At 42.2% G+C, this 85,026-nt stretch carries 83 protein-coding genes and 1 pseudogene; 51 read left to right on the forward strand and 33 right to left on the reverse strand.

Translation table 11 applies throughout. The features are described 5' to 3' along the window. Positions 1-260: 260 nt before the first annotated feature. Positions 261-743 carry a hypothetical protein gene (locus PseudUWO311_RS15730; protein ID WP_142656197.1) on the reverse strand — a complete coding sequence of 161 codons (483 nt, stop codon included), beginning with the start codon at positions 741-743 and terminating at the stop codon, positions 261-263. Between the two features lie 32 nt (positions 744-775). Between PseudUWO311_RS15730 and PseudUWO311_RS24080 the strand changes: the two genes are divergently transcribed. Further along, entirely contained in the window at positions 776-940 is a 165-nt protein-coding gene (locus tag PseudUWO311_RS24080) for a hypothetical protein (protein WP_190303524.1), read from the forward strand. 434 nt (positions 941-1,374) lie between these two features. On the opposite strand, the gene tmpT is transcribed toward PseudUWO311_RS24080, so the two are convergent. Further along, on the reverse strand, positions 1,375-2,013 hold the full coding sequence (gene tmpT / locus PseudUWO311_RS15735; RefSeq protein ID WP_142656198.1) for a thiopurine S-methyltransferase: 639 nt from the start codon (positions 2,011-2,013) through the stop codon (positions 1,375-1,377). 138 nt (positions 2,014-2,151) lie between these two features. On the opposite strand from tmpT, the gene PseudUWO311_RS15740 reads away from it, so the two are divergent. From PseudUWO311_RS15740 to PseudUWO311_RS15755, 4 genes are all read left to right on the forward strand, one after another. After that, a complete protein-coding gene (locus PseudUWO311_RS15740) occupies positions 2,152-3,165 on the forward strand; it encodes an agmatine deiminase family protein (protein WP_142656199.1) in 1,014 nt (337 codons plus the stop codon). Between the two features lie 53 nt (positions 3,166-3,218). Then, positions 3,219-4,166, forward strand: a complete 948-nt coding sequence (locus PseudUWO311_RS15745; protein ID WP_142656200.1) for a 50S ribosomal protein L11 methyltransferase — start codon at positions 3,219-3,221, stop codon at positions 4,164-4,166. Positions 4,167-4,257: 91 nt separating this feature from the next. Continuing rightward, entirely contained in the window at positions 4,258-4,581 is a 324-nt protein-coding gene (locus PseudUWO311_RS15750) for a hypothetical protein (RefSeq protein ID WP_142656201.1), read from the forward strand. Positions 4,582-4,807: 226 nt separating this feature from the next. Beyond that, a complete protein-coding gene (locus PseudUWO311_RS15755; RefSeq protein ID WP_142656202.1) occupies positions 4,808-5,035 on the forward strand; it encodes a hypothetical protein in 228 nt (75 codons plus the stop codon). 31 nt (positions 5,036-5,066) lie between these two features. Here PseudUWO311_RS15755 and PseudUWO311_RS15760 read toward each other — a convergent pair whose 3' ends face one another. The 3 genes from PseudUWO311_RS15760 to PseudUWO311_RS15770 all read right to left on the reverse strand — a co-directional run bounded on the left by PseudUWO311_RS15760 (position 5,067) and on the right by PseudUWO311_RS15770 (position 7,663). After that, complete coding sequence (locus PseudUWO311_RS15760) at positions 5,067-5,417, reverse strand: hypothetical protein (RefSeq protein ID WP_142656203.1); 351 nt, start codon at positions 5,415-5,417, stop codon at positions 5,067-5,069. Between the two features lie 76 nt (positions 5,418-5,493). After that, a complete protein-coding gene (locus PseudUWO311_RS15765; RefSeq protein WP_142656204.1) occupies positions 5,494-7,032 on the reverse strand; it encodes an SPOR domain-containing protein in 1,539 nt (512 codons plus the stop codon). Between the two features lie 10 nt (positions 7,033-7,042). Then, positions 7,043-7,663 (reverse strand): RNA polymerase sigma factor, encoded by a 621-nt coding sequence (locus PseudUWO311_RS15770; RefSeq protein WP_142656205.1) that lies wholly within the window; start codon positions 7,661-7,663, stop codon positions 7,043-7,045. A 317-nt stretch (positions 7,664-7,980) separates the two neighbouring features. Here PseudUWO311_RS15770 and PseudUWO311_RS15775 point away from each other — a divergent pair, with 317 nt between their 5' ends. The 4 genes from PseudUWO311_RS15775 (at position 7,981) to PseudUWO311_RS15790 (ending at position 10,578) form a co-directional block, all read left to right on the forward strand. Next, positions 7,981-8,229, forward strand: a complete 249-nt coding sequence (locus PseudUWO311_RS15775; protein WP_142656206.1) for a hypothetical protein — start codon at positions 7,981-7,983, stop codon at positions 8,227-8,229. Then, positions 8,210-8,563: a type II toxin-antitoxin system PemK/MazF family toxin gene (locus tag PseudUWO311_RS15780; RefSeq protein WP_142656207.1), complete on the forward strand. Its 354-nt coding sequence runs from the start codon at positions 8,210-8,212 to the stop codon at positions 8,561-8,563. Before PseudUWO311_RS15775 ends, PseudUWO311_RS15780 begins: the two co-directional genes overlap by 20 nt. Positions 8,564-8,729: 166 nt before the next feature. Next, complete coding sequence (locus PseudUWO311_RS15785; protein ID WP_142656208.1) at positions 8,730-9,380, forward strand: C40 family peptidase; 651 nt, start codon at positions 8,730-8,732, stop codon at positions 9,378-9,380. Positions 9,381-9,510: 130 nt separating this feature from the next. Then, on the forward strand, positions 9,511-10,578 hold the full coding sequence (locus PseudUWO311_RS15790) for a DUF1176 domain-containing protein (RefSeq protein ID WP_142656209.1): 1,068 nt from the start codon (positions 9,511-9,513) through the stop codon (positions 10,576-10,578). Between the two features lie 65 nt (positions 10,579-10,643). On the opposite strand, the gene PseudUWO311_RS15795 is transcribed toward PseudUWO311_RS15790, so the two are convergent. The 4 genes from PseudUWO311_RS15795 to hpf form a co-directional block, all read right to left on the reverse strand. Then, a complete protein-coding gene (locus PseudUWO311_RS15795) occupies positions 10,644-11,762 on the reverse strand; it encodes an energy transducer TonB (protein ID WP_142656210.1) in 1,119 nt (372 codons plus the stop codon). Between the two features lie 65 nt (positions 11,763-11,827). Next, positions 11,828-12,262 (reverse strand): ExbD/TolR family protein, encoded by a 435-nt coding sequence (locus PseudUWO311_RS15800; RefSeq protein WP_142656211.1) that lies wholly within the window; start codon positions 12,260-12,262, stop codon positions 11,828-11,830. A 38-nt stretch (positions 12,263-12,300) separates the two neighbouring features. Continuing rightward, positions 12,301-12,687, reverse strand: a complete 387-nt coding sequence (gene queF / locus PseudUWO311_RS15805; protein WP_142656212.1) for a preQ(1) synthase — start codon at positions 12,685-12,687, stop codon at positions 12,301-12,303. 142 nt (positions 12,688-12,829) lie between these two features. Beyond that, positions 12,830-13,405, reverse strand: coding sequence for a ribosome hibernation-promoting factor, HPF/YfiA family (gene hpf, locus PseudUWO311_RS15810; RefSeq protein WP_142656213.1), 576 nt, complete (start codon positions 13,403-13,405; stop codon positions 12,830-12,832). A gap of 670 nt (positions 13,406-14,075) precedes the next feature. On the opposite strand from hpf, the gene PseudUWO311_RS15815 reads away from it, so the two are divergent. Further along, the gene (locus PseudUWO311_RS15815; protein ID WP_142656214.1) at positions 14,076-15,665 is read left to right on the forward strand and encodes a glucose-6-phosphate isomerase; all 1,590 of its coding nucleotides are present in this window, start codon (positions 14,076-14,078) and stop codon (positions 15,663-15,665) included. A 181-nt stretch (positions 15,666-15,846) separates the two neighbouring features. Further along, positions 15,847-16,383 (forward strand): cyclic nucleotide-binding domain-containing protein, encoded by a 537-nt coding sequence (locus PseudUWO311_RS15820; protein WP_142656215.1) that lies wholly within the window; start codon positions 15,847-15,849, stop codon positions 16,381-16,383. 70 nt (positions 16,384-16,453) lie between these two features. Here the strand turns inward: PseudUWO311_RS15820 and PseudUWO311_RS15825 are convergent, their stop codons facing one another. From PseudUWO311_RS15825 to efp, 3 genes are all read right to left on the reverse strand, one after another. Continuing rightward, positions 16,454-16,690 carry a hypothetical protein gene (locus PseudUWO311_RS15825; protein ID WP_142656216.1) on the reverse strand — a complete coding sequence of 79 codons (237 nt, stop codon included), beginning with the start codon at positions 16,688-16,690 and terminating at the stop codon, positions 16,454-16,456. Positions 16,691-16,855: 165 nt separating this feature from the next. Beyond that, on the reverse strand, positions 16,856-17,341 hold the full coding sequence (gene accB, locus PseudUWO311_RS15830) for an acetyl-CoA carboxylase biotin carboxyl carrier protein (protein ID WP_142656217.1): 486 nt from the start codon (positions 17,339-17,341) through the stop codon (positions 16,856-16,858). Then, positions 17,342-17,902, reverse strand: coding sequence for an elongation factor P (gene efp / locus PseudUWO311_RS15835; protein WP_142656270.1), 561 nt, complete (start codon positions 17,900-17,902; stop codon positions 17,342-17,344). 271 nt (positions 17,903-18,173) lie between these two features. Between efp and trxA the strand changes: the two genes are divergently transcribed. Continuing rightward, positions 18,174-18,491, forward strand: coding sequence for a thioredoxin (trxA, locus tag PseudUWO311_RS15840; RefSeq protein WP_142656218.1), 318 nt, complete (start codon positions 18,174-18,176; stop codon positions 18,489-18,491). An 87-nt stretch (positions 18,492-18,578) separates the two neighbouring features. On the opposite strand, the gene PseudUWO311_RS15845 is transcribed toward trxA, so the two are convergent. Beyond that, complete coding sequence (locus PseudUWO311_RS15845; RefSeq protein ID WP_142656219.1) at positions 18,579-19,691, reverse strand: CobW family GTP-binding protein; 1,113 nt, start codon at positions 19,689-19,691, stop codon at positions 18,579-18,581. A 254-nt stretch (positions 19,692-19,945) separates the two neighbouring features. On the opposite strand from PseudUWO311_RS15845, the gene PseudUWO311_RS15850 reads away from it, so the two are divergent. Further along, positions 19,946-20,434, forward strand: a complete 489-nt coding sequence (locus tag PseudUWO311_RS15850; RefSeq protein ID WP_142656220.1) for a hypothetical protein — start codon at positions 19,946-19,948, stop codon at positions 20,432-20,434. Between the two features lie 48 nt (positions 20,435-20,482). Here the strand turns inward: PseudUWO311_RS15850 and PseudUWO311_RS15855 are convergent, their stop codons facing one another. Further along, positions 20,483-20,827, reverse strand: a complete 345-nt coding sequence (locus tag PseudUWO311_RS15855) for a slr1659 superfamily regulator (RefSeq protein WP_142656221.1) — start codon at positions 20,825-20,827, stop codon at positions 20,483-20,485. Between the two features lie 87 nt (positions 20,828-20,914). Beyond that, positions 20,915-21,499 carry a DUF6272 family protein gene (locus PseudUWO311_RS15860; protein ID WP_142656222.1) on the reverse strand — a complete coding sequence of 195 codons (585 nt, stop codon included), beginning with the start codon at positions 21,497-21,499 and terminating at the stop codon, positions 20,915-20,917. Positions 21,500-21,684: 185 nt separating this feature from the next. Between PseudUWO311_RS15860 and PseudUWO311_RS15865 the strand changes: the two genes are divergently transcribed. From PseudUWO311_RS15865 to PseudUWO311_RS15880, 4 genes are all read left to right on the forward strand, one after another. Continuing rightward, on the forward strand, positions 21,685-21,906 hold the full coding sequence (locus tag PseudUWO311_RS15865; protein ID WP_142656223.1) for a DDE transposase family protein: 222 nt from the start codon (positions 21,685-21,687) through the stop codon (positions 21,904-21,906). 220 nt (positions 21,907-22,126) lie between these two features. Next, complete coding sequence (gene trpA / locus PseudUWO311_RS15870) at positions 22,127-22,921, forward strand: tryptophan synthase subunit alpha (RefSeq protein ID WP_190303525.1); 795 nt, start codon at positions 22,127-22,129, stop codon at positions 22,919-22,921. A 101-nt stretch (positions 22,922-23,022) separates the two neighbouring features. Next, a complete protein-coding gene (locus PseudUWO311_RS15875) occupies positions 23,023-24,207 on the forward strand; it encodes a F420-0:Gamma-glutamyl ligase (RefSeq protein WP_142656224.1) in 1,185 nt (394 codons plus the stop codon). Positions 24,208-24,413: 206 nt separating this feature from the next. Continuing rightward, positions 24,414-25,937, forward strand: coding sequence for a DUF3086 domain-containing protein (locus PseudUWO311_RS15880; RefSeq protein ID WP_142656225.1), 1,524 nt, complete (start codon positions 24,414-24,416; stop codon positions 25,935-25,937). Between the two features lie 62 nt (positions 25,938-25,999). Here the strand turns inward: PseudUWO311_RS15880 and PseudUWO311_RS15885 are convergent, their stop codons facing one another. Continuing rightward, entirely contained in the window at positions 26,000-26,812 is an 813-nt protein-coding gene (locus PseudUWO311_RS15885) for a Tic22 family protein (RefSeq protein ID WP_142656226.1), read from the reverse strand. Between the two features lie 334 nt (positions 26,813-27,146). On the opposite strand from PseudUWO311_RS15885, the gene PseudUWO311_RS15890 reads away from it, so the two are divergent. The 4 genes from PseudUWO311_RS15890 to PseudUWO311_RS15905 all read left to right on the forward strand — a co-directional run bounded on the left by PseudUWO311_RS15890 (position 27,147) and on the right by PseudUWO311_RS15905 (position 30,535). Beyond that, on the forward strand, positions 27,147-28,568 hold the full coding sequence (locus PseudUWO311_RS15890; RefSeq protein ID WP_142656227.1) for a GTP-binding protein: 1,422 nt from the start codon (positions 27,147-27,149) through the stop codon (positions 28,566-28,568). A gap of 439 nt (positions 28,569-29,007) precedes the next feature. Beyond that, positions 29,008-29,427, forward strand: coding sequence for a XisH family protein (locus PseudUWO311_RS15895; protein WP_142656228.1), 420 nt, complete (start codon positions 29,008-29,010; stop codon positions 29,425-29,427). Continuing rightward, positions 29,412-29,723, forward strand: a complete 312-nt coding sequence (locus PseudUWO311_RS15900; RefSeq protein WP_142656229.1) for an element excision factor XisI family protein — start codon at positions 29,412-29,414, stop codon at positions 29,721-29,723. Before PseudUWO311_RS15895 ends, PseudUWO311_RS15900 begins: the two co-directional genes overlap by 16 nt. A 32-nt stretch (positions 29,724-29,755) precedes the next feature. After that, entirely contained in the window at positions 29,756-30,535 is a 780-nt protein-coding gene (locus PseudUWO311_RS15905) for an MOSC domain-containing protein (RefSeq protein WP_142656230.1), read from the forward strand. A gap of 47 nt (positions 30,536-30,582) precedes the next feature. Here the strand turns inward: PseudUWO311_RS15905 and PseudUWO311_RS15910 are convergent, their stop codons facing one another. Beyond that, entirely contained in the window at positions 30,583-32,088 is a 1,506-nt protein-coding gene (locus tag PseudUWO311_RS15910) for an AAA family ATPase (RefSeq protein ID WP_142656231.1), read from the reverse strand. Between the two features lie 81 nt (positions 32,089-32,169). Here PseudUWO311_RS15910 and PseudUWO311_RS15915 point away from each other — a divergent pair, with 81 nt between their 5' ends. Continuing rightward, on the forward strand, positions 32,170-32,733 hold the full coding sequence (locus tag PseudUWO311_RS15915) for a Uma2 family endonuclease (protein ID WP_142656232.1): 564 nt from the start codon (positions 32,170-32,172) through the stop codon (positions 32,731-32,733). A gap of 13 nt (positions 32,734-32,746) precedes the next feature. On the opposite strand, the gene PseudUWO311_RS15920 is transcribed toward PseudUWO311_RS15915, so the two are convergent. Then, positions 32,747-33,310 (reverse strand): Uma2 family endonuclease, encoded by a 564-nt coding sequence (locus PseudUWO311_RS15920; protein WP_142656233.1) that lies wholly within the window; start codon positions 33,308-33,310, stop codon positions 32,747-32,749. A 367-nt stretch (positions 33,311-33,677) separates the two neighbouring features. Between PseudUWO311_RS15920 and speA the strand changes: the two genes are divergently transcribed. Beyond that, the gene (gene speA / locus PseudUWO311_RS15925) at positions 33,678-35,603 is read left to right on the forward strand and encodes a biosynthetic arginine decarboxylase (protein ID WP_142656234.1); all 1,926 of its coding nucleotides are present in this window, start codon (positions 33,678-33,680) and stop codon (positions 35,601-35,603) included. Positions 35,604-35,958: 355 nt separating this feature from the next. Then, positions 35,959-37,170, forward strand: coding sequence for a lipid-A-disaccharide synthase-related protein (locus PseudUWO311_RS15930; RefSeq protein WP_142656235.1), 1,212 nt, complete (start codon positions 35,959-35,961; stop codon positions 37,168-37,170). Between the two features lie 64 nt (positions 37,171-37,234). On the opposite strand, the gene PseudUWO311_RS15935 is transcribed toward PseudUWO311_RS15930, so the two are convergent. Then, a complete protein-coding gene (locus tag PseudUWO311_RS15935) occupies positions 37,235-38,947 on the reverse strand; it encodes a ShlB/FhaC/HecB family hemolysin secretion/activation protein (protein WP_223807604.1) in 1,713 nt (570 codons plus the stop codon). A gap of 229 nt (positions 38,948-39,176) precedes the next feature. Here PseudUWO311_RS15935 and PseudUWO311_RS15940 point away from each other — a divergent pair, with 229 nt between their 5' ends. Both PseudUWO311_RS15940 and PseudUWO311_RS15945 read left to right on the forward strand, forming a co-directional pair. After that, positions 39,177-41,663 carry a filamentous hemagglutinin N-terminal domain-containing protein gene (locus PseudUWO311_RS15940; protein WP_142656236.1) on the forward strand — a complete coding sequence of 829 codons (2,487 nt, stop codon included), beginning with the start codon at positions 39,177-39,179 and terminating at the stop codon, positions 41,661-41,663. A 9-nt stretch (positions 41,664-41,672) separates the two neighbouring features. Next, positions 41,673-44,093 (forward strand): CHAT domain-containing protein, encoded by a 2,421-nt coding sequence (locus tag PseudUWO311_RS15945; RefSeq protein ID WP_142656237.1) that lies wholly within the window; start codon positions 41,673-41,675, stop codon positions 44,091-44,093. Between the two features lie 36 nt (positions 44,094-44,129). Here the strand turns inward: PseudUWO311_RS15945 and PseudUWO311_RS15950 are convergent, their stop codons facing one another. Further along, positions 44,130-44,219 carry a cytochrome b6-f complex subunit PetN gene (locus PseudUWO311_RS15950; protein WP_094535177.1) on the reverse strand — a complete coding sequence of 30 codons (90 nt, stop codon included), beginning with the start codon at positions 44,217-44,219 and terminating at the stop codon, positions 44,130-44,132. Positions 44,220-44,617: 398 nt separating this feature from the next. On the opposite strand from PseudUWO311_RS15950, the gene PseudUWO311_RS15955 reads away from it, so the two are divergent. Together PseudUWO311_RS15955 and PseudUWO311_RS15960 are read left to right on the forward strand one after the other, a co-directional pair. Further along, positions 44,618-45,355: a DUF928 domain-containing protein gene (locus tag PseudUWO311_RS15955; RefSeq protein ID WP_190303526.1), complete on the forward strand. Its 738-nt coding sequence runs from the start codon at positions 44,618-44,620 to the stop codon at positions 45,353-45,355. Between the two features lie 64 nt (positions 45,356-45,419). After that, positions 45,420-47,723, forward strand: a complete 2,304-nt coding sequence (locus tag PseudUWO311_RS15960; RefSeq protein WP_142656239.1) for a CHASE2 domain-containing protein — start codon at positions 45,420-45,422, stop codon at positions 47,721-47,723. 50 nt (positions 47,724-47,773) lie between these two features. On the opposite strand, the gene PseudUWO311_RS15965 is transcribed toward PseudUWO311_RS15960, so the two are convergent. The 3 genes from PseudUWO311_RS15965 to PseudUWO311_RS15975 all read right to left on the reverse strand — a co-directional run bounded on the left by PseudUWO311_RS15965 (position 47,774) and on the right by PseudUWO311_RS15975 (position 51,307). Next, the gene (locus PseudUWO311_RS15965; RefSeq protein ID WP_223807605.1) at positions 47,774-49,012 is read right to left on the reverse strand and encodes a diguanylate cyclase domain-containing protein; all 1,239 of its coding nucleotides are present in this window, start codon (positions 49,010-49,012) and stop codon (positions 47,774-47,776) included. A gap of 47 nt (positions 49,013-49,059) precedes the next feature. Next, positions 49,060-50,052 (reverse strand): sensor histidine kinase, encoded by a 993-nt coding sequence (locus tag PseudUWO311_RS15970; RefSeq protein WP_142656240.1) that lies wholly within the window; start codon positions 50,050-50,052, stop codon positions 49,060-49,062. Positions 50,053-50,158: 106 nt separating this feature from the next. Next, positions 50,159-51,307 (reverse strand): FIST signal transduction protein, encoded by a 1,149-nt coding sequence (locus tag PseudUWO311_RS15975; protein WP_142656241.1) that lies wholly within the window; start codon positions 51,305-51,307, stop codon positions 50,159-50,161. Positions 51,308-51,565: 258 nt separating this feature from the next. Between PseudUWO311_RS15975 and PseudUWO311_RS15980 the strand changes: the two genes are divergently transcribed. The 6 genes from PseudUWO311_RS15980 to rppB all read left to right on the forward strand — a co-directional run bounded on the left by PseudUWO311_RS15980 (position 51,566) and on the right by rppB (position 60,065). After that, a complete protein-coding gene (locus PseudUWO311_RS15980; protein WP_142656242.1) occupies positions 51,566-53,614 on the forward strand; it encodes a thioredoxin domain-containing protein in 2,049 nt (682 codons plus the stop codon). A gap of 1 nt (position 53,615) precedes the next feature. After that, entirely contained in the window at positions 53,616-54,014 is a 399-nt protein-coding gene (locus PseudUWO311_RS15985) for a hypothetical protein (protein ID WP_142656243.1), read from the forward strand. A 249-nt stretch (positions 54,015-54,263) separates the two neighbouring features. After that, positions 54,264-57,356 carry an efflux RND transporter permease subunit gene (locus tag PseudUWO311_RS15990; RefSeq protein WP_142656244.1) on the forward strand — a complete coding sequence of 1,031 codons (3,093 nt, stop codon included), beginning with the start codon at positions 54,264-54,266 and terminating at the stop codon, positions 57,354-57,356. A 55-nt stretch (positions 57,357-57,411) separates the two neighbouring features. Continuing rightward, on the forward strand, positions 57,412-57,963 hold the full coding sequence (locus PseudUWO311_RS15995; protein WP_142656245.1) for a hypothetical protein: 552 nt from the start codon (positions 57,412-57,414) through the stop codon (positions 57,961-57,963). Between the two features lie 58 nt (positions 57,964-58,021). Continuing rightward, the gene (rppA, locus tag PseudUWO311_RS16000; protein WP_142656246.1) at positions 58,022-58,744 is read left to right on the forward strand and encodes a two-component system response regulator RppA; all 723 of its coding nucleotides are present in this window, start codon (positions 58,022-58,024) and stop codon (positions 58,742-58,744) included. After that, positions 58,731-60,065, forward strand: coding sequence for a two-component system sensor histidine kinase RppB (gene rppB / locus PseudUWO311_RS16005; RefSeq protein WP_142656247.1), 1,335 nt, complete (start codon positions 58,731-58,733; stop codon positions 60,063-60,065). The genes rppA and rppB overlap by 14 nt, the downstream gene beginning before the upstream one ends. 86 nt (positions 60,066-60,151) lie before the next feature. On the opposite strand, the gene cysK is transcribed toward rppB, so the two are convergent. Next, complete coding sequence (cysK, locus tag PseudUWO311_RS16010; RefSeq protein ID WP_142656248.1) at positions 60,152-61,105, reverse strand: cysteine synthase A; 954 nt, start codon at positions 61,103-61,105, stop codon at positions 60,152-60,154. A gap of 218 nt (positions 61,106-61,323) precedes the next feature. Between cysK and PseudUWO311_RS16015 the strand changes: the two genes are divergently transcribed. The 5 genes and pseudogenes from PseudUWO311_RS16015 to PseudUWO311_RS16030 all read left to right on the forward strand — a co-directional run bounded on the left by PseudUWO311_RS16015 (position 61,324) and on the right by PseudUWO311_RS16030 (position 63,114). Continuing rightward, positions 61,324-61,731 (forward strand): ChuX/HutX family heme-like substrate-binding protein, encoded by a 408-nt coding sequence (locus PseudUWO311_RS16015; protein WP_142656249.1) that lies wholly within the window; start codon positions 61,324-61,326, stop codon positions 61,729-61,731. 152 nt (positions 61,732-61,883) lie between these two features. After that, positions 61,884-62,177, forward strand: a pseudogene (locus PseudUWO311_RS24435) (BrnT family toxin); the annotation flags it as partial. Continuing rightward, positions 62,170-62,448, forward strand: a complete 279-nt coding sequence (locus tag PseudUWO311_RS16025) for a hypothetical protein (protein ID WP_142656250.1) — start codon at positions 62,170-62,172, stop codon at positions 62,446-62,448. The pseudogene PseudUWO311_RS24435 and the gene PseudUWO311_RS16025, both read left to right, overlap by 8 nt. 176 nt (positions 62,449-62,624) lie before the next feature. Continuing rightward, positions 62,625-62,801 carry a hypothetical protein gene (locus tag PseudUWO311_RS24085; protein WP_190303527.1) on the forward strand — a complete coding sequence of 59 codons (177 nt, stop codon included), beginning with the start codon at positions 62,625-62,627 and terminating at the stop codon, positions 62,799-62,801. Then, the gene (locus PseudUWO311_RS16030; RefSeq protein WP_142656251.1) at positions 62,791-63,114 is read left to right on the forward strand and encodes a type II toxin-antitoxin system PemK/MazF family toxin; all 324 of its coding nucleotides are present in this window, start codon (positions 62,791-62,793) and stop codon (positions 63,112-63,114) included. The genes PseudUWO311_RS24085 and PseudUWO311_RS16030 overlap by 11 nt, the downstream gene beginning before the upstream one ends. A 118-nt stretch (positions 63,115-63,232) precedes the next feature. Here the strand turns inward: PseudUWO311_RS16030 and PseudUWO311_RS16035 are convergent, their stop codons facing one another. Further along, positions 63,233-63,514, reverse strand: a complete 282-nt coding sequence (locus tag PseudUWO311_RS16035) for a Txe/YoeB family addiction module toxin (RefSeq protein ID WP_190303528.1) — start codon at positions 63,512-63,514, stop codon at positions 63,233-63,235. Beyond that, positions 63,471-63,677 carry a prevent-host-death protein gene (locus tag PseudUWO311_RS16040; protein ID WP_142656252.1) on the reverse strand — a complete coding sequence of 69 codons (207 nt, stop codon included), beginning with the start codon at positions 63,675-63,677 and terminating at the stop codon, positions 63,471-63,473. Before PseudUWO311_RS16040 ends, PseudUWO311_RS16035 begins: the two co-directional genes overlap by 44 nt. Before the next feature lie 384 nt (positions 63,678-64,061). Here PseudUWO311_RS16040 and PseudUWO311_RS16045 point away from each other — a divergent pair, with 384 nt between their 5' ends. The 3 genes from PseudUWO311_RS16045 to PseudUWO311_RS16055 are packed head-to-tail and all read left to right on the forward strand — an operon-like array spanning position 64,062 to position 66,094. Continuing rightward, positions 64,062-65,525 carry a hypothetical protein gene (locus tag PseudUWO311_RS16045; RefSeq protein WP_142656253.1) on the forward strand — a complete coding sequence of 488 codons (1,464 nt, stop codon included), beginning with the start codon at positions 64,062-64,064 and terminating at the stop codon, positions 65,523-65,525. 42 nt (positions 65,526-65,567) lie between these two features. Continuing rightward, positions 65,568-65,828, forward strand: coding sequence for a hypothetical protein (locus tag PseudUWO311_RS16050; RefSeq protein WP_142656254.1), 261 nt, complete (start codon positions 65,568-65,570; stop codon positions 65,826-65,828). Further along, positions 65,825-66,094, forward strand: a complete 270-nt coding sequence (locus tag PseudUWO311_RS16055) for a type II toxin-antitoxin system RelE family toxin (protein WP_142656255.1) — start codon at positions 65,825-65,827, stop codon at positions 66,092-66,094. Before PseudUWO311_RS16050 ends, PseudUWO311_RS16055 begins: the two co-directional genes overlap by 4 nt. Before the next feature lie 5 nt (positions 66,095-66,099). Here PseudUWO311_RS16055 and PseudUWO311_RS16060 read toward each other — a convergent pair whose 3' ends face one another. Both PseudUWO311_RS16060 and PseudUWO311_RS16065 read right to left on the reverse strand, forming a co-directional pair. Beyond that, a complete protein-coding gene (locus tag PseudUWO311_RS16060) occupies positions 66,100-66,297 on the reverse strand; it encodes a DUF433 domain-containing protein (protein ID WP_142656256.1) in 198 nt (65 codons plus the stop codon). A gap of 47 nt (positions 66,298-66,344) precedes the next feature. After that, a complete protein-coding gene (locus PseudUWO311_RS16065; protein ID WP_142656257.1) occupies positions 66,345-70,349 on the reverse strand; it encodes a magnesium chelatase subunit H in 4,005 nt (1,334 codons plus the stop codon). A gap of 509 nt (positions 70,350-70,858) precedes the next feature. On the opposite strand from PseudUWO311_RS16065, the gene PseudUWO311_RS16070 reads away from it, so the two are divergent. Together PseudUWO311_RS16070 and PseudUWO311_RS16075 are read left to right on the forward strand one after the other, a co-directional pair. Beyond that, positions 70,859-71,368: a Tic20 family protein gene (locus PseudUWO311_RS16070; protein WP_142656258.1), complete on the forward strand. Its 510-nt coding sequence runs from the start codon at positions 70,859-70,861 to the stop codon at positions 71,366-71,368. Positions 71,369-71,435: 67 nt separating this feature from the next. Further along, complete coding sequence (locus tag PseudUWO311_RS16075; protein ID WP_142656259.1) at positions 71,436-71,939, forward strand: Tic20 family protein; 504 nt, start codon at positions 71,436-71,438, stop codon at positions 71,937-71,939. 69 nt (positions 71,940-72,008) lie between these two features. On the opposite strand, the gene prmC is transcribed toward PseudUWO311_RS16075, so the two are convergent. The 4 genes from prmC to PseudUWO311_RS16090 all read right to left on the reverse strand — a co-directional run bounded on the left by prmC (position 72,009) and on the right by PseudUWO311_RS16090 (position 75,741). Then, the gene (gene prmC / locus PseudUWO311_RS16080; RefSeq protein ID WP_142656260.1) at positions 72,009-72,902 is read right to left on the reverse strand and encodes a peptide chain release factor N(5)-glutamine methyltransferase; all 894 of its coding nucleotides are present in this window, start codon (positions 72,900-72,902) and stop codon (positions 72,009-72,011) included. Between the two features lie 43 nt (positions 72,903-72,945). Continuing rightward, on the reverse strand, positions 72,946-73,095 hold the full coding sequence (locus tag PseudUWO311_RS24090) for a hypothetical protein (protein WP_190303529.1): 150 nt from the start codon (positions 73,093-73,095) through the stop codon (positions 72,946-72,948). Between the two features lie 55 nt (positions 73,096-73,150). Beyond that, positions 73,151-74,734 (reverse strand): phosphoglycerate dehydrogenase, encoded by a 1,584-nt coding sequence (gene serA / locus PseudUWO311_RS16085; protein WP_142656261.1) that lies wholly within the window; start codon positions 74,732-74,734, stop codon positions 73,151-73,153. Between the two features lie 362 nt (positions 74,735-75,096). Next, a complete protein-coding gene (locus PseudUWO311_RS16090) occupies positions 75,097-75,741 on the reverse strand; it encodes a CHRD domain-containing protein (RefSeq protein WP_142656262.1) in 645 nt (214 codons plus the stop codon). A gap of 119 nt (positions 75,742-75,860) precedes the next feature. Here PseudUWO311_RS16090 and PseudUWO311_RS16095 point away from each other — a divergent pair, with 119 nt between their 5' ends. Both PseudUWO311_RS16095 and PseudUWO311_RS16100 read left to right on the forward strand, forming a co-directional pair. Next, on the forward strand, positions 75,861-76,628 hold the full coding sequence (locus PseudUWO311_RS16095; RefSeq protein WP_142656263.1) for a sulfite exporter TauE/SafE family protein: 768 nt from the start codon (positions 75,861-75,863) through the stop codon (positions 76,626-76,628). Between the two features lie 141 nt (positions 76,629-76,769). Continuing rightward, on the forward strand, positions 76,770-77,633 hold the full coding sequence (locus tag PseudUWO311_RS16100) for an alpha/beta fold hydrolase (protein ID WP_142656264.1): 864 nt from the start codon (positions 76,770-76,772) through the stop codon (positions 77,631-77,633). Positions 77,634-77,801: 168 nt separating this feature from the next. On the opposite strand, the gene carB is transcribed toward PseudUWO311_RS16100, so the two are convergent. Next, positions 77,802-81,053 (reverse strand): carbamoyl-phosphate synthase large subunit, encoded by a 3,252-nt coding sequence (carB, locus tag PseudUWO311_RS16105; RefSeq protein ID WP_142656265.1) that lies wholly within the window; start codon positions 81,051-81,053, stop codon positions 77,802-77,804. A 276-nt stretch (positions 81,054-81,329) separates the two neighbouring features. On the opposite strand from carB, the gene PseudUWO311_RS16110 reads away from it, so the two are divergent. The 5 genes from PseudUWO311_RS16110 to PseudUWO311_RS24440 all read left to right on the forward strand — a co-directional run bounded on the left by PseudUWO311_RS16110 (position 81,330) and on the right by PseudUWO311_RS24440 (position 84,902). Continuing rightward, complete coding sequence (locus PseudUWO311_RS16110) at positions 81,330-82,247, forward strand: class I SAM-dependent methyltransferase (RefSeq protein ID WP_142656266.1); 918 nt, start codon at positions 81,330-81,332, stop codon at positions 82,245-82,247. Between the two features lie 267 nt (positions 82,248-82,514). Beyond that, a complete protein-coding gene (locus PseudUWO311_RS16115; RefSeq protein ID WP_142656267.1) occupies positions 82,515-83,012 on the forward strand; it encodes a hypothetical protein in 498 nt (165 codons plus the stop codon). Positions 83,013-83,040: 28 nt separating this feature from the next. Next, positions 83,041-83,544 (forward strand): hypothetical protein, encoded by a 504-nt coding sequence (locus tag PseudUWO311_RS16120; RefSeq protein ID WP_142656268.1) that lies wholly within the window; start codon positions 83,041-83,043, stop codon positions 83,542-83,544. Between the two features lie 90 nt (positions 83,545-83,634). Then, positions 83,635-83,937, forward strand: a complete 303-nt coding sequence (locus tag PseudUWO311_RS16125; protein WP_142656269.1) for a hypothetical protein — start codon at positions 83,635-83,637, stop codon at positions 83,935-83,937. A gap of 8 nt (positions 83,938-83,945) precedes the next feature. Then, a complete protein-coding gene (locus PseudUWO311_RS24440) occupies positions 83,946-84,902 on the forward strand; it encodes an SMI1/KNR4 family protein (RefSeq protein ID WP_223807607.1) in 957 nt (318 codons plus the stop codon). Positions 84,903-85,026: the final 124 nt, after the last annotated feature.

Raw genomic sequence — 85,026 nt, forward strand, 5'->3', positions numbered from 1 at the left:
TATAAAGTCTGGGAAATACCCCATCAGTCGCAGCTTATTTTTAGCGGCAAAAAGAACGACTAGTCCTGTTGTTAAACAATTTATCGAGTTTGCACTTTCTCCGCAGGGGCAACAAATTGGGCAGAATCTGGGATTTATTTCAGTGCAATAATTATTCGATTATGAAGGAGCCAGTGTAAAAGCGATCGCGACCTTCGGAGATCATTTTTGTATGGAAGTCCATAGAGCTAATTTCGCTAGAACTGTCTATACCTTATATCTCAATACTTTAACTGGAATACATTTTTTCTAGCTTTGTTGATAGTGTCTTGCGTCCCTTCACTATCATTGACCTGAAAAGCTATGAGTTCATCGGCAATATCGATGATTTGGGTAATGCGATTAAAATACGCTTCTTTGTCAATAATTTGAGCAGTCCCTTCAACCAAGCAACCCATTGACCTCACAGTTTCCAACTGCAAAATCAAAGTTTCCGCCTGTTCGCGAGTAATTACCCCCTCACTCGCACGATTCAAATAGTGAGCGCTGTATATTTCCAACGTAGACGGGATAATAATTTTTAATTGACTAGCATCAACACCAGCTTGTAATGCTTCATCAGTAGCAAAGAAATCAACACCTAAAGCACCATCTGAAACAAGCCCATTGCTAAGGACAAGCAGCGATCGCACTTCCTCTCGCACCTTGCTTTCTATGTCAAGATTAGTTTGTCGCCAACTTCCTGCGATCGCAGTCCATTTCATGAGTTAAATCTTTCCCCTAGAACAATTCAAACATGGAACTAAAATCTGCTAAACCTAAATCTAGACTCAGATACCTACGCATATTGTTTTTCATTCCTGCGATCGTTGCTTTGGGTGTGATGGCATATTGCATCTGGCAGATATTTCCTTGGTTTGTGGCGATGGCGATCGCAGCCTTTTTTCGTCTTTGCCCATAGGGATCGCTTGCCGAAACCCGATACTTGCCTTTATCAGGATATGGGATCGCTTAATTTATATATGTCATGAATAGGCGATCAGAACTTATCCCAACTACTTTTATTTCACTTTACTGCACGATTAATCCCTGACTTGCAAATGTATAATTGTTTGTTAGGAAAAATCAATTACCCCGATTTTTACCCCGTAACCTTGTTGACAATACTCAAAAGCTTTACTCTACAATCTTTCCAGCAAATAACGATACCACATTGACATCGTGGGGGTCGATGGTTCGAGTCCACTTGCGTTCATATGCTAAAAACACACTACTAGTATGGCTATTGGGATTTAACAAATCCTAATAGTCTGTTTCAAACAATACTCATATCGATCATCCATTGCGCTGAAGGCGATCGCTAGTAATGTGAGTGATGATTTTCTTACACAAGTATCAATCATTTCTTAGCAGCCAAACATTCTCTTTTGCAGGGCATTTTCCCTTCATTCCACTAGGTAAATTTGTGCTTAGCATAAGAGTCAGATCATAATTATAACTGTAGTGCTGATTTAACTCCTCGTCACTGATTGAAAAAGGAGGACCTTCCATGAGGCTTTGGTCATACTCATAGCAAATCAGCAACTGTGGAGCTTTATCCGTAATCTCAGTTAAGTGCGCTGTGTATCGATCGCGCATTGCTCTGGGCAGAGCCACTAAAGCCGCCCTATCATAAATTGCCTCAACTAATCCAAGCATCTTGCTAGATAAATCAAAAATATCTCCAACAAATATGTCGATATTTGCTGCACTGTAATGCTCTACTTCACCAACTCTTGATATTTGTGGCTCCACTTCAAGATGCGTAAATAATTGCTCAATGGCAATATTGCTCAATTCAGCACCAGCAACTCGATAACCATTAGAAAGTAGCCAAGGAATATCAAGGGTTTTACCGCACAATGGTAAAAATACGCGACTGCCTTTTTCTAAAGAAAGTTCTTTAAAATATTTGACCAGTAGTGGGTTGGCTTCACTTTCATGAAAAGCAATATTATTTTCTCTCCACTTTGTGAGCCAAAAACTTGTATCCATAAATACCCTCTACAGAAATTTACCGTTGCATGACTGGTAAAAGCCGCGTAAAGACTTAGTAGCGACTTAATTGTATAGCGCGATCGCCCAAAATAAAGGTAGGATTTGCGATGGATTACTAATAACACTGCAACCGTCATGGATCACCCAAAAAAATTGGGCTACTCACAGCCAGCCGAATGGCAAACACACCAATCCTGTTGGCTAGCATTCCCTAGCCATCGCGACCTGTGGTTAGAATATCTCGATATTGTTCAAGCTGAATTTGTCGCTCTGGCGAGAGCGATCGCCAAATCTGAAAAGCTAGAAATACTGGTATTAGAAGAAACTGCCGCCCTCGCCAAAGAACTTTTAGGCGATTTACCAGTTCGATTCCATCAGATTCCCTTTGGAGACATCTGGATGCGCGATATCACTCCCATATACATCAAAAATGCTGAAGGAACAATTGGTGCATTGCAGTTTCAATGGAACGGTTGGGGTGGTAAATATATGCTCGAGCATGACGATCGCGTCGCGGAGAATATTCTTCAGACAATGGATATTCCTAAATTTGAATTTAATTGGGTACTCGAAGGTGGTGCGATCGAAGTGGATGGCGAAGAAACTTGCCTTACCACTAAGCAATGCCTACTGAATCCCAATCGCAATCCGCAGATGAATCAAGATGCGATCGAGTCTGGACTAAAAAATGCTTTAGGCGTAGAAAAAGTTCTGTGGATCGAGGAAGGGCTTCTTAATGACCATACGGACGGGCATATCGACACGATCGCACGTTTCATTGCACCGCATACAGTCATGTGTATGCAGCCAACCTCTGAGAAAGATCCCAATTATCAAGTCCTCAATCATATTGCTACTCAATTAGAATCAATGACCGATGCTAAGGGACGTAAATTGGATGTAGTTAAAATTCCTTCCCCTAGCCTCGTTCTTGATGATGAGGGCGAAATTATGCCTGCTAGCTATCTCAATTTCTACATCTCCAACGACAGCGTAATCATTCCGCTTTACGGTTCTGCTAATGATGAGTTAGCAGTTCAAGAAATCGCCAAGCATTTCCCAAATCGCAAAGCAATTGGTCTATCAGCCAAACATATTCTCCTTGGCGGCGGTGCATTCCATTGCATTACCTGTCACCAGCCAAAATAGGCAGTTCAGCGCTTCGCGCTGAACTTTCTATATTTTTTGAGAGCACATTAATTATGTCATGGATAGAATTGAGCCTCGATACCACCAATGAAGCCGTGGATTGGGTTTGTACATTACTTGCCAATGCGATCGCAGCCGAAGATATGCATATTAGTGAATATCGTGATCGCTCAGCCAAATGGACATTCACTATTCAATTGTATTTACCTGAAGACACCCAAATCTATCAACGCATAGAAGCAATCGATTCTATCCTAAAACCACTCCATCGCACAGGCATGACTACCGAGTTACAAACTTTTGTAGTTGCTCAGAATCCCCCTAAGATAGAATATAATCCCGAAAATTCATTGATTCGTTACATAGGCGATCGCTTTGTAATTCTATCTGCTGACTCTGATTATCAACCTAGCAATTCCCAAGAGATTGTTCTCCGTCTCCAAAATAGTCTCGCCTTTGGAAGTGGTCTCCATCCCGCTACCATCCTTAGTTTGCAACTAATAGAACGGCACACTCAGCCATCATTTTATGCCCTCGATCTTGGCTCAGGCTCAGGAATTCTGAGCGTGGCTTTAGCAAAACTTGGAGCAAAGGTTTTAGCGATCGATAACGATCGCATTGCCGTATCAGCCACTCAAGACGCAGTAGATCGGAATCAGGTCTCATCACTGGTCACAGTCAAAGAGGCGAGTCTTGGCAGTGCCAGCCAACTAGGAAATTGGATGGGCGGTGATAGCATTGAGTCAGTCACCGAAATCAAAGCTAATGGACAATTCGATCTCATCGTGGCAAATATTTTTGCGCGAGTGCATATTTCCCTCGCCGCCGAATTTTACAAAGCTTTACGTAATACTTCTACACATTCAGGAATCTTGATTACCGCAGGTTATACCAGAGATCGCGAAGAAGATGTAACTTCCGCAATGATTGAAGCAGGTTTTGTCGTATGCGATCGCGCTCAGATTGATGAATGGATTGCGATCGCATATCACACTTTTTAGAAATATTATTGCTGGTTAATAAAATGTGAATGTAAAAGCAATTTTTTGCTATACAGGTTTTAATTAATAAACATTAATTCTCACAAGCATCATGAACTATCTAAAAGTATTACCAATATTGAGTATTTTCGCTTTTCCTGCGATGGCTATGGCTCAATATCCGATTATTTTTAATCACGTAAAATACGTTTCTATTAGTCAAGAGTCATGTATTAGAAGAGCAGAAATAGCCGCCAAAGACTCTGGGTTCGATAGTAACTTTGAACCTCTTGCTAATGGGGCTTTTGGAGTCAATGGCAACTACAGCGTATCAATACGCTGTGAAGCAAGACGGGGAGTTGTCTTCTTTGCTGTAGCAGGTCCTGACAACCGCACTGCAAGCAACCTCGTAAAGAGGGTACAGCAGTCTTTTTAAATCTTTTCCTTCTAGAGCGATCACATCAATTTTCATTGTAATTGAACTTAACAATTACCGAAACATGGCTCAATACAAAAGATAAGCTAAAGGTTGATAATAGTGATAAGTTGAGCTAGTAGCGATCGCTACCGACTCAACTTATGTCTTGACTAGACTAATACCAGTTTAGAAATAGCTGGTACTATTTCTAAACTTTAAATTACACAGAGGAGTTGGAAAGTATATGGTGTATACCCCTTTGATCGGTTTCACTCTGTTTATCACCCTGTTTTTAGGAGCAGCATTTACACTAAGTTATTTCTGGTGGGCTGATCGCTACAAAACGCCAGAAGTCATTGCTGCAGAAGTCATGCAGTTCTCCGAACAAGTTACCAACGCTTTGTCAGTTTTTGCTGTTGGGATGCTCGCTTTTGGCATCATGCTAATATTTCTAAACTTTTCCCTTAAATAAATAAAGGCGAGTGCTATGCACTCGCCTTTATTTATAAGAAACCTACAGCTCCACCCAGCAAAATACTCATCAAAGCGATCGCGACAGGATGAATTACTAATGCCCAAATACTGGGAATCTTAATCCCTTCGCAAAGTGGAAATATTAAACGTGCAATTGTTGCATTAATCAGCAAAAAGCAAATAGCCCATAAAGGAATCCAGCGCAAATTTAATCCTACTAAAGCAATCCAAACAAAAATATTGGCGATCGCAACTAACCCCACCCCCTGCACCCAAGCTTTTCCAGATTCAATCGGGTGATTAGGAGACATCCATACTAGCCCCATCCATGTTAGTGATGCTAACAAACCGCAGGCGATCGCATCGAAAAAAAAGTGCATAGATTTTTGCGTCTCGCAAGTAACTTATCATTGCTAAATTGTGAAAGCACAAAGCGCTTTTACAATCTAGCAAATCTTATTCAATTCTGGCTGGAATACCCTGACGGCGTAATTGCTCAATTCTTTGCTGAGCCGCATTAGCATCTCGATAAGAGCCAACTTGCACTTGTCCATCACTAGGGCGCACATAAGCATCTCGCTCAACCTGTTGAGCGCTTGCAGCATAGCTATTCTCAACAACTACCCGATAGCTGCTACTTGGGGCGGGAGCCGCAGGAGCAGATGATAAAGGTGCAGCATATTTCACAGCAGTATTGCTACGCGGAGTTACATACACTGTCGTTGGCGCAGGATTGTCAGTAGGGCTGGTAGAGTTTGGAGGAGTCGATCTAGCGGGACTTGGAGAACTATTAGCTCTGCTAGTTGAAGGTCGGGGAGCGGGAGGATTGTAGGAGGGCGCAGGAGCCGAATCGTAGTTTCTGCTAGGAGGACTATAGGTACGCTCCGCAGGCGCTAAAGCAGGTGGTAGTGGGGCAACTGAAATGGGCGGTAATGCAGTTGATGGCACAGTTCTTAAAGGTGTGCTGGGAACAAAGGCGCTATTTGGAGCGAATAAACTTGATGACTTTGATGATGGGTTATTTAATGGATTTTTGGGCGCGATCGCAGGATTAGATAACGATTTATTGCTATTTGTCAATGTATTTTTATCGCCAGCAAAAGGAACAAATGATAAACCTGCATCATTTGATTTTTGTTGCTGATTTTGGAGATTAATATCACTACCTAAATCTGAGTTCTTGACATCATTTTGCGAAGATTTTTGTTTTGATTCAGGTTTAAAAAGTTTCATCACCCCAGATGGATCGACCATCAGATAGCCGATCGCAGCACTAGAGCAAAGCAACAATAACAGCGAAATAATCCCCACTGGATTCATTAAGCTGCGAAAGGCACTCTTTTCGTTTGGTGCGGAGGGAATCGGATAAGCAGACTCTTGTTCAATGGGTTGTTGATAGGAATCTGCATAATCATTGGCAAAGCTTTGCAAAATCTCATCATCGTCGGGTTCAGGTACTCTTGCCATCGTCGGCGAAGCCATACTGCTTGACTCACCATAGCCATTCATATCTTGAGCATAGGGCGAATCTTGTTCAAAGCCTCTGCCACTGAAACTTTCAAGACTTTGCAGAGATTCTAGCCCTTTAAAGTTATGTAACTCGGCTGCCGAAATATTAATTGATGAATTTGCTGGTAATCCTGCGCCCATCGGTGGCATCACAGGCATTTGAATTGTCCGCCGATCGCTGGTAGTTGAATCAGTAATTGGAGCGATCGGGGAGAGTGCATCGGACAAACTTGGTGATGTCCAGATCGACTGCGTGGAGACAGCACGAGGTCTAAAGGGATTGAGATAAGAGATGGTTTGACCGTTGTCTTGCCAATGGCGATAGCGATCTAGCTCATCATTGAGGCTCGCATCCAAACCAGCCAAAGCGGTTTGCAAGACTGAAGACTGAGCGATCGCAGGCAAAAAATCAGTCTCTGCGTCAGTACCCCTTGGGTTGTATGTTCTGGAAATAGTTGGAGAGATGGTGGGACTCAATGTTTGCATAATCTTTACCTCAGGCAGTAACGGCGGTTTGAGCTAGGTAAATGTCTCGGATATCTTCGGGAAGGGCATCTTCTAGGGCGTGATATGCCTTAACTAGAAGTTGTTTAACATCACTAGCAGAGATGTTTTCGCCTTCAGCATGTAAGTAAGCAGCGATGCGCGTATGGCTCCACTGAAAAGTTTGAGACAACAATAGTATCAGACGTAGGTTACCCGCCATCTGATTTAGCGCTTGATTAAGGTAGCACCAAAATACTGGTGGTGTATCTTTAAGTGAATATTGGATCTCTTCAACAGGAGGGACTTCAGCACGATTAATCATCATGGCCGCAATATTAATCAGCCAACTCTGCAAGGATAGACGCGGCGTATTCGCACGCAAGTCTAGCACTCGCATCTCGTGGTAGATATATTCCCAGGTTTTTACAAATAAGTAGTCTGATTGCACTGGCGATCTTGTTGCCGTACCAATTAGGGTGTACAGCACTTGTCCATAGCGACAAAAAATCGCTGCAAAATATTGTCCCTCTTCAGGATGTCTTTGAAATAGCGTCACGAGTTCGCGATCGCTCTTCTGGAAAAGCGCCTGAATCTTAGGGTGATGAATTTCGGGAAGGGGGGGAAGCTGCACGGTCACGGCTATTGCTAGCTCACTTTTTTAGTTTTCAAATTTGATGCACACATACTAGCAGCAAAGTATGATAATGCAACCCGTAGTTCGTACTAATTGTTTTTTAGCACCACAATTACAACTCCTTGCGCTCAAAATCCCAAGCAAGAAAATTTTTTAAGAGTGTTGCTTTGCAACACTCTTAAAAAATTTTCTTGGGGTTCGTTCGATCAGTAATTGCTATAGATGAGAGTGAGCGCTTCTTGTCTTTAGTTTTGGGCTTAGATTTTGGTATTCTAAAAGGTAACTTCCGCTCCAAAATCATGGAATAACTTGCTATGCTCACAAGTTTTGAAGGTTTATACCGTAACGGTCAAATCAAGATCGGAGATCTGCCCTCAGGCATACCCGATGGCACAAGAGTTATTGTTACTTTCCTGAATTCGGGTGGGATTGATTTAGAATCCCTCGGCATTAATAAGGCAGATGCGCAGATATTGAGATCCAGTTTATTTACTTTTGCCGAAGAGTGGGACAGTCCCGAAATGAGTATTTACGATAATTACGATGCAGCAAAAAAACGTTAAACGTGGAGACGTAGCTCTCGTAGTGTTTCCTAACTCAGATATGATTACGGCTAAAATAAGACCAGCGCTAATTGTCCAAGCTGATAATTTACAGACAGGACTACCACAAGTAGTAGTGGCGATGATTACTAGTCGCATGATCAGGAGTATTCATCCCAGTCGTGTTTTAGTGCTATTAAACACGATCGCTGGTAAGCAATCAGGGTTACTGACTGACTCAGTGGTAATGACCGATAATCTGACAACTATAACTATTTCATCGATTTACAATGTGATCGGTTCGCTGCCAACAACCGAAATTGATAAAGCCTTAAAGCATACATTGGGAATATAAATAAGAAAGGAGTCGCAAAGCGACTCCTTTCTTATTTATATTCCCAAAGAAGATGACGACGCAAAGCGTCGTCATCTTCTTTGGGTTTGGGTTCCTAAGCAAAATTTGTATTGCTATAGTGTCTAGAGCAAAAATATTAAATGCAAAATTAAATGCAAAAATTATCATGATTTATCGCAGTTTGGCTGACATTAATATTTACGACTCTCCAAAACTTGATCGCTTAGCAACGCAGATGGCAAAGGGTAGATATTTGCAAGTATTAGAAGCTGAGCCAAATTTTCTCAAAATCCAATTACTCGAAGATGACTATACAGGGTTACTGGATCGTCAAGATTTTGAAAAATTAGAACTTAGCGATCATCAAAGTTTTATCGATAATTTACCACCAGTTTTAAGTACTCAAGAAATTTGTGATCGACTTCCCGATGTGGTTACTTTTATTCAAAAAGCTATGGCAATACCAAATGAATATTTGTGGGGAGGGACAGTTGCGCCAAATTATGATTGTTCAGGATTAATGCAAGCTGCTTTTGCATCGGTCGGTATTTGGATACCCCGTGATGCCTATCAACAAGAAGAATTTGCAAAGACCGTGAGAATAGAAGAAATCCAAGTCGGCGATTTGATTTTTTTTGGCAATCCAACAAAAGCGACCCATGTTGGCATATACATCGGCAATGGTGAATATATTCATAGCTCAGGGAAAGAGCATGGACATAACGGAATTGCTATTAGTGAACTATCAGGATTAGATCAAGTTTCCCAATGGTATGCTAAGCAACTCCGTGGTGTAGGCAGAATTACAACATGTTAATAAGAACCAATATTGCGGTGCGGCGAAGCCGCGCCGCAATATTGGCAAGTTGGAACTCTCTATTTAGTTTTATGTCTTAACTAAAGGCGCGATCGCTATACTTAGAGTGCAGATATCAGGAGCAGGAATCATGTTGCGAATTCGACTTGGCTTAATGACTGTGATGGCAAGCCTTACCTTTATTGGGTGTAGTAATCAAGATCCGCCAAAAACATCGCCATCACCCAATAATTTGACGACAACCACGACAACTACTTCCAAAACGGTTTCTCCATCTCCTGATACAACTCCATCAAATACAAAGCCATCCCCCACATCTCCAAACACTTCTGCAAAAGCGATCGTTATTGGCGATATCAAAGAAATTGAAGGCGATATCATCTGCGGCAAAAACAAGGTGATTTATGCCTATGGAGAAACTTCTAATTATCGAGTTTATATTTGTGCAGACTCAAAAGAGCCTGATCGCCCTAAATATTACATCAGCCGAAACAAAGATGGTAGTGGCGGTTTGGACTTAGAAGCGATGAATTATAATCCGCAGAAAGATGGGGCGATCGAGTTTAACAATGATGGATATATATATACGCTCGAATCACCTACCACTCAAAATCCTGAGCCTGTATTGCGTGTAACTTTCCCCAACAAAAAATTAACTGAAGAGCAATTATTCCGCTATCTGACGCGCTCAAATCCGTCTAAGCCAGAAACTAGTTCTGCTGCTGATCCATTGCAATATGTTCTACAAAACCGCGAAAGTTTAGGGGTTTGTAAGGATAACTTCCGTTCAGAAGATGGACAAAGAGGAATGGGTTCTAAAGCCTTCCAGCTCTCTGATAAAAAGTACTTGGTGCAAATTCAGTGCTTCCTAGCTGCTTATCAAGGAAACTTTGAATATGTCCTATGGATTGACGAAGCACAAAAACCCCGTGCTGTCCCTCTTGAATTTGATAGTTTCCAAGAGCCAAAAGCAGGTGAAAAGCCACAACGGGTTACTTACAGGTCGATCGCAGGTTTACCTAGGGTTAATGTGCGATCGCAAACTATGACTAACTTCACCAAATTTCGAGGTGTTGGCGATTGTGGCTCATCGGCTCTTTATAAATTAGAAGGCGATCGCATGGTTTTACAAGAATATCGAGCTAAATATGCCTGTGATGGCAATTATGTTCAAGATTTTCCAATAATTTATCCATAAAAAGAAAGATGGCGCAATGCGCCATCTTTCTTTAGACCAAGGCGGCACATTGCGCCGCCTTTAGTTTAAGGGAATTTATATTTAGCTGTAACAAGACGATATACGCCACTAGCAGGATCTTCAATTGGTTTAAATTTGTATCCCTTAGCTGCTTCTCTAGCAATATCATCTAACTCAGGAATTCCACTTAAAACAAGAATTACAGTATCCTCTTCAATTTTACCGTTTGGATCAACTAACCACATAAATGTGACTGTCCCACTTTTCCCAGAAGTATTTGCTCGCTTGGGCGGAATCCAATCCACTCCTTTTTCTCGCTTACTGTTATCAAGATCAGATAGCAATGTATCAGGAGGCGCAATTTCTGTAATCTTGAGTAATTTTTTGTTATTTAAATCAAGAATTCTGGGATTTGCTATAAAAGCCGAAGTAGCATTGCCAATCGATTTTTCTCGGCGATCACCATTGCCTTCTTGTTGGTTTGTTGCAACTTTATCAGGGGCTTTGTTATTACCATTAGTTTTATTTGGTGCTATTCCATCCTTTTTGAGATTGCCGTTTTTAAACTCAGGCTTAAGGTTATCTGGCGGCTTCACAGGAGCAGTGTTATCGATCTGTCCAGATTTAGTAAAGCGCTGGGGCTGCTGTTCTTTTGGTGGTGGAGACACAGGAGTTTGTGTTTTCACAAAATCAGCTTTATCAGTGTCACTGGCTAATGGTGGAACCGAGTATGAATCTGTAACTGGTGGTAAATCCTCAAGACTGTCGATGCTATTTAAGTCTAAGGTGGTTAACGGATTGCTAAGGGTATCGGAAAATGTACTTTGGGGTGAGCCAGATTTGGGCGTATTTTTGACAAAGAAATTGTCTAAAGGTGATTTATTTGACTTTGAGTTATTTGGTATTGGCTTGGGAGGTAGCTTGACAACTGGAAGGGTTGAAACTGCGACTTCGCGAAGCTCTTCTTTTTTGATTGGATTTGGTGCGACTAAAGCAAAGGCAGTATGAATTCCGACCGAACCTGCTACAAGCAACCAAAAAGGGTTCTGCATAAACAGCCGACCTGCTTTATTCGTAAATTGAAGCATAGGATTATTCTTAGCCATAACTGTATGCACAGATTTAAACATAGGGTTATCAGCTTGACTTACATTTAGATCGCTTTTTGGTTCAGTTGGCAACATTGCTTTGTGCTTTATATAAGTATTTTGTTTTTGCAAGTATAAATTTACGAAGCAAAGCACTCGACTCAAGACCTAGATGTAGCGATCGCCACCCTATTACCAGCGATCGCCCTTAATTCTGACAACCGACTAATCACAATTTGATATGAGACAGTTGAATCGTCAGCACTAAGTACAATCATCCCTCTGGTGGAAGCTGCTAAGAACCGAGTAATCTCTTGTGACAACTGCTGAGGTGACATAGATTTGCCATCTTTTAACATTTGTCCCGCAGGATCAAGAGTGATTACGAAAACATCTTCTGGCTGAAGATCACCTGAATTTGAGTCGCCCTTACTATTGCGATCGCTAATTGGTAAATCAATCCCCATCCGACTTGGCATAGTCAGTGCGGCTGATAGCAAGATAAAAAATGCCAGAATCGAAAATACTACATCTAACAAAGCTGTTAGATTGATCTCAGCATTAGCCGATACTTGGTATTTCTTACGAATTTTCATAAATCAACTGCAATCATTTAAATGTGACGCATCTGTAGCTAAATTGTTTCTTGTGGCTTAGTGTAATTTACTTCCACAACTGTATGCACATTACCGCGAGGCGTAAAATCACCTTTGACATTAATTCTCAAGGGATCGCCTACCTTCACAAAATCATCAAGAATTTGATTAACCGCTTCTTCATGGGAAATGAAGCGATCGCGATAGCTATTGATGTACAGTTTAATTGCCTTGAGTTCTACCAACAATAGGTTGGGTGTATAGGTAATATAAATTGTGGCAAAGTCGGGATAGCCTGAAAATGGACATTTGCTAGTGAATTCAGGAAGAGTTATTTGAATTTTGTAATCTCTGCCAATTCGAGGATTCGGGAAAGTGGTTAGATTTACTTCTGCGATCGCTTGTTCGCCGTACTTAACAGTCATGTCTGCTCTGGTATAAAAAATAAAACTGCGAGAAATTTGCTTTAGTCTTCTAGCGTAGCAAATTTAAACTCAAAAAAAAGGAAGGACGCTAAGCGCCCTTCCTTTTTTGAGGAACTATTAGCGTCCTCTTCTGAAGTTTGTCTTAATTTTTTTTGACATCATGAGGTTGGATTACACCATAACCGCCATGATTTCGCTCATAGACAACGTTGATTTCCCCCGTATCCGCGTTACGAAAAACATAGAAGTCATGATCGATTAACTCCAGACGTTCAAGAGCCTCATCAACCGATAGTGCAGGCATGGCAAAGTACTTGTTTCGCACAACCTGATTTGGCAACTCAACCACACGATTGCCATTTGGTACTGGTATAGGAGGTTGCTCAACCACGGCAACACTGGTTTTTGCTGCAGCGCGATCGCTCTTGCGCTCCTTAAATTTCCGCAACTTGCGGGAAATCTTGTCAGCGACTAGGTCGATACTTGCATACAAATTCTCGCTCTTTTCCTCGGCGCGGATCACTGATCCATTGGCGTACACTGTTACTTCAGCCGATTGGCTAGAAGCAATGCGAGGGTTACGAGCCACAGATAGATGGACATCTACTTCTGTGGTTAATGCTTGGAAATGGCTCACCGCTTTGTCGATCTTTTGCTCGACGTACTCGCGAATGGCTTCCGTGACTTCAATATTCTTGCCTTGAATTACAAGTTTCATCTCTATGACCTCGCTTCTGAGTTCCAAATCAGCTAAAAAATTTGAAACGCGCAATCTTGTTTTTAATTACCCCACTGCGCCGAATAGCTGATTTGGCTATGAGATCACCATAACACTTTGCAGGTATTAGCAACCCAACTTCGATGCACTTCTTAACGTACGCTTAACAACTGATTTTGGCGTTTTTATCGCCTATACCACGAAAAATACGAAATACAAAAAATCTAAAATTCAAAGCAGCAATTCTCATTTTAAAAATCAATTTTTTGAAAGCTAAGTAGGCACGCTTAATTAATTACATATCTCAACCCGTAAGATTTCGCCCCGCTGGGGCGAAATCTTACGGGTTGAGGTAATTTATTCTGCACAGGTACTTATCCTGCGACTAGCTTTCAAAAAATACGCTTAATGAGAATTACTGAAATCTAAAGTTGATCGCAATCTGTAGGAATAACAGCAACAAGGTTGCTAATTATCACTTACGATTGGTTTGGTGCGTAACCAAAGGTTATGCATATTTAAGCTATTCACATTTACAACAATTTGTATGAAGTTTTAACACAATATTTTTGTTGAAAGGGTTGCAAAGCAACCCTTTCAACAAAAATATTGGTTTTTACATCAGCGCAAAGCGCTGTAAGCTATTCACAAAGAGCAAAGTGAGGTTCGTATGAGTTCGGCTGTGGAACTGTGGCAACGTTATCAAGACTGGCTGTACTACCATTCAGAGTTGGGTCTGTACGTGGATATCAGTCGGATCAGGTTTACGCCAGACTTTGTGACACAGATACAACCTAAGTTTGTTAGGGCTTTTGCTGATATGAAAGCCCTAGAGTTAGGAGCGATCGCCAATCCTGATGAGCAACGGATGGTGGGGCATTACTGGCTGAGGTCGCCTGAAATCGCCCCTACAGAAGAATTGCGCAGAGATATTACAGAGACTCTTGATCGCATAGAAGATTTTACAAAGAAGGTACATACGGGGATCATTCACCCACCAAGTGCACCAAAGTTTACAGATATTCTTTCGATTGGCATTGGTGGATCAGCCTTAGGGCCACAATTTGTTGCCCAATGTTTTGCTAAGGCGGATGTACCCCTCAAAATCAGCTTTATTGATAATGCTGATCCTGATGGAATCGACTTAGTGCTTGACCTATTGGGCGATCGCCTTAGCACTACATTAGTGTTGGTGATTTCCAAGTCTGGCGGTACTCCTGAAGCAGCAAATGGCATGAAAGAAGCTGAGTTTGCCTTTAAAAAAGCAGGCTTGGATTTTGCGAAACATGCGATCGCAATTACAGGTGTCGGTAGTGCATTGGAGAAATATGCGATCGCTAATGGCTGGATCGATCAATTCCCCATGTATGACTGGATTGGCGGCAGAACTTCGGAGCTCTCAGCAGTGGGTTTAGTACCTGCGGCTCTGCAAGGAATTGACATTCGCGAAATGTTGCGTGGAGCAGGTTTGATGGATGCCGCGACACGCATTGAGGATATTCGACAAAACCCTGCGGCTCTTCTAGCAATGTCATGGTACTTCACAGGCAATGGCAAGGGTGAAAAAGATATGGTTGTCTTGCCATATAAGGATCGACTTTTGTTGTTTAGTCGATATCTACAACAACTGGTGATGGAATCTCTCGGTAAAGAGAAAGATCTTGACGGCAATATTGTCTATCAAGGGATTGCGGTCTACGGCAACAAAGGATCTACTGATCAACATGCCTATGTGCAGCAACTGCGCGAAGGTGTCCCTAACTTTTTTGCAACTTTTATCGAAGTTTTACAAGACTCGGCAAAACCACATCCCGAAGTTGAAGAAGGAGTCGTCTCTGGTGATTATTTACTAGGGTTTCTTCAAGGTACTCGGAGTGCTCTGTATGAAAACGGTCGAGACTCAATTACAGTGACGATCCCATTTGTCTCTGAGCTTACGGTAGGAGCATTAATTGCTCTGTATGAGAGAGCTGTTAGTTTTTATGCTTCATTGGTGAATATCAATGCTTACCATCAACCTGGGGTTGAAGCAGGTAAAAAAGCTGGCGCAAAAGTACTTGCTTTACAAATGAAACTTGTTGAAGCTTTGACAACTTCAAATGTGTCTCTCTCACTGGAAGAAATTGCCATCAAAATCGGCGCTCAAGATGAAATTGAGTCTTTGTACCACATTGCCCGACATCTTCATGCCAATTGCAAAATCCTATTTGAAGGAGATTTATCTAAGCCTAAAACCTTAAAAATGATGCTAATTTTGTAACTTAATCCTAAAATAAAGGCGGCTCTTCACGCCGCCTTTATTTTAGGATTAAGCATTACTCAGATAGCTATAAAAATTTAAAAATACTATTTCTTAAATTTTTTGATTTGCATTACTATTTTTACGAAAGAATCTGCAAGAATATGACTTCTTAAGTTTTATCCAGTTACCGAGGTTAAATGTGAAGAAAATTTTACTTTTCTTTAGCGAACTCAATAATAGTGACCTTGACTGGCTTGTCCAGAAAGGAAAAAGCGAGACAATTGCCCCCGATCGCCTACTGATTCGAGAAGGTCAAATTAGTGAAGCTCTATATATCGTTGTGAGTGGATCGTTCAGTGTAGCTATTGAATCGCAAGATCACAAAGAACTAGCCAAAATTTCTGAAGGAGAAATCGTTGGTGAAGTATCTTTTATTGACACTAGACCACCTCTTGCTAGTGTGCGATCGCTGGAGGAAAGCATCGTATTATCAATACCAAGAGTTCAACTCTTGTCCAAACTTCAACAGGATATAAATTTTGCGTCGCGATTTTATCGCGCTATTTGCCTTTGCCTTTCTGATCGTCTGCGCGGTACAGTTAGTCGTCTTGGATATGGCTACGATATTGACAACTTAGAATCACATTTTGGTGGATTTGGTCAATCTATGTTGGGTAACTTAGAATTAGCCGAAGCAAAATTTAACTGGTTGATCAAAAATGTTCGCAAAGCTTAAACTCAGTAGAGTTCAAATCTTGATTGCCAAATAGGTTGGCGGCATCAAGATTTGAACATCAACAAACATTTTAAAAAACATGAAAAATGGTAACACCGAGCATTGCTTCGACGACTGAGGCAATAACTAGTCCTGTCCAAAATCTTCCAATGCTTTTACTAAATCCCAATGCATTGTCTTCGCGGCTTGCTGTAAAAAACATTGACCAAGCTTGGGTTTCACTTAAGCGAGCAAACTGATTAAAGTCTTCGCGAAAAGCGATCGGTGTAAAAAGGTTTTTGCCACTAAAGTCGAATTTGGTTTCCATGATTTCCTCTGAAGGAGTTACTCAATGTTTGATGCAGACATCGTAACAATTGTTTACAATTAAAAGCAATATCTCTTAGGTGTGCTCTAGGATTGCCATAAGACATAGAAAAGGCGGCACAAAGTGCCGCCTTTTCTATGTCTTATGAGTAATTGAGTCTAATCTTTAACTCGCTTCGATTCGCATTAAAACTTGACCATACTCAACTGGTTGAGTATTTTCCACTAGTATCTCTACAATTTTGCCAGAAGCCTCTGATTCGATCTCATTCATTAGTTTCATTGCTTCGATGATGCAAACTGTGTTGCCTTTTTTGACAGTATCGCCAATCTCAATGAAAGGGGACTCGTCTGGGGCAGGAGAACGGTAGAACGTACCAACCATGGGCGAGGTAATTTCTATCAGTTTTTTGGCTGGAAGAGAATCAGCGATCGTCGTGGTATGTGGCACTGTGCTAGCAGTAGTATTCTCGATCGCAGTTGAAGAAATTGCCGAGGCAACGGCAGTTGGCATTACCACAGGTGCGACAACTCTATTTTCGCTTTTACGGATGCTCAGACGGACATCGCCTGATTCTAGAGTCAGTTCGGTAATATCTGTCTTATTTAGAATCGTGACTAATTCACGTACTTGCTCTAAGCTAAATTCCACCTAATTTTCACGCCCCAAATACGTGTCTTCACGAGTATCAATTTTGATGCGATCACCAATGTTCACAAACAGAGGAACATTGATTGATGCACCAGTTTCCACTTTTGCAGATTTGCTACCGCCTGTCGCTGTGTCACCCTTTAAACCAGGATCAGTCTCGATTACTTCGAGGACAACTGTGTTGGGCAATTCCACTTCAATGATTCTTTCGCCCCAGCGTACGACATTGACTTCCATCCCTTCTTTGATGTACTTGACGCGAGTACCTATCTGGGCAGTAGTTAATGTAGCTTCATCAAAGCTCTGCATATCCATAAAGACATAATCATCGCCTTCTTTATAGGTGTGCTGCATTGAGCTTTTTTCTAGAACCGCTTGAGGGAGTGTTTCGCCAGCCCTAAAGGTTTTTTCTAAGGTCTTACCTGTCATCGCGCTTTTTAGCGTGGTGCGAACAAATGCGGAACCTTTGCCTGGTTTTACGTGTAAAAATTCAACTACACGCCAGACTTCGCCATCAAGTTCAATTGTTACACCGGGTCGGAAATCGTTACTAGAGATCATTGCAGGTTGAGTAATAGCCAGTGACAATTTTAGCCTAGCGATGTAACCTTTGCGACAAAAAATATTAAAACCAACATAAAGATAGGAAAGAAATATTGCGTACAGCAATTCTCATTATAAAAATCGGCTTTCAAAAACGATTTTGGTATTTCCAGATCCAAAGTTGCTGGAAACACCAAAATCAGTTTCATAAGAAGAATTGCTGTATTGCGTCTCTCCTACTTTTATGGCAATTGTTATAGAATTGAGTTTTTAGAGGAGCGATCGCCACATGTCAGTAAAAAAGCAATTTGGTAGTTTTGACGAATTGTTGGAGAGTTCAGAATTGCCTGTACTTGTAGACTTTTATGCGCCTTGGTGTGGACCTTGTCAGCTTATGACAGGGATTTTGGACAAAGTTAGTGAAAAGATGAAGGACAAAGTTCAGATTGTGAAGATCAATACTGATAATTATCCTGATCTAGCCTCGCAGTATAAGGTTTATGCTTTGCCAACATTGGTTTTGTTTAAGGATGGAGCACCTGTTGACAGAGTTGAGGGGGTAATTCAAGCTGAACAGCTATGCGATCGCATAGCTGTTCACGCCTAATCAAAAAAAGCACCAGTAAAGGTGCTTTTTTCAGTCCTTAAGAGGCAATAATGAGCCGCGCGAAGCCGCTGCCCATTATTGCCTGATTTAGACGAGACAGTCTGTAAGTTTTGATAGAAGTTCTTCACGGTGTAAATTACGACCAATGATCACTAGTTGATTATTTAAAGACTTACCGCGATCATCTGTCTTGAGTTCGTAACGTTTGCCACTGAGTTGAAAGACATAGCGGCTGTCGATATTGGCGAAGCATAAAATACCCTTGGCGCGGAAAACATCGATTGGCAATTGTTTGTCAAGAAAGTTTTGAAATTTATCAAGATCAAAAGCACGATCGCTTTGAAATGAAATTGATATAAAACCGTCGTTTTCTAGATGATTAGAATGATGATGATCATGGTCGTGATGATCATGCTGGCAGTTGGCATCATGGATATGTTCATGGACATGATCATGATCGTGGTCGTGGTGGGCGTGGTCGCCATGTTCGTGATGATCAGCCTCTTGACTAGACTCTTTAGTAGCAGCGATCGCTGATTGGTCGATCTCAATATCCAGAATTAACTGTAATGGGACAACACCTAAATGAGATCGCAAAATTCTGGCTTTAGTTTTATTTGTGTTGATGTATGTTTCTAGCTCTTGAAGTTTTTCTTCGGGAACCAGATCGGTTTTATTAAGAATAATAATATCGCCATACATGATTTGAGCATAGGCTGCATCACTATTAAAGTGATCAGATGTAAAAGCTTCGGAGTCAACTACAGTCAGAATTGAATCTAGGCGAGTTAAGTGCTGTAGCTCAGTGCCTAAAAATGTTAGAGCGATTGGCAAAGGATCGGCAACACCAGTAGTCTCGACAATCATGTAATCAATGCGATCGCCTTTTTCAAGGACACTATAAACAGCATCAACTAGACCATCATTGATAGTGCAACAAATACAACCATTGCTTAGTTCCATCATGTTTTCATCGACAGAAACTAACAATTGACTATCAATGTTGATATCACCAAACTCATTTACTAAAACCGCAACCTTTAAATCCTGCTGGTTTTGTAAAATGTGATTAAGCAAGGTGGTCTTGCCACTGCCTAAAAACCCTGTAATGATCGTAACTGGCATCCCGCGTTTGGGGACATCTACATCAATAATGTCTGGTGTAATTTCTTGTTTAACAATGCGATCGGAAGTGATCATGGACTTTAGGCAAGAATAACTTTGATTATCATTTTAGCTGATCATCACATAGCTCATCAAAACCGATTTCAGGGATTTCAGAACCGTAGGCTCTGAAATCCCTGAAATCGGTTTTGATTAATGCCCGTCGTCGGCAAACTTTCATCAAAATCATTCTTTAAAATGAGAAGTCCCGTAAAGCCCAGCATTTGTCTTTACTTTCTGAGTTTTATATCTTAGTTTTACTAAAGATAGCTTTATCAATGCAGATCATCATGTCAGTTTCCGAAACTCGCATTCCCTTTAGTTTAGACAATATTTTAGCCGCCTTAGAATCGCGTCTAGAATTGGAAGAAGCGATCAATAAGTTGCCACTAACCCATGCATTAGAGAAATGTTTGGCATTTGCAGATGCTAATAACGCTATTGAGCTTTCTACGTTCATCAAACAAGAACTATATGGTTATGGTAGTCAAACCCCTAGCTATCGATATTTACAATTGAGCTATTTCGATGCTGGCGGACAGTTTATCAATGGATTAAATCAATACAGTATTTACCCTGTAGTTACAGGAGCTTGTAAATTAGAACTGCATCTTAAAAATGGACTAACATTAATTTTGCCAAAACAGATTTTGACATTTTTGTCGCAAGTTGCAGGTCGCGAGGTTGATACTGGTCATGTTTCACCAGACTTAATCCAAAATCTTTTAGAGACTATTCGCAAAGAAACTATTGTTAAACTTACAGCTATCGCTTCTTAAGCTAAAAAACAAAAAGACCAAGCGCCCGCTTGGTCTTTTTGTTTTTGGCTAAATCCATTCCAACTTAAGCGCAGGCATTAGTCTCTGCAAGTTTTTCAAGGATTTCCCCTGCCAAGGTATACTTTCAGAGCCTTGTACTGTGATCTTAATTGTTTCTTTTTGACGAACTTTGATCACGAATTTAGATAGGACATTAATACCTGAACTATTTAAAAACTCTAACTGACAAAGATTTAAGGTGATCTTTTTGGGGCTTTGTGCAATTACATTCTCTAAAACTTGCACAATTGGAGCATATTCTTCTGTCCCTGCTAAACGTAAAGATCCTTGACAATAGATAACTGTATCTGATTGTTCATACCAGACACGATAGTCATCTCCTTTAACTTCCATTATTTAAATTCTCCTGATAAAAAATTTGATTCATATTTTCTAAAAACTTCACTAGGGATTAACCTAATAATTTTGTTAAATATTCGGCTACAGGGGCAACTGCACCATTGTTGTCACTATTGTGGCTGGCTTATTAGAAATCTGTTCAAACTTCCATCCTAGAACTGCATCATAGTCCATGATCATCGTCAAATAGCCAAGCCCAGAACTTTCGGATTCATCATTATCAGAACTTTTCTCGACTTGGTTTATGTACATTTCACCAATATCACTAGTAGTAATTTGCTGCAAATAGGTCTGAAAATCTGCGATCGCATCTTGGTGAACACTATTTTTTGATACAAATATTAGGCGATCGCTAAATAGATGTACTTCTAGATTGACTGGTTGTCCTGCACTTTTATCACTATATTTCATTGCATTCTCTAGCAATTCATTAGCGACAAAGCTAACTGCATGACGTACTTCAGTTTGTTTGCTTAAAGCAGCACTAGTATCTCCAGGGAAAAAGTTCTTGACATAATCTCCTAGAAAATCAGCCGAAAGCCCATTGGTCTTCCAACGTAGTTGGATTGGTAAAGACGATGGAGAAAAACCTAGAACCAAAAATTCGCTTCTTTCAGAAAAATTTTCTGTAAATTCTCCAAAGACTTGCGCCGTAGTTAACGCCATTTTTTAATATTTGTAGTTATTTAGGATTTCTTAAGTAATCTGCAATATCTTACAAAAGCTTAACAAATCTATGCTTTCTTTTACTACGTTTGGGGACGCGATGCAACCTGTTAAATTACATAAATATTAGAGTTCGTCTTCGGTAAACTTTAGTATTTATGTAATTTAGTACTGTGATAAATCCTATGTCAGCTCAAATTGACAACTCAAAAGATCTCGGTGATCGCACAGATTCAGAGCAATGGTTTATTTGTAAGCGTGATACGGGCATTTGCGAGATCGTCAAAAGCGATCGCAACGACGAAATTCTGGATTCTGTGGAAACTTGGGGTGCTTTTGCCTCTCAGAGTGAAGCGATCGCCAAACGAGTCGGACTAATTCGCGCTGGAAAATGTAAACCACAATAAATTTAGAGTCAGCACCAAGTGCTGACTCTAAATTTATTGTGGTTTGCCCCACCTGTGACTACAATTCTCTTTGTAAAAATCGGTTTTTTGAAAGCCAGCCTTAGGCTGGCTTTCAAAAAACCGATTTTGGGGTTTCTAGAGCCTTTAGCGGGGATCAGTAACAAGTAGCCATGAGGCGCTACTATAATACGGGACTACACTTTGTGGGAATTTTTACGTCATGATATCCGTTTCCGCTCGATTTGAAGAACTGCGAGCTAAAGGGCAAGCCGCGCTGATTCCATTTATTACGGCTGGCGATCCTAACTTAGAGACAACAGCAAAGGCTCTGCGGGTCTTAGATCAAAACGGCGCGGACATGATCGAGCTTGGTGTTCCTTACTCAGATCCATTGGCAGATGGGCCAGTAATTCAAGCCGCAGCTACCAGAGCCTTGCGAAATGGGACGACCTTAGAAAAAGTTTTAGATGTTGTGCGAACTGTTGCCCCAGAACTGCGATCGCCAATTATTTTATTCACTTACTACAACCCGATTTTGAATATAGGTGTAGCCAAGTTTTTGCAAACAATTTATGAAGCGGGAGTGCGCGGTTTAGTTGTTCCCGATTTACCCTTAGAAGAATCTCATGTTTTGCTAGAACCTGCTCAAAAAGCAGGAATTGAAGTGATTTTGTTAATTGCTCCGACTAGCCCACCCGATCGCGTAGCAGCGATCGCGGAGAAGTCTCAAGGCTTTATCTATGTAGTTAGTGCTACGGGTGTTACAGGCGTGCGCACCGAAGTTGCTAAGGGAGTAAAAACGATGATCGAGCAACTGAGGGTGATTACGGACAAACCGATCGCCGTTGGCTTTGGCATCTCGCAGCCTGAACATGCTAAACAGGTAATTGACTGGAACGCAGATGGTGCGATTGTTGGCAGTGCGATGGTTAGAAAGCTTGCAGAACCTGATGGTGGCTTACATGCGATTGCTGAACTTTGCAAAACTCTCAAGCAATCCATTAGTAGGGATTAGAGGTAATGAACAATTTTGTTGTGGCACGGCGAAGCCGCGCCACAACAAAATTGTTCATTATCCTTAGGACTTAAAGATTAGGAAGTAGGTATTTAAGGCTTATGAATATTTTGATTGGTGTGGGTATTGCGATCGCGGTTTTGTCTGGTCTGGTTTTGCTGCTGTGGTTATTGTTTGAGTGGCAATACAAGACTCGTCAAGGAAACTTACTAGAGTTTGATAGCGGACAGTGGCAATTTTTGACCTACGAGCCAGAACGCTATCGAATTGAGTTATTACTTACAGCAACCAATAAAACTCGTAATCTGGATGTCTTTCTAGTTGAAGTAAATCCTGTGATCTCGATGTTGTCAAGCGATAGCCTCGATGGCATTGATAGCAAAGTAGAGTTGCGATCGCGTCATCCAAATTCTGCTAGTCGCAACGATAATTATTGGGAGTCATATATTGTTACTCCCAATCACAGTACAGGTGTTGAGATTCAGGTTGACCTAAGTGGCAAAAACTTAGAAGAACTAAAGACTGTATGGGTACGAGTTCATTACACTATCTACGGACCAGCAGGACGCGAAGAAAAAGTCAAACATTGCATTATTCCCTTACAGTTTCCTGATGCCAATCAAAGAGAGCGCTGGCGACCTACCCCTGATGCAGATGTATTGCCCATCCGCACACATATCTTGTCAGCGGGAGATAATCCAGTTGAAGTGATGCAGCGCTATGTGATGAGTCATGCCCAAGCAGGTGATATCGTCACGATCGCTGAGACACCGATCGCGATTATGCAAGGAAATTTTTACCACCCCAGTGACATTAAGCCTAAGTGGTTAGCTAAGCGTCTTTGTTATTACTTTAAAAGCACTTCTAGTCTCGCCACTGCTTGCGGTTTACAATCATTGATTAATGAGTCGGGTGCGTGGCGAGTTGCTTTTGCATTTATTGTCGGGGCTTTAGCCAAAGCATTTTTACGAATGCCAGGGGTGTTTTATATGCTGGCTGGTGATCAAGCAAGACTGATTGATGATGTGACAGGGACTTTGCCTCCCTATGACCAATTTATTGTTCTAGGGCCAAAAAATCCTCAGACAGTAGTTGATGAAATCAAATCAGGGACTGGACTAGAAGCAGCGATCGTGGATGTAAACGATTTGCGACGTGTGAAGGTGTTAGCATCGACTTCAGGTGTATCTGAGAAACTTCTCAATCAAGCTTTGTTAATGAATCCTGCGGGGAATGCTGCTGAACAGACTCCTATCGTTTTGATTCGTCCCAATAGTGGAGCATAGCTTTCCCCTTCCATTCAATTAGTTTTTGGGCAAAGCGTAGCTCCTTAATCCCTTGATTGCTCTGAAGATTTGAGAATAGGCTGTCTGAAGCCCTCATTCTTTAGGGATAAATATTTTTTGCCCAAATCACCTACTGAATGTAGGCTAGTAAAATTCTGCATTAGAAATTGGTATAAAATAGGAAAGTCCGATGCGATGAGAACTTTATGGAGTCCGATCAATTGCCTGTAGAAGAAAATTTAAAAGAAAATTTAGATCAATCTCACCAAGAAAAACCCCCTGAAGCGATCGCATCATTAGTAAACACATCAGACAATGAGTTCGTTGAAGTCGTTGGTGAGTCAATAGATGAAAATATCCACATAGAGCAATCTCTATTTGACAATCGAGGCGATCAATCGACTGATGATAATAGCGAAGCCATTGAATCTAAAAGCTTAGAAATTAAGGCACTTATCTCAGAAACTGAACCAGAGGCACAGCCACAAGATAGTTTCAATACTTCAGAAATACTAACCATCATTAATCAACTTAAGCAAGAAGAATCTGAGCTTAGGGGAGAGCTAGAGAGCCTTAAAAATATCAAGTCTAAAATCCTACAAGACCAGTTAGACGATTTACAGGCAGGGATTATTCGGTTAGCTCAAGCTGATGTCGCTCGGCTGGAATATCAAAAGCAAGAACTCCAAGCTGCGATCGCAGTTCTTGAAAAGCGAAAAGAGCGTCTTGACAAAGAAATGACTAGCACCTATGCAGGCACATCTCAAGACATCGCTATAAGAGTTCAAGGTTTTAAAGACTATCTGGTTGGCAGCTTACAAGACTTAGTGGCAAGCGCTGAAAAACTAAACCTTGTAGCGACCTCTCCTCAGCCTGTCACCGAAACTGTAGCCCCAATAGACAAGCAACCAGTTAAGGAAGCTGAGCCATTACGCCTATCGGAGCAAACCTTTGCTGAGTATAAACAAAGAGTCGATCAGCTTTTAGAGCGTTACCGCACCTTGCCTGATTACTACGGGCCAGCATGGAAGCTCAGACGTACCTTCGAGCAAGTCCATGCCGATCGCGTATCAAAATGGTTTTTTGAGCAGTCTGGTCGTGGCGCTATCCGCACTATGGGAACGCGCTTGCAAAATATTCTGGTCACTTCGGCAGCAATCTCAGTTTTAAAAGCAGTTTATGGTGAAAAATTGCGCGTACTTGTCCTCGCCACCTCGCCCGAACGTCTTGGCGAATGGCGGCGAGGTTTTCAAGATTGTCTGGGCTTGACCAGAGAGCATTTTGGCTCTGATAAGGGTATTGCCCTATTTGAAGATCCTGAGCCACTCGCCACTAAAGGCGATCGCCTTGTAAAGGAAGGTCTAAGCCCTTTAGTTGTTATCGATGAGTCTGAAGAACTAATTGCCGTAGATTTGCTACGATTTCCCCTTTTGATTGCTTTTGGCGGCGCACCTGAATCTAAACCTGCGGCTCCTTCAGCCTATATGAACCGCGACAATAATCGCGATAACAGCCGCGAAAGCTCTAATAATCGCGACTATATTCGTGAACCATCAAGGGATATCTCCCGAGAGATGGGACGCGACTATTCAGCACCCAAAGACCGCGATAATCGTGATTATGGTTCACGGGATTATCCGAGCCGAAATTATAGCGATCGCGATCCTCGTGATACTAGCTATGGAAATAGTCGCGGACGTAATAATCAAGATTCTGATTGGGACTGGTAAAAAAAATAGGAGCGCATTGCGCTCCTATTTTTTTAAAGAAAAGGGCGCATCGCGCCCTTTTTTTATTTCTTAGCTGGTGCTACCTGAGGTGTAGCGGATTGCTTAGTGTTCTTGAGAATGTACTCAAACGAAGAACGTGAGGGTACAAACTGGAAGCGTTCGACTTCAGGGTTAGGCTTATTATCCTTGGACACCATCGAGTCTAGAACTTGGAAGAGTGAAGCAACTTGAATCTTAGTTGCCTTAGTAACATCGGGTTGATCTTTGCTAGCCCGATCAAGCAAGTTTTGCAAGTCAGTTTTATCAAGGAAGAAAGGCACAACTTGTTCCTTCTTGCCATTTTGATCAATACTCATGGTTAGTAAGCCTTGATTATTGGCTTGACCACCGATCGCGAAGAAAACAGGCACATTAGGGATTTTGTCAGCCGCAACTCCTTGCGAAGTCAAGATTGTCCTTGCTGAGTCAATACTTGCCTTAGCAGGGATAAACTGGAATACGACTTTTTTGTCTTTGTTTTCACGAATTACTTTATAGGCATCATTCATCGATCGCACAATGATTTGCGCCTTTTTGCCAACTTCAGGATTCGACTTTTGGACTTGACTGAGCATCATTTGGGCTTCGTCGGGACCAAGGAAGAAAAACAAAAGCTGGCTATCATCAGGCTTTGCATTTGGTTGCGGAGGAACTGCACCTAGAAGAGGTGAGCCTTTATCATCAGTAATCGTGAAAATGGGAATACTGCCCAATCTTTCCAAAACTTGAGCTTCAGTGAGGGCTTCAGCTTTGAGAGTAAATATGGGACTAACAGCGATCGCCCCTGCGACACCTGCGGTGGCTGCTAGACTAACCAACGACTTGAATACGGACATATTTCTCCTAGCTACAATAATAATTATGAGGTTTATTTGAGATTCGGGATGCACAACGGTGTGAATGAGCCTTGAAAAGTTAAAAGTCAAAGATAACAATTGTCCGAAAGTAACTTTCTGGCAACTTTAACAATATTTCACGCAAAAAGACAACCTTTTTATACCAGCTTCAGACTAGTTTGTGCGTATATTGTTACCATTTAAGACTCGAATAACATAAGTATAGTTCCTAAAACCCAGAGGTGAAGTTGTGCCGCTTCGCGCCGCAACTTCACCTCTGGGTTTTGATTATGTCCTAAAATAGTTAACAGCTGTAGCTATACTTAGCGATGTTATGCAACAAGACGAAAACTTTCTTAGCTTTGATGAGATTTTTGAGGAGCTAAATTATCGCCAAGCACAGCGTACATTAAGAGATATTGTCGCAAACCTAGACTTATCAGAACGAGAGCGGCGCGGACTAGAGGAGCCACTAGAAGAGCTTCAGCTAATGCTGGATAAATTAGAGCGTCAAGTTCTGCAAATAGCAGTATTTGGTATGGTGGGGCGTGGCAAATCGTCAGTACTTAATGCGCTGATGGGTGGTCAAGTTTTTGAGACTGGCCCCCTGCATGGGGTGACTACAAGTCGGCAAGCCGCAGAGTGGCAGATATCACGAGAGGCGATGCAAACTAATGGCGATCGCACGATTCTCAAAGCTTCATTTCAGGGACGAGGTGAGGCAAGAATCGAGTTGATCGACACCCCTGGGATCGATGAGGTGGATGGTGAAGGCAGGGCAGAATTAGCGAAACGGATTGCTCAGCAAGCCGATTTAATTTTATTTATCGTCGCGGGCGATATCACTAAAGTTGAATATGATGCGCTGTCGGAGCTGAGAGGGGCGAGTAAACCGATTTTGCTAGTCTTCAACAAAATCGACCAATATCCGCCTGAAGATCGTATAGCTATTTATGCCAAAATCCGTGATGAACGGGTAAGAGAGCTATTAACCGAAGATGAAATTGTGATGACTGCTGCTTCACCATTGGTAGCCAAAGCGATCCGTCAGCCCGATGGCTCCTTTGAAGCCGAGCTAGTCAATGGGAAGCCCCAAATCGAAGATTTAAAGCTAAAAATTCTGGAGGTACTCGATCGCGAAGGCAAATCTTTAATTGCTTTAAACACGATGATGTTTGCGGATATGGTGCAAGAGCGAGTGGTACAGCGCAAAATGTTTGTTCGCGATCGCCAAGCTAATCGCATCATCTGGAATTGTGTAATTACCCAAGCTGTGGCGATCGCAGTTAACCCATTCACTGTAATTGATGTCATTAGTGCCGCAATTATCGATATTTCAATGATCGTGGCGCTGTCTAAGCTTTATGGCATAAATATGAGCAATCGGGGGGCAATTTCTCTGATGCAAAAAATTGCGATCGGTATGGGTAGCATTAGTGCCAGCGAATTTCTTGCCACATTTGGATTAAGTTCCCTCAAAGGTTTACTGGGTATCGCTGCACCTGTGACTGGTGGTTTAACTTTGGGTGGTTATGTGTCAGTTGCGATCGCGCAAGCAGGTGTGGCAGGTTTCTCTACCTACGCTCTCGGACTAGTCACTAAGGAATATCTCGCCAACGGCGCATCATGGGGAGCAGATGGACCAAAAGCAGTTGTTAAAAGAATCTTGGACACCATAGATGAAGATTCAATCTTGGCAAGAATCAAAGATGAACTTCGCGCCAAAATCGATCTGCGTAGACTGAGAAAAACTTAGATTTGTAACTGATGTTACGTGGAAGTTTCTAAAACCTCACCCCTAGCCCCTCTCCTTGCAAAGGAGAGGGGAACAAGAAAAAGCCCTGGCTCCCCTTCTCCTTGCAAGGAGAAGGGGTTGGGGGATGTGGTGCATTTTTCTTTCCACGTAACATCACTTGTAATACTTAATTATTCTCTATCTCTGCCCCTCTAAGGTGCTGGTTCCGCCCAGTGAGGAGCAGAAAGTCTTATTAAGCAAGGAGTGTAGGAATCTGTTGTCAAAGCTGGTTAACGTGGTTTTTGAGCAAAAGTGCGTGTACACCCTGTTTTTGTGTTAGGTTACTGCCATACAAGATTCTTTTAATTAAAACCATAACCCTTACTATGCTTGGCTTTTACTTCCTCATATGGCGGAACCAGTGCCGACTTGTGTGACTAATACTATACTGAAATTCCAAATGTCTAGAAGAGATAGTTTGCATTTTGCATTACGTCACACACTCGAAAAAGACGGGTGGACAATTACGGATGATCCCTTGATTTTAGTTTTGGAACAAACGCTTTTGAAAGCCGATCTAGGAGCCGAAAAGTTTTTAACTGCGGAAAAAGAAAATCGTAAAATCGCCGTAGAGGTCAAAGATTTTGATGCTGATTCTGTGATTAGCGAACTCGAAAAAACGATGGGACAGATTCAACTTTATCAATGGGCTTTAGATGTACAAGAACCCGAAAGGGAATTATTCCTAGCAGTTAGCCAATCCGTTTATATTAAGCACTTTCAAAAGCCTATTTTTCAACTAGCCATCCAACGCAATAAAATCAATTTACTAGTTTACGAACCCGATCAGGAGGCAATTCTGCAATGGATAACCTATTAAGCCATGTAGATATTCTTAAAAAGACTCTACAAGAAGCAACGATCGCTCAACCCCGCTTACAAGCAATTAAACTTTATCCTGTCTGCGATATCGAATCTGGTCATTTTCTCGTTCTCGCTACTGGCTGGGACAAACAGCGCTGGATGGACACAATTTTATTTCACGCCCGTTTAGTCGAAAATAAAATCATCATCGAAGAAGATAACTTTGAAGAAGGCTTAACCACTGCTCTGATTGCCGCAGGGATTAGAAAAGAAGATATTATTAGCAGTCTGGAAGCAGCGATCGCCGTTTGATTTTAAGATCAAAAAATCACTTCATCATTTTTATGGCAAAGCTAAGTAAAATCCTGATTTTCCCAGTCAAATCGCTAGACCCGATCGCTTTAGATGCAGTCGAGATATCTGGTGGTGGCGCATTAAAAGGCGATCGCGAATTTGCCATGTTTGATAAAAACGGAAAATACATCAATGCCAAGCGCTATTCTAAGATTCATTTAATTAGAGCAAAGTACGAATTAGGCGATCGGTTAGTGCATTTGCAAATCCAAGGGCAACAAGAAGTATTCACTTTTCATTTAGATCGAGATCGCATTGCGCTTACTGACTGGCTAAGCAAATTTTTTGAGCAACCTGTAGAACTTCGTCAAAATGTTAGTAATGGATTTCCTGATGATCCTGAAGCATGGGGCGCAACTGTAATCTCAGAGGCAACTCTTGCCACTGTGCAGGGTTGGTATGCAAGCCCCCAAATCAGTCTTGAGCAAATTCGCGATCGCTTCCGCACTAACTTAGAAATTGCTGATACCGAACCGTTTTGGGAAGATCATTTATTTGCTAAAGCTGGTGAAACAGTTCCCTTTAAAATTGGCGATGTTCAGTTTTTCGGCACAAATCCCTGTCAACGTTGTCCTGTGCCCACCCGTGACACGTTAACTGGCGAAGTTTATCCTGAATTTCAAAAGATTTTTACTCGCCAAAGAGAAGCATCTTTACCAGCAAATATAGAGCGATCGCGTTTCAATCATTTTTATCGCCTTGCTCTGAATACACGCATTCCCATAATAGAGGCTGGCAAAGTTCTTAAAATAGGTGATATAGCTCTCTAACTTAAAAGTGAGTGGCGGCGTTTCGCGCCACCACTCACTTTTAAGTTTCACTTATTGAATACATTCTGTCGCGAAGCAAGCCTTGCTTTGCCTGACTCAGCCCATTCTTGGAGAACTTGAATTTCCTGCTGAGCAGTTTGCGCCAATGGCACAATTTGACTAGCAGCTTCGAGAATATCATCTGTAGTAAAGTCGCGATTTTGGCTGAAACCGATATGCATTGCTTCGATAATGCCCTGCTCGATTTCTGCCCCTGAGAAATCTGGCGTTTCGTAAGCGAGGCGATCAATGTCGTAGGCACGAGTATTGTGTGGGCGATATTTGCTTACATGCACCGAGAAAATCTGCGATCGCTCTTCTTGATTGGGTAAGCCCACAAAAAACACCTCATCAAATCTGCCCTTTCGCAATAATTCGGGCGGCAAGGTGCGAATATTATTTGCAGTCGCTACCACAAATACAGGTGAAGTCTTTTCTGCCATCCATGTGAGGAACGTGCCGAATACACGATTAGTTGTCCCTGAATCGCCTCTGCCATCAGTTCCCGCAAACGCCTTATCGATTTCATCAATCCATAATACGCAAGGAGAAAGAGCTTCAGCCAACTGAATCATTTGACGCGTGCGAGATTCACTCTCGCCGACTAGACCAGCGAAGAGACGACCAACATCTAGGCGCAGCAGTGGTAAATGCCAATGATGGGAAATCGCCTTAGCTGTGAGGGATTTGCCAGTACCTTGTATCCCTGCAAGTAGTAATCCGCGTGGATGGGGAAGTCCATACTTACGGGCGCGATCGCTAAAGGCACTACCTCGACGCAGTAACCATTCTTTGAGATTGTCTAAACCTCCGATATCACTAATTTCTGTTGTCGATGGATAGAATTCTAAAATCTGAGTTTGGCGAATGCTTTGGCGTTTTTCTTCGAGAATTAACTCGACATCGTCGGGACGTAAGCGACCATTTTCTGCGATCGCTTTTGCTAGCACACGCCTCATTTTCTCAAGAGATAAGCCTTGTCCAGCGCGAACAAGATCGTCGATCGCTTGTTTGTCTAGTTGAATATCGCAAGTTGGATTAGCATAACTAACAGAACAGACAATTTGTTCGATTTCTGTTCTTAATTCACTAGGATTTGGAAGTGGAAATTCTAAAATTGAGAAAAATTCACTGAGGCTATCGGGAATATTAATCTGTGAGGCAAGCACAATAATATTTTGGGCTTCACTTTTGAGTCTACGCGCAAGATTTTTGAGCTTACGCGCGATCGCTACATCGTCAAGAAAGCGATCAAAATCCCGCAATACAAACACCGCGCCTTTGGGAATTTTATCGACAAATTCTAGAGCCTGCAAAGGATTACGCTTACCCATCCCTGCATCAGTGGGATTGGACTGATAACCATCGACAAAATCCCATGCAAATATGCTGCGTCCTAAGGATTTTGCCACGTTAGTAATCACGGCTTCGACTCGTTCCTCTTCGGCTGAAGGTATGTAAATCAAAGGATAGCGGGCGCGGAGTGTGAGATTTAAGTCAGCTTCAAAATTCATTGATCAGCAAGCCGTGAATAAAACGCTAGAATATCTATAGCCTATAATCTACAGCAAACTATAGCAATAGTAGCAACAGCAATGGTTCAAACTCCAACCAAACCTTTGACCCTTACTGAGTTTCTCCAGATTCCTGAGACTAAACCTGCTAGCGAATTCATTGATGGTGACATCATTCAAAAACCAATGCCCCAAGGAAAACACAGTACTTTACAACTCGATCTTGGTTCTAGTGTCAATCAAATCCTCAAAAATAAACGCATTGCTCGCGCCTATTCTGAATTACGTTGTACCTTTGGCGGCAGATCAATTGTTCCTGATATCTCAGTCTTTGTTTGGGAGCATATTCCCCGCGATCGCGATCGCAAAGTATCAAACCTTTTTGAGATCGCACCAGACTGGACAATTGAGATTCTCTCACTTGACCAAAGCCAAACTAAAGTTATTCACAATATTCTCTATTGTCTCAATCACGGCTCACAGATGGGCTGGTTAATCGCCCCCAACGAAGAGATTGTATTTGTCTATTTTCGCGATCGCACATTAGCTATATTTGAAGATAAGAGTGACCTCTTACCTGTACCAGATTTTGCAGAAGGATTCCAACTTAGAGTTGGCGAATTATTTAGTTGGTTAGAGATGTAGCTATGACTATAGTTTAAACGCTCTGCATCACCTGATTCATCGTCAAGGAAATCTTAGGAAATAGGTTGGAGTTAATTAGTTCATCTTGTTTGTAAATTTTCTCGATATAAACTCCATCCTCCAAAGTTAAAACTGAAAAGATACCCAAGGTAAAATCCACGATCCAATATTCGGCAATACCGAATTTTGCATATTCATCACGCTTTTCGATGGTATCGACAGAACGGCAGGTGGGACTGACAACTTCAACCACAAGCAAACATGGACTGTATAAGATGTCTGGCTGATTTCCCAAACTCTGCGACTGGGCGATCGTCATCACCAAAATGTCTGGACGACGAGTTCTGCAACCATTGAAGATTTCTGTGCTATTCACAGAAACGCAGTACGCATAATGGGAATTTTTAATTTCTGTTTGCAAGCAGAAAGCTAAAAACATCATCACAAGGTTATGAAGTCTAGTTGCTGGAGGCATTTCCACCAATTTCCCATGATCAAATTCAAAACGCCTGTCTGTGCTGTCATCATAAGTCAGATATTGCTCAAAGGTGATCGGTCTGGTACTGGTGGTAGTCATTTAATGCCATCCTTACTTTCCGCAGAACTTGAAGATATATCACTCTAAATTTTAACACTTAATTTTGAGTTTTCCAGCGCCGCAGGCGCTAGAACAGCAATTCTCATTATAAAAATCAGTTTTTTGAAAGCCCACCTAAGGCGGGCTTTCAAAAAACTATTTTGGTGTTTCCATCGCCTGCGATACTGGAAACACCAAAATCGGTTTCATAATGAGAATTACTATGTTCAAAAAGATCTAGACTATTTTCTGGCTTAGATACTAGATTTATTTGAAAGTGCTAAAGTTGATACGGTGAGCGTAAAGTGCTAGCCATGCTTCACTATGTAGATCAAGGTTCATAGGGTTTATCAAAGGTTTATTAACAATGTTGCAAGAGATTCAATTACCTGTTGTTGCAGATGCAAAAAAGTGGACTATTCAAGACAGTGAATCACTTTATCGCATCAATGGCTGGGGAGAACCTTATTTTAGTATTAACGAAGCAGGACATGTGACCGTATCCCCCAAAGGCGATCGCGGTGGTTGCATTGACCTCTTTGATTTAGTTAACGATCTCAAGCAGAGAGGGTTACGTCTGCCCATATTAGTGAGATTTTCGGATATCTTAGCCGATCGCATTGAGCGCATTAATTCTACCTTTGCTAAAGCGATCGCACGCTATAACTACAATGGCGTTTATCGTGGCGTTTTCCCTGTCAAAGTCAATCAACAACGGCAATTGGTTGAAGAAATTGCCAAATATGGTAAACCGTTTCAGTTTGGTCTAGAAGCAGGTTCTAAGCCCGAATTATTGATTGCTCTTGCTACTTTACGCACCCCTGGCTCGTTACTAATCTGCAATGGCTACAAGGATGCCGAATATATTGAAACGGCTTTACTGGCGCGAAAGTTGGGGCAAAATACGATCATTGTGATCGAGCAACTGGAAGAAGTGGAAATGATCATCCGCGCTGCAACTAAGCTGGGAATTGCCCCCGTGGTTGGAGTAAGAGCAAAACTGAGTGCTAAAGGTCTAGGTCATTGGGAAGACTCGACAGGCGATCGCGCAAAGTTTGGTTTGAGTATGTGGGAAATCCTAGAAACCTTTGAACAATTGGAAGCGGCAAATATGCTGGATTCCCTGAAATTGTTACATTTCCATATCGGTTCTCAAATTAGCAATATCAGCACGATCAAAGATGCCTTACGCGAAGCAGGACAAATCTACGTGCAGCTTGCAGAAATGGGTGCACCGATGGGGCATCTCGATGTTGGTGGTGGCTTAGGCGTTGACTACGATGGTTCCAAAACCAATTTCTATGCCTCTAAAAACTATAGTATGCAGAACTATGCCTACGATATCGTGGCGGCAATTAAGGATGCCTGCGCAGAAAAAGGCGTACCTGTGCCAACTTTGACCAGTGAAAGCGGTCGTGCGATCGCATCCCATCAATCGGTTCTAGTCTTCGATGTAGTTGGCATTAGCGGTATCCCTAATCAGCCTATCGCACCGCTAAAAGAGGATGAGCATCTAATCGTCCGCAATCTTTTTGAAGCATTGGAAAACATCAATGAGAATAATTACCAAGAGATTTATCATGATGCCGTCCAGTTTAATCAAGAAGCAGTTAGCCTGTTCACCTTTGGCTATCTAAGCCTCAAGCAACGCGCCAGAGTTGAACGTTTGTTTTGGGAATGTTGCGATCGCATTCTCAAAGTAACACGCAAACTGAATTACGTGCCTGACGATCTTGAAGATCTTGAACGTGCCATGGCACTGACTTACTATTGTAATTTCTCAGTATTCCAATCTGCTCCCGATAGTTGGGCGATCGACCAATTGTTCCCAATTATGCCAATCCATCGATTGCATGAAGAACCCATCTGTCGCGGCACGATCGCTGATCTCACCTGTGACAGCGATGGCAAAATTGATCGTTTCATCGATTTGCGCGATGTCAAGTCTGTGCTTGAGTTACATCCTTTTATTTCCGAAGAGCCTTACTTTCTAGCTTTGTTTCTAGGTGGAGCCTATCAAGAGATTCTTGGCGATTTGCATAATCTCTTTGGTGACACTGATGCAGTTCATATTCATGCAACTCCTAATGGCTATAAGGTTGAGCATGTAATTAAGGGTGACTCGATGACCGAGGTTCTGGAATATGTGCAGTACAATCGCGAAGCGATGCTGGAAAATATTCGTCAAGAGACAGAACGCGCTCTCCAAGAGAAGCAAATTACTCTGGATGAAGCAAGGTTGTTTTTGCAAAAATATGAACATTGCTTAAATGGTTACACCTATTTAAGCTAATCAAATTAAAAACTGTTGTACTGGGCTTTGCCCAGTACAACAGTTTTTAATTTGCGCTGCTCAGCGCGGATTAAGCATAATGTCGCAGTTTCTATTAAAGTTAAATTAGCCCCATAATGATTTGTTGTACTCTTGGCACAGCAAATTACTAATTGCTGTTACGCAGGACGCAGATGATGAATCTCTTGCTGCTAGCGAAGCAGGGCAACCACGGGGGGATTGCCCCTACCTGAATAATTTGTGTTCTGTAGGGGCAATCCCCCGTGCCAGCCCTAAACCTCAGCTATCGTAGGAATTCTATCTACGTAAAGCAAATTATTAATTTAGAATTGCAAATTAGATTTTTTGGTAAAACGTGGAAATTTTATGTATCAGTAACGGACATGGTGAAGATATCATCGCTGCCCGTATCTGCATTGAACTAGAGAAATTGGGATTTTCAGCGATCGCCTTGCCGCTTGTGGGCGTGGGGCATGCCTATACTAAAGCAAATATCCCGATCGTCGAGAAATTTACGCAGGCGATGCCATCGGGGGGATTTGTCCGTATGGATAGCCGTCAGTTAGCGCGTGATGTCAAAAGTGGCTTGGTTGGACTAACACGTAAACAATTGGGGTTTGTATGGAATTGGTCACGGGAAAATCGTAGAAGCAAGCGGCTGATTTTAGCGGTGGGAGACATTGTGCCATTGCTGTTTGCATGGCTACCATCTCAGTTTAGTGGCTGTAATTTTGCATTTGTTGCCACGGCTAAGTCAGAATATTTTTGGCGTGATCGCAAAAGTAGTTTGCCCCATGTCAAAAAACCTTTTGGCGGCTCCAATTTTTTTCCTTGGGAACGCGCTTTGATGAACAGCAATCGCTGCAAGGCTATATTTGTCCGAGATCTATTAACTGCCGAAATCTTGAATCAAGACTTTAAACTGCCAGCGATCTATCTAGGTAACTCAATGATGGATGGGCTTGAACCAAAAGGCATGAGTTTTGGTATCGGCGAAGATGAATGGGCGGTAGCAATTCTTCCAGGTTCGAGAGCGCCCGAAGCCTATGAAAACTGGATGACATTGATGCTTTGCGCCCAAGTTGTTTCCCGTGCGATTCCTCATAATGTCCATTTTTTAGTAGCGATCGCACCTGACTTAGATATGGAAATTATTGGGCAGAGCATAATCCAAAAGGGTTGGCAGCGAATTGATGAAACTACTTTTAAAGTTCAAAATGCACGGCTCATTTTATTGCAAGATGGCTTTAGTGATTGTCTACATCAATGTCATTTGGGATTGGCGATGGCAGGCACTGCGACAGAACAGATGGTGGGTTTAGGCAAACCTGTGATTACGATCGCGGGAAATGGCCCCCAATTCACGCGCAAGTTTGCTGAAGAACAAGCGGATCTGTTAGGCTGCTCAATTAATTTAATCGAAAAGCCAGCTCAGGTTGCGGATGTGCTCAATGAGATTTTGCAAGATCCTGATTACTTCCAAGAGGTAAGTCGCAATGGTGAGGAGCGCATGGGCAAAGCAGGAGCATCTGCCCGAATTGCTAAATATATCGCTGAGAAAATCTAAGAAAAAAGGTTCACTTAGTGAACCTTTTTTCTTAGACCGTTTGGAACGGGATATTTGACAATATTTAGAACTGATAGCCCAAACTGAAATAAAAGGCGGATTCTTGTAGATTAGAGCCGCGATCGCTGAGATTGACAAAGGGGATTGCATAATCTAATCGCATATTTAATCGTTCTAATGGTGTAAATAGCAATCCCACTCCACCGCCAGCTAAAAAGTTTTGACTAGGTAAAGTGTTTGGATTATTGGGATGATTCCAGATTGCCCCAGTATCTAGAAATGGAATGACTTGCAACAATGTTGCACCTAAGTCATTGCGGAGTGCCACAAAGCGATTTTCTAGGGAGAATCGAATTCCATTATCTCCAGTACGGGCATTTTGGCGAAATCCTCGCAAAGACTGACCACCGCCGATTGTAAATTGCTGCGAAGATAACAGCGGATCGGCAGATAGTTGCAGATCTAAAGCGCCAATCAGTAATGAATCTGTCCCCAAGGACTGCACACGCTGAATCTGTCCTAGCCAGCTTAGGAAGGAGCCACTCGGTGTTGTGACATTGGTGGAGCCAAATAAACCTGTGCCTATACTAAACTGCGATCGCAATGACCAAGCTCCTGCAAGATCGCGTAAGGTATAGTCTTGACCAAATTTGATTACACTAGTGCGAGTTGTCCCATCTGGCTCTGGCCCAATGCCAAAGGGTGTAGCCAGATTATTAAAAGCAAATGTTTGTCCTCTTTGATAGCTATAACCAATGGATAAAGCAAATTCTTCTACACTTGACCTAATTAAAGGCTGACGAAAATTCAAGTCAAAGAGATTGCTATTGCCGCGAATATTTAGGACATCAAATGGAGCTTGAGTGATTCGATAGTTGCTGGGAGAATATCGCAATGACAGGGTTCCATTCATGGGATTGAGTGGAATATTGTATGAGAGATCATATTGATTGGAGCCTCCTGTCGTTGTTCCGTAATAGGAAGCTGCTAATGTGTCGCCATTGCCAGAAAGGTTTCTAAAGAATAGTCCTCCACCATAGCGTTCTGAGCCCACAGCAGGAGGAGAGAAGTTATCGATACTAGCAAATCCACCAAACTGATTTGCTTCTTTAACTGTAACCACAAGAATACTGCTATCGGGCTGACTTCCTGATTTTAAACTTGCTTCAATATCGCTAAATATGGGATCTGCTCGTAACAAACGCAACTGATCTTCAAGTTTGGCAGTGTTAAGAGGTGTGCCAGTACCTAATTCCAATCGCGATCGCACATAATCTGGATTGGTATTTTTTAAGCCAACTATTTCAATTTTCTCGACTTTACCTTCAATAACTTTAATAGTGACTATGCCATTAGCAGTTTTCTCTGTATCAACTACTGCTTGTGAAGTTATGTATCCGCGATCTGCATAGATTTGTGTAACTGATTGAGCTATTTTTTCGATCTGCTCAGGAGTTACTTGTTGCCCTTCTCCAGTTTTGGCGATCGCAGCTATCTCGGCACTAGTTAAGATTGTGCTACCAATAATTTCAACTTTTTTGACTGCGATCGCTTGAGCAATTGGTGACGAGACTACAGGCGATGGATTTGGTAGGGAAACGCGCGAATTAATCTTCTCTGCTGCTGCCATTTCTACAGAGCCAAGGAGCATAAAGCTCACAGCGAACAGATTTGAGCGATGATGACTAATTAGTTTAAATAAGCTCATGCTAATAATATCAATTTTGGATAGCGACAGTTCATCAAAGAATAACTTGAGATTGGAGATTTGAGGCATATTTTTTTACTTCTTAGTGTTCAATACACAAAAGTTAATACGATTTACAACATTTCTCAGATGTTTCAATGTTATAAAAGTTTTTTGTCATGCGCTCACAGTTCTATGATTTGAAAGATTAAGATCTGGTATAAGCATCCTCTCAATTAAAATAATTAAAAGCGGTTAAAATAGCTAAGAATAGTTACAGAATAATATTCATTTCAACTTATAACAAAGGAGAAGCTCAATGTCTTTAGTTGTCAAGAGTAATTTTACGCAAATTAGACGAGCAGCGATCGCATTGCTATTGATGCAACCCTTTGTTATGGGAAGTGAAGCATTTGCTCAGTCAATTGTGCCAACTCAAGGCTCAGGTAATTTAGGAACACAAGTAGCCCCTGATATTACTAACGCTCAACAATTAAATATCACAGGTGGCACACAAGCCGCCGCAAATCTCTATCACAGTTTCCAGCAATTTGGCTTAACTCAGGGAGAGATTGCTAACTTTATGTCCAATCCCAGCATTCAGAATATTCTGGCGCGGGTGTCTGGTGGTAATGCTTCGGTAATTAATGGACTAGTTCAGGTTACGGGTGGTAATTCTAATCTCTATTTATTAAATCCTGCGGGAATTATTTTTGGTGCGAATTCTAGTTTGAATGTTCCTGCGGCGTTCACAGCAACTACAGCAAATGGAATTCAAGTGGGAAATGGTTGGTTTGGAGTAAATACTGGGATTGATGATGTCAAGAAGTTAACTGGAACTCCTCAAGCTTTTGGCTTTGCTAGTTCTACTACGATGCCAACGAATGAGCAACCTGCTGCGATCGTTAATGCTGGCAATCTCACTGCTAAAGAAGGACAGAGCATTACTCTCGTAGGTGGTTTGGTAATTAATACGGGCACCATTACTTCACCATCAGGCAAAATCACGATCGCTGCATCAGCAGATGGAAAATACGTCAAAATCACACCTGAAGGAAGCTTGCTGAGTTTGCAACTACCGATCGCTGATCAGAATCAATTAGCGCAGTCAAATGTTCAGGCTAAGGATCTACCAAGTCTACTGACTGGTTCTGCAAACCTTCGGAATATGACGGGTTTAAATACTGATGCATCAGGCAATGTGCTTGTCGCTGGCATAGCAATTCCTAATACTGCGGGAACTGCAATCGCTTCAGGCAATCTCGATGTGTCAAGCACTACGGCTAAAGGTGGTGAGATTAATGTCTTAGGCGATCGCGTTGGTCTAGTTTCTGCAAATCTCAATGCTTCGGGTGCGATCGGTGGCGGCACTGTCCTCATAGGTGGAGATTTACAAGGAAAAGGGATAGTTCCTAATGCCCAATATACTTTTGTGAGTAAAGACTCAACAATTCTTGCAGATGCACTCCAAAGTGGTAATGGTGGCAAAGTGATTGCTTGGGCAGATCTGGCAACCACATTTTTAGGAAGCATCTCTGCAAAAGGTGGTTTAGTTATTGGTAATGGCGGCTTTGTCGAAGTATCGGGTAAAGAGAACTTACTGTTTCAAGGGAAAGTGAATACAACAGCCTTGAATGGGTTAGCTGGAACACTCTTGCTTGATCCAGCTAACATTACTATTAGCAGTGCGGCAAGTAGTGGAGGCGTTGCTGCGCAACTTTTATTAGGTGCAAACCCAACAATCCCGTCTTCTTTTTTAGCTGGAACTGATATCAACATTCAAGATTCCGATCTTCGTGGTGTAGCAGGCAATGTTGTCCTGCAAGCAACTAACAACATCACCCTTGATAGCTCTACAACTTTCAACAATACTCAAGCTACTTCTATTACTTTTCAAGCTGGAAATGACATTAATATCAATGTCCCCAATTTTGGTTTTGATTTTGGTGGCGGAAATACTCAGTCTTTGAGCTTTATTGCTGGTCGAGATATTAATGTCGATACTAGTTTAATCGACACTGATGGGTTTAGTTCTTCGTTTTTCTTTGATTCAACGGTCAGTCCCACGCTTACACTTACTGCTCAGAATCGGAATGTTAATATCACTGGAAATTTCTTGATTCGCAACAGCCCAGCGGAAGCAGGTGTCACCTTGAATTTGAATGCACCCAATGGTGCTGTGCTAGTTAACAACGGTTTCTTACGAACTGGGCAAGTTTCGATGACAACTGATAGCATCATTAACATTACGGCGGGGCAGTTTCGGGTAACGGGGACTCCGATAAATGGTGCTCCCACTTTTAATGGAGCAGTACAAAATACGAAGTACAGTATTTATACTTTTTCCGCAAATGCAAACTTAGCTTCTCAAGGGAATGTTTCCCTGCAATTTGGTAATGCAGCTCCTATTATTTCTGGTAATGGAGGTAATAATTTGATCAATATCCGCCTTCTCAATGACAGCAATTTTGTAGTTGGCAAAACTCCGACAACCAGTGGTGTCGATGGTCAAATTGGCATTGGCATTGCGAGTATTCCACCTCAAGTTTTTACTTTACTTTCTGACCAGTCATTTACCTCTAATACTGGGCTGGCGAGTACCTTGGCTGCTAATACTTTGAATAGTGATGCGATCGCATCTGCACGGACGGCTGACTTGCAAGCAAATGCTGGTGAAATTAAGGACTGCGAACCTACTGGGACAAAGAAACCAATTCTGAATTTCACGGCTTCTTTGCCTTCGGCGACAGTAACTCGCACTGCCCAAAATCCAAATCGCTCTAAATTGCCACCATGCAAAGAATAATTCGCTCCTATGAAAAGTAAAGGCTTTGCGATCGCCATCTTATTTGCAATTGGCTTAACATCGCCGATCGCAGTATTGGCAGCAGGAATTCAGAATCCTACGATCCCATCTCAAGATGCGCGATCATCCGCAGATGAGCTTGTCCAGACTGGGTTACAGCAATTTCGAGCACAAAAGTTTGATCTTGCGATCGCGAGTTGGCTGCAAGCACTAAACCTCTATCAGCAGCAAAAAAATATTAAGGGCGCAATAGATGTCCTTGGGGGCTTAGCAGAAGCATCTAAACAGCTCAGCAAATACGAACAAGCGATCGCTTACTCACAGCAATTGCTAGCTTTAGCACAAAGTCTAGGCGATCGCCGCACTGAAGCCAATGCCCTCGGAAATTTGGGTAACAACTATCGCGTGGTCGGGAACTATGCCAAAGCTCTGGAAGTGCAAAACCAAGGATTAGCAATTAGAAAAGAACTAAACGATCAGCAAGGAGAAGGACAGGTTCTGGCTAGTCTTGGTAATATTCACTATGACCTTGGCAATTACCGTGTAGCCGAGAGTTTTTTTCAGCTTAGTCTTAAAATTGCCAAGGCAGTAGGTAATGGCAATGGAATTGTTTCTTTGCTAAATAGTTTGGGTGCGATCGCAGGTACACAAGAAGAATATCCCCAAGCAATCAAGTATTATCAGGAAAGCCTTGCTAACGCGAGAAAAATTGGTTTTCGAGAAGCAGAAGGAAACGCGCTGAATAATATCGGCTCTAACTATCATGTTCAGCGCAAATATAAAGAAGCAATTTCGTATTACGAGCAAGCATTAACCGTTGCTAAGGAACTTAAAAATCCTCGTATGGAAGGAGCCGCAGTCGTTGGTATGGGGTTAGCCTATGTGTTTTTGGAAGAATACGACAAAGCTTTATTTTTGCAAGAGCAAAGCTGGCAGCTAGCCAAGCAAATCGGCGATCGTCGCTTAGAAGCAACGACTTTAGGCAATTGGGGCTATACACTTTGGCGATCACAAAAGTATGCAGAAGCAGAGCAGAAGTTTCTCACGAGTCTGAACCTATTGGAATCTCTGCGTTCTAACTTAAGTGATGGTGATAAGGTTTCGATTTTTGATACACAGCTTCATGCTTTTAATTTGTTGCAACAGATTATGGTTGCTCAGGGCAACCCTGAAGCAGCTTTAGAGATTGCCGAGAGAGGTCGAGCCCGTGCTTTTGCAGAGCTTCTCTCCCGTCGTGTCAGCTCAAGCTCTGCACCAAAAGCAGTACAGAAAAATGAAGCCATTATTCCATCTTTAGCACCTGTTAGTATTGCCGATATTCGTCGTATAGCAAAACAACAGAATGCGGTAATGGTGGAATATTCTCTGATTGCTGATCCTAGCTTTATCGGTCAGGGAAAGCTTAAGGGTGAATTTATCAAGCTCTATATTTGGGTAGTGCAGCCTTCGGGTGCGATCGCGTTTCGTGAGGTTGATCTCAAAAAATCTGATGTTTCTATAGTGGATTTGGTTGCGGATATTCGCAGCTTGTTTAACGATGCGAATGGAATTGTTCGAGATCCTAAGGAAGTACTAGAGAAGTATGGGGATCTCAAGCAATTATATGCAGTTCTGATTCAGCCAATCCAAGACTTACTGCCTAAAGATGCAAATACCAGAGTGATTTTCTTGCCTCAAGGATTGCTTTTCCTAGTTCCATTTGCAGCACTAATTAATTCTAAGGATCAATTCTTAATTGAGAAGCATACAGTCCAAATCGCTCCTGCTATTCAAGTTCTCGATTTCACTCACCAACTTAGACAACAAGTAAAAAAAGTTGATTTGCAGGAAGTTCTCATAGTTGGCAATCCCACTATGCCTAGTCTCGGAAATCCGCCCACCCAATTACAAACTTTATTAGGAGCTGAAAAAGAGGCAAAAGCGATCGCAACTTTGCTAAATACTACTTTTTTGACAGGCGACAGCGCTACGAAAGTAGAAGTTGTTAGTAAGATGAAATCTGCTCGTTTTGTCCATCTCGCTACCCATGGACTATTAGAAGAATATCGTAAAGGCGATATCCCAGGTGCGATCGCCCTTGCACCTAGCTCAGGAGATGATGGATTTTTGACGGCTAGCGAAATTGTGACGATGCGGTTGAATGCGGAGATGGTGGTACTAAGTGCTTGCAAAACTGGACAAGGCTTATTAACGGGTGATGGTGTGATAGGGCTATCGCGATCGCTAATTAGCGCGGGTGTTCCCAGTGTTGTCGTGTCGCTATGGGCTGTACCTGATGAGCCAACAGCATTGCTAATGACCGAGTTTTATAAAAAGTTTCAGGCTGAACAGAACAAAGCGCAAGCCATTCGTCACGCTATGCTTGCCACCAAAGCTAAGTATCCTGACCCACTGAATTGGGCAGCATTTACATTAATCGGTGAGAATTAAAAAAGGGGGGCGCAACGCGCCCCCCTTTTTTTATTCTTATAGACCGTTGCGTCCCCAGACGACAAAAGCGATCGAAAGTGTAAACATACCAAGCACGCCAAACCAACCCAATGACAAGATATCCATAGTTTCGTAACAATTTTAATAAATTTTTCTAATTATCATAATATGCTTTACCGCCAAAAACAATTTTATTGAAAGTCCGCCGACAGCGGACTTTCAATGAAACTAAATAAGTAAGAATAGGCGGCGCTTTGCGCCGCCTATTCTTACCATATAAATCCTTTCCTAAAGTTAAGTCGAATGTCTATAGCAACTTTTTGATAAGAGATGCATTCTTTATTAGTATCTAACTATCTCATGGGTATTATTAGGTGATGAGCTAAACTGCACACCATACCCATACAGATCACTTTTCTAGAGGCGATCGCATCATGTTTTTATCCAAATTTGCATCAAAAAAGATTTTAATAGCATCGGCTTGCTCTTGTTTAGCTGTAAGTACAGTAGCCTTGCCCTTGTCTTTGAGTCTTTTTACCCCTTTAGCTCAAGCTCAGTCTCGCAGGGTTCGCTATACCCCACCTAGCAATCTTGGTACTCCTATAGTCTCAACTCCAGGTGCTACTCGGAGTGTTTGTGAAACGACAGAAGCTTGTCTAATTGGGCTAGTTCCAGACTTAAAAGCAGAAAATGCTCCTGTCCCTCAGACGATTTCCGAAAGTCCAACATTTTATTTCCTCATTCCAGAAACTGATGGTCGAGGGTACTTTTATCTTTCTGAAGCCGATAGTTCATTACCTGAAGGTAAACGAGTTTACCGCACATCTTTTAAGGTCAAAAGCAAGGCAGGTATTCTCGCTTTTAAAATGCCTACTGTTAAAGGGGCTTCAATCTTAAAACTTGACAAAACCTATGTATGGAAATTTACAGTTGGAGGTTTAACTGATTCTGGGACAGTGCGCGGCTCTATTCGCCGAGTTTTGCCAAGCCCAAATTTAGTTGTTCAACTCAAAAAAGCCTTGCTACCTTTAGATCGAGCTGCTTTGTTTGCTCAAGAGGGAATCTGGTTTGAAACTGTCCAAACTTTGGCTGATGCTCAGCAAGGTATTTCTAAAAAGCCAGAGATTGTCAGTGAATGGAATGATTTACTGAAATCAGCTAAGCTAGATCGTGTTCTTCCATATTCATTTTTGAAAGGCGTAGTCTTAAGTGAGCCGACTTCTGAGCGCACTTCGCCACCTAAACAGAGCTACGTCTATTAGTAATGGTAAGGAAGGTCGGAGCTTTGCTCCGACCTTCCTTACCTGTTTAAATATTTCCGAGTATATGGCAATTAGATCTCGATTTAAGAACAGCTTGTGGAAATGGCGCGGGATTGCGATCGCTGCGCCGACAATTTCCCTATTGGTGATCGGGTTACGGCTAATTGGAGCACTTGAATCGCTTGAATTAGCCATGCTCGATCAGTTTTTTCGATGGCGATCGTCTGAACCTACAGATCAACGGATCGTGATTATTGGCATTGATGAAGCTGATATACGCCAATACCAATGGCCGATTGATGACGCTTTATTGACAACGTTGTTAGATAAAGTCAGGCAACAAAAGCCGCGTGCGATCGGCTTAGATCTAGTTCGAGACAAAACAGATAATGCTGGCTATCCCCAATTAGAAAAACTATTTAAGACCACTCCTAATTTGATAGGAGCTTACAAAACATCTGATTTAGTTACGTCAAATTTCTCGGTTTCAGACATTAAACCTCCGCCTGCGCTTGCCCAACTGGATCAAATTGGTGCAATCAATCTTGTCCACGATGGAGATGGTCGTCTTCGTCGTGGATTACTATCCTTGAGTTTACCTGATGGCAAAGTGGGGCTTAGTTTTGGTTTGCAACTAGCCTTACTCTATCTGGATGAGGAAAAAACTATTCCCCTTGAACAAATTGAGCAAGCTCTAAAGCCTCCAAAATTAAGAGCTAATGATGGTGGTTATAATCGAATTGACGTGGGAGGACATCAATTTATAATTAATTACCGTCGATCACTTCAAGGTTTTCAGACTGTGCGAATGGCGGATGTATTGGAGGGGAAAATAGCACCAGATTTATTCCGCGATCGCATCGTGATGATTGGGGTAACTGCTGTAAGTATTAGGGATTGGTTTTTCACTCCTCTGGATGGTGGATTTGGCAGTACAAGAATTTTGACCGCAGGAATAGAAGTTCATTCTCAGATTGTGAGTCATATACTTAGCAGCACTCTTGATGGCAGAGCCACAATCCAGACATGGGATAAACCTTGGGAATGGCTGTGGATTTTTGGTTGGTCTTTAGCTGGTTCTTTTTTGATTTGGCAATGGCGGAACGTTAAGACTAGCAACCTAGACTTTCTGGTGATAGTTTTGCGATTGCCCATTGTCCTAGGGCTGACATTAGGCTTAGTTGGTTCTTGTTTCATCGCCCTTAGCTATGGTTGGTGGTTGCCTTTTGTACCTGCGGCGATCGCGTTTATTGGTGGTGGGGTGATTGTCACTAGCTATCTAGCAATTACGGCGGCGCAAATTCGCACTTACTTTAGCCGCTATTTAACCGATGCCGTAGTTAAAAGTTTATTAGAAACGCCTGAGGGTCTAAAGCTAGGGGGAGATCGCCGCAAAGTCACAATTCTCATGTGTGACCTGCGCGGCTTTTCCACAATTTCCGAAAAGATGCCTCCTGAAAAAGTAGTGGAAATTCTCAATATTTTTCTTGGCACAATGACCGAGGCGATCGCGACTTACCAAGGCACGATTGATGAATTTATTGGCGATGCGATCTTAGTGCTATTTGGTGCGCCGATTTATCGTGAAGATGATGCGGTTCGGGCAGTAGCTAGTGCGATCGCTATGCAATTAGCCATGCGATCGGTGAATGAGAAACTCACTCAACAACAACTCCCTGAAATCGCGATGGGAATCGGTATTAATACAGGTGAAGTCGTTGCTGGTAATATCGGTTCTCAATCTCGCGCTAAATATGCTGTAGTTGGTAATCATGTGAATCTCACAGCGCGGATTGAATCCTATACTGTGGGTGGACAAATTTTAATATCGGAAGCTACTTACAAGGAAATTGAAGACATCGCTAAGATCAACGGATCGATGGAAGTAGAACCTAAAGGCGTATCACATCCAATTTCCATCTACGATATTTGTGGTCTTGGTGGAATATATAATCTAGAACTTCCTTCTCTCAGCGACTCCTTACAATTGTTGCCAACTCCAATTCCAATCACCTATCGCATTTTAGAAGAGAAGCATTTAGGTACAGAAATGTTTGAGGGAGAGCTAAAGCAGCTATCTCCCTATGGGGCGGAGATTTTCTCTGATCACGATGTTCCTGAATTAACTAATCTCAAACTACATCTCCAGATCTATGACCAAGATCAGCAACTAGAGATCGAAGGTGAAATCTATGCCAAAGTTTTAAAGCATCAGCACGAGCATCAAGTGATATCTGAGTCTCTACCGCCTGCGGTCGCAACAGACATTTCTGCAAAGCGATCGCAATTTACTCAACCTATTTATGTCCATTTTACTACAGTACCGAATAATCTCAAAGATTGGATTAGTCAGAAAACAAGTTGCTAACCCAAAAGAAGGTTGCGGTGCGCCGCAACCTTCTTTTGGGTTTTGGGAGACTATCTAGCTAAGACAATGCGATTACGACCTCCCTGTTTGGCTTGGTATAAAGCTCTGTCTGCCAACGAAATTGGCACTTCCCAAGAAAGATCATCGTTAGGTACAACACAAGCCACACCGATACTTAAGGTGACGCGATCGCTTACTTGTGATTCGGCGTGAATAAGATTGAGATCATAGATAATGGATATAATCCCCTCGGCAACTTTTTTTGCTCCTTCAATTGGGGTATGCGGTAATATCACAACAAACTCTTCTCCACCATAGCGAGCTACCAAGTCTTGAGGACGCATTAGTAATTTACTAATACCTTGAGCAATTTGCCTTAAACATTCATCTCCAGCTAGATGTCCGTAATGATCGTTGTAGTTCTTAAAATAGTCTACATCCATAAGTATTAATGAAAGAGGTTGCTTCTCTTCCTGTAGTAGAATCCACTGTTGAAGCCAATATTCATCAAAGCAACGACGGTTTGCCACCTGTGTTAAACCATCTATTGTTGCTAGACGCAGAAGCTTTAGATTAGCTGTCTCTAGCGCTGATGTCCGTTCAGCAATTTTCTTTTCTAAAGTAAACGCATATTCCTCAAGTTGAATTTGACTTTCCTGCAACTTCTCAAGAGCTTGTGCTAACTTGATTTTCTGATGTTCTATTGTGATGATATCTCGATAAGCTCGAAGAGAAGCGAGCAAAGTTGTCAGTAGGTTCTGGCGAGTCAGATCTACCTTAAGTTTGTAATCGTTGATATCGTAATTAAGTATGACAGAATCCTCAGGAGCCTCCCCAGAATTCCCTGTTCTCAAAACAATACGAATCTGATGATTATCTAACTCTTCGCGAATATACTTTACCAATCTCAGTCCTGCATCATTAGTTTCCATGACTACATCAAGAAGTATCAAGGCAGCGTCAGTATGTAGATTTATTAATTGCTTACATTCTTCTCCAGAATATGCCGAGACAAAAACTACTGGTTTGCTCTCAAATATAAGATTGTCAAGCGCTATTTGAGTTGCTCTATGCACATCAGGTTCATCATCAGCAATAATCACTTTCCATCTATCTAAATTAATTTGTGTTTGATTTATTCCTAAATCAGGAGTATTTTCTATGTCTACGTAATCTTCGTCCATAAAAATGATTTCATCATCTTTATCGCTATCTTCATCGCTAGAAAGAAAAATATTTTGTTGTTGATTATTTAAGATGGTATTTTGAGGCTTATTAGAAGTTGACATGGTGGTAAATATATGCATTTATTATGATTTAAAAACTACAACTAAAATTATTTGAAAGCTTCTATAGAGACAGGTAATCTTACTGTAAATATTGTACCTTTTCCTAATTCACTTTCACAATCAATGCTGCCCTGAAGCTTTTGAGTTACTAAGTTATAGGTAATATGCAGCCCTAAACCTGTTCCACCTTTATCCCGCGCAGTAGTAAAGAATGGATCATAGATCCGACCAAATATTTCTGGATCGATCCCAGATCCATCATCTCTATATTGAATAATTACCTGATCGCTTTCTTGTTGAATATAAATACTAATATTCCCAATCTTATTAGGTAAATAAGCATGGAGGATAGAATTATTAATAAAGTTTGTTATTACTTGAGCTAGAGCCCCTGGATAGCTGTAGATTTGTATCGTATCATCTCCACTAATAGACACTTTCCATAAGTTCTGTTTAAATTGAGGTAAAATGCTTATAATTACTTCCTGTATATATTCTTTGACTTTAAAACTACGTCTCTCAGAGCTAGATTGATCTACTGCAACCTGCTTAAAGCTCTGCACTAACTCCCCCGCACGATTTAAATTACTCAATATTAAACAGCTTACTTCTGTAGCAATTTCTAGATAATGCTTTAATAGTGATTTTTTTAAACATCCAGCTTCGATCAATGTGGACAACAATTGAGTTTCATCCCTTAGAGTAGAAGCTAGGGTGATACTTGTCCCAACTGGCGTATTGATTTCATGGGCAACACCAGCTACTAGTCCACCCAAAGCCGCCATTTTTTCTGCTTCAACTAATTTATTTTGCATGAGTGACAAATTGGTTAACGTCTGCTCTAGATCATTACTCTTCATTTCGAGAATACTTTGATATTCTTGCAAGTCACAAATCACTTTTTTTAGCAAAGTTTCTTTGTTCCGATCAGCTGCTTCAAGCATAGAGCGATCAATCTCTGATCGCTCTAGTTTCTTTTTGAGAATGCGATTTTCTTTCTCTAAACTTTTGATTTTAGATGTGTAGTCTTCAACTTCCATAGTTTTTTACTAGTTGTTTGGGTGAGATGCTCAGCGCTTCGCGCTAAGCATCCTAATCTTTTATAGTAATAGTGGGCGGCGCGAAGCGCCGCCCACTATTACTTACTTAATGATTGCCAAGTAGCAAAGTTACAAAAGTTGTATTGTGGAAAAAAGATTGTCCATTTCCGCGCAATGGAGAAATTTCTCCATGGGTATAGAATCCACAACAAGTCAAAACTTGCTTGAGCGAACCTGCGATCGCCCGATATTCTTCATTGGTTCTTGTACCCAAAATTTGTCTACGCCAAGCACAGGAGAAAAACAGCGCGGCTTCAGGTTCTTGCCCTGCATAATTAGCTTTTGCTTCAGCAAATGAGACCTGCGACGCAGCAATAACATCTTCAAGTGATGTATAGGTAATTTGGACGCTCGAGTTTTCTGGGATATTGTCTGACACTGTAATGCTGCCTGTTTGCAGATCGTAAGCAATGGCTCCCCGCAGAAAAAACGTTTCTTCATTGGGAGGAAATACTGCTAGAGGATAAACATTATCAGGTTTATCAATATCAAGGTAATAGTGATAAAAATCTAAGGCAGGTTTGTGGTCAATTTCGTAAATGATATTTTTATCGACTTTAGTAACTAAGCTACGTTTGCCAATGGGTTGCCATCCACTAGCAGTTCCGTTAGAAAACAGAATATTTCCCGCAAATAGCAATGTCGCCACGGCATCGCTAAGCACTTCAGTTTTATAGAACTGGTAAGTACGTTTATACCGCCATTGGTCGGCAGTGGCTCCACCAAAGATTGGCAAGTTGCCGAGGGCTAATTCTAAGCCTTGCAAAATAGAGACGATACTGGTGGTAAGACTCTCAGTCACAGCAATACAAAACTTGGCGGGTAGAGTAAGCTGCTGCTCAGCAGCCTCAACCGATTTGCGAGAGATTTCGATAGGATCTTCAGAAACATTTCGCCCAATGGATGCTCGAATTTCGATCTCGTCCGAACAGAAGAGCATTAAGGTTATCGAGTCTTGCTGAAATTCCAAGACTGAGGACACTTCACCATCAGTAGTACCGCCGATTAGTTCAATATTGGGAAATGTCTCGTTAATACGTTGCAGAATTAAGCTATGTTCAAAATCGATCGCAGCAAACAAAATACCCGCTTGAGGTATTTCCCCATCAAGAGATTGTTGGCATTGTTCTATGGTTTCGTTGATAGCTTCTAGACTATCAGGATCGTTACTATGACCTACAGCTACCTTGAACATATTACTTACCTAAAATTTCTTGGTTCGGGTTTGATCGAAAATCACTGTAAACAGTGATCGCGATAATTGTGATGTCCACACTGACTATATTTTATGCGATATCCACCCCAAACAATCAAATGGTGTTGCTTCGCAACACCATTTGATTGTTTGGGCTTAGGGCTCTATTACGTTGTTTTGCTTGGCGATATTTGTGAAACAAAGAGTTAGACTGTTTACAATACCTTTACCCATTTTCGCAAAGTCAAATTTTGCCCTATGCCCAATCGTCTCGCGCAATCGCAAAGTCTCTATCTCCGTAAACACGCTGATAACCCGATTGATTGGTATCCTTGGGGCGATGAAGCCTTAGAAAAAGCGAGAACTGAAAACAAGCCAATCTTTTTGTCAATTGGTTACTCTAGCTGCCATTGGTGCACTGTGATGGAGCATGAGGCATTTTCGGACACAGTAATTGCGGACTATATGAACGATCGCTTTGTGGCGATTAAGGTCGATCGCGAGGAGCGCCCTGACCTCGATAGCATCTATCTACAAGCGGTGCAGATTATGGGTGAAAGTGGTGGCTGGCCTCTAAATTTGTTTCTAGCTCCCGATGATTTGGTTCCATTTTATGGTGGGACATACTTCCCGATTGAGCCACGCTATGGACGACCAGGGTTCTTGCGAGTACTGCAATCAATTCTAGAAATCTATCACGATCGCAATCAAGATATTCAAGATTATAAAGAGCAAATAGTTCGTAATCTGCACCAAGTTAATAAACACACGCCCGTACCAATCATTAACGATGAAGTATTGGCAAATGGAATTGCTAAATGTGCAGAAGTCGTCACTAATCGCGATTATGGAACTTGTTTTCCGATGATTCCCTATGCCAATTTTTTATTAAGAGCGAGTCGTTTTGAATCTTTAAAACCTGAATCGAGCGACAATATCCTCAAAGATAAAGCCCAACAGCGTGGTTTATCTTTAGCTCTTGGCGGTATATTTGACCATGTGGCGGGGGGATGGCATCGCTATACTGTCGATCATACTTGGACAGTACCCCACTTTGAGAAGATGCTCTATGACAACGGTTTGATCATGGAATATCTGACTAATCTCTGGATGTCGGGACTGAGAGAACCTGCGATCGCTCGTAGTTGTGAGCTAACTGCCATATGGCTCCAGCGCGAAATGCTTGCCGAAGAAGGATGCTTTTATGCTTCACAAGACGCAGATAGTGAAGGAAGAGAAGGAAAATTTTGGGTGTGGAGCTATTCGGAACTCAAAAAGAATTTTAGTGCGGCAGAACTTGACTTATTGGTTCAAGAATTTACGATTTCTGTGACTGGTAACTTTGAAGAAACCAATGTTTTGCAACGCAAAAAAAATGGTGAACTATCTCCAGAGGTTGAAACTTGTTTAACTAAACTATTTCGACTACGTTACGGGGAATATTCACGCCCAACTGATGCATTTCCTGTGGCTCGAAGCCAAGCGGATATTCGCGAAATTGATTGGGAAGGGCGCGTACCACCTGTGACAGACACCAAGGCAATCACAGCTTGGAATGCGCTGATGATTTCAGGCTTGGCAAATGCCTATCGTGCTTTTCAAAAGCCTATTTATAAACAACTCGCAGTCAATGCAGCTAAGTTCATTCTCGAAAATCAATGGATTGAAGGGCGTTTACAACGGATTAATTATGAAGGTCAAGCTGCCGTAGTAGCCCAATCAGAAGACTATGCTTTCTTGATTAAAGCGCTTCTCGATATGCATCAAGCTATTCCAGAAGAGGCACATTTTTATTTGCAACAAGCGATCGCAATTCAAGCTGAATTCGATCGCGATTTCTGGGATGCTCTATCTGGTGGTTATTTCAACACTACTAGCGAATCCAGCCAGCATTTGCTGTTACGAGAGCGCAACTATCAAGATAATGCTACGCCTTCACCCAATGGAATTGCGATCGCGAATCTTGTCCGCATTGCTAGCCTGACTGAAAAATTGGAATATCTTGACCGTGCTGAGTTAGCTCTCAAACGCTTTGGTCATGTAATTACGAATAGCCCTGTGGCTTGCCCTAGTCTGTTAGCTGCCTTTGACTGGTTCCGCAATCACACCCTTGTCCGTACTATGCCTACGCAGTATGAATATCTGAATCGTCAATATCTGCCTGCGGTGATGTTACGCCTTGATAAACATTTACCAAATCCTGATGCGATCGCGATCGTTTGTCAGGGTTTAGCTTGTTTGGAGCCTGCCATGAGCGTAGAAATATGCGATCGGCAGCTATTACGAAGTACAACTAGGGTCAAATAAAATGACCAATAAATATTCGACTGACGAATTTAAAATAGATCAAATTGTTTGTATTGATTTCCCAAGAGATAGACGACGTGAGAAGTTGCACCTATTTGCAGAAGTGATCGACAACATCCCTATCTCATCACGATGTTGGGCTAGACCACTTGCGATCGCAAGATCTAATCCCGAAAGTTTTGAATTAGAATTTTTGCATGATCTACGAGATGCAGCTCAATTGATTTTACCAACACACCTTTTTCGCTATGCTTTAGATACAGAAGTCATCCCCCTTCTTTCCGAATTATATAATCCAACACAGGAATTAAAACGATCAGAGAATGCTCAAAGCATATTGTATCAATTCATCTCCGATCTTTACCAATTACGAGAATTAGACCAAAGAAAAATAAATTGAGTATTAATTCAGGTTTTACTAAAGTATCGAGAATACCTAGTTGCGATCGCTTAATATTATTTTTATGGCGTAATCCCCCCACTGCAAGCATCGTCTACAACTTATCTGTAAGAATATTTCAATAGATTATCTCTCAAAAAATTTATTGCGAATCAATTTGATTTTTGTCCAAATCCTGATTTCATCTTGGTTTCATAGTTGTATGCGAGAGTGAGATGCTACAGCTACTTACACTCGATAATTGACTTCATGCTCAGTGCCATCATTAAATGGGCGATCGCTCGTCGTTGGTTGGTTATTTTTGGGGCGATGATTCTTAGCATTTGGATATTTCGTACCATTGTCCAAATGCCCTTAGACGTATTTCCTCCCTTTGCACCACCACAAGTTGAGATTCAAACAGAAGCCGCAGGATTCGCCCCTGAAGAAGTAGAGTCACTGGTGACATTGCCGATTGAGAGCGCCATTAATGGCACTGCGGGAGTAACTGCGGTGCGTTCTTCGAGTGCCGCTAGCATCTCCGTGGTGCGCGTGATTTTTAACTGGGGAACCGATATTTATCAAGCTCGGCAACTGGTAACAGAGCGATTACAGGCGGCTCGAAGTAAATTACCCGCATCCGTGGAAGCTCCCAAAATAGCTCCCATTAGTTCACCAATTGGGACAATTATTACCTATGCTTTTACTTCTAAAAGTAATGACTTAATGGAAGTGCGGCGATTTGTCGATTGGCATGTTACTAATCGCTTGCTTGCTGTATCTGGGGTTGCCCAAGTGATTGTATTTGGCGGCGATGTACGGCAATATCAAGTTCTAGTTGCACCTGAAAAATTACAGGCTTTTAATGTATCGCTGCAAGAGGTATCAGATGCGGTGGCGGCGGCTAATGTGAATGCTGCGGGTGGTTATTTGATTACGCCCGATCGCGAAAAATTGATTCGAGGTATTGGGCGGATTGAAGATATTGAAGCTCTCAAACAATCAGTGATTACGTCTCGTAATGGTGTACCTGTGAAGATTAGTGATGTCGCTGATGTAAAAATTGGTGCAGCAGTGAAGCGGGGTGATGCTAGTGTGAATACAGAAAAGGCGGTCGTGGCAATCATTAATAAACAGCCGCAAGCGGATACACTCTCCGTTACCCGTGCCGTAGAAGCCGCTATGAATGAGGTGAAGGCAGGCTTACCTGAAGGTATTAAAATTAACACCACCTTCCGTCAAGAAGCTTATATCGATGCTTCAATTGAGAATGTGCAGGAAGCCTTAATCGAAGGCAGTATTATCGTTGCCCTAATTTTGATTCCCTTCTTGATGAATTGGCGGAACTTATTGGTATGTTTGGCGGCTTTGCCTTTGTCTTTATTGATCGGAGTATTGGCTCTCAACTGGTTAGGGCAAGGCTTGAATACGATGACTCTAGGTGGTTTGGCGGTAGCGATCGGTTCGGCGGTGGATGACGCGATCGTTGATGCTGAAAATGTGTACCGATGTCTGAGGGAAAATAAACATTCTGATCATCCTAGACCAGTTTTAGAGGTGGTTTTTGATGGCTGTCAGGAAGTGCGCGATTCGGTATTTGGAGCCACCGTGATTACAATTGTTGTCTTCTCTCCCATCTTTGCGCTCACTGGTGTGGAAGGAAGTATTTTTATTCCGATGGGATTGGGCTATTTAGCCGCAGTAATAGCCTCTAGCTTTGTGGCGCTTACAGTTACACCTGCCCTCTGCGCGATTTTGCTGCCTCATGGACATCTCCCTGAGCGAGAACCTTGGGTAGCGAGGTTCTTCAAAAAACTTTATCTGCCACTCATCAAATTTGCGATGCAGCGATCGCAGATCACTATTGGTATTGCAGCAACGAGTTTACTGGTCTCTGCGATCGTAGTTCCATCCTTCGGGCGCATCTTTCTCCCCGAATTTCAGGAGCAATCGCTAGTTAATACATTACTGCTCTATCCCGGCTCATCCCTAGAAGCAACCAACAGCGCCGCCTCGGTAATAGAGCATAAGCTGAAAGACAATCCTAGATTCCAAAACATTCAAGTGCGTTCTGGTCGGGCGGAAGGTGATGCTGATGCCGCTGGGGTAAACTTGGCGCATGTCGATGTGGAGTTGAGTGAGATGGGCATGAAGGATCGCAAAGCAAGCATTGATTTATTGCGCCAAGAGTTTGGGAAGGTGATCGGAGCGGCTCCAAATGTCGGCGGATTTATTTCGCACCGCATGGATGAAGTGTTGTCTGGGGTCAGAAGTGCGATCGCGGTCAAGATTTTTGGTGCGGAACTAGAACAACTTCGCACTTTAGGACAGCAAGTAAATGATGTCATGCGATCGGTTGAAGGCGTAGTCGATCTGCAACTAGAACCGCAGATTCCTGTAGAACAAATTCAAATTAAATTTGATCGCATTGCAGCAGCAAGATATGGTTTGACCATTGGCAAACTTTCGGAAACAGTTGAAACAGCTTTAAACGGGAAAGTAGTTTCTCAAGTTTTAGAACAACAACAAACCTTTGATCTGGTGGTATGGCTGAAGCCTGAAGCGCGTCAAAATTTAGATCAGATCGGTAATCTGATGGTGGATACTCCCGCTGGGAATAAAATTCCATTGGCGCAAGTAGCTAAGGTAATCGATGGCAAGGGTGCAAATACAATTAACCGTGAAAATGTTTCGCGATTGATTGTCGTGGCGGCAAATGCACAGGGGCGAGATTTGCGATCGGTCGTGAGCGAAATTCAGGCAAAGGTTAAGCAACAGGTTCAGATTCCTGCGGGTTACTACATCCAATATGCAGGACAATTTGAAGCCGAAGGAAGGGCTTCACAAAATATTGTGCTGTTCAGCGCGATCGCCTTCGTGGTGATTACAGTAATCATGTATCTCTCAGTCAAATCAGTTGCCTCCACTGTGATGATTATGATTAATCTGCCCCTAGCAATGGTGGGCGGTGTGATAGCGGTGGCGCTGATGGGTGGCGTTTTGTCGATCGCCTCTTTGGTGGGTTTTGTGACTCTATTTGGGGTCGCAACTCGCAATGGTCTATTGCTAGTAGACAACTACAACACCAAGTTTGCGTCAGGAATGCCTTTAAGAGATCTATTGATCCAAGGATCAATGGAACGCCTCAATGCGATTCTGATGACTGCCTTCACATCTGCTCTAGGGTTAGCGCCCCTAGTTGTGGCAGGTGGTGCGGGTAAGGAATTACTGCAACCATTATCCATCGTGGTTTTGGGCGGTTTATTTACTTCCACCGCTCTTACTTTGCTCGTACTTCCAGCGATCTACTCTCAGTTCTGGAAATACCTCGTACCCAAACCCAAATTATCTATCAACATATAAGAATTGCTGTGCGGCTTTGCCGCTCAACACTAAACAACTAAAGGAGCTTATTATTATGCGATCGCTAAAATCCTTGAAATCTCTCACCATCGTATCAAGCTTAATTTGCCTCATCGCGATCGCTGCCTGTTCTAGTCCTACCCCAGAGACAAAACCAGCGCCGCCAAATCCTATCCAAACTTCCGCGAATCCTAGCGCATCAACTAAAGCCACTGCTCCAAAAAGTAGTGACAAAAATAGTGACCAAGCCAGTGACAAGCCCAATGATAAAACCAGTGAGAATCATGGCAAAGCTAATCAAGGCGGACAAGTTGTTGAAGTTGGCGCATATCATTTAGAATTGGTCTCGATCAACGAAGATGGGGGTGTGCATATCGATCTATTTTTGCAAAATGGTAGTGACCATTCACCAATCCCTGATGCAAAAGTAAGCGCACAGGTACAACTCCCCAATGGCACAAAAAAATCTCTGGATATGCCATATAAGGCGGATGGGAAACATTATGGAGCATTGTTGTCTGAGACAATTGCAGGGGAATACAAGGTCGTAATCCTCAGCGAAATTAAAGGTGAGAAGATCAATGGTAGATTTGCTTTTAAGCGATAATTTTTTTGTAATGTGCGGCGCAAAGCGCCGCACATTATATGATTACTAGAAATAACCTATGCGTATTCTGTTAGTAGAAGATGAACCTGACCTTGGCGCAGCGATCGCAAATCGTTTGCGCCAAGAAAAGTATGTTGTAGATTGGGCTAAGGATGGCGCTGAGGCTTGGAATTATCTGGAGAGCCAATGGACTCAATATACCGTTGGGATTTTTGATTGGATGTTGCCGAAATTGTCAGGATTGGAACTATGTAAGAAATTGCGATCGCAAAAAAGCACCTTGCCAATTTTAATGCTCACCGCCAAAGATAGCATCGAAGATCGAGTCACTGGGCTGGATGCAGGAGCCGATGACTATCTGGTGAAACCTTTTGGAATGGTTGAGTTGTTGGCACGATTGCGAGCATTACAAAGGCGATCGCCTCAATTGCAAGCGATTCAATTAAAAGTAGGAAATCTCACCCTTGATTACAATACGGCAACGGTTTCTTCTAAAGATACTAATGGAATCACGCAAGTTCCCTTAACCGCTAAAGAGTTTCAGCTTTTAGAATACTTCATGCAGCGTCCCAATCAGATTATTTCTCGCGATCAAATTCTCTATCAACTATGGGAAATTCAATCAGAACCAGAAAGCAATGTGGTTGCCGCCCAAATGCGTTTACTGAGACGTAAACTAGCAGATAGTAATTGCCTCATCTCCATTGAAACCATCTATGGATTAGGGTATCGCCTGAATCAGAAGCCTGAATTAATAAAGGAATTAGATGAACCAGAATAGTCTATTTTTTCGCGCCCGTTGGCGACTTGCCCTCTGGTATTCAGGTGTGATGGGCATCATCCTCTGCCTCGCGGGAGTAGGCGCTTATCACATGATGGTTCATGCTCATTGGCAAGGCTTACAAGACGAAATCGAAGCAGTGGCGGGAACTCTGCACGATACGCTTGAGCCAATGTTGCACCAGCCTGATCAAATGAATCCATACGTTCAGAATGTACTTCCCAATCTCTGCATAATCACTGAACCATGTGCTAATTCTCCACAAAATCAAAGCAAGCGACATATTCTCGGTGTCACCCAAACCAATGATTATTACATTCATTTTCGCGATCGCAGTTACCAGACCATCGCCACGGTCGGCAACTTGCCAGAATCAGAAGTAAATCGGGAAGCAGTTTGGCAAATACTCAGAGATCCGCAAGGCAGGAACTATTATCAATTTTCACTATTGCTCAAAAATTCCGCAGGATTACCTTGGGGCTATATGCAAATCGGGCGATCGATGGCAGATTATGATCGACATTTGAGCGAGTCAAGACTAGCTCTATTATTGGGGCTTCCCATTGGATTTGTGGCGATCGCGATCGCCAGTTGGTATTTAGCCAAAATCGCTATGCAACCCGTTTATACCTCTTATCAGCAGATCCAACAATTCACTGCTGATGTCGCCCATGAGTTACGCACACCCCTCGCCGCCATCCAAGCTACGGTTGAATCATCCTTAGCGATGGATGTACTTCCAGAAACCGATTCTCGCAATGTCTTAAATGTGATTGAGCGCCAAAATAGTCGCCTGTCTCAACTAGTTGGGGATTTATTACTATTGTCCCGATTAGATATCGAGACTAATCCACCAAAGTTTTCACACTGTTGTCTGAACGATATTCTCTGCGATCTTGTCGAAGAATTAGCATCCCTAGCCTTAGCTTCGGATATTAGCCTAAATCTCGATCTCAAGACCGAAACACCTATATATATTATGGGCAATGAGTCCCAGCTATATCGGCTATTCTCTAATCTCATCGCCAACGCTATACAATATTCCAATCTAAATGGAACTGTTTCTATTTCCCTGACTCTCCAAGATCGCGATGCGATCGCCCAAATCCGCGATACAGGTATCGGCATCGCTGAGCAAGATTTGCCACATATTTTTGATCGCTTTTATCGAGTAAATAGCGATCGCTCACGGACTACAGGCGGTTCTGGGTTGGGACTGGCCATTGCCAAGGCGATCGCCAATAGGCATCGCGGGAATATTCAGGTAACTAGCGAATTAGGAAAAGGCAGCAAATTTATAGTTTCTTTCAAGTCAGTTTAATATACACTTAAGAAGCCTGTACGGCTTACTCAGAAAGCCGTACAGGCTTCTTAAAGCCTTTGTAATGGGAGTACAAGTCAGGAGTATTAACTCAGCGCCATCAATTCAGGATCTTGGAATAGAGGCGTACTCAAGTAACGTTCGCCAAAACTAGGCTGAATCATCACCACCATTTTGCCTGCATTCTCAGGACGCTTGGCAATCTGTACTGCTGCATAAAGGGCTGCTCCACTAGAGATTCCCGATAGAAGTCCTTCTTCACGCGCTAATCTGCGTCCATAGGCGATCGCTTGATCGTCAGTCACAGGAATAATCTCGTCAATCAGTTCTGTTTTGAGAACTTCAGGGATAAATCCTGCGCCGATGCCTTGGATTTTGTGGGGACCTGGGCGACTGCCTGCTAAAACTTGGCTATTGGCTGGCTCGACTGCGATCGCTTTAAACGATGGCTTGCGTGATTTAATCACCTCAGCAATCCCTGTAATCGTACCGCCAGTGCCAACGCCCGAAATCAGAAAGTCAACTTGTCCTTCAGTATCTTCCCAAATTTCTTCAGCAGTAGTCTTGCGATGGATCGCAGGATTAGATGGATTACGGAACTGTTGCAACATATAAGCATCGGGAGTGCTTTCGCTGATTTCCTTAGCGCGACGGATTGCGCCGCCCATGCCTTCAGTACCAGGAGTAAGTTCGAGGGTAGCTCCATAGGCGCGTAGCATCGATCTCCTCTCCATACTCATGGTTTCGGGCATAGTCAGGATTAATTTGTAGCCCTTAGCAGCAGCCACCATCGCGAGCGCGATCCCTGTATTACCCGAAGTAGGCTCCACCAAAATCGTCTTATTTGGCGCAATCAAGCCCTGCTCTTCAGCTTCTTGGATCATGTTCACCCCGATCCGATCCTTGACCGAGGCGGCGGGATTCATGCCCTCTAGCTTGACAATAATTCGTGCCACGCAACCTTCAGCCTTGGGGATACGCTGCAATTCGACCAGTGGGGTACGTCCGACTAATTCGGTTATGTTATTGGCGATTTTCATAGATAAATGCTTAATTGAGTGCGGGTAAATGAGCTTGTAGTCAACTTTAGAGCATTTTTGAGGTCTTGGGAATTTCTTAAGGCAAAGAGGCGATCGCTGCTTTTATCTCCCAAAAGCTACACACACTAACCCTTTTCGGCTTTAATAGGTATATTGCGATCGCAAAAAAATTTCACAACATCATCACAAACTTATTAATTAATATTAAATAAACTCCTATGGCTGCTACTTTAAAAGATTTTTTAGAAGAATGTCACACTCTCGGCTTAGTGCGTCTGATCGTCACCAGTGATGCGGGTGTGCTAGAAGCAAGGGTAAATATCGAGAAGTTGTTTTATGCGGAGTTGCCTAAGGGCAAATATGCGAATATGCATTCTGAGCATATCGAGTTTCACCTAAACATGGACAAAATCACTGATGTCCGCTTTGAAACAGGTGAAGCCAAGCGCGGCAATTTCACCACCTACGCTATCCGTTTCCTCGATGCCGATGATAAGGCGCAAATGAGTGCTTTCCTGCAATGGGGGAAACCAGGTGAATATGCCGAAGGTCAAGTCGAGGCATGGTCTGCGCTCAAAGACAAGTACGGCGAAACTTGGAAACCTGAACCTGTTGAGAGCGTATAGGTCATAATTGTCAATATTTCTATCTGCGATCGCTCCAGAGCGAAAATCCATTCAATTTTCCCACCCACATCAAACAGCGATCGCCTCCAGCACAAAACTTTTGGATGAACTTGTATTGACAACGTAAATACGCTTTGACTAAAATACACAGTATGGATTTGTATTTTGTACTGAACGGGATTAAATTTGTTTGGAATGAGGAGAAGGCTCGGATTAATCCTATTAATCATGATGGAGTGACATTTCAGCAAGCTACTGAAGCCTTTTTTGATCCATTTTTAGTAGTAGTTGATGCAAGTCGTAATGATGAAGAGAGAGACGCTGTGATTGGCTTAGATAAACGATGAAATCTTCTTTACGTTGTTTATGTTGAACGGGAGAACGATTTAGTTCGGATTATTTCTGCAAGAAAAGCAACACGCAAGGAGCATGAATATTATGAAAACTGCAGCTTTAAAAAAACGATTGGATCGAAATCGTCCGATGGCAACGGTGACAATCCGTATTCCTGAGGATGTAATTGAAGATTTGAAAAAAGTTGCCCCATTATTAGGATTTTCTGGATATCAGCCTTTAGTTCGTGCTTATATTGGGCAGGGGCTTCGTGCTGATCTTGAGAGATTGGATGGATATTCTGTTTCTATATTTATTGAGAGTTTAAAGCGTCACGGTGTAAGTGATGAGGTGATTCGTGACGCTTTGAGTGAGGTTGCTTAAAATCAAACAGCGATCGCCCCTCACCAAAACCTGATCGCCTATTTCCATCAAATAAAACAGCTATCGCCCCCTTCATCACCCACAAACCCAATCTCCTAAACTCAACATCAAACAGCGATCGCCTCTCAGTAAATATGTTAATCTGAATTAGGTTGATGCTTTAAGCAAAGGTAAAAATGGATACTTTAGCGGAAACATTAAATGTAAGATTAGCCAAATGGGAACCAGATGTTGCTGAATTGGCGAGAAAGTTCATTTTGGAAATAATTGATTTAGCTGATCAGGATGCGTTAGATATTTTGCGATCGCGTTCTGTGGAACAAGAGGTATTGGATTTGCTGGATGAATATTAAGCAGGGTGAAGTTTGGTTAGCGGATTTGGGGATAGCAGCAAAGACTCGTCCTGTTGTCATTGTTTCCCGTTATGATGCAAATCCTCCAAGAGTTTTAGTGATTTATGTTCCTTTGACGACTCAGTATAGAAATAGTGAGTATGAGGTCGTACTTCCTAATTTGAAGTTTCTTAATCAATCATCCATAGCTAATGTTCAGGGTATTGCTTCTATTCCTACTGCAAGGTTAGAACGCAAGTTGGGAGATTTGCCAATTGATGTGATGTTACAAATCAAGAAAGCGATTATTTTTGCATTGGATTTAAGTTTGTAAGGTAGCGATCGCCCCTCATCACCCAAAAAACGATCGCCCAAATCTCAAAAACAAACAGCGATCGTCCCATACCCACCATAACCCCGATCGCCTATTCCCCACATCAACCAACAGTAATTTAGTAGTGAAAGCGGCAGGCGAGAATTCTGATTTTATCGTCTAAAACTTCATAAACTAGACGATGTTCTTGATCGATACGGCGCGACCAACAGCCAGACAGATCGTGTTTTAGAGCTTCGGGCTGTCCTGTACCTTCAAATGGATTACGTTGGACTTCACGAATCAGCTTGATAATTTTTAATGCTTTTTTACGATCATTTTCAATCCACCAAGCTAAGTCCTCAAAAGCATCTGCATCAAATTCCAAGTTTTTCACAGGCAGATTCCAAAGAGATTCCATCTTGACGTTTTCTGGCTTTAAGCAGTCTTTCTTTCATTGCTGGACTGCTAAGTAAATATGCTGTTTCTCTTTCTGCCATTAGTTCTTGCCAGAAGGCAATGGGGACAACTACGGAAACTGTTTGTCCTTCTGAATCACAGATGTATTGTAATGCGTTAGTCATAGCAGTCAGTACAACTTACTTGATTAATCATAATTATAACTGATCGCCCCTCACCATCTATCACACCCGATCGCCTATTTCCCAATCAAACAGAGATCGCCCCTCACCACCCATAAAACCCGATCGCCTAAATCTCAACATCAAACAGCGATCGCCTCTCAACACCCACAAAACCCGATCGCCTATTCCCCCAAACCAAACAGCGATCCCACTTCATCACCCATAAACTGCGATCAACTATTTTCAAGCAAAAAGTGGGATCACCCCAAAACTCATGCAGATATTCTAAAATGATTTGTGGGAAATGTGTTTTATTGAATTAGTTAAACTACATACAATCCACGAATCCTCATCATAAATATTTAATAATCCAAATAATTAATTATGATTTTAAAAAAAGAGAATCTTATTCTTGCTGAAAAATTAGTTGTTTATAATAATTTTGCGGAAATCGATGACTTGGTGGGACGGCTTTTGGTGGAGCTACAAATTTATCCAATACCTCGAATATTATGGGATTTTGAAATATTGGGTATGGAAGTGCCTCAATTTCATGCTGTTTTTGCTAGTGAAAGTCTATTAGAAAACTTCTTTTTAGGACATCTAATACAAGTTGAACTTCTTAAATTAGGAGAAATTAGTCGTGGCGCAGATATTTCTTCCATTGCTAAAGGAACAGCTTTAAGAACCTATTTAGATTTAGATGATCCAGAGACTCTATCACATAAATTTAACTTTTGTTTAACTAACACAAGATTTCAAAGGATTTTTCACTGTCACAGTCTTCAAGAAGATTGTAATGGTGGCGTTCTAAAGGGAATTCCTTTGAATTCTAAATGGGCTATCAATCTAGAAATAGGTGAGCAAGCTTGTAAATGGCTTGATATGAGAGAAGATAATGTTGGTACATATTTAACAGGGGTAGGGACTCTTTTTCAGTTAAAAGAAACTGAGGAGGCTGAAGAACTACCTGAATCACTTACAAACATTAGCATCAATGAAGCCGAAGAATTACTTAGAAATCTTGGCTTACTTCTTTCCTATGCTAATGGAGGATTTATAGCACCTGTCTTTATTGAAGGTGAGAAATATACCAGATATGAATCAGACGAAAATGATCTCAAAAGCAAATCATTTATCTCAACTGACACTACGTCTTCACTTATACACACTGCGTCTCAGTTTACATCTCTTGAAAAGCTAGGGAAAAGCTGGCTAACAGAAGACAGTGATTTAGCAGTTTTCATTAGCTGCTTTGACAGCTTTGAAAAAATGCTTGCTCAACCATTTTGGAGAGAGACTTTTTATTTTGTTCTGGTGCAATACTTTCAGGCAACAAGTAGCGATAACTGGGAATTAGCAGCTAGTGCTACTGGAGCAGCTTTAGAGCGATTAAGTTATGCTATTCTAGTGGAAGATGAGAATAATTTAACTACAAAAGCAAGATGCGAATTGTTATTCGATATTAGACGTACTGATATAGCTAAAACTGCTTGGAATCTTGGACGTAGAGCAGGACAGGAACATATTTCTACTACTGGTAAAAGATTGAGACTAATGCTTGAACGTATAGGCTTAACAAAAAGTAGGGGTTATTTTGATATAGATTTCGTACAAGATTTTTTGTCAGTTCGTAATGATGCTGTACATCCGCAAGTTAGCGAAATAACTTTAGAAGATCGTTATCGCGCAATAATGCAAGCCATCCAATGGATTGATGACGTTTTACTATGGAGACTTGGTTATGAAGGTCATTACATTGATAGAGTGACTGGCTCATTTCCGACATTAGATAATCCTAATTTAAATTTAAGATACGATCTATCTTTGCGAGATTCCAGTTGGTAAAAGAATAGATTAATGTTTAAGTCTAGTTAAAGAAGGAAAAAGATGACAACTAATAGCCCAACTATATTTGCAGAAGAATTAGCCAATGAGCTAGACAAAATTCCTGAGCAATATTGGTCAAACCTTTTGCAGATCATTCGTTTGTTTCGTGAAAGCGTTACGCCAGAATCAGAAAGCCATTCTCAAGATCCTGCAATTGTCGAAGCCATTGAAGATTTAGGGCTTGTCCATGCCATGCTAGAAGTCAAGGATGAAAAGCCTCTTAGTCTCCAAGAAGCGCTTGCCGAAATGGAAAGAGCATGAACGTTAATTACCTTCCAAGCTTTCTCAAAGAACTTAAAGCTCTCAAAAGTACTCCTTACTTCAAACCCATGAACAGCCTTGTATTTGAGGAGATTCCCAAAGTTGCTGGGTTGGCAGATATCAAAAATGTCAAAAAACTACAGGGCTATGAAAATGCGTATCGAATCAAAGTAGGAGATTATCGAATTGGCGTGATCTTTGATGGAGAAACCGTTACATTTTGTAGAGTATTGCATCGCAAAGAAATTTATCGCTATTTCCCATAAACTAACTATCCTGCTGCGGTATATGCAATACAAGCTTTAAAATCTTCTCGCGTTAGATCGGGAAAATCTTCAAGTATTTCTGCTTCGGTCATATCAGAGGCTAAGTATTCAAGCACTTCATAAACCGTAATTCGCAACCCACGCACACAAGGCTTGCCACCTCGCTTATTTGGCTCAATCGTGATGTAATTTCGGTAGTTCATATTTGTAGCCTAAAGAATGGGGCGGCACAAGCCGCCCCTTTTTTATTTTACTCTACACCTTCAATGCGGTCTTCGAGTTCTTGATAAAGCTCTCGCAATCTATCCAGATTCTCTTCGCTGGTTTCCCAATAGCCGCGACCATTGACTTCTAGAAGAGTACCAACAATCTTACGGAACGAATTGGGATTGAGATTTTTGAGGCGATCGCACATCTCTTTATCGTTCACATAGACATCATTGACATCTTCGTAAACCCAGTTATCCACTGCTCCAGCCGTTGCCGACCAGCCCATCGTGTTAACTAGGCGCTTCGAGATTTCGCGCACACCTTCATAACCACTCTTGAGCATTCCCTCATACCATTTAGGATTGAGAATCTTCGTGCGGGTATCGAGGCGAACTGTCTCAGTCAGGGTGCGGACTTGAGCATTGGCTGTCGTGGTGTCAGCGACAAAAGAGGCGGGTTTTTTGCCATCTTTACGCAGACTGCCAACAAGCTTGGTGGGGTCAGAGTCGAAGTAGTGGGATACATCGGTGAGACTGATTTCTGACGAATCCAAGTTTTGGAAGGTCATGTCAACGGTCTTCAGTGAGGCTTCGTAAAGCTGACGCTGTTGGGTGTTGCTGACATTCGCACCAAAGGCGAAGGACTTGCGCGATAGATACATCTGTTGCAATTCTTCTTCGTTTTCCCATGTACTGTTTTCCACAGCTAGGTTAACATTAGAGGAATAGGAACCTGATGAGTTACTGAATACGCGAGTTGCGGCTTGGTTGATGGTTAAGCCAAACTCCTCTGCTTGGGCGATCGCATGTTTGCGGACAAAGTTCATTTCCAAAGGCTCATCGGCTTCGGCAGCCATTCTCACGGCGCGATCGATCAAGTCCATTTGATTCACGAACAAGTCGCGGAATACGCCTGAGCAGTTGACGACCACATCAACGCGAGGTCTGCCTAGTTCTTCGAGAGGAGTTAACTCTAAACGATTGATGCGACCGAGGGCATCGGGCATGGGCTTCACGCCGATCATGCAGAGAACTTGAGCGAGGGATTCGCCGTAGGTCTTGATGTTATCAGTTCCCCAGAGGACGACGGCGATCGTTTCGGGATAGACACCGTTGTTGTCTTGACGTTGACGCTCTAAGAGGCGATCGACTACGGTTTTCGCAGCTTGGACTGCGGCACTAGTAGGGATCGAGTTAGGATCGAGCGCATGCATATTCTTGCCAGTGGGCAGCACGAGGGGATTGCGGATTGGATCTCCTCCAGGGCTAGGCAGAATATAATCGCCTTCAAGGGCGCGAATGAGACCGCCAAGTTCATTGTCGGCAACAATTTGTTTGAGACAGAACTCTAGGAACTCAAATAGAGGCTTGATATCATCTTTATTGATATTTGCATAACCATTCTCTTGGAAGACTTCGATCCAAGGTTCGGTTTTGCCCATTTTAAAGAAGTTGAGAACCGAGATTTTGGAAACTTTGCCATCATCATCGGCTTTTGCTTTGACCAATGCACCAACGGCTTTGTTAGCGATCGCCCGAATATTTGCCAACAGTTCCACATCGGCATAAATGCCTTTGTCGCTGGACTTATAAAGCAGTTCGATATCGCGACCGATCGCTTCACACATAATCCGCAACAAAGACTTCATATTGTCTTCAGGGCGATCGAAGCTGGCGATACTGGTCAAGACATCGGTGACATCTTCCACTTTCGGGGGTTCGCCGACAATGTGTAAACCACAGGGCAGAACTCGCGATTCGATTTCCATCAGCTTGTTATAAACTTGACCGATGACGTTATCACGTCCCTCTAGATCCATCTCCTTCGCATCGGTGTCAGGAAGTTCCACATCCTTATCCAGATTCACCAAGCGCACTTTATCCATAATCGTGTTCGTGATTTGGATACCGCGACTACCAGTCCGCAAATCTTTGTAAGAAGCAATCAGTTCGCTGAGTTCTTGCAAATTACGGCTCAAACCTGCATTTTCAGGAGCAGGCGTGATGTAACTGATGATTGTGGCGTAACCGCGCCGTTTTGCGATCGTGGCTTCCGATGGATTATTTACGGCGTAGTAATAGATGTTTGGCAATGCACCAATCAGGCTGTCAGGGAAACATTCGCCCGACATACCGACTTGCTTGCCTGGCATGAATTCCATCGAGCCATGAGTACCGAAGTGGAGGACAGCATCGGCTCCCCAGATATGGTTGAGATAGGTGTAGTAAGCGACAAATCCGTGGTGTGGTGAGGCAGATTTACTAAAGAGCAAACGCATCGGATCGCCTTCATAACCAAAGGTGGGCTGCACGCCGACAAAGAGATTGCCATATTGCTTACCGTAAATCAGCAAATTCTGTCCATCGGAATTTAGATGTCCAGGGGCGGCTCCCCACTGTTCGATAATGCGATCGACATAGGGAGTGTTTGCTTCATATTCAGGGACAGACATCTTATAAGCAACGTTGAGTTCGGGACTGCCGACCATTGCTTCAGGATTGTGCAAGATATCTTCCATCATGTCGTGGGATGTCTTGGGCAAGCCTTGGACATCATAGCCATTGTTGCCAAGGGCTTCTGCAACTTTATGAATAGAAGAGAATACATCCAAATAAGCAGCCGTTCCGATATTGCCCTTATCTGGAGGGAAACTGAAGATTGTGATCGCGAGTTTCTTCTCGTGACGGGGCTTACGGCGGAGATTAGCCCATTTGATTGCACGGTTGGCAATAGTTTCGAGGCGATCGCCGATCGCATGGGATCTTCCCGTCATGCTATCGCGACCCGACAGCACAATCGGATCGAGTCCACCATCAAGTTCAGGTAAAGCAACTTGCAAAGCAACTTGGACAGGATGCAAACCAAGATCGCTATCTTGCCATTCTTCAGTAGTTTGGAATACGAGGGGTAAAGCCACCATGTAGGGACGATTCAGCTTTTCGAGGGCTTTGATTGCTTTGGGATGATCTTGCTTAGCAGGGCCCCCAACTAAAGCGAATCCAGTTAGCGAAACAACACTATCCACGATCGCCCGATCCTTTTGTTTAGGATCGTAAAAATATTCTTCAACCGCATTGGAGAAGTCCAAGCCCCCATTGAATACAGAAATCACCCGCGCCCCAAGGGATTCCAATTCTTGCACCATTGCCACATAATGCGCGTCATCGCCTGTAACAAGGTGAGTTCTTGCCATCAACAAACCCACGCATGGTGCTAGAGGATCTTTCATGTCATCAGAAATATCTTCGCGGGCGTTAAACCATTTTAAATAGTCAGCCGTAGTCTCGAACATCTTTGGCGCGAGTGGATGCCAAAGCCCCTTTTCCAAATAAGTAACAGGCTCTTTAATGATCAGATTTGCCGCACCCGTTTCTTTAGCTCTTGCCTTGACAGTGGGTAAATAATTTTGGGCAAGCATCAACAAGAAATTTTCGAGATTTTCGGTCGAACCACCGAGCCAATATTGGAAGCTCAACATGAAGTTACGAGCATCCTGCGCCTTGTCCATCGGCATATATTTGAGAATCTTGGGCAAGGTCTGCACAACCTTGAGCATACTGTCCTGAAAAGAACTCCCCGATTTTTCTTTGCGCTTGCGCATAAACTGCGCGATCGCACTCTTAGACTGCCCCAGATTTTCCATGCTGAAGCTGCCCATTTTATTGAGACGCATTACCTCTGGCATGGATGGGAATACCACACAGGCAGATAGGCGATCGCGATGTGGGGTAACGGCAAGAGCAATCTTTGTCGCCAGATCGTCAATAAAAATTAGTGATGCGATGAAAATATCAGCGCCAGCGATATCTTCTTTGAATTCCTCGTAATTTTCGGGACTCCGAATATCCTCAATTAGATAGCCACTCACCTCGATCGCAAGGTTGGGATTATTTTTATTAATTGACTTTACAGCCGCCGACATAGCGCTCTGGTATTGAGGTTCGAGCACTACATAGACCAACTTCATTAAGACCCGACCCTGTAGATTTTCGGGAATGATACGTCTACTAGATAGTGATGCGATCGGTGGCGCAGAAGTGAACATGCAGTCTCCTTAAATTACTGTCCTGATTTTTGGGAATTTTAAATTTGGCTGATTCGTTATTTGTTGCTCAAACTGTTACATAAGGTAACAATTAGCAACTAAAGATTTATACCTATTCACTATTTAATACCAGACAACCATTGCAGTGGTTGATTTTGGGCAATAAATGCAATAATTTGAAATTGATTTGTTTACATTTCGTTACATTTCTTGAGCTTTATGACAGCAAAATGTAAATAAATTTTAAATCTCTTGAAGAGTCTTAAGCTAAAATCGATTTCATAATATAGCAATCCTAAATGGTTTGTAAGAGCAGCCCTGCTTCAGGCTGTAAAGCTCTCAAATCATTCGATTTCACAAATGAATTAGGATTTGATATGGTGTTTACCAGTTTGCTTAGGTACGGATTTATTTCCCCCCGAAATCGGGTAAATAAACTTCTGTCCCTCGCTTGCTTGAAAAGCGCTATATAAACTTAGACAACAATACTGAACTTAGAGAAAATCGTTATGACATGGCAGCAATCTGTAATACCTCTGCATCGCTTTTATAGTTGCTTGCCTTACTTATTACCCATATCGGCGGGCGTAATCTATGGGGCTGTCTTATTTCAGCAGTTCCCACTCTTAGTGATTCCATTTTTTCCGTTTATTTGGTTGTATGGCAATGTTTTAGCATTTCCACTAGTTCCTGTACTTGGTTTGACAGGCGAATTTTTCCTGTTTATGGGGTTATTCTTTTTAATCGTAAGAGATGTTCGTGTCCCACATTTTATTCGCTTCAATACAATGCAATCTTTGTTAATGCAAATTGTATTATTTATCGTTCAACTTTTCTTTCAAATTGCCCAACAGCTAACTAGCAATGGATTACCATCGGTAATCAGTGCAACTATTGCTAATACAATATTTATCGGTACGACCCTAGTAGCTGGTTATGCAATTTATTACAGCATTAAAGGTGAATATTCTGATATTCCTACGCTTTCTCAAGCTGCATCATTTCAGTGTGAACTATAAAAAGAAAAGTTTAGTTCTTTATCCTGAATCGATTATGCTCAATCAATTTAGAAACAAATAATGATTTATGGCACGACGTAGTTCAGTTAATAATTTAGATAGACTATACGCCAGCTTGCCTTACCTACTGCCAATCACCGCAGTAGTTGGTTTTGGTGCATTTCTGTTTCTTCAATTTCCTTATTTGTTTTTTGTGTTTTTCCCAGTTTTTAAATTGAGTCAAATTCTATCTATTTCCATTATTGATTTTATCTCTATCCGTTTTGTTGTTTGGATCTGTGTATTTATTTTCGTAGTTAGAAGCTACAAGGTTAACCACTTTACACGCTTCAATGCTATGCAAGCTTTACTATTAGATGTGATTGTTGCGCTTGTAGGAGCATTAGCTCAGATTTTAGAAGTAGCTTTAGGCCAAATTTCTTTCTTCCCCTTTATGCTGCAAATTATTGCAAGTGTTACATTTTTAGGTATAACAGCTGCATTTATATATTCAGTATTTCAATGCGTCTTTGGTAAATATGCGGATAAAATTCCTTTGATTTCTGACGTTGCCTATATGCAAGTACGTTAATTAGCGCTAGTGCTCAAAAGATAAGAGGAGGAGCGAAGCTCCTCCTCTTATCTTTTGGGGATGTGCCTTTTAGTCAAGCATTTGTGCAGATACAAATCTTGCAATTCCTGCGTAGTCCCGATGTATTTGAATATTTGTATAATTGCCGTTTGCTTGTAATAGCGATCGCACTATTTCTGACTGTCCTGCCATTAGTTCTACGATCCAAAAGCCGCCTGAAATTAAATATTGTGGTGCAGTATTAACTAATTCTCGAATTGCCTCAAGTCCATCATCACCACCATCTAGCGCCAAATGTGGTTCGTGATTTGTGACTTCTGGTTGCAAATTTAAAACTTCAATACTGGGAATATAAGGTGGATTGGAAACTATTCCCGCAATTTGGTTTTGTAAATTTAATTTAGCTAATGGCTCAAACCAACTGCCTTGATGAAAGTAAACTTGCTGATGGTTCTTGTTAGCATTAATTTTGGCAATTTCTAAAGCGGCTTCGCTGTAATCAACTGCATGAATTTGCGCTTGCGATTTTATATTTAAGAAATGCTGTGCTAAGGCGATCGCGATCGCGCCGCTACCAGTGCCTAAATCAACCCAAACCCCATTTGTATAGCTCCCATCCTTGCTATTTTTGTTAACAAAATCAGTAACAATATCAATGATTAATTCGGTTTCAGGACGAGGAATTAATACGGCGGGAGAAACTTGTAATTCTAAATCTCGCCATGTCACTTCGCCTGTGAGGTACTGAACAGGAATGCGATCGTTTAGCCTTTTTTGCCAAAGTTGATCGAGAGTGGTTAAGGTTTCAAGTGTAACTTTTTGAGATATATTTGGCGATCGCAATCTTAAGTCCAATTTATCTAGGTCAGTTAGCCTTAAAACTAACCAATCTAGTTCGTATATAGGTACATCATGTTGTTTAGCCGCTAGAAAATTGCGATCGTACCATTCCCAAAAATCCATAAATTTTCCCCTAAAGAAAAGGCTCGCTAAGCGAGCCTTTTCTTTATTTTGCTTTACGTTTATTCAAGTCTTCTAGATAAGCCCGTTGGTAACTGAGAAATCTATTGTGCCATTCTTGAAAACGGCGATCGCCATCACGCACCAACATTTGACGATATTTTTCCGAAGAAATATATGGTTTTGAAGTTGACATAATACAAACCCGCTAAATTTAGTTCATAAGGTAACGCATTGCGTCACCATCTAAACTATAGCTTCACCACAAAAGCATCGGTTACGCCTTGAATATGCACGATTTCATCAACTAAACCACTAGGCAATGGATCATCAATATTCAAGACCATTACCGCTTCGCCACGAACCATACGACGACCAACTTGCATACTGGCAATATTCACGTTGAAACTACCAAGCAACGAGCCGATTCTACCGATGATACCTGGCATGTCACGGTGAAGTGTTAACAACATGTAATGGGTAGGTGCGACGTTAATTGGGAAACCATTGATGCTGGTAATCCGAATTTCTGATTTACCAAGTAATGCGCCCGTTACTGACTGTTCGCCTTGGCTGCCATGAGCTGTTAGGTGAATTGAGCCACTGTAATCTTCAACCGAAGGATCGCGGGTTTCAGTGACGTGAATACCACGTTCTTTGGCTTCAATGCTGGCATTGACAAAGTTAACCCGTTCGCGCAAAGCAGGAGAAAGCAAACCTTTGAGAGAAGCTACGACGATTGGTTGACTTTCGCTGTTAGCGATTTCACCTTGGAGCTTGACATTGAGAGTATCGACACGACCACCAGCCAGTTGTCCAACCAGATTGCCCAACATTTCGGCAAGTTGGAGATAAGGCTTGAGTTTTTGCCATACATCGGGACGTAAACCAGGGATATTTACCGCCGATCGCGCTGGTAAGCCCAACAAAACATCACGAATTTGTTCGGCGACATCGACAGCTACATTGGTTTGAGCTTCTTCGGTAGATGCACCAAGATGCGGGGTTAAGATGACGTTAGCGCCGAGTTCGCGCAAACCAGACTCAGCTTCAAGTGGTTCATTTTCAAATACATCAAGGGCAATGCCGCCGACTTTACCGCTCTTGATTGCTTCAGCGATCGCGACTTCATCAATGATCCCGCCTCTGGCGCAGTTGATGATTCTTACGCCATCTTTCATGATGGCGATGCGATCGGCATTAATTAGATGTGCAGTGTCCTTAGTTTTGGGCAAATGCAATGTGATGTAATCTGCTTCACGCAGCAAAATTTCTAGATCCACTAGGTTTACACCAAGTTTCTCGGCGCGTTCAGCCGTTAAGTAGGGATCGTAGGCGAGAATCCGCATTCCTAAAGACTTGGCAACTGTGGCTACATGGGAGCCGATTTTTCCTAAGCCAAGAATACCAAGGGTTTTCTTGTAAACCTCAACACCAGTAAAGCTTTTACGATCCCACTTACCACCCTTAAGGGATTGGTTTGCAGCAGGAATAAAGCGCGATAGCGACATCATCATCGCGAGGGTATGCTCAGCCGCTGCGATCGTGTTACCTTCGGGTGAATTAACAACGACAATCCCCATCCTTGTGGCTGTAGGAACGTCTACGTTATCGACCCCAACACCAGCACGACCGATGATTTTGAGGTTTTTACCAGCTTCAACAGCTTCTTTGGTGAGTTTTGTGCCAGAGCGAATCATGATCGCATCATATTCTGGAAGAATTTGAATTAATTCTTCTGGACTGAGAGTTGTTTTTACGTCAACAGTGGCGACTTGAGAGAGGATATCGATACCAACTTGATCGATGGGGTCAGAAACGAGAACTTTGGGCATAACGATTAAAAAATGTACCAGTGCCTATAGCGGAAGGTTTGCGGCTACGCTCTAAATCCTAAACGCCCTTGAATCAACGCAAGATAAACGCTAGATATCACGCAGCTTAGACACACTAAGACGACAATAATTGCTTACATTAATAATATTAAAGCAAAAATGAACGCTCCCACGTTACATACAGAGCTTTGCGCTCAAACCCGAACAAATAAATATTTTAAAAGTGTTGCTCTGCAACACTTTTAAAATATTTATTTGTTCGTTTAACAAGAAATTGCTGTAAAATCCTGTATTGCTGAATATAGTTAACTCTAAAACTAAAAAGCTGATTGGTTGCTAAGCAACCAATCAGCTTTTTAGTTTTACGACTGTGCGTTTAAAATACCGCGCAACTCCCCAGCACGATTAGATTTGGTGTGAATATCGACATATAGGCCACCACTATTAAGAGCTTGGAGTTGCTCATCTGTTAGCTTATATTCGCCCTTGACATTGCCGCTGACACCATCTGAATTAACTTGCACTTGCAGCGCGTACTGGAAAGGCCCATTAGCATTAGCTGATCCCTTATGAATATGTACACCTGAAGTAATATTTGGATTTGGAGGGGCTACAGGATCAGTAGCATAGTCACGTAAAGGGCTATTTAAACCATAAAAACTGCCACGCACAATTAATCGATCGCCGATCAAGGCTGCTCCAAGCACACCTGAGGCGTTCGTTGTCGCTGGATTCGGGTAAACTTCAGCACCTGACAATATTGCAGCAAATCGAGTGAAACTAGCACCTTGGCTAATCAAATTCCCTTGAGAAATAAGTTCAGCCTCAGCTTGCTGTTGATAGGTTGCTAAACTGATAGTGGTATTAATTAGCTGCGAAACATTGATTTTGGGAGCGCGGTTATAAGATTGAGCTGGTGCACTAATATTTATTGCAAGTAAGCAAATGGTGATACCAATTGCCATGCTGAATAAAAGCTTCTGATATTTCTTAAAAACCTTAATCATATTGTCGTTTCCCGATTTATGTAGATTGGGTTGATTTCTCTGAATATGATTACGTCCAAAAGTTATGTTTGGATTCAGCATTAATTAGATTGTTTTAGAGTCGTATATATTTCGTTAATATGCAATATTTACTGATTTTTGGGGCGGCGTTGTTGGCTGGTGGAATCAATGGCATCGCAGGGGGCGGCAGTTTTATATTGTTCCCTGTTCTCATGTTTGTCGGTATTCCGCCTATAACGGCTAATGCCACTAATGCGATCGCCTTACTTCCTGGTACGTTAGCCAGTGCAGGAGCCTATCGCCATGAATTTGATAAGGATAAGCGATCGCTAATTCAAGTATGCATATTAGGAGTGATCGGAGGGCTTGCAGGGGCAATTTTGCTACTAAGAACGCCATCTGCAACATTTTTGCAAGTTTTACCATATCTACTACTGACAGCGACATTGGCTTTTGCTTTTAGTAACAAAATGACGGTATGGGTTGAGCAACAACAAGATCGATTCACTAAGCTTAGAGAATTACGAACTGTCTTAATTACAATCTTGCAATTAGTTGTAGCTATTTATGGCGGCTTTTTTGGAGGTGGTATGGGGATTTTATTTCTGGCAACCTTTGCGCTGATGGGGATGACTAATATCCATCGCATGAATGCCTATAAGACCATGCTCACCAGTTGTATTAATGCGGTAATAGTGATTCCCTTTGTTAATGCGGGGGTAATTCTTTGGCAAGAGGGTGCGATCGCGGCGATTGGTGCGGCGATTGGTGGATATATCAGTGCTTACTATGTTCAAAAGATCCCACCCATTGTAGTCAAGCGATTTGTAATTGGTGTTGGTTCAGCGATGACGCTGTACTTTTTTATTAAAAGTTGGCTGGCTTAATCAAAGCTACCCAAATAAAGGCGGCGCTCCACGCCGCCTTTATTTGGGTAGCTTTGCGGAACAACGCACTTAAGCTCATTGTCTTGTTATATGATCGGATCAGCGATCGCATTTTATCTGCAACTATAGGCTTTTCTCTATATGTCCAGTGTCATCATTCAAGGAGCAAAACATAGTTATAGCCTTACAACTCCTACACACGCAAAAAAGCAAGTTCCAACGATCGCTTTTTTACATGGTTGGATGCTCAGTCAGGCTTATTGGCAACCATTGATTAGTCAGCTACAACCTGATTTCCAATGCTTATCCTATGATTTACGAGGGTTTGGGCTTTCTGAAATTAGCGATCGCAATGACTATTCGTTAATTAGTTATGCAAGAGATTTAGAAGCGTTACTTGATCATTTAGAGCTTTCGCAGGTTTGGTTGGTGGGGCATTCCCTTGGCGGTGCGATCGCTTTATGGGCAGCACATTTATTTAGCGATCGGATTTTAGGTGTTGTTTGTCTAAATGCAGGCGGCGGTATTTATATCAAAGAAGAGTTTGAGAAGTTTCGGACAGCAGGCAAAATTATTTTAAAATTACGCCCCAAGTGGCTACAAAATATACCTCTAGTTCATGTTCAATTTGCCAAAGATAGTGTCAAGTATCCTTTGGATCAGTCTTGGGGTAAACAAAGAGCGATAGATTTTGTGTCTGCTAAATATCAAGCGGCAAAAGGAACTTTGCTAGATTCTACTAGTGAACAGGAAGTTCACAAGCTCCCGCAAATCGTCTCAAGGTTGCAACAACCCATTTATTTTGTAGCTGGAGCAGATGACACCATAATGGAACCAAAATATGTAAATCATCTTGCTAGTTTCCATTATTCTTTTAATGGTTATGGGGAGAATGTTTTTGAATTTCCAGATTGTGGACATATGGCAATGCTAGAGCAGACAAATCTACTACATAGGCTGCTGTTGGATTTATTAGCAAAACCTATTACTTCGTCTTGTCTGTAATCTGGCTGCCGCCATTGATACAGCGCTTTGCGCTGAAACTCAAACTAAGAACCTTTTGAAAGTGTTGCTAAGCAACACTTTCAAAAGGTTCTTCTAACTCATTTGAGCAAAAATTTCGGCAAGCCCAAAATTAGGGTGCGTTACGCTGACGCTAACACACCCTACAGCTTAAGCATAATCCTGAAGTGCGGTTACGGAAATACCGCCAGTCTGTAAGGCTCGTATAGCTGCGATCGCGGCTTTTGCACCAGCTAATGTTGTAATCACAGGGATTTTATAAGCCATCGCGGTGCGGCGGATCATCTTGCCATCGGTTTTCGCTTCTTCTCCACTGGGTGAATTAACAATCAATTGAATTTGACCATTTTTCATCACGTCACTAATGTTTGGACGACCTTCATGAACCTTGAGAACCTGCTTTGATTCAATGCTGTTGCGGCGCAGAACTTTGTGAGTCCCTTCTGTCGCCACGACTTTAAATCCAAGTTCAACAAAGGCTTCAGCAACTGTCGAAATACCGCTTTTATCGCGATCGTTGACCGAGATAAAGACAGTTCCTTCAAGGGGAAGATGCGTACCAGCGCCAAGTTGTGCTTTAGCAAAAGCACGTCCGAACTCGGTATCGATGCCCATGACTTCACCAGTCGATCGCATTTCGGGTCCCAAAATTGTATCGGTTCCCGCGAACTTAGCAAAGGGAAGTACAGCTTCCTTAATTGAGATGTGCTTGGGAATTACTTCTTCAGTTAAGCCGAGTTCCGCAAGGGTCGCACCAGCCATAATTCGTGAAGCATAGTTAACGAGGGGAACGTTAATTGCTTTACTGACGTATGGAACAGTCCGCGAGGCGCGGGGATTAGCTTCAAGGATAAAGACTTTGCTCTCCTTGAGGTTGTTGTTATTCAACTGCACGGCATATTGAATATTCATTAAGCCAATCACGTTCAGGGATTTAGCGAGGCTAATAGTCCATTTGCGAATGGTGGCAAGAACTTCAGGGGGTAAAGAGAAAGTAGGAATCGAACAAGCCGAGTCGCCTGAGTGAATCCCTGCTTCTTCGATATGTTCCATAATGCCGCCGATGGTGACATTACCCAGTTGATCAGCGATCGCATCCACATCTACTTCGATCGCACCCTCAAGGAAATGATCGATCAGCACAGGATGTTCTGGTTCGATGATAATGGCGCGGCGCATATAGTCTTCGAGTTCAGCATCGGAGTAGACTACCTCCATGCCACGACCACCAAGAACGTAGCTAGGACGGACAACTACAGGATAGCCAACACGTTGAGCAATTACTACGGCTTCTTCTTCAGAACGAGCTAAGCCATTATTTGGCTGCATGATGCCAATTTCTTGACAGATTGCTTCAAAACGTTCGCGGTCTTCAGCAATGTCAATGGAATCGGGTGAAGTTCCCCAAATCTTAGTGGTGGAGTTGGTATCTTGGAGATATTTCAACAAGGGAACCGAAAGTTTGAGCGGAGTTTGTCCACCAAATTGAATGATTACTCCTTCAGGTTTTTCCGCTTCGATGATGTTTAGTACATCTTCGCGGGTCAATGGCTCGAAATAGAGTCGATCGCTAGTGTCGTAATCCGTAGAAACAGTCTCAGGATTAGAGTTGACCATGATTGTCTCAAAACCTGCGGCGCGTAACGCATAGCTGGCATGACAGCAGCAATAGTCAAACTCAATCCCCTGTCCAATCCGATTCGGTCCACCACCGAGAATCATTACCTTGCGCTTAGTGGAAGGTAGAATTTCTGATTCTTCTTCGTAAGTCGAATAGTGATAGGGAGTGAGTGCTTCAAACTCAGCCGCGCAGGTATCAACGGTTTTATAGGAAGGAATCACACCCAAATCTTTGCGATAGGCACGAACTGTATCTTCGTTTGTACCCGTGAGATAGGCAATTTGGCGATCGCTAAAGCCCATGCGCTTCGTTTCTAGCATCTCTTCTTTTTTGACGCTATCGAGCTTCCGACCTTTGATCGAAAGTTCCACATCGGTGATCTCGCGCATTTTTTGCAAGAACCAAGGATCGATATTGGTCAGTTCAAAAATCGCTTGTACCGATAAACCTGATAAAAATCCATCGCGAATTGAGAAAATGCGATCGGGATTAGGAACCCGCAGACTGTATTTGATTTTTTCCAGATCGGGTAAGGTTTCTTCGCGATCGCCACCAAAGCCAAAACGACCAACTTCAAGTGATCGCAATGCTTTCTGGAACGACTCTTGGAAAGTACGCCCGATCGCCATCGCTTCACCGACCGACTTCATCTGAGTAGTGAGAACCGCCTCAGATCCAGGGAATTTCTCAAAGGCAAAGCGAGGGATTTTGGTAACTACATAATCAATGGTTGGTTCAAAACTGGCAGGAGTTTTCTTAGTGATATCGTTAGAAATTTCATCAAGGGTATAGCCGACAGCAAGTTTCGCCGCAAATTTAGCGATCGGGAATCCTGTAGCTTTGGAGGCTAAAGCCGAACTACGCGACACGCGAGGATTCATCTCGATGACGACCACATCGCCATTTTCAGGATTGATCGAGAACTGAATATTCGAGCCGCCCGTCTCAACACCAATTTCACGAATAATCTTGATCGAATAGTCACGCAAGCGCTGATATTCTTTGTCAGTCAGAGTCTGAGCAGGCGCAACCGTAATTGAGTCGCCCGTATGGATACCCATCGGATCGATATTTTCGATGCTGCAAATAATCACCACGTTATCGGCGAGATCGCGCATCACCTCTAGCTCGTACTCTTTCCAGCCAATTAGCGATCGCTCGATCAGGATTTGTGATACGGGACTCGCTTCTAAACCAGAGGCACAAATTTCTTCAAACTCCTCTTGGTTATAGGCAATACCGCCGCCAGTGCCGCCCATAGTGAAGGCAGGACGGATAATTAGGGGATAGGAGCCAATTTCTTGCGCGATCGCACGGGATTCTTCCATCGTCGTCCCTAAGCCCGATGGACACATGGCAACACCAATGCGCTCCATCGCCTCTTTAAATAGCTTGCGATCCTCTGCCATCTCGATCGCTTCTAGTTTTGCGCCAATCAGTTCAACACCATATTTTTCTAAAACGCCCATTTTCGCAAGGGATACGGCTGTATTTAACGCTGTTTGTCCGCCCATCGTGGGCAGGATCGCATCAGGGCGCTCTTTCTCGATAATCTGGGCAACGACTTCAGGCGTAATCGGCTCAATGTATGTGCGATCGGCGGTGGCGGGATCAGTCATGATCGTCGCAGGATTGGAGTTAACTAGGATCACATAGTAGCCCTCGTCCCGTAAAACCTTACAGGCTTGGGTTCCTGAGTAGTCAAATTCGCAGGCTTGCCCGATCACGATTGGGCCAGCGCCAATCAATAAAATCTTTTGGATGTCAGTACGGCGGGGCATATTATCTTGTATTTCTTAGGTAACTCGCAATACATTTTATAGCCTCATGGCGATCCTTTAGTATGTAGCGCATGATGCTAATTGGTTTACTGACTACTAAGCAACCCTATTGCTCTTAAGGATTGAGGTAGTGCTAGAATGCGAAAATAATGGCAATAGCTGGGTTGAATAACAAATTTGGAGCAGACAAACAGCTAAGGTTTTAGTCAATCTTTAAAGACATCTAAAGACCCTCAATTCAACGATTAGCCAGTAGAATAAAACGAGATATTTACAATGAATTCCAAAGACAATTTCCAAGAAAAAAGCTATCGGCAACATCAAGAGCACTTCAAGGAATTTAGCTCTGGCGGCAAGAATGAAGCCTATGCAAAAACATGGTTTGAGGAAGACACGGTTGATGCATGGCGGCATCAACGTATGTACCAACTCATTGATCCTATTTTAATAGAGGATCCACAAGCAAAGTGGCTTACTGTAGGCGATGGGAGATACGGCAAAGATGCTAATTATATTTTACAAAAAGGTTGTGAAGCTCTAGCGACTGACATATCGGATTATCTATTAGAAGAAGCAAAGGATATTGGATACATTTCTGCGTACAAGATGGAAAATGCTGAGTCATTATCATTTCAAGACTCTAAATTCGATTATGTTTTTTGCAAAGAAGCTTATCATCATTTCCCTAGACCGATGCTTGCGCTTTATGAAATGTTGAGAGTGGCAAGCAAAGGGGTAATATTGATAGAGCCAAATGATGGTCAAATCAACAATAGGATTTTAGAGATATTTCTCAGAGACTTGAAAAATATCATAAAATCTATATTCGGCAGAAAGAATACTGAGCGGCACTTCTTTGAGGAATCTGGTAATTACGTATTCAGTATTTCGAGAAGAGAGATTGAGAAAGTTGCATTAGGACTAAATTATAAAGTAGTGGCTTTCAATGGAATAAATGATGTCTATTTTTCAGGCGTTGAGTATGAAAAGCTCTCAGAGAGAGGACCATTACAAAAAAAAATAAAATTCCGTATTAACATTAAAAATATTTTATGCAGACTAGGTTTTATGGATTACGGAATTATTTCAGCGATAATTTTCAAGGAAGCCCCGCCCAAAGAATTAATCCAGCATCTAGCTAAAAGTGGTTATGAGATCATCTATCTCCCAGACAATCCATACATCTCTGGCTAACAAGTCTTTGACCTTGACCACTATTTAACTATACTCCATTACGACAGGTGAGCTTTATCCTTATACCGAAGCGATATAACCCGTTAAAGCTGTCTAATTAACCTAAAACCATACAGGTGTGCAACTGTATGGTTTTAGGTTTGCAATAAATTATGCCCATCTACATATTTCTATCCGAGATTAGACTATTAGAAATGATTTGGTTCGTTGACAAGTTCCGAGAAGTAATTGGTAATTTAAAAGACAAAAGAAAGAAAATAAATGCTAATGTCAAATTCAATTAGTTACGAAAAAAGACCTGATCTTCATTCAGTACAAATGAATAATGGCTTGACTTCAGTCTTTATCTCTGTCATTGCGATCGCAGCTTCAATTCTTGCTAAAAACGATCTGCAACGAAAAATAGCTGTATGGTTTGCATCTCATGATCAAGGTTCTTTTGGTCTAGGTTTAGTTGGATTTGACGTAAGTGAACTACCTTGGAATCAAGATAACTTTGATGAGCAGAAGCATTTTATTCTGCAAGTTATTGATTCAACAAAAGGTCAGATGGGTTGGGAGATCCTTGATTATGAGCCGCATAAAGAATGGATTTTTACATCTCTAGAAAACTTTCGCATTCTCATTGAAGCATTTGAGATTCAGGATCGATGCAATCAAATCTCTGAAATATGGGGTTATGTAAGCGAACCTAAGATGTTTATTCTATGCCCCAAGCATAATGTATATGAGCATGATGGTGGCTGTGTTCTATGCAATGACTAAATTAATCTCAATTTGAATTGATATTATTATGACCGCTTGTCAAGACAGAAACTTTGCAGTCGAAATTCAGTCAACCTATTTATCTCTTTGGCTCATCCAATATATTATGGTCAAACCTTACTGGGCATTCACCCTCGCCATGATCATGGCAATATTTGCAACGATCATTGGCATATGGACACATCAAGGAGCAACCATCAGTAGCGAATATCATAACTACTTTGTATTAGGGTTACTCATTGCCCCGATCACACTTTTTTTGCTGTCAAATGGAAAACTTTGGCAAGACATTGGATTTTCGTGGGTAGCGATCGGGCTGATTTTGTTGGGAGCTCAAGGATATTGGAGCTATCGCGACCGCCCTTGGTTTGCTCCTCCCCGCACAAATTGCGATGGCGAATGTTATGGCTGGTTTTCCTTTGAAAACGAACTGATGCACAAAGAGCTATTACTAGTCGGAGCGATCGCAATAGCGATCGGTATCCTTCTCAAAATCATCCGCAATCAACTTTTGAAGCGAGTAAAAAAATGATGAGAAAGTTAAAAAAACAGAAAAACTGTTCAAAGCCCATTGTATTTTGCAGACGTATCAACTGTAGTGGAAATACCGCAGCATGACATTATGAATGAGCTTTCAAATATGGATCTAAATGCTGGGATTGTCCATCAGGTATTTATCCACAATCAAACAACCATGAAATTTCTAGCTGTAGAATGGTATGACAAGCCAATGTCATTTCTGGAATGTTTGGAATGGCTAAAAGAATTAAAGGAACTTTCCGCTTCGACTGATATTGCGATCGCGAGTTTTGGCGTGGTCTATCACATTGATTCACCGATTGATTTTTGCAAGTGGCTAACGGAAGTTTTTGAAGGTAATGTTGCTTATGGCTTTTCCCGACAGCTCTGTAGTGATTGCGATTAAAAATATCTATGTGGGATAACTACGACTTAAACGCAGAATTGCTTGATCTCAAACTTTGGGGTGAAGGATGTACTCAATATCAAATTCGGCAGACAGGGGATAATGAATTTTGTTTGATTCAATCAGGATCACTATGGCGAGTAGTTTATGCTGAAAGAGGTAATGTGCAGGATGTGCTGTTTGAATCGTCCGATGAAGCCAAAGCTTGCGAGTTTATGTATCGCCTAATCACGGGCATTCGCCACAATCATCTCGGGGGTTTCTTTAAGACCCAATCAGAGTCTGAGGCGATGGGTCAGGTGCTGCGTCAGCTTAATATAGAACACCATACCGACAGAATTCCCTATAAAAATAATGAGCCTCGATTTCGAGTTCAGGTTTATGGCAAAGACATTTTTGCAGTGGAGCGCCACTTTGGGAACCAATTACCGCTAGAGCGATGGTTGACTATGTCTGAAAGGATTCATCTGACTCTGAGCCGTCTTCTTCAGCTCGATCCCTATGATGAGTTCACAAAGATATCCTTGAATCCGCCAATTGGCTCTGAAGAAAAACTACGATCGCTTGAACAACAACATGACATTCGGTTACCAGAAGCTTATCGCACGTTTTTACTGGAGGTTGGCAATGGTGGCAAATGGGAACGTTTAGAATATTATTGGACTATTGAAGAAGTAATGGCAAATAATTCTGCGGAATTTTGGAATCAATTACCGCCTGAATTTATTGTCTTGCTAAAGAAATCTGGAAATCGTGATTTAATCGAAGTATTTGGCAATGAGTTTGACCATTTTTCTGGATTACTAAGAATCGCAGATTGGAGTTGTCGAGGACGATCGCACTTTCTTACCGCAGCAGGTGATGAAGTCGATATGCAAGAAAATACTAAAACAACTATTTTAGTCGCTTTGTATCCCTACGATCCCCAACAATGGCTACAGATGTTTTTGGATGATATTCAGTAGACCTGTTGGGAAACAAAAGCAATGTTTAGAGGGGATTTTGCTCTTTCCATCTGTTTTTAAGAAGCGTCCAAATAGAAGTTCCATAAGCCAGCCGCATTCAACATAAGACGATCATCAAAATCAG

The organism is Pseudanabaena sp. UWO311 (assembly GCF_006937785.1).
GTDB lineage: Bacteria > Cyanobacteriota > Cyanobacteriia > Pseudanabaenales > Pseudanabaenaceae > Pseudanabaena.

Excerpts from the sequence above, each read along its gene's own strand:
- rppB (WP_142656247.1), top strand. The coding sequence starts at position 58,731 with ATGAACCAGAATAGTCTATTTTTTCGCGCCCGTTGGCGACTTGCCCTC.
- PseudUWO311_RS16050 (WP_142656254.1), top strand. The coding sequence starts at position 65,568 with ATGACAACTAATAGCCCAACTATATTTGCAGAAGAATTAGCCAATGAG.
- PseudUWO311_RS16100 (WP_142656264.1), top strand. The coding sequence starts at position 76,770 with ATGTCCAGTGTCATCATTCAAGGAGCAAAACATAGTTATAGCCTTACA.
- PseudUWO311_RS15900 (WP_142656229.1), top strand. The coding sequence starts at position 29,412 with ATGGATAACCTATTAAGCCATGTAGATATTCTTAAAAAGACTCTACAA.
- PseudUWO311_RS15945 (WP_142656237.1), top strand. The coding sequence starts at position 41,673 with ATGAAAAGTAAAGGCTTTGCGATCGCCATCTTATTTGCAATTGGCTTA.
- PseudUWO311_RS15895 (WP_142656228.1), top strand. The coding sequence starts at position 29,008 with ATGTCTAGAAGAGATAGTTTGCATTTTGCATTACGTCACACACTCGAA.
- PseudUWO311_RS15845 (WP_142656219.1), bottom strand. The coding sequence starts at position 19,691 with ATGATCACTTCCGATCGCATTGTTAAACAAGAAATTACACCAGACATT.
- PseudUWO311_RS15875 (WP_142656224.1), top strand. The coding sequence starts at position 23,023 with ATGAATATTTTGATTGGTGTGGGTATTGCGATCGCGGTTTTGTCTGGT.
- PseudUWO311_RS15910 (WP_142656231.1), bottom strand. The coding sequence starts at position 32,088 with ATGAATTTTGAAGCTGACTTAAATCTCACACTCCGCGCCCGCTATCCT.
- queF (WP_142656212.1), bottom strand. The coding sequence starts at position 12,687 with ATGACTGTTAAGTACGGCGAACAAGCGATCGCAGAAGTAAATCTAACC.
- PseudUWO311_RS15915 (WP_142656232.1), top strand. The coding sequence starts at position 32,170 with ATGGTTCAAACTCCAACCAAACCTTTGACCCTTACTGAGTTTCTCCAG.
- PseudUWO311_RS16095 (WP_142656263.1), top strand. The coding sequence starts at position 75,861 with ATGCAATATTTACTGATTTTTGGGGCGGCGTTGTTGGCTGGTGGAATC.
- trpA (WP_190303525.1), top strand. The coding sequence starts at position 22,127 with ATGATATCCGTTTCCGCTCGATTTGAAGAACTGCGAGCTAAAGGGCAA.
- PseudUWO311_RS15920 (WP_142656233.1), bottom strand. The coding sequence starts at position 33,310 with ATGACTACCACCAGTACCAGACCGATCACCTTTGAGCAATATCTGACT.
- PseudUWO311_RS15745 (WP_142656200.1), top strand. The coding sequence starts at position 3,219 with ATGTCATGGATAGAATTGAGCCTCGATACCACCAATGAAGCCGTGGAT.
- cysK (WP_142656248.1), bottom strand. The coding sequence starts at position 61,105 with ATGAAAATCGCCAATAACATAACCGAATTAGTCGGACGTACCCCACTG.
- PseudUWO311_RS15880 (WP_142656225.1), top strand. The coding sequence starts at position 24,414 with ATGGAGTCCGATCAATTGCCTGTAGAAGAAAATTTAAAAGAAAATTTA.
- PseudUWO311_RS15995 (WP_142656245.1), top strand. The coding sequence starts at position 57,412 with ATGCGATCGCTAAAATCCTTGAAATCTCTCACCATCGTATCAAGCTTA.
- PseudUWO311_RS15950 (WP_094535177.1), bottom strand. The coding sequence starts at position 44,219 with ATGGATATCTTGTCATTGGGTTGGTTTGGCGTGCTTGGTATGTTTACA.
- PseudUWO311_RS15760 (WP_142656203.1), bottom strand. The coding sequence starts at position 5,417 with ATGCACTTTTTTTTCGATGCGATCGCCTGCGGTTTGTTAGCATCACTA.
- PseudUWO311_RS16025 (WP_142656250.1), top strand. The coding sequence starts at position 62,170 with ATGAAAACTGCAGCTTTAAAAAAACGATTGGATCGAAATCGTCCGATG.
- PseudUWO311_RS16040 (WP_142656252.1), bottom strand. The coding sequence starts at position 63,677 with ATGACTAACGCATTACAATACATCTGTGATTCAGAAGGACAAACAGTT.
- PseudUWO311_RS24080 (WP_190303524.1), top strand. The coding sequence starts at position 776 with ATGGAACTAAAATCTGCTAAACCTAAATCTAGACTCAGATACCTACGC.
- PseudUWO311_RS15990 (WP_142656244.1), top strand. The coding sequence starts at position 54,264 with ATGCTCAGTGCCATCATTAAATGGGCGATCGCTCGTCGTTGGTTGGTT.
- PseudUWO311_RS15860 (WP_142656222.1), bottom strand. The coding sequence starts at position 21,499 with ATGGCGTTAACTACGGCGCAAGTCTTTGGAGAATTTACAGAAAATTTT.
- PseudUWO311_RS15885 (WP_142656226.1), bottom strand. The coding sequence starts at position 26,812 with ATGTCCGTATTCAAGTCGTTGGTTAGTCTAGCAGCCACCGCAGGTGTC.
- PseudUWO311_RS16125 (WP_142656269.1), top strand. The coding sequence starts at position 83,635 with ATGAATGAGCTTTCAAATATGGATCTAAATGCTGGGATTGTCCATCAG.
- PseudUWO311_RS16060 (WP_142656256.1), bottom strand. The coding sequence starts at position 66,297 with ATGAACTACCGAAATTACATCACGATTGAGCCAAATAAGCGAGGTGGC.
- PseudUWO311_RS15775 (WP_142656206.1), top strand. The coding sequence starts at position 7,981 with ATGCTCACAAGTTTTGAAGGTTTATACCGTAACGGTCAAATCAAGATC.
- PseudUWO311_RS16055 (WP_142656255.1), top strand. The coding sequence starts at position 65,825 with ATGAACGTTAATTACCTTCCAAGCTTTCTCAAAGAACTTAAAGCTCTC.
- PseudUWO311_RS15755 (WP_142656202.1), top strand. The coding sequence starts at position 4,808 with ATGGTGTATACCCCTTTGATCGGTTTCACTCTGTTTATCACCCTGTTT.
- rppA (WP_142656246.1), top strand. The coding sequence starts at position 58,022 with ATGCGTATTCTGTTAGTAGAAGATGAACCTGACCTTGGCGCAGCGATC.
- PseudUWO311_RS15740 (WP_142656199.1), top strand. The coding sequence starts at position 2,152 with ATGGATCACCCAAAAAAATTGGGCTACTCACAGCCAGCCGAATGGCAA.
- PseudUWO311_RS16070 (WP_142656258.1), top strand. The coding sequence starts at position 70,859 with ATGACATGGCAGCAATCTGTAATACCTCTGCATCGCTTTTATAGTTGC.
- efp (WP_142656270.1), bottom strand. The coding sequence starts at position 17,902 with ATGATCTCTAGTAACGATTTCCGACCCGGTGTAACAATTGAACTTGAT.
- PseudUWO311_RS15765 (WP_142656204.1), bottom strand. The coding sequence starts at position 7,032 with ATGCAAACATTGAGTCCCACCATCTCTCCAACTATTTCCAGAACATAC.
- PseudUWO311_RS16075 (WP_142656259.1), top strand. The coding sequence starts at position 71,436 with ATGGCACGACGTAGTTCAGTTAATAATTTAGATAGACTATACGCCAGC.
- PseudUWO311_RS15905 (WP_142656230.1), top strand. The coding sequence starts at position 29,756 with ATGGCAAAGCTAAGTAAAATCCTGATTTTCCCAGTCAAATCGCTAGAC.
- PseudUWO311_RS15750 (WP_142656201.1), top strand. The coding sequence starts at position 4,258 with ATGAACTATCTAAAAGTATTACCAATATTGAGTATTTTCGCTTTTCCT.
- PseudUWO311_RS15960 (WP_142656239.1), top strand. The coding sequence starts at position 45,420 with ATGGCAATTAGATCTCGATTTAAGAACAGCTTGTGGAAATGGCGCGGG.
- PseudUWO311_RS16015 (WP_142656249.1), top strand. The coding sequence starts at position 61,324 with ATGGCTGCTACTTTAAAAGATTTTTTAGAAGAATGTCACACTCTCGGC.
- PseudUWO311_RS15965 (WP_223807605.1), bottom strand. The coding sequence starts at position 49,012 with ATGTCAACTTCTAATAAGCCTCAAAATACCATCTTAAATAATCAACAA.
- PseudUWO311_RS16065 (WP_142656257.1), bottom strand. The coding sequence starts at position 70,349 with ATGTTCACTTCTGCGCCACCGATCGCATCACTATCTAGTAGACGTATC.
- PseudUWO311_RS16090 (WP_142656262.1), bottom strand. The coding sequence starts at position 75,741 with ATGATTAAGGTTTTTAAGAAATATCAGAAGCTTTTATTCAGCATGGCA.
- PseudUWO311_RS15970 (WP_142656240.1), bottom strand. The coding sequence starts at position 50,052 with ATGGAAGTTGAAGACTACACATCTAAAATCAAAAGTTTAGAGAAAGAA.
- PseudUWO311_RS15850 (WP_142656220.1), top strand. The coding sequence starts at position 19,946 with ATGTCAGTTTCCGAAACTCGCATTCCCTTTAGTTTAGACAATATTTTA.
- PseudUWO311_RS15790 (WP_142656209.1), top strand. The coding sequence starts at position 9,511 with ATGTTGCGAATTCGACTTGGCTTAATGACTGTGATGGCAAGCCTTACC.
- PseudUWO311_RS15780 (WP_142656207.1), top strand. The coding sequence starts at position 8,210 with ATGCAGCAAAAAAACGTTAAACGTGGAGACGTAGCTCTCGTAGTGTTT.
- PseudUWO311_RS24090 (WP_190303529.1), bottom strand. The coding sequence starts at position 73,095 with ATGTCAACTTCAAAACCATATATTTCTTCGGAAAAATATCGTCAAATG.
- PseudUWO311_RS15855 (WP_142656221.1), bottom strand. The coding sequence starts at position 20,827 with ATGGAAGTTAAAGGAGATGACTATCGTGTCTGGTATGAACAATCAGAT.
- PseudUWO311_RS15815 (WP_142656214.1), top strand. The coding sequence starts at position 14,076 with ATGAGTTCGGCTGTGGAACTGTGGCAACGTTATCAAGACTGGCTGTAC.
- PseudUWO311_RS15825 (WP_142656216.1), bottom strand. The coding sequence starts at position 16,690 with ATGGAAACCAAATTCGACTTTAGTGGCAAAAACCTTTTTACACCGATC.
- PseudUWO311_RS15785 (WP_142656208.1), top strand. The coding sequence starts at position 8,730 with ATGATTTATCGCAGTTTGGCTGACATTAATATTTACGACTCTCCAAAA.
- PseudUWO311_RS15800 (WP_142656211.1), bottom strand. The coding sequence starts at position 12,262 with ATGAAAATTCGTAAGAAATACCAAGTATCGGCTAATGCTGAGATCAAT.
- PseudUWO311_RS16115 (WP_142656267.1), top strand. The coding sequence starts at position 82,515 with ATGTCAAATTCAATTAGTTACGAAAAAAGACCTGATCTTCATTCAGTA.
- prmC (WP_142656260.1), bottom strand. The coding sequence starts at position 72,902 with ATGGATTTTTGGGAATGGTACGATCGCAATTTTCTAGCGGCTAAACAA.
- PseudUWO311_RS16045 (WP_142656253.1), top strand. The coding sequence starts at position 64,062 with ATGATTTTAAAAAAAGAGAATCTTATTCTTGCTGAAAAATTAGTTGTT.
- PseudUWO311_RS15865 (WP_142656223.1), top strand. The coding sequence starts at position 21,685 with ATGTCAGCTCAAATTGACAACTCAAAAGATCTCGGTGATCGCACAGAT.
- PseudUWO311_RS15975 (WP_142656241.1), bottom strand. The coding sequence starts at position 51,307 with ATGTTCAAGGTAGCTGTAGGTCATAGTAACGATCCTGATAGTCTAGAA.
- PseudUWO311_RS15985 (WP_142656243.1), top strand. The coding sequence starts at position 53,616 with ATGACCAATAAATATTCGACTGACGAATTTAAAATAGATCAAATTGTT.
- speA (WP_142656234.1), top strand. The coding sequence starts at position 33,678 with ATGTTGCAAGAGATTCAATTACCTGTTGTTGCAGATGCAAAAAAGTGG.
- PseudUWO311_RS15730 (WP_142656197.1), bottom strand. The coding sequence starts at position 743 with ATGAAATGGACTGCGATCGCAGGAAGTTGGCGACAAACTAATCTTGAC.
- PseudUWO311_RS24085 (WP_190303527.1), top strand. The coding sequence starts at position 62,625 with ATGGATACTTTAGCGGAAACATTAAATGTAAGATTAGCCAAATGGGAA.
- PseudUWO311_RS15935 (WP_223807604.1), bottom strand. The coding sequence starts at position 38,947 with ATGCCTCAAATCTCCAATCTCAAGTTATTCTTTGATGAACTGTCGCTA.
- carB (WP_142656265.1), bottom strand. The coding sequence starts at position 81,053 with ATGCCCCGCCGTACTGACATCCAAAAGATTTTATTGATTGGCGCTGGC.
- PseudUWO311_RS16110 (WP_142656266.1), top strand. The coding sequence starts at position 81,330 with ATGAATTCCAAAGACAATTTCCAAGAAAAAAGCTATCGGCAACATCAA.
- trxA (WP_142656218.1), top strand. The coding sequence starts at position 18,174 with ATGTCAGTAAAAAAGCAATTTGGTAGTTTTGACGAATTGTTGGAGAGT.
- PseudUWO311_RS16030 (WP_142656251.1), top strand. The coding sequence starts at position 62,791 with ATGAATATTAAGCAGGGTGAAGTTTGGTTAGCGGATTTGGGGATAGCA.
- PseudUWO311_RS15980 (WP_142656242.1), top strand. The coding sequence starts at position 51,566 with ATGCCCAATCGTCTCGCGCAATCGCAAAGTCTCTATCTCCGTAAACAC.
- hpf (WP_142656213.1), bottom strand. The coding sequence starts at position 13,405 with ATGAAACTTGTAATTCAAGGCAAGAATATTGAAGTCACGGAAGCCATT.
- PseudUWO311_RS24440 (WP_223807607.1), top strand. The coding sequence starts at position 83,946 with ATGTGGGATAACTACGACTTAAACGCAGAATTGCTTGATCTCAAACTT.
- serA (WP_142656261.1), bottom strand. The coding sequence starts at position 74,734 with ATGCCCAAAGTTCTCGTTTCTGACCCCATCGATCAAGTTGGTATCGAT.
- PseudUWO311_RS15940 (WP_142656236.1), top strand. The coding sequence starts at position 39,177 with ATGTCTTTAGTTGTCAAGAGTAATTTTACGCAAATTAGACGAGCAGCG.
- PseudUWO311_RS16120 (WP_142656268.1), top strand. The coding sequence starts at position 83,041 with ATGACCGCTTGTCAAGACAGAAACTTTGCAGTCGAAATTCAGTCAACC.
- PseudUWO311_RS15795 (WP_142656210.1), bottom strand. The coding sequence starts at position 11,762 with ATGTTGCCAACTGAACCAAAAAGCGATCTAAATGTAAGTCAAGCTGAT.
- PseudUWO311_RS16035 (WP_190303528.1), bottom strand. The coding sequence starts at position 63,514 with ATGGAATCTCTTTGGAATCTGCCTGTGAAAAACTTGGAATTTGATGCA.
- PseudUWO311_RS15890 (WP_142656227.1), top strand. The coding sequence starts at position 27,147 with ATGCAACAAGACGAAAACTTTCTTAGCTTTGATGAGATTTTTGAGGAG.
- tmpT (WP_142656198.1), bottom strand. The coding sequence starts at position 2,013 with ATGGATACAAGTTTTTGGCTCACAAAGTGGAGAGAAAATAATATTGCT.